We start from the raw sequence: 109364 nt of genomic DNA on the forward strand, positions 1-109364 counted from the left end.
AAGACGAGCAGCCACACCAACACGATCCACCCGAACGCGGCCGCGAGGACTCGTCCGCCAGTGAGGGTTGTCTCCACGAGCGCGTCGCCAGGCGACCCGCCCTGCCGTCGCCGGAGTGTCACGAGGAGCCGACGCTCGACCGGCTGGCGACCGAGGCGGCCCAGCGTCGACGGGGACGGCCGCCAGCGACTTGGCGTCGACCGCAGGTGTCGGGCGAGCGTCTCCCATCCGGCCGTCGGCACGAACGCGAGCACCGCCGTCGTGAGCACGAGCGGAAACACACCCACCGAGACCGTGAGTGCCATCCCGGCGAACGCGCTCAGGTACGCTGCCACGCTCACGAGCCGATAGCGTCCCGCGGGGGCGAGCAGAAAGACGGGCGCACCGACGAGCAACACGACCCACCCGTAGGTGAGCGCGGCTGCGACCCCGGCGTGGTCGGCGACGGCGGCGCCGAGCGGGGTGGCGATCGCCGCGTTAGCGAGGGCGATCACGAGGGCGTCGCCGGCGTACCACGTCGACCCGGCGTGTTTTTCCACGGCGTTGATCGCGAAGACGACGAGCGGCTGTGCGAGGAGTGCGGTCGTCCCGGCGGTCGCGACTCGCTCGCGGGCCGACCGCCGACGCAGCGCGTCGACCGACCACCGCTCGCCGAGCGGTGTCGCGAGCGCGACGACGAGCAACACGCGGAGCAGCCGGTCACCACCGTTGAGTACCGCCGGATTGCGGACGTGAATCGAGAGTAGCAACAACAGCGAGAGCGCCCCGGTGAGTCGCGTGCGGTAGCCGAGCCCGAACGCGAGCGCGAGCACCCCCGCGACGAGAACGAGCAGCCACTGCACCCAGAGGGCACCAGAGAGCGCGTGAAGCGAGAGGCGAGCGAACTCACCGTACGCGGCCTCGTGGACGGCAAGCGGATAGACGCCCGCGTCGGTGTAGAACCGCTCCAGACTCCCGGCGCGCCAGACAAGGTCGACGAGGAGCGTCCCCGCGAGGCCGATTCGCACAGCCGCAAGCGACCGGGTATCGACGGTCACACGGGCTCGGATCACGCGGCGAACGGCCCGGCGGGCGCTCTCTCGGCGTGACTCAGAAGCGTCTGTGGGGACGTCGTCACTCGTTGACTGCGGCGCGTCGTCGGCCGTCGGGTCCGCCGAGCTCATAGGGTCTCGAACAATATCAGTGCGAGTGAGTGACTGATCACGTCGGGCAAACGTATAGCTGTTGGCGCACGATGGCGCGTCAACCCCCGCGGTACCAGGCCCGTCTGGCCGGGGCCGAACGCTTTTTGCAGGACCTGTGTGAGATATCCGCATGGAACTCCACGACGTCACCGATTCGGTCGAGGCTCGCCGCGACGAGCTCACCGCGCTCGCGCGCGACATCTGGGAACACCCGCAGACGGCGTTCGAAGAGACGTACGCCGCCGAGCGACTCGTCACTGCACTCGACGACCGAGGCTTCGACGTCACCGTGGGCGTCGGCGACGTCGAGACGGGGTTTCTCGCGCGGTACGGCGACGGCGATCCGGTCGTCGCGACGATGGGCGAGTACGACGCACTGCCCGGACTCTCACAGCGCGTGAGCGCCACGCGGGACCCGGTTGAGGCGGGCGGCGCCGGCCACGGTTGTGGTCACAACCTCTTCGGGGTCGGGTCGCTGGGAGCCGCGTTCGCTGTCGCAGATGCGATCGACGAGGGTGTCGCGGGGACCGTCGTGTACGTCGGCACGCCGGCCGAGGAGGCGGGTTCGGGGAAGGTGTACCTCGCCCGCGCCGGGGCGTTCGATGACGTCGATGCGGTTGTCTCCTGGCACCCTGGGTGGTACAACGCCCCGACGAAGGGGTCGTGTCTGGCCGTCGATAGCTTCACTGTGACCGCCGAGGGAACCTCCTCGCACGCGGCCGCGGCACCCGAGGCCGGCCGGGGAGCACTCGACGGGATCCAGCTGCTCAACACCGCCGTCGAGTACATGCGCGAGCACGTGCCCGACCCGGTCCGGCTCCACTATGTGATCACGAACGGCGGCGACGCCGCAAACGTCGTGCCCCCAGAAGCGGCGGCTGAGTACCTCGTGCGAGCGCCGAGCCGCGAGCTCGTCGAGACAGTCGGCGCGTGGTTCGAAGACGCGGCACGTGGCGCGGCGCTCATGGCAGACGTCGACGTCGAGGTGACGAAAACCAGTGGCGTGTACGGTGTTCGTCCGAACGAGGCGCTCGGCGACGCGATCCGCGAGACGATGGCCGAACTCGGCGGATTCACCGTCGACGACCCGCTGGCCGCCGACCTTCGTGCGTCGCTCGGCGACGTCTCCGAACAGCTCGCCGAGCTCGAGCCAGCCGACCGCGACCGGGCCAGTGAGGTCGCCTACTTCACCGAGCCTATCGACGCGGTCGACGCCGGAGCGGTCGGATCGTACTCGACTGACTCCGGCGACGTGAGCCAGCTGGTTCCGCTCGGGCGGATGACGACCGCGACGTGGCCAGTCGGGACGCCAGCACACTCCTGGCAGGCGGTCGCCGCGAGCGGTTCGACCGGTACTGAAGGGATGCTGTACGCCGCAAAGACGATCGGCGGAACCCTCCTCCGACTCCTCACCGACGAGGATCTCCGTGCATCCGTCATCGACGAGTTCGAGACTCGTGGCGGCGCCGACGGCTACGAGTCATCGATGCCGGCGGACGCCGACCCGTACGCTCTGCTTGGCGTCGAGCGTCCAACGTTCGAGCCAGGGATCGAGACGGCGCAACCGGGCGACACCGACGCGGGCGCGGCCGATAGCAACTGAGTCGTCAGTCGGCAGCCGTGGGCGAGACGCTCGGTGAGCCGGTGACGGTCGCCGCGAGGATGCCGATCGTCTGGCTGAGGCCGACGACACCGAGCCCGGCAGCGACCGCCGTCGGCGACCCGGCGAGCGCGACGGCGAGCGCCCCGACGACACACCCGCCCGCGCCCATGAGATACGCGCTCGCGGCCTGCTGTGCGCGCCGACCGGTGAGTGCGAGGCCGACCGCGGGCAAAAGGATCCAGCCGTACACGGCGATCGCCAACAGCGGCGTCGCGGGCACTGCAACCACGCCACTGCGCGCGAGAAACCCGGTGACACCGCCGAGCGTCACGGGCGTGCCAAGGAGGATGATCACCTTCCAGACTCGGAGGGCGCCGGCAGCCATCTCGCCGCGCGAGCCGACAAGGAAGGCCACGAGGAGGACACTCATCACGACATGTGCGACGAACAGCGCGTGTTCGGAGACGACGCCGACGACGGTGGCTGCGGCGACGAGCCACGCGGCCGGCACGAGCAGCGCAGGACCGTTCGCGCGGAGGATTCGAGACACGACTGTGACTGTGTCGGCATAAAATGTAAACACCCGTGTCCGTCGCGCGTCGGCGCAGAACCGACAGAGTGGTCGTCGATCGTTCGTTGAGTCGTCGATACGGACACTATGTGTACGGTCTTCGTCCGGTACAGAATACGATCGTCTAGCTATGTCCGTGGTAACTGCACACTCACAAGTGTTATAACTGGACCGACCGTTTGTCTGAATGCAATGGCAGAAGGCGAAGTTGACTTCTTCAACGACACTGGCGGCTACGGTTTCATCTCGACTGACGACGCGGACGACGACGTGTTCTTTCACATGGAAGACGTTGGCGGACCGGACCTCGAGGAGGGACAGGCGATCGAGTTCGACATCGAGTCGTCCCCGAAGGGCCCTCGCGCGAGCAACGTCGTTCGGCAGTAGACCCGACCAAGGCGGGTCGTCCGGCACGTGCCGACGACGGCTCTCACACGTTCAATTATAGCGTCTCCCGCACCGCGGACACAGTTCCGTCGCGGGGTAATTTCACACCGTGAGCGTGGCTGCGCCCGCAAAATACCGGGACGCGCTCAGATGTGTTGACCCCAGAGCCCACGCCCTTTCGACACCTCGACGTCGCCCTCGACGCGCGTTTGACACGCGAGTCGGACGTCGTGGCTCGGGTGATGCGGCGGGAGCCAGAGCCTAACCGACTCCTTTGTCGTCGGCTCGCTCACCTCTCCGTCGACTTTTACCGCACATGTCCCGCACGATCCCATCCCGCGGCAGTTGAACGTCTCGGACTTTCCGTTGTACACGGAGAGCCCGGCCTGTTTCAACACGTCACGCAGTATGTCGCCGTTCTCGCACTCGATCTCTTCGCCCTGGTAGGATACGGTGGGCATGTGACGTCATCGCGTACGCAGTCGACCCTCAAAGAGCCTGGCATCTACAGAGAAAACAAGGCGAGTGCCTCGGGGTCGTACGGAAATCTCCGATTTCCGTGATGACGAGACGCTTCGCGTCTCGAACCACTTGACCCCGAGGCGGTTCACACCGAAGGTAGCGTGAGCCCGAAGAGGAGCATGAACCGGCAATTCCACACGTGCGCCGGGCGTCCGACGTCGACGGGGCGTTTTTTACCCTCGGCACCGCAGGACGGGGTAATGGGACTCAAGTGTCTGCTCGGACACGACTATTCCGCGCCCGAAATAGAACGCGAGCGCGTCGAGGACGGTGAGGAGGTCGTTACGACGCTCCGGGAGGTCCAGACGTGTGCTCGCTGTGGCGAAACCCGAGTCGTCAGCGAGAACACCGAGGTTACGACGATGGCGCGGCTCACCGCCGAAGCAGAAACCGTCGGCGAGGGCGCAACACGGACAGAGACCCTATCGGGCGATCCATCGGCCGATAAACCGTCGACGGACGACCCGTCGACCGAAGAATCATCCACCAACGAGCCGGCATCGGTCGAGACGTCGGCTTCTTCGCGGACGGAGTCGACAACTTCAGATAATCCACCAGCATCGGCCGCCACGTCGGAGACAGACAAGGGCGTTGAGTTCATCAAGGAGACGGCCGAAAATGCGACGGCCGAGAACGCGACGGACAAGGACGCAACGGCTGAGAACCCGACGACCGAGAACACCACACCTACAGAGGAGAGTGCTGCAGACTCGACGACCGGCGACCAGGAGGACCCGGTCGACGACGGCGCCGAGATCCTCGAGTCTGAGCCGGCTGCAGACGACGAAGACGGTTCAACGACCACGGCGGAGGGAGCCGGTCAGCAGAACAGCCGTGAGCGCGGAGCGTGGCCGGCGGTTAATACGCCCGCAGATGAGTCCGCGGCGGCCGATGACGGCCAGCAGTCGTGGCCGACCCACGACGCCGAAGACGAGGGGTACAACGCGTCGGCGTCGAGCGGTTCGAGTGAGACCGACGACGAGACCGTCGCGTACGTCGGTGGGGCGGCGGCTGACGACCGCGCGGCGTCAACACAGGCCGATGCGGGCACCGGATTGACGCGTTCACGCGAGCAAGGTCACGGGGCTGTCGAGGAGACGCCGCTGCGCGGACCGACCGAGTACTACTGTCCGGCGTGTGGAATGACCACGGACACGGAGGGAAGCTCGCTGCGGGCCGGTGACGTGTGTCCGTCGTGTCGAGGGGGGTACGTCGCCGAGCGCTCCCGGTGACGGGAGGTGGTGTGTGGTCGGTCGACTGTCTCTGGCGTGACGGTTCAGGCGTGATACCCGCTTGGACGCGGGTTTTCGAGACGTAACTGGTTTACCCACCCCTGTCAAACGGTCGGCGCATGAAGGAGTACAAGATGCGTCGCGGGGAGCATCTCGACGATCGCATGCCGGACCTGAAAGGATCTATCGAGGCGTACTTCGGACCCGTAACGGGAAGCGAAGAATACGACGGAAATGACCTGTACGTGGTCGAGACGCCGGAGAATCCGGTATTCGACCGAATCGTCGCCGGCGCGGCGACGTACAGCGGCAAGAAAGACCGGCTCGCGGTTCACTTCGAGGAGCGACCGGCAGAAGACGTTATCGCCGAGGGGAACGCAGACGCCGCCGCGGACGCCGTCGACGCGAAAAACGAGTTCCTCCTCGAAGCGACCGGTCGAGACGCGAAGTCGCGCCGTGACTCCCTAAAGCGGGCCGTCGAAGACGACGCCCCGGACTACTGAGCGAACGCGACGATAGACACGATCAGGCCCACGGGACGTCGTCTTCACGAACGACCTCGTCGGCAGTAATCTCACTCACGCTGCAGTTGGCAAACGAGAGTTCGGTGAGCGAGCGGATCGGATCCAGCCCGTGGCGCTCGCCGACAAGCAGCCGTATCGGATTCACGTGTGTGACGACGGCAGTCGTCCCCGGTCGGTCGGTGACGTCCGCGGCTGCTGCGCGAACGCGCTCGTGGACCGCCGTCCAGCTCTCACCACTCTCTGGTGCGGTCGAGAGCGCGTCCGCCCCCGCCTCAAGGAGGTCAAAGGCTGGGTATCGCTCGAAGAACGTCGCAGAAGACAGCCCCTGGAAGGCGCCGAAGTCGCGCTCGCGGAGCCGCGGGTCAGTCTCGACGTCGGCGCCGACTGCCTCGGCGATCGCGGTTGCGGTCTCGTGTGTCCGTCGGAGATCAGAACTCACGATCCGGTCGACGTCGACGTCGTCGTTGGCTGCGAGAACAGCGCCGACCTGTGCTGCCTGCTCGTGGCCCCGGTCCGAGAGCGGCACCGGCGCCCAGCCCTGTATTCTCCCCGCCGCGTTCCACTGGGTCTCGCCGTGACGGATCAGCAGTGTAGACACGGTTGAATCTGGTCCCCCGGCGAGAAGTTGGTTTCGTTGGGTGAGCAACCGCCTGCCGTGTAGCCGGCAGACCAAGCGGAGCGTCCCCGCGGACGACACGCTCATACCGCTCCGCCGGATACTCGTGGAGGATGGCCGCACAGCCTATCCCGCCGTCGCTCGCCGAGGGGCTGTCGGAGACCGCGAGGCGGCTGCAGGCGGCTCGGCGTGCAGCGCTCTCAGCACTCGACGTCGAAGAGACGAGGTGGGAGTACGCCGGGCGCACGTGGTCGTGGCCTGCCGGCGAGGCCCGGACATACTTTCACGAGCTCGCACCCGGCGAAGAGCGGGTACTCGAGCGGGCAGACGAGCGGTACGGCGTGCGACGCGTCGGCGTGGGCACCGGGCGCGTCGCCGTCGAGCTCCCGGCCGATACGGTCGAGGGCGACGAGCCGCACATCGCGAAGCTTGCACGGTACGGCCCTTCCGCTGAAATGGGTGCCGGGAAGCCACAGAACCGCCGAGAGCAAGCGCTGTGGGCGAGTGTCGGTGAACACCCATTTCTCCCCGTGCTCGCGGCCGACGACGACGGCGACTGGCTCATGATGCCGCACGCGACGGTTCCGCCACCGCAAGCAGATCGAGAGATGGCACTGTCCCTGATTCGACGAGCGCTCGCCGCACACGACGAGGTGTTCCACTACGACGAGCTCAAACCGGAGAACGTCGGCCACTACGACGACCGCTACTGGATCGTCGACTACGGTCGGCCACCGGGAGAGCCGCGGTTCGTCGACCCACCGTGAGGGCGGGGAGGTGACTCGACCGAACCGTCCCGGTTAAGTGTCGACAAACTCCTGGTATCGCTGATGGCGTACTACGTGGGCGTCGACCTCGGCGCCACGAACGTCCGGGCGGTCGTCGGCGACGAGACGGCGAGCGTGCTCGGAGCGGACACGCGCGAGACGCCTCGTGGACCGACCGGTATCGCCGTGACCGAGGCGGTCCTCGAGGTGGTCCGGACGGCCTGCCGCGAGGCAGGCATCGAACCCCGTGCGGTCGTCGCCGCCGGAATTGGGTCGATCGGGCCGCTCGATCTCGCCGCTGGCGTCGTCGACGGCCCGGCGAACCTCCCGGACTCGGTCGAGCGAATCCCGCTCGTCGGTCCGGTCTCACAGCTGCTCGAAACCGAAGACGTGTACCTCCACAACGACACCAACGCCGGGGTTATCGGCGAGCGGTTCCACGCCGAACAAAATCCCGACGATATGGTGTATCTCACCATCTCCTCGGGCATCGGTGCCGGAGTCGCCGTCGACGGCGAGGTGCTTTCTGGGTGGGACGGGAACGCCGGCGAGGTCGGCCACATGACGATCGACCCGAGCGGCTTTATGACGTGCGGCTGCGGCCTCAATGGCCACTGGGAGGCGTACTGCTCGGGCAACAACATTCCGGCGTACGCCAAGGCGCTTCACGCCGAGGACCCGGTCGAGACGAGCCTTCCGATAGACCAGCCCGCGTTTACCGCCGCAGACGTCTTCGCGGCGGCCGACACCGACGCGTTCGCCGATCACGTCGTCACCCAACTCGCCCACTGGAACGCGATGGGGATCGCCAGCGTGATCCACGCGTACGCCCCGCTCGTCGTGAGCGTCGGCGGCGCGGTCGCGCTCAACAACCCGACGCGCGTCCTCGATCCAGTTCGTGAGAAGCTCGCGGACATGGTGTTCATCAACGTCCCCGAGATTCGGCTCACCGAACTCGGCGATGAGGTCGTTGTCGAGGGGGCCCTCGCGAGCGCACTCACCAGAGGGACCGGCGACCGGTCGCGGGTCGACACCCCGCCGTGAGCGAGTGGTGAGCGGTCACCGCGTGTCGTCCGACGTCGACCGGTCGTCGTCTGGGCCTGGGTCGGTGTGCTCGTGTGCCGGTGTGTCGGCCGATGAGGCCGCATCCCTCATCGCAGACGCATCCGTGGTCTCGGGGGTCCCCGCATCGTCGGCCGTCTCCAGAGACGACGCCTGCACCGCGTCGAACGTCCATGCGGTGAGGTCGTGTTCGGCGTTCGGCTGCGAGTCAGTCGCCGCGTGTGAGCCTGCCACCGTTGGGTCGACGGCGCCTGGTGTCTGTGTCACGTCTGGGTCGTCGGGGAGTGCCGGCACGGATGATCGCTTGCTCGTGTCACCGGACGATGTGGCGGCATAGCCTCGATCGGTGGCGCGCACCGTTCGAAACGCGTCGCGGTAGCGGCGCAGCTTTCGGAGTAGGATCAGCCCGAACGCGCCCTGGAACCCAACGACAAAGACGAACAGTGCCGGAAGCTGTGAGAGCCCGAGTGCCGTCCCGAGAACCGTCGTCGCCGGGCCGACCAGCGTGTTGTACAGTCCGTGGATCACGGCGGCGATGAGGATGCCTTTGAGTACGATCGGGCCCCGCTGCCCGGGATTGAACTTCGCCAGTCCGAGGTAGTAGCCGGCGAACGCCGAGTAGACGACATGGCCGGGACCAGCGAGCGCACGGAGGGCGGTGATGCCGTCGCCGGCACCAAGTGCGGCGAGGCCGAGGCTAAGCTCAGCGAGCTCGACCGTCTGAGCGATATACAACAGGTTCTCGATGACGGCAAAGCCGAGCCCGGCTATCGCCCCGTACACCGCACCGTCGATCACCGCATCGAATCGGACGTCGACGTATGCATACAGTCGCACCGCGAGGAGCTTCACTGACTCCTCGACCGGCCCAACGATGAGAAAAAAGAACAGAACGGAACCGGCGAATCCCAGTGGGGTAAAGAACGGACGGGTGACGCTGTTGAACACCGCCGCAAACGTGGCGGTCAACACCGACAGCAAAAACGTCACGACGAGCAACGACAGCGGCTCCCCATCGGTCACATCCGAGACGTATACGTACGCCGCGAGGGCGAACGCCGGGATCGCCGACAGCGAGACGAGTGCAGCAACGGCCGGATCGAAGAGCAGACCGACCCCGACCGATGCGAGGATACCGAGGAGGATCGCGGCCGCGAGCACTACCACGACCGCCTTCACAGACCGTGTCAAGAACCAGTGGAGTGCGACCACCACCGCGTCGAGCCGGGTTCGCTTCTCCCACGTGGCGACGTCGTACAGATCGTAGCCGTCGTCGGCCGCGCGCTCGACGGGATCTGATCGCGAACCCATAGCAATTGATTCGCTGGCATCGGCCTTAAGCGGTCCCCAAGGATCGCATCGATGCCGGAGGGTCCAAGCGGCCGGGCGTCGAACGACGTCTATGCGAGGGTTCGATAGAGACCAGTCGACGTCCCACGACGAGAGAGGTGACTCGGCGTGAACGCACGGATTCGTGGCATCTACGCCACGGCGCTCACCCGCCTCCTGCTCGACGAAGACCACGCCGTCGTCGACGCATCACCGCCGATTCGTCGCCGCTTTGACACCAACTTCCCAGCCGGGCCACCGTCACTCGTTGTCGAGACGACCGATACCCGCCAAGGCGTCGGACTGCGAGGAGCCGACGCGGACGTGACCGCAGCGAGAGCACTCCTTACCGACGTCGGCGTCGATGCGGTGGCGTGGGTCGACCCAACCCCGCCTGGAGCCGTGTTCGATGCCGAGGTGACGGCAACCAACGAGCGCGGCGCCGTCGTCGCGCTCGGCGGGACCGCCGACCACGAGGGGTTCCTCCCGTATCGAAACGTCGGCCCGCGCATCGAGACCGGCGACGTCGTCTGCGTGCAAGTCCGCACGTCTGTCCCACCGTGGACAACCCGACGACCGACGCTCGGAACCGGGTTACGCGTCGACACCGGGCTCGTGACGCTCGAGCCTGGCGAGGGGACGCAAGTGGACGCCCGCGACGACGAGGCGGCCCGCGAGCTGGTCGGCATGCTCGACCTGCTCGGGATCGAGCCACCGAGTGGGTGGCGTGCGGTGTGGGGGCCAGCTGCCCTTGAGGCGGAGACGGAGGTGCTCGAGGGCGCCATCGACCGGGCGGCCGACGAGACAGCGCGGCTCACGACCGCGATCGACGACGCGTCGTCGGGGGAGCCCGATCCAAGCGCGGTCACTGGCGTGCGCGACAATGGGTCGACAGCTCGGGAGGGAGCGCTCGCCAGACCGAGTGCCGGTGCGTGGGTCTGGTTCGGCCGAGAGTCTCGGTTCGAACTCGATGCGGTCCGCAGTCGGGTGACGACGACGATGCCCGGCCATCACCGGATCAAGGCCGGGGCTGCTGCCGCGTCCGCGGGCGTCGACTTTGCCGAAGCGGTGTGTGACCCAGACCAGGACGCTGCGTTCCCGTTCGCGGCGGTTCGTGAGGCCTTTGGGCCGGCGGTTGGGGACGTACTCCGGATCGAACACGGTAAGCCCGACGGGCGACGCATCACTCTCGGTGAGGGGACTGTGACGGCGATCGACGCCGAGACGGTGACCGTCGAACGCGAGATGAGCCCGGGGGGCCGCTACGACGGGCTCGACACTCCGCGCAGAGCGGGCGACATCGCGGTGACCAAGCTCGCGGAAGGGCGATGGTGGTACCCGACCACGTACCGGGGCACGGATGGAACGGTACGAGGTACGTACGTCAACGTTTGTACGCCGGTTGAGGTGTTCCCGAAGGCGGCACGGTACATCGACCTCCACGTCGATGTTATCAAGCACCCGGACGGACGGGTTGAGCGGGTCGACGACACAGAACTCGACGAGTCAGTCGAAGCGGGTGACACACCGAACGCGCTCGCAGACCGCGCACGGTCAGTCGCAGCAGCGCTGGAAAACGCGCTGTGAGGCGGTCACACGTGGGTGTGCATGGTGAGCCGGTCGCGGCAACGAGACGCGCTGGTCGCAGCGACTAGAAGTGGTTCGCAGCGTCGGTCTCGTACTTGAGATCACCGCCGCGACCTCCCTCAACGGTGGAGGCGCCCTGGTCGCCCGAGGAAGGGACTCGGACCGTCACGTCGGTAACCTCTTCGAAGTCCATGATCAGATCGCGACGGATGTTCTCGGCGGTGATGTTCGAGACGCCACACCCGGAGCAGCCGCCCCCGAGCTCGACGACGACCTCACCCGTGTCGGGGTTGGCCTCACGCACGACGCTCGTGCCGCCGTGCATCTGGATGATCGGCATCTGTCCGGTCATCCACATCTCGATCCGTTCCACGAGGCTCTCGTCTGTCATGCACACCTATTCACGCCCGGCCCTTTGGAAGGTTGCGGTTTGGCACTCGTTCACAGCGCCGAAACGAAGTATATCACCGATGATAGGTGACGATCACATGAACGCCGAGCAGGCGTCAGCGCTCGGCGTCGCTGCGTGTGGTCTCGCCGTTTTTCACGCTCGTGTCACCATCACCCGTGTCGTCGTGTCCGTGGTCTCTCACTGCGTCCGAACTCGCGGCGCTCGGGAGCTGGGTGGGATCTGCTGGCGCTTCGCCGTGAACCGAATCCTCGCGCTCTAAGGCGTACAACAACGGACCAAGCGCGATAATTACTAACACACCTGGAAGCGGCGCGTCGGGAACGGCAAGCGCGGTCGCCACGCCCGCCCCGGTGGTCCCCGCGACCAGTCCGGCCCACAGCGCTGGTGACCCGGCATCAACGTTGATTCGGCCGGCGTCCCAGTACACGAGTCCGGCGACGGCGACGAGTGCGACCGCACCGGTGGCGAGTGTCCCCGCCGAGCCCATGATCAAGGGCACAGGATCGATCACTGATGTCGGCAACGCGGGTGAAACGGTGGGGAGTGACACAGGGGGAGTTCGGGCGAACAGTGAAAAAGCGTGTCGTGGCGCGTCAGGGCGCCTCGCCGGTCTCGATGGTGAACGAGTCCCGCGGATAGGCGACACAGGTGAGGGTGTAGCCGTCTTCCAACTCGGCCTCTTCTAACATCTGCTGGTTATCGTGTTCGAGGTAGTCCTCAGAGGGGCCGTCAGCGACGCGGCCAGCACACGAGACACACTGTCCCTGTCTGCAGGCGTACGGGAGGTCCCAGCCGTGATCCTCGCCCTGCTCGAGGATCGTCTGGTTGTTCGCAAGCTCGATTGTCTCGCCTTGTTTGGCGAACTCGACGTCGAAGTACTCGATCTCGTCTTCGGGGATGTCGGCCGGTCCCGCGCTTACGGCGCCACCTTCTTCGAGTTCGCCTTCGCCAGCCTCGCCGCCAGCGGGGATCGCTCCGCCACCGCCGCCACCACCGAGCGCCCGGTTACCGGGCTCGGGGAAGTCGGTCTCAGGCAGCGACTTCGCGCGGCGTTCGAGGATCTCATCGGAGATGTCACCGGTGGGCTCCCACCCCGTTCCTTTGAGCGTACTGACGAGCACGACCGTCAGCGTCGCGATCGCTGCGAGCGCGATCGGCAGTGGGCTAAACATACCAATCGGTATGAAGAGGTGGTTTAATACCGTTTTGATCGGGCCAACTGTCCGAGAACACGACGAAACGGCGTCGAGCCGGTGGTCGGCGATCACGCTCTCGGCTGTGAAGGCGCATCCGCGTCGCGTGGAGCGGTCCATTTATCGCTTGGCCGGTCGATCGAGACGATATGCAGGTGAAATCCCGTCACCACCTCCGGAGCGACGAGGTCACGGCGATCCGTGAAACGGTCGCCGACGCCCTCGACGTCAACCTCGACGGCGACACGTTCGAGCTCGTCGAACTCGAAGACGTCGATGTCGATCTCGTGCTCGTCGACGACCAGCCACTCGTGTTCTACGTCGACGAGGAACCATTTCTCACCGTTCGTGGTGCGAACGCGCTTGAGCCGAGCGCCGGTGTCGTCACCGTCGACGCGGGCGCGATTTCATTCGTCTCAGACGGGGCAGACGTGATGCGCCCCGGTATCGTCGAAGCCGACGCCAGTATCACAGACCGTGACCTCGTCGTTGTCGTCGAAGAAACCCACGGGAAGGCGCTTGCCGTCGGCCGCGCGCTCACCGACGGGGACGCGATGGTCGGCGACAGCGGAAAGGTCGTTTCATCGATTCACCACGTCGGCGACGAGCTGTATCAGTTCACGGCGTGACCCGCTTCCGCCGACACCGTCTCACTCTGCCTCTGTGGATGGCTCAAGTTCGAACGCGACCGTTACTTCGGCCTGATACTCGCGAGCCCCGTCCGCGAGCTCGACGCCGAGTTCGTCGACTTCCGCCCAGTACACGTTTTCTAGGGTGGCCTCGGCGCGATCGATAGCGGCGTCGGCGGCGGCGTCGAAGCTTTCCTCGCTCGTTCCGATCAACGTGATCTTCTTGAATGTCATGGGGTACCACGTCCAGCGAATGCGTGTCGATTGCTGAACATGTTTGGAGTGGGCCCCAGGGAGCATATAGATTCGGGAGGCTGTCGTCGGTGTGTCGGCCCGACGACGCGTGCTACACCCTCGATTCCGCCATGACTGGGTATTAGTACATCGGGGTCTAGTGTGGAGGTGATGGGAATCGGGCGTCTACTGGCGAAGGGGGGTGCAGCGGCGCTCGTCGTCGGGATGATTGTCGCGTTCTTTCCGGTGGTCGTCGCGCTCGCCGTCGGAACGAACTGGCGAGGGACTGCTGACGGACTCGGTGGGCTCCCGGGGATTAGTCACGACGCGCCTGTGTCGACTGCCGTCGCCGGCTTCGGGTATGGGGTCGTCTGCTGGGCGCTGTTGTTCGTCGGCGGTGCGGGTGCACTCGGGGTCGAACTCGGCGACGTCGACGACTCGATACCGGCTGTTTCTGGCACGGAGCCACCCGCTGACAGGCAGGCAACTGTCGTCGAGGTCGTCGATGGCGACACGGTCGACGTGGAGTTTGCCGACGGGTCATTCGACACCGTTCGACTGCTCGGGGTCGACGCACCGGAGACACGCGGCGAGACGTATCCGTCCGAGTTCGAGGGAGTGCCGAACGACGCGGTCGGCCGTCGGTGCCTGACCGAGTCCGGAGCGGCCGCGACCGCGTTCGTCGAGCGCGCGGTCGAAGACGAGACGGTCACTATCCGGTTCGATGCATTAGCCCCGACCAGAGGCGATTACGACCGACTGTTGGCGTACGTCGTCGTCGACGGCGAGCGTCTCAATCAGCAGCTGGTCGCGGCCGGCCACGCCCGTGTCTACGAGTCGGCGTTCGAGCACGCCGACGCGTTCGACGCCGCGGAGATGGACGCACGATCGACAGGGGCCGGTCTCTGGGCGTGTCAGCGCGAGACAACGTGAACCGTCTGTGTTGGTCGCTACAGTGGCTCCGTGACGGACACGACCGCGTGACACACGGACACATGTTTCAGCCACACCCTCCCCAGCCGATTCTGTACGATCGCTGTGGTAGTGTCTGTGTGCACACGACCGCGTGACTCCCGGACACCAATTACCGCCACACCCTCCCCAGCCGATTCTGTACGATCGCTGTGGTAGTGTCTGTGTGCACACGACCGCGTGACTCCCGGACACCAATTACCGCCACACCCTCCCCAGCCGATTCGCGAGTCGCCGCAGGCGACTCGTTCATCCCTCGCACGCGCTCACGGGCACGCCTCCGGCGACCCGCGAGGCGCGCGCCACAGCAGGTGGGATCAAGATGTCTTGTTCACGGGCTGCCTGGGGCCCCCTCCATCACCGAAAAGTCGTCACCGTCGTCGTCGACGCCGATAACCGCCCAGTCGTACGGCGGTTTCACCTCGGTCAGGTGCTGCTGGAGGTCGGCTGCGTTCTCGATCCACGTCACGAAGCACCGGAGTCGGGGTGTCTCGCCGCCATCTGCGAGATACGGTTCGAGCTCGTCGGTATCCATACACAGCGCGGTAACAAGCACGCGCCGCCACTTTCGTTCCGCGACGAACTCGCGTCCGTCTGTTGAGACGCTGTACCCGAGCTCGCGGAAGACGTCTCTGGCCTCCGTCGTCGGTGGGATGCTCGCAGTGGCCATCTACGCAGCGATTCGGCGCTATCCGTGATAAACTTTCGCACGGTTCTCAGAACGGAGCAGCCGGCGTCCTTGACGGCTCACTCGTGGGCGGCGTCCCACTCGTCGGGCTTCCGTTGATTGCCACACGCAGTACACTGGATCCGGCCCATCGTGTCCATCGCGGTGTCGAGCGAGCCACAGTGCCCACAGGCGAACCCCCACCGATCACGGCCGGCTTCGTCGGCGAATACGATATAGAACGGACCAGTTGCTCCGCGTTCAGTCCGACGTCGGTCGACGTACACGCGCTCCCCGTCCGCCGTTGTCGAGGCCTCAAGGCTCATCGAGAAGTCACCAACGGTGAGTATAGAGCAGCACAGGAGTCGCGTCGCCACGCATCCACAGTCACGTTCGGAACGACTCGCCACAGCCACATTCAGAGACCACGTTAGGGTTCTCGACGTGGAATCCAGCGGCCTGCAGTCCGCTTTCGTAGTCGAGTTTGCTACCGCCGATGTAGTTCTGACTCGCTGGGTCGACGAACACCCGAAGGCCGTGGTGTTCAACGACGAGGTCGTCGGCCTCCGGCTCCGTGTCGAAGCGCATCCCGTACGAGAGTCCCGCACACCCACCCTGCTGGACGAACAGCCGCAGCCCGGACTCGGTAGTGTCGAGCCCCTCGCTTTCGAGGAGTGAGAGAGCCTCCTCGGCCGCCGACGGGGTGACCTCGATGGCAGGGACGTTGCTTCCGTTCGCTGATTCGGCACTCATGACCCCGAGGTATCAGTCACACAGACAAAACCCTAACGGTGTGAAGTAATCGCACGATCGGTGGCACGACTCGGCGCCCAGGCTGCCTTCGCGAGCCGGTCAGTCGGCGGCGTCGACCGCCGTGTCGCCAGTCGTGTCGTCTACCACATCGTCTGTGCGAAGCGCCACGCGTAGTCCGGCTTCGGCGACGTTGACGCCGTATTCGATCGTTCGAGTGATGCTGTCTAGGACGGTGGCGAGCACGTATCCGTCCGCGAGGCCGCGGTCGTACAGCTCCCGATCGAGACGTTTCGTCTCAGCGCGTAACGCGTCCGCCTCCGTCACGACCGCGCCGAGTGCCCGCGGTTCACAGCCACCGAGCGTTTCGGTCACCGACAGGCGAACAACGTCACGCGCGTCGGCCGCAAGCTGATCGAGGTCATCTGCGACGGCCTCTGACGGCGGCGTCTCGACCGTCGCCGCTGCGTCGGCAATCTTGCCCGCGTGATCGGCGACCCGCTCGAGCTGTCGAGCGACGGTGTAGTGGTCGAACGGAGTGAGTGTGCCATCGACGGGTGCGGGGACGGCGACGAGTGACCGGTGGAATTCGCGTGCAAGCAGCCCGAACAATCGGTCGACCGTGTCATCTTCGTCGGCTACCCGTCTACCCGCCGGGCCATCGGCGTCGAGTGCTGCCGTCACGGCTGCCTCGTGCATCTCCAGCGTCCGGTCACGCATGCGGTCGAGGGTCCGTTCTGGCGGGAGATCGGCGACATCAAGCATCGTTCGGGCGACGACCGTCCGCTCGGTCTCTTCGGCAATCTCGAGCCCAATAAAGCCGCTAACTGCCTCGCGGATCGCCGCCCGGGCCTGCCGATCCGGCGATCCCTCGACGCAAACCGTATCCGCCCCCGAGACGTATGCGGCCGCGACGAGTCTGGCGATCCCGGCTGGGGCGTGGCGGGCGGCGGGCACGGTTACGGTCCGGTGGTCGGTCTCGGCGCTTGGCCGCGTAAGGACGAGTCGTTCGTCGCGAGGATATAACGTCACCGAGTCGCCGATCTCGAGCGACCGCTCGTTCGCCCACGTCTTCGGCAGCGAAACCGTATACGTTGTGCCGCCAGTGAGCTGTACCTTCCGCTCGTAGGACTCGTACTCGTCGGTCATCGGTCTCTCCGGTTGTCGGCCGTCTCTCCGAACGTCCCGGTCCGATCGGATCCCATACCCATCGGTTCTAAACGGACAACCCTGTACCCTGCTATGTGGGTTACGTCCGCCTCGGGTGATCTCGTGAGAGACATAGAGCCGCGTCTAGCGATCAGGAGCCAACAGAGAACTATATAGCAGCGGACGGAGCGCGTCGACCTCCGCGTCGAAACGTCCGTCGGCTCACGCGGTGATGAGTGTGACGAGCTCGTCGAGGCTCTCGACTTCGACGGTGGGTTCAACGTCGAGGTCGACAGCGGCATTATGTGCCCGCCTGATAAAGACGCTCTCGAGTCCAGCACGCTCAGCAGCGAGAACATCTGTTTCCCGATCGCCGACGTAGAGGCCCGTCGAGACGCCAAGCGCGTCGAGCGTCTCGTTCAGGTAGTGCGGGTCGGGCTTACGTCGCCGATAGCCGTCGGGGCCGAGATCGCGACCCCGGGCGACGCCGAACGCAGAGAGCCGGAAGTGGTCGACAACGAACTCGACAGTTGGGTGGTAGTTGTTGCTCACGAGCCCGACTGACGTGTGGTTCGCTAGGCGATCGATCGCCTCCACGTCCGGGTAGAGTCCGCGGCTGCCGGCGGCGAGCCGGGCGACACCGCGCGTTGCGCTGCGCATCTCGCGCTCGTGAAAGAGCGTCGGCGCGTCCACGCCAACGCTCGCGCAGGCGGCACGAAACGCCTCGTCGTAGCCGTCAGAACCGAGCGCGTCGTAGTGGTCGTCTGGAACGGTCAGTCCGCGATCGGTGAGCACGTCGTCGAGTGCGCGCCGGTGGACAGCTGGGTCCGTCCCTCGGCCCTCGAGGATCACCCCGTCCATGTCGAACAGCACCGCCTCGTACGCACTGGAGCCAGTGTCCTCACCGCCATTGTCGGTGTCGTGTGCCGTCTCGTCGGTTCCGTCTTCCGTGTCGTCCATGTCGTGTGTCGTGGCCATGTGTTCGAATGGGTGTGGTGGAGTGTGGTCAGCGGACCTTCCGTCGGGCGTACGCGGAGATACCTTCGCTCACGACGACGACAGCGAGGATAGCAAACAGTAGCGCAGAGACGGTTCGCCACGCGAACGAGTCGATGGCCTCGAACAGCTGGACACCGATCCCGCCGGCGCCGACGAAGCCGAGGATGGTTGCCGCGCGGACGTTGATGTCCCAGCGGTACACCGAGATACCGACGAGCGCCGGCTTGATCTGTGGCACGATGCCGTACACCAGCAGCTGGAAGGGACTCGCGCCGGTCGCTCTGACTCCTTCGACCTGTCCGAAGTCGATCTCTTCGATCTCCTCGCCGAGCAGTTTCCCGACAAATCCGATAGACCGGACAGCCGTTGCGACTGTTCCGGCGAGCGCCCCCGGGCCGAACATCACGACGAAGAGCAGTGCCCAGACAATCGTGTGAACCGACCGCGAGACCGTGACGATGAGCTTCCCGAGCGCGTAGGTCGCTCGGTTTGGCGTCGTGTTCTCGGCGGTGATATACGCGACGGGCGCTGCCATCAACACCGCGGCGATCGTGCCGACGACGGCGATCTGGATCGTCTCGGCGAGCGGCCCAACCGCGTTCGGGAGATACCCCCAGTCGGGCGGGTACATTCGTCCAAGCAGGTCACCGGCCTGCGTCGGCGCGGTGGTTACGTATCGGAGACTGATGTCAAGCCACTCCCAAGAGCCGACGACGACGGCAGCGGCAATAATCACGCTTCCGATGCGGAAGAGCCGCTCGCGGGCGTCAAATCGGCGCCATTCGGATGAAGCGCCTGCCATCACTGAACCCTCCGCCGAACGACCGCGCTCACGAACTCGGCGACCAACACGACGAGAATGATGGCGATCAGGATCGCTGCCACGTAGTCGTACTCGTATCGGGAGTAGGCGCGTTGGAGGAGCACGCCGAGTCCCCCGGCACCCACGATCCCGACGATCGTGGACGACCGGATGTTGATGTCCCAGCGGTACACCGCAAGGCCGGCGAACCGCGGAACAACCTGCGGCACAACCCCGTAGACCACGCTCTGAAACCGGGTCGCCCCGGTCGCCCGGACCGCCTCAACGCTACCCATGTCGACGTCTTCGAGGTCCTCAGCGAATAGCTTCGAAAAGAACCCGATTGTCTTGAAGCTGATCGCGACGATCCCCGCGAGCGGGCCGAACCCGAGCGCGATGACGGCGATGATCGCGACGATCAGCCCGTCGATGGCGCGCGTGACACTGATGACCCCGCGGCTCAAGTAGTATATCGGACGCGGCGAGAGGTTCTCCGCCGCCCCGAACGCAACTGGCAGACTGATCGCGATTCCGGCGACGGTCGCGACCATAGCCATCGCGATCGTCTCGATCATGCGGTCGAACAGTCTTAGCGTGTATTCGCTGCCGGTCTCCGGTGGCAGCATCGACTCGACCAACTCGTAGCCGTAGCCGAGTCCCGAGAGGAACCGCCTGGGGGTGATCTGTAGACTCGCCACCGACCAGACGACGAGTGCGAGGATGGCTCCGTACACCGCCCACTTCGTGTATCGGTTCCGGAACGCGGTCGGCCGTTGCCACGTCCGTCGGTCGGTCGGCGTGGCCGATCCGGTCGCCATCGGTCAGTCCTCCGCCGACAGCGGCCGTTGCTCGGGACGGTGATCCGTCGGCTCGGTTCCGGACGGCTCGCTCGTGCCGACCGCGGTCGCCGACTCCGGCGGCTCCTCGCCCCGGTAGATGACCCCCTTCGACTCACTCGTGAGGTCGGCGGCCGGTCCGTCGAAGACGAGTTCCCCGTCGTGAAGCCCAAGGATCCGATCGGCGTACTTCTCGGCTAGGTCCACCTCGTGGATGTTAATCAACACCGGCACGTCGCGATCGACGGCGATGTCCGTCAGCAGCTCCATCACGTCCCGCGATGTCTCGGGATCGAGACTCGATGTCGGCTCATCGGCGAGAACGATCGTCGGCTCCTGGACCACCGCGCGGGCGATCCCGACCCGCTGGCGCTGGCCACCGGAGAGTTCGTCGACGCGTTTGTCTTCCATACCGTCAAGCCCGACGAGGTCCAGCAGCTCGTACGCCCGCTCCACGTCCTCTGGCGGGAAGTTCCGGCGGAGCGCGGCCCAGTTCGAAACGTAGCCGAGCCGGCCCGAGAGCACGTTCTCCATCACGGTGAGCCGTTCGACGAGGTTGTACTCTTGAAACACCATCCCGATGTCTCGGCGCGCGTTCCGCAGTTCGTCGTCGTCCAGACCGGTCAGCTCGCTGTCGTCGAGGAGGACGCGCCCCGTAGTCGGCTCCACCAACCGGTTGATACAGCGGACAAACGTGCTCTTGCCCGCGCCACTCGGTCCGATCATCGCGACCACCTCGCGGCCGTCGATCGTCACGGAGACGTCAGACAGCGCCGTGTCACCAGTCGAATACGTTTTTCCGAGATTTTCCGTTTCGAGCATGGACTACAGGTTCCCGCTCTCGTACTCGACGCCGTTGTACCGCTGGATGACCAGGATGTCGTTAAACACCTTTTTGTAGTCGATCGGGATGTACTCGGCCTCGCCGGTTTCCTCCGCGTAGTCGGTCCCCGTCCAGTCGGTCCCGATGGTCGCTTCCTTGATCCCCTCGACGATGTCGGGATGGAGGTCGTACCGGTGGACCATCGGACCTGGTGGGAATGGGTTGCTCGCCCAGACCACTTTGAAATCGTCGTAATTTATGTCCTCTGTCGACTCGATGAGGTCTTCGAGACACGTACTACAGATCGGGCCGGCGTCGTAGTCGCCCACGGCGATCCCGCGGCCAGACTGGTCGTGGCCACCCGAGAACTGCACCTCGTAGTCCTCTCCCGGCGTCACGTCGAAGTACTGGTCGAACAGCGCAGAGGGTGCCTGGTTGCCGGAGTTCGACGCTGGCTCGGTGTGGGTGACTTCGACGTCGTCGCGGGCGAAGTCCTCAACCGACTGGATGTCATCCTCATCAGCGCGGGTGATCGCCAGTAATCGGTAGCCGAACTGGCCCGTGGGACTGACAGGGTCCGCGAACGGAACGACACCGCCGAGGTTGACACCGAACGCCGACGTCCCGGTCGAGATGTCGCCCAAGTGTCCGCGCCCTGCCCGGAACGCTTCGACCGTGGCCGCGTTCGAGTCGACCGGCTGCCACTCCACCGACCGGCCGGTCGTCTCCTCAAGCCGGTCTAAAAGCGGCTGGATATTCTCTTGGAACTGTGCTTGGCCGGACTCGCCGGGCTTGTCGACATAGATGAGTGGGTCGGGGTCGACCCAGTCGTTCTCGTCGTCGGGGAGCTCCTGTGGCGGAGCGCCGTGGGCGATCTCGTCGACGTCCTGGTTCTGCATGTTCTCCAGATCCGTCTTGCTTCCCTGGAAGTAGTCGTTCTCCGCGACTGCCGTGAGCAGGTAGTTGTGCTCCTCCCAGTTGGGGTTCGCAGGGTCGAACGCCGAGGTGTCCGTGAGCATCGGGTCGCTCGACCCGCCGTTGCTTCCGTCGGTATCGCTTTCGAGCCCCGCGCCGGCCTCCTCGCTTCCGCCGCTCTCGCCACTCCCACCGGTACCCGTACAGCCGGCCAGTCCAGTCACGCCGATGGCGCCACCAGTCAAGAGGAATCGTCGTCTCGAGCTCGAGTTCGTCGGTCTGCCGGAGTCGTCTGCCATTTCGGATGAACCATTCGAAAATTTCCGTATGAAGCCTGCTATGAGCCGTACGAGCCGCTCGCGACAACCACGGAGTGGATCGAGCGAGTCCAGACTGGTACGGAGATCACACGAGCCACAGAGCGTGGTACATAGCGCTCGGGATACGCCGGCCTGTCGTCGTGCGCTCGCCTCACTCGAACCGACGACGGACGCTCTCGGCGTGTGCCTCCAAGCCTTCCGCCTCCGCAAGCGTCGTGATCGTCTCGGCGAGGTCGTCGAGGGCGTCGCGGTCAAGCTGCTGGACGGTCGACGACCGGAGGAACGTGTCCACGGAGAGGCCGCCGTACCGCTTTGCGCCGCCATTTGTCGGGAGGACGTGGTTCGGTCCAGCCGCGTAGTCCCCGGCGGCGACCGGTGAGTGGGCGCCCAAGAAGACGGATCCCGCGTTGGTGATCCGTTCAAGCAACGCCTCGTCGTCGTCGGCCATGATCGAGAGATGCTCGGCTGCGTACTCCTCGGCGAAGAGAACGGCCTCAGACATTGAGCGAGCACAGAGCACTCCAGAGGCATCGTTCTCAAGGGCGGCACGGATGGTCTCTTCGCGTTCGCGGGCGGCCGTTTGAGTCTCGACGGCGGCTGTGACCGCCTCAGCGAGGTCGGCGTTGTCGGTCACTGTGACGACGGAGGCGTTCGGGTCGTGTTCGGCTTGTGCGACCAATTCGGCGGCAACAAGCGCGGGATCGGCCGTGCCGTCGGCGAGCACCAACACCTCGCTCGGACCGGCAAGAAAGTCGATCTCGACATCACCCTGCACGATTGCCTTCGCCGCAGTCACCCACTTGTTTCCCGGGCCGACAATCTTCTGTGCAGTGGTCACCGTCTCGGTCCCGTACGCCAGCGCAGCGATAGCCTGGGCTCCACCGATCTGGTACACCGCGTCCGCACCCGCCTCGTGGATCGCCGCGAGCGTGACCGGATTTGGCTCGTCCGCTGGGGGCGTCGTCACGGCAACGTGGTCGACACCAGCAACGACAGCCGGTATCACGCCCATCAGTGCACTGGAGGGGTACGCCGCCGCGCCACCGGGCACGTACACGCCAGCGCGGTCGATCGGGCGGAACCGACGGCCAATCTCCCGGCCGTCGACCGTCTCTCGCCAGTCGGTTGGTCGTTGTTTCTCGTGGAACGTCCGCACGTTGGTGGCCGCCTCACGAACCGCCTCAAGCACCGGGTCGTCGGCATCCTCGAGTTCAGCGTGCGCGCGTGCCGCCTCGTCGGTGATGTCCACGTTCCCGACGGTCACCCCGTCGAACGATTCGGCGAACTCGCGGACCGCGGCGTCGCCCTCCTCGCGCACCCGGTCGACGATATCGGCAACGTCTCCGCGGACCGCATCGATACCCGCATCGCGGTGGAAAAAGGCGCGCCGGGCGTCGGGCGAGAGGTCGGCGACGGCTCGTACGTTCATGATTGTGTTCCGTGGCCGGGGAAAAAGGGCGTTCCGGCTTGAGGTGGACGGGGCTCGAACCAGGAACCGACTCAGTCGGTTTGGACGGCCGTCGGGTCACGCGGCCCGTGGCCGTGTCCGCCGTGCTCGCGGTCGAACCCGCCGCTTATCTCGTAGAACACGGCCTCGGGGTCGCTGTTCCACTGCCACTTCCACCACGTGCGCGCGAGCAGCGACAGCTTTCGGGGCAGCGAGAGTTCTGGTGTGGTCGACACCGTGTCGTAGCCGCGATTCCGGATGAGCCGGTGGTGGTCGGCGTACAGCACCGCCGCTAACAACACGGCGAGCTGGCAGTCGTCGGGGAGGTACTTGATCCCGGCGACGCCCTGTTCGTAGAGTCGCTCAGTCCGAGCGAGTTCGTCGCGGATCGCGGCGGCGACGTCCTCGTCGAACGAGAGGTCGAGGATCTGTGTCTCGTCGATTCCGTGGCGTCGCAGCGTCGACAGCGGGAGGTAGATTCGACCGCGCTCGACGACATCTTCGCGAACGTCACGCAGAAAGTTAGTCATCTGGAACGCCTCGCCGAGCTTGGTGGCGTGGGGCAACGCGGCAGCTTCGGTCTCCGCGTCGAGGTCCATAATGGCCGTCATCATCCGACCGACGGCCGACGCCGAACCGTCCATGTATGACTCGAGTTCCGCGTACGTCTCGTACCGGTCGGTGTCGATGTCGCGCTCCATCGCATCGATGAAGGCGTCGACGTCCGCGTCCGCGATACCGCGTTCGGCACGGACCGTTGAGAAGGCATCGAGCACGGGGTCGTCCGTCGGCTCCTCTCCCAGGGCAGCCCGGCGGAGCGACTCGAGCGCTTCTCGCTGCTCGGCCGGCGTCCCGGTATCTTCGGCGTCGACGATCTCGTCGGCGATGCGGAAGAACCCGTACAGGACGTACGTTGGATGCCGGATGTCCTCGGGTAGCAGACGCGTTGCGACGTGGAACGTCTTGCCGGTGCGCCGCTGGATCTGCTTGCCCCGGGCAACCTGCGTTTGCTCTACCATGGTGGCCCCTGCTGCTCGGCGGAGAGGGTCGAGAGCGGGTCGCCCGTCATGGCTAAAGAGTCGGACCGCAGAACCATAACAGTTCCCACAGCCGGATTCGTTTCAGTCTTGGCAGTGATAATTCATCGCCCCGGCAGTGACTCCAATAGCACGAGTATACTCAGTAGAACGTGTCACTGCAGTCGTAGACGACTCCGTGGACCGGACAGACGTACTTGCAGTGTCGGTGGGTCATTGGCACCTCACACCGAGGACACGGACGCCCGCCGTGAGAGACCTCGGTACCGTCGTCTCGCTTGCTCACAACACCTATGACGCGCCCGCATAATATAATCGCTTCCGTCGAGTCCGACCCGTCGACGACACCTCACGGGGACGCAAACGAGACCGACTCAAGCGTCGTCGTTTCACCGAAGAGCCAGTCGGCGTGCTCGACCGCGTAGTCGTGGTGGTCCGCCGTGAGGTACCCGAGCGCATCCTCGACGACGACGGGTCGGTAGTCTCGGAGTCCGGCACTGCCGGCGGTATGGAGCACGCAAACGTTCGCGAGCGTGCCACAGAAAACGAGGTCTTCGAGGCCGTGGGCGTCGAGGAATCCCTCGAGTTCAGTCTGATGGAACGCGTCATAGGTGTGCTTTTCAACGACGTGGTCGGCTGCGCGGACGTCAAGCGAATCGACGAGCTCGGCCTCCCACGATCCCTCGACGACGTGTTCGCCCCAGCGGTCGAACTCGTCGTAATAGTGTGCGTCGTCGAACTGCTCGGGCGGGTGAACATCGCGCGTGTAAACGACTTGGACACCCGCGTCGTGGGCGCGATCTACCAGCGTCGAGACGGGATCGATTGCCGCCTCACTCGGTTCCGCATAGAGGCTCCCGTCGGGGTGACAGAACCCGTTTTGCATGTCGACGACGACGAGCGCGGTCCGGCTCGGATCGTACGGCATACCCGGTCTTTGGACCGCCACGTACAAAAACGCCGGCTCCACGAATCGACTCGCCAAGCTGTCAGCCGAGGGATGCGGACGACGAGCAGCCGAGGGATACGGACAAACTACTTACCCAACGCCACGCAATCGACGATATGCGACGGTGCCTCGTTCTCGTGTCCGTGGTCGCGCTCCTTATCGCAGGTGTCGCTGGGGCCGGCGGGGCGGCGAGTGTGGGCGGGACGGCCGGTGGCGAAGCGACGGCCGTCACGTCGACGACGGCGATGGCGACCGCATCGACGCCGTCAACGACGATCCCATCCACGACAAGCACGTCACCGACGGCGTGTACTCCCGAAACTGACACGACCGTCATCGGGTGCTGGGACGGGGTATCACACGACGAGACGTTCACGTTCAATCAGTCGGACGGGCTCACACCGAGCCAGCTTGAGGCACTCACCCACCGGAGTATGGCTCGCGTCGAGTACGTCCGCGAGCGTCCCTTTCAGGCAGACGTACCGATCGAGACGATGACCCGCGAGGAGTTCCGCGCAAACGGAACCGGCGGCACGTCCAACGAATCGACCGATGACAGGCGCGCGTTCGACCGGTGGAACGATCAGGTGTGGGAGGCGCTCTTCGTCGTCGGCGAGAACGAGTCGTCGGCCGAGGCGATCGATACGGTGTTCGGCGGCTCCGTCTCAGGATTTTACTCGCCGGCCGGCGACCGAATCGTGCTGGTGGTCCCGGCAGGCTCAGCGGTGCAGATCGACGAATCGACGCTGGTTCACGAGCTCACCCACGGCATGCAAGACCAGTACCACGACCTCACCCGATCACAGTACGTCGGGACGACCCAAGACGCAGACCTCGCCGTCGACGGCCTCATCGAGGGTGAGGCGGTGTACATCGAAGAGCGGTACACAGAGCGCTGTGGCGACGAGTGGCAGTGTCTCCCGGCGCCTGAGTCTGACGGCAGTGGTGGCGGTCTTGGGTCGATCAACGTCGGGATTCTGCAGACGATCCTCCAGCCGTACGTCGACGGCCCGTTCTACGTCGAGCGACTAGTTGAGACAGGTGGGTGGGAGGCGGTCGACGCCGCGATGGCCGACCCGCCGTCGTCGACCGCCGCCGTAATCCACCGCAAACCGGCCTATGAGACCCGAGACATCACGTTCGAAGACACGGCTCGCGGCGACTGGACGACCTACCCCGATCAGGGGATGGACGGGGCAGAGACCGCCGGTGAGGCGTCGATGTTCGTGATGTTCTGGTATCAGAGCTACGCGGAACCGCCACGGACGCCTGTCCTTGACCCGGCCGACGACGCCCGCGGGAACATCCAGCTCCACCTACAGCCGGACGGAACGCTCCAGACGCGGACAGCGTACAACTACGATCACCCGGTCACCGCCGGATGGGCCGGCGACGAGCTCTATCCCTACCGGAACGACGCAGGCGACGCCGAGCAGGACGGTTACGTGTGGGTGACGGCCTGGCAAACACCGGAAGACGCGGCCGAGTTCGAGGCGGCGTATCACCGGCTGCTTGACGCCCACGACGCGACGCCCGCGTCGAACGGAACGCAGGTGGTCTCGACCAGAGACTTCCAGGGGTCGTACGGCGTCGAGCGCGACGGGACCCGAGTCACCATCGTCCACGGGCCTGAAGTCGAAGACGTGTTCGACCTTCGCCCCAATCTGCGCCCCGAAACAACATCGTCGACCGGGCTGGCGACGACCGAATCTGGCGACGATGCCACGACAGCGGGAGCGGCGGACGCGGCCGAGAGTGATCACAACGCATCAGAGGGTGAATCGACGGGAGTCGACGCGACGAGCGAGACCCGAGACGGCTCGACGTCCGGGGCGGCACCCGGGCTCGGGGTCGTCGTGACCGTCGTTACGCTGCTCACCATCACCGCGCTGCTCGCTCGCCGATCACAGTCGTAGCCCGGACACCGACACTTTTCGTATGCGCCGGGCGAAGACCGGTCATGACCGAGTTCGACATCGTCGACGCGGACGCGATCCGGAGCGGGCGAGCAACGGACGCGTACTTCGACCGCACGGCGACCACACTCGAGACTGCCGGCCGGAACCCGCACGTCGTCGCCGAGGTGACAGCTGACCAGTTCCCGACCGGGTCGTTCGAGCTATTTGCTGGACTGAAGGACGCGCTCGCGCTACTCGCAGACCGCCCTGTCGACGTCCACGCGCTGCCGGAAGGGACGTTGTTCGACGGCGGACCGGTAATGCGGATCGAAGGGCCGTACCTGTCGTTTGCGCGGCTCGAAACCTCGCTTTTGGGCTTTCTCTCGCACGCCTCAGCAATCGCGACCGCCGCGCTCGACTGTCGAGTCGCCGCACCTACCGCGCAGGTGCTCTCGTTCGGCGCGCGCCACGTCCATCCGGCGATGACGGCCACCGTCGAACGCTCCGCGCTCGTCGCCGGACTCGACGGGTTCTCACACGTCGCCGCCGGCGATCTGATCGGTCGCGAGGCGTCGGGGACCATGCCGCACGCGCTCACCATCTGTTTCGGCCGGGGCGAACAGGAGGCGGCGTGGCGCGCCTTCGATGAGGCGGTTGAGGAGTCGGTCCCACGGGTCGCGTTGTGTGACACCTACGGGGACGAAGTCGAGGAGGTGCTCCGAGCGGTCGAGACGCTCGGCGATCGCCTCGACGGGGTCAGACTCGACACGACCGGGAGCCGCCGCGGCGACTTTCGCCACATCGTTCGTGAGGTTCGTTGGGAGCTCGACGTCCGCGGACACACAGACGTCGACGTGTTCGTCTCGGGGGGGCTCGGGCCGACTGACCTCCGCGCGCTTGCCGACGTTGTCGACGGGTTCGGTGTCGGCGGCTACGTCTCGAACGCCGACCCGGTCGACTTCGCGCTCGACCTCGTCGCCGTGGACGGGGACCCTGCGGCCAAGCGGGGCAAACTCTCCGGAACAAAACAGGTGTACCGGACGGCCGATGGGGGCCACGCCGTCGGGCTCGCCGACCGCGAGGGCCCAACCGACGCCGAACCGCTGTTAGCGCCCGTAATCCGAGACGGCACGGTTGTCGAGGGCGACGCGGCAGCGTTGTCGGCCGCAACAGCGCAGGCACGCAGGGACGCGGCACGGGTCAAGTACGGCGAATCGGGTGGATGATCGTTGACACGCGGTGAGAACGGACGGACCGAGGTGGGAGGGGCTGGTCGGCTCGGTGGCGGACGCGACCTGGGTGATGTGGGTCGGGTGAGGGGCTACAGCTCTTCGACGGCGCCACCGTCGGGTCGCTCACGGAACACCTGGCCTTCGATGAGTGTCACCATCGTCTCGTCGTCCTGCCAGGCGGTCGGCGAGAGTTTGGCTTTCCGACACGTTCGCGAGAGGAACTCCGCGCCCGACCAGTTGTTCTCGACTGGAACGGTCGGATAGAGCCAGCCGTGAGTGTTGCCGCCGTCGACGGCGACGCCGTGGATTCCAATCTCGAGGTCTTCAAGCGGGTCGTTGGTGAGAAGCGTGTTCGAGACGATACAGACCGAAACAGAGAGATTTTCGAGCTCTTTTGGTTCGACTTCAGAGCCACAGGAATCGCCGGATGCGGCTTTGATCGCAGCTTCAACGATGGCGTGACCGAGCTGGTCAGACGTTTCCCACGCGCCGGCACACCCACGGAGACGACCTCGCCCACGGGTCGACTCGAGCCTGACGAACGCGCCCGTCCGTGCGTAAAAAGCCTCACGCATGCTTCCCGGCTGTTCGCGTTGTCCGTGTCGGACAAACGACTCGACCGCCTCCCGTGCGAGTTCGACCGCTCGTGCGCCGTCGTCGTACGACAGCCGAACGGCCTGTGCCTCGGACATATCACCTTATAGCGCGGCTGCTGACTTGAACGCTTCCCTTCCCCGATCGTTCGTGAACGACCGACGCAGTGACGCCGAAAGACTCGGTTGAGCCGTCGTTGAGCACCGGTGAGCCGGCCAGACCGGCACCGCCGATCGGTGGACCGAGGCGCTTATTTGCCGCGCCGGGGTACGTGAGTGCGGACAGAGGGAGCCCGACTCCCGTGCCTTAGCATGAGGAAAGTCCCCCCACCGGCCGGACAGGCGACCGGGCTTACGCCCGGAGTCGGAGACGGCTGGCGCTGGAACAGCAACGAGACCACCCATCTCGATCAATGAGGTGCGCGCGGCCGCCGGGCGGTCGCCGTCGCCCGCAGGATCCCTGTGAGCGAGCGAACCGACCCGCGAGGGAAGGAAGTTAACCCACCGAGAGCGCGCGGCGGCGACGCCGCGGAGACGGATGGGAATGGATGGAACGGCGAATCCTCGCCGGTGCAAGTCTGTGCCATCAGGTAGTCCGGCCACGGCACAGACGCTCAGCCGAATGTCGGGACGAACAGAAGGGGGCTTACTCCCCTCAGTCCACATCGACACCCGTGAGCGACGCAGCCCGCACAGGGAGCACCAGAGAGGCGTGCGCTCAGTAGAGCGGGAGCGCCACTGCCTCACCGAGCGACCGAAGCTCGTCCGCGTAGACGATCGAGATGTACAGCAGTGTGAATATCACCGCGTTGTGGAGGCCGTGTAACAGCGCCGGAACCACGAGGTTCTCTGTGTACTCGTACACCGCGCCGAAGACGAGACTCGGGAAAAAGAGGATTGCAACCGTGGTGAGTCGCCCGGATACCCCACCGGTGAGCGCCATCACGTGAATGAACGCGAAAATGCCGGAGGCGATGAGTATCGACGGTACCGCCGGCAACGACTCCCGGAGCCGTCCCTGAACCACGCCGCGGTAGAGGATTTCTTCTGAGGGACCCACGACAAGGAACATGGCGATGATAAATAGCGGGATGAGGCTCGGATTCTGCATGGCGACTTCAGCGCTCTGGTTCGAGGCCGTCTCCGCGCCGAGCAGCGAGACGATAGTTGAGACGACGAACAGCGTCACCACGATCACCACCCATCCGCCAACGACCAGGCCGAAGTCCACGAGTCGTGGTCGCCTGATGCCGAGATACGAGCCGACGCCCGGCCAGTCGAACCCGCGCCACCGCAGATACCCGAGCGCCAAGCCACCGAACGCGACGTACTGGCCGACGACGAGCGTCAACCCGAGCGTTACGGCCGTCGGGAGCCCGCCGACCGCGGCGTTGAGCGCGAATACCCCGAAGCCGCCGACCAAGGCGATCACCGGGCCCAACACCCCGAGCCCGAGAGCCGTTCCGACTGCCACAGGCGTAGAGGAGCGCGACTCACCCGGATCCGCAGCCGTCTCCGCCCCGGCGCGACCGTCCGGTGACGTTGCTACCGGACCCCCGTCTGCTGAAGCGGGGTCCGTCGGTCCATCGGCTACCGACGCCGGATCGGTCGGTTGGTCAGACGACGGCTGGTCAGACGACGGCTGGTCAGACGACGGCTGCTCGGAGGGGGGCGCCCGGTCGTCGTCGGGGACATCAGTCATTACCCTTGTGTACGGCCCCGGCGGTCAAAGGGTTTGTCCGTCCACCGGGCATTCGCTGTGGTCTCGTTCAGCGGTGAGCCAACTTGTGTCGGGTCAGGCTCAACGGTGGACCAGTTCGTACCACGTGACGGCTGTCACCGCACGGCCGTCGCGAAGCCCATCGTCGAGGACGCTGGCGAGCAGGTCGTCGTACGGCACCGTCTCGACGGCGATCGACTCGTTGTCGTCGAGGTCGCGTTCGGCCGTCGGCGTACACCCCGTTGCGAGCACGTGGTGGTGGACCGCGTTTGTCACGCCGTTGGCCGGCTCAATCGTCGTCAGCCGCTCGAACGACTCGGCCTCGTAGCCGGTTTCCTCGGCGAGTTCACGGGCAGCCGCCCGCTTGATGTCGTCGCGATCTGTGGGCTCCATGGTGCCGGCTGGGATCCCACGGTTCGTGCGGCCGACAGCCTGGCGCCACTCATCAATGACGACCACGTCGCCATCAGTGGTGACCGGTAGGACGACGACCGCCGGCGGCTCGTCGACGTAGTGATACTCGCCGGGCTCGTCGTCGGCGTACCGGACGTCGTCACGGCGCACGTCAAAGCCCGGACAGCGATAATCTATCTTGGTTCCCGTCGTCTCCCACGCGAGGTCATCCATAGGCGTTGGTGGTGAGCGAATGACCTAAACGCTCGGCCTGCAGGCGGACCTGGCGACGGTTGGGGCTCACTTTGGCGACGACCACTCACCGAGTGATGCCTGTCCGTCCGGAAGACTCTCGCCGTCGCGGCGCACCGACTCGTCCGTTCCGGTGTCGTCCGCGAGCCAGTCGGTGAGCGTCTCGCGCGGCTCAGCGTCGGCGGGGAGGCGAGGTGGCGGGTCGGTGTCAGTCGGTGCGTCGCTCGCCGCCTCGGTGGTGTCAAATCCGGTCAGCGTCGACTGGTCTGCGTCGGCGAAGTCGAGATTCGAGACGCGCACCCCGAGTTTCCGCGCCTCGTCGTCGGCGAACTCTGTGAGCAACTCCAAGGCGACCCGTTCAACGAGGTCGGGATCGTCGACCGGTCCCGGAAGGCTCCGTTCGCGCGTGTTGACGTCGAAGGGGGGACACACCACCTTGATCCCGATCGTGCGATAGAGACAGCCACGGTGCTGTGCGCGCTCGGCAACATCAGCAGCGAGCGCGCGAACCGTCTCGCGCTTCGGTTCGTCGTCGGCAGTGGTCGGCAGCGACGACTCCCGCGAGAGGCTCTTGGGGAGCCCGCGTGGTGTGACTGCACGGTCGTCCGCTCCGCGGGCGCGACGGTAAAGCGTCCGGCCGCGGTCGCCGAGCAGCTCGGTCAGCGTCTCTGGGTCGGCCTCGGCGACGTCTCCGGCAGTCTCGATGTCGCGTTCCACGAGCGCGCGCTCCGTAACCGGTCCCACCCCGTGAAGCGCCGAAACGGGCAGCGGCGTCAAAAACGACGCCACCGATCCGGGAGGAACGACCACCAGTCCGTCCGGCTTGTCCGCGTCGCTTGCGACCTTCGCGGCCGACATGTTCGGGGCGACGCCGACGCTCGCCGGCACCCCCGCCTCGCGCTCAATTCGCTCTTTGATGTGTCTGGCGTACCCCTCAGCGAGCGTCCGATGTGTTGCCGGGCCAGCAGCAGTACTCGGTGCGTCCCCATCCGCACCGGCGGCGGCCCAACTCGTGCGCTCGGTGACGTCAAGGTACGCCTCGTCGATGCTCACCTCGCGGACGACGTCTGCACAGTCGCGCAGGACCGCCTTGGTGTCTTCTGCGACAGACTGGTAGTACGACATGTCGACGGGCTCGTAGTAGCCGGTGACATCGGTGTCTGACGGTTCATCGGCGGGTACGTCGGCGTCGGCGTCGGGTGTGTTGGTGTCAGCTGTCTGCCGCCTCGGGAGTCGCTCCAGTGCGTCACGGATCGGCATCGCGCTCTCGACGCCGACGGCACGGGCTTCGTAGCTCGCGGTGGCGACCGCACCGGCCGTCTCACCCGGTTCGTAGCCCATCCCGACGACGAGGGGCTCGTCCTCGAGCGTGGGGTCACGAAGGCGTTCACAGGAGGCGTAAAAACAGTCCATATCGACGTGACAGACCACGCGGTCGGGGGTGTCTTCACGCGTCTCGCGCGGGTCTGTGTCCGACCAGCGCGTAAGTTCCCCTCGTTCGCTCCCGTCGGTCATCGATCCTTCGGGCCGAGATAGGCACCGTGGACACTCGAAGCTATCGACGAGAAGATATACGTGTGTGTGTGTGTTGGTTGTATGACTGAGACGACTCCGCGACAGCCGGGCACTACTTTCATCCACACCCTCCCCAGCCGATTCACTCGGTAGCTTCGCTCCCTCGCTCATCCCTCGCACGCGCTCGCGAGTCCACTTTCGGCGGCCTGCGAGGCGCGCCACCGCATGCTTGGTGTAGTTTTGTAGGAACGTTGAGGCAGTCGTAGCACTTTGAGCCGGTCTCCGCGCCGGTTGTAACTGAAACCGGATCGACTCCCGGCGTTCGCAAACACCTTCACCGAACGGGGCGTACATCTGGTGAATGGGGTCGATATCGGACATCGTCGAGACTGACCGACGAGTGATCGTCCTCGCACTCGCGCGGATGGTCGGCGCGGTCGGTAACTCGTTTCTCATCGTCGTGCTTCCGCTGTACGTCGCCAGCGACCTCATCGACCTCGACGCCCTCCTCGGGACGGCCGTCGGAGTCGGATCGGCGACCGTTACGCTAACCGAGCCGCTTCTCATCGGAATCGTTCTCTCGCTTTTCGGCTTCCTCAACAGCCTCTCGCAGCCGTTCACGGGGCGACTCTCGGACCGCCTCGCCACCCGTCGCCCGTTCGTGCTCGGCGGCATCTTGCTGTTGGGGACCGCGAGTGGGCTCTATACGCTTGCCGACTCCTACTGGCTGTTGATCGTCCTCCGGGCGATACAAGGGTTCGGCGCCGCATTGACGATTCCTGCGACGGTGGCGCTCGTCAACGAGTACGCCGCGAGCGCCGACAAACGCGGCGGTAACTTTGGCGTCTTCAACACCTTTCGGCTGATCGGGTTCGGCTTCGGTCCCGTCCTCGCGGGCATCGTCGTCGAGGGCGGGCCGTACGACCTTTCGGCGGTCGGGCTACCGACCGTGAATGGATTCGACGCCGCGTTCGCGGCCGCCTGTTTCGGAGCTTACCTCAGTTTCGTCCTCGTGTACGTCCTCGTCCACGACGCAGCCGACACGGCCGCCGCCGGCGACGATGTGTCGATCCGGGTCCGCGGTGACGACCGGCTTTTCGACCCCGTGTTCGTGCTCGGCGTCGCGACGGTCGCAATGGGGCTCTGTATCGCGCTGTACGCGACGCTCCAGAATCAGGTGAACCTCCGACTCGACCAAGCACCGGTATGGTTCGGGATCCAATTCGCGGCGGTTACCATCGCAAACGTCGCCCTCCAGGTGCCCGTCGGGCGAGCAAGCGACCGGATCGGGCGGCGACCGTTCCTCCTTGCCGGATTCGTGCTCCTCGCTCCGACGACGCTCCTACAGGGGCTCGTCCTCTCGCCCGTCGTCATGACCCTCGTTCGACTCGGTCAGGGGGTCGCCGTCGCGTGCGTGTTCGCGCCCTCGCTCGCGCTCGCTGGCGACCTCGCACGAGAAGGCGAGTCCGGTACGACGCTGTCGGTGCTCACGATGGGATTCGGCTTCGGCGTCGCACTTGGCCCACTCGCATCGGGATTCCTCGTCGGGTTTGGCTTCGTCGTCCCGTTCGCGGTTGGCGCGGGGCTCGCTGTCGTTGCCCTCGTACTCGTCGTTACACAGGTTGAGGAGACGCTTGGAGCGGTAGCCGATCCGAGCGCGACTGCCGCCGACGACTGACGTCCCCGCCCGTAGCGAACGCGATAAGTTCTCAAGTACCGAACGCCTAGTGTGCCGCGCGAGCGTATTCGGTGTGTGAACTGCCACGAGCCAATCCCGCAGACCGTCCGAATCTGTCCACATTGTGAGACAGTCCAACCCTCTCCGCTGCTGGATGTGGCCGCCGTGGTCGGTGGCGTGTTCGCATTCCTCTTCGGAGTCGTATTGGCGCTTATGACGCTTGGTACGAGCCGGCTCGTCGGCTTTCTGCTGCTCGTCGCCGGGTTTGGACTCGCCGTTGGCGGCATCACCCGATACCTAGACCGCCAGGCGGTTCGGCGTGCTCGGTGACGATCAGCGCGACGTTTTATATCCGATGGCGGCACAGAGGTTGGTATGATCACGCCACTGGGCGCTGGGGTCGTCGTCGCCGGCCTCCTGCTCGCGTTCGTCGGGGCGGCCGTCTCCGTCTATGCCGTCTCGCTGACCGGGTTCCTGATCGGCGCGGGTGTTGGGTACCTGGCAGTCCCAACGCTGTCCGGTCTCGTGACCGCCGACGGACTCGTCGTCGCCGCCGCGGCGGTACTGGTCGGCGGCGCGCTCGGTGGATTCCTCGCGTACACCGGGCTCTCGGTCGCCGTGCTCGCGATCGGTGGCGTCGTCGGCGGGTTTCTTGGCCGATTCGCAGTCGGGCCACTCTACGCGGCCGACGCGGCCGGAATTGCGGGGACCGCGCTGCTCGTCGGCGCGACGCTCGCGGGTGTCGCGGTCGGCGCGCTAGTCGGATTCGTGCTCACACGGACGACACTCGTGGTCTCGACCGCGTTCATCGGCGCCGCGCTGGCGGCACGCGAACTCACACCCGCCTCCTTCGCGACCGCCGCAGATGGAGTGACCGTCGAGCCGCTATTGTTCGACGTCACCGCACCCGCGTTCCTCGCGGTGTTTGCTCTCGGGACGCTTTCGCAGTTCGGTCTGTTCCGGTTTGGGTACGTGAAGAAACTCGTCGGCGTGCTCCCCGGAGCGAGACGTTGGACGGCCGATAACGATCGGACGTCGTCCTGAGCGGAGCACCCACGTGGCCGCACAGGCCCGGTTCACTGCCGATCCTACTCGTCGAGTGTTGCCTCGAGCTGGTCAATAAGCGCCTGGTTACCGACGTACAGGGGCACTCGGTCGTGAATCCCATCCGGTTCGACGTCGAGAATCGACCCGGTCCCATTCGAAGAGGCCCCGCCCATCCGTTCGATCACGTATGCGATGGGGTTTGCCTCGAACGCCAGCCGAAGCTTCCCCTCAGGTGCGTCGGCGAGTTTCGGATACGCAAACACCCCGCCGTAGGTCACCACTTGGTTCACGTCGCCGACCATCGCGCCGCCGTATCGGAGCTTGAGTTCGTCTTTGACCGACGAGGCGTACGCGCGGAAGTCAGCCGGCCAGTTGGGGACTCGTCCGCCGAAGCCGTACACCGTTGGGTCAGCAGGGAGCGAGAGGTCGTCATCGACGACTGACCGGCTGGCCGTCCCGTCTGGCCTGTCTTGTTGGACTACCTCCTCGCGAACCCCGGTCTCGTCGGCGACGACCATCGTCGTGATCGGTCCGTAAAGGACGTACCCCGCGGCGACGAGGTCCCGACCCGACGTCGGCAGTGCACCGTCGTAGACACCGACGACCGTGCCCATGGCGTTGTTCGACCGGAGGTTCGAGGAGCCGTCGAGCGGGTCGACCGCGACGGCGTATCCCTCCCCGACGTCAACCGGCGCCGCCCGCTCCTCGCTCACGAAGGATCCGACGCCGTCGACCGCGCCAAGCGCGTCCGTGAGGAGCTCGTCGGCGTACACGTCACCGGCGAGGACCGTCTCCCCGGAGGGGTTTTCAGTGCCGTGTTCGACGCGTCGTCCAGGGAGCGCATCCCGGATAGCCGGTGCCGTCGTTGCTACCGCATCGAAGACCGCCTCGATCGTCGGGTCGGTCGTGGCCATCAGTTGGCGGCCTCAGCGACGGCGAGCGCCTCAGCAGGGTCGACTTCCTCGAAGACTACCGCCTCGAGCGCGTCGAGGATGCGCTCTGGGTCGTCTCGCTGGAAGACGTTACGGCCGACAGCGAGGCCGCGGGCGCCGGCGTCGATCGCGTTGGCGACGTTCTGTAAGAAGGCCTTATCGTCGCGCATCGTCCCACCAGACATCACGACGTTGGCTGGACCGGCCATCTCGACGGCCTCACCCATTCCGGCCGCCGAGCCGGGGTACTTCACTTTCACCACGTCGGCACCGAGCTCGAGCCCGAGACGGGCGGCGTACGAGATGACCTCCGGGCTACTGTCGTTTCGCAGACCCTGACCGCGCGGATACGACCACATGACGACACCCATGTCGTGTTCGCGGGCGCCCTCTTGTGCCTCGCGGAACTCCTCTGCCATCTCGACCTCGTGGTTCGAGCCGCCGTAGACGGTGAACCCGACCGCGTCAGCACCCAGTTCGGCGGCGTACTCGGGCGAGCAATTGACCGCGCTGTCGGGCTCACCGCGCCAGAGATTGGAGGTGCCGTTCAGCTTTACGAGCAGGCTGACGTCGTCCTGGTAGTCTGGGTAGTACGCCTCGGCAATGCCTTTCTGGACGGCAATCGCCGTCACCGCATCGTGGGTCGCAAGCTCGAAGAGCCGCTCAGGATCGGCAGTATCCGGGTTCGGCTCGAAGTCGACGGGGCCGTGCTCGAGACCGTGGTCGTACGCTAAGATGATCGACTTTCCGTTGCGGGAGATCGAGTCGTCAGCATGCGGAAGCATTGGTTCGTATACCAGACACGTCCTCAAAAAGGGCTAGGGTTATTTTCGGCCGCATCGGTTGGTTCGATCGGTTTTCCGGGGCTCGATAAGCGATGTGTGAACAGTAACACTACAGAGATAGTAAATATTTGATCGGTCGATCGGACCGGTCCACAGGTGCACACGGGTAACGATGGCGATCAGACGCCAGTGGGCATGGTAGTAGAGTGTGCGACTGGAAAACGACTAAGCCGCTTGCCACCTCCGGTCACGTATGCAGCCGATATCGATCTGTGGGCCCGACGCGGCCGTGCTCGCTGAGACACTCGTCGAGACGCTTGAAGGTCGGGTTGCACTCGTGTGCCGGTCAACCGAAGCGCCGGCACTCGACGGGGGGGCGTCGGTTACCTCCGAGAGCCCGGAGCGCGCCGGCGAGGTGCCCGCAACGACGATGGAAGTAGAGGCCGATGGCTCGTGGAGCGGCCGGGGGACGAGTACATCCTTTGACGACCTGCTCAATAGGCTCACACCGGATCATGACTACCTCGTCGCCGTAGGCTACGACCGCCTCCGCGTACCAACCGTGTTGCTCGGCGAGGATATCGACCCGGACGACACCCCGGGAGACGTCATCAAGATCGCCGGGGGGCCCGGAGACGTCGACGTCGATGCGCTCATCGACGGGCTCTCCGACGCCGAGCCGTGGGTGACCCGCGAGGAGCTCGTCGCCGAGGTGACGGCGGCCCCGGGTGCGGCGCGGTCGGGAGCTATCGCGACATTCACCGGTCGGGTTCGTGCACAGGACGACCCGAACGACGACCGAACCACGAACCTCGCGTTCGAGAAGTACGCCGGGGTTGCAGAGGACCGACTGGATACGATCGCCACAGACCTGACCGACCGTGACGGAGTGTTTGAGGTCGCGTTACACCACCGGACCGGCGTCATCGAGGCCGGCGAAGACATCGTGTTCGTGGTGGTGTTGGCTGGCCACCGCGAGGAGGCGTTTCGTGCCGTCGAAGACGGTATCAACCGGCTCAAAGACGAGGTACCGATATTCAAAAAAGAGACCACCGAATCCGAGGCGTTCTGGGTCCACGAGCGCGAGTGACCCTGGTGCGCGAGACAGACGGTCAGGGTCACGGCGGCGATTTTCTGGAATATATTTCTGATATCATTGGCCACACGCCGCCGTAGGTGATTCCTTCTGTCGATCGGGTTGTCAGTCAAAGGCGCCCTTAGATCGCATTATAAAAGGTCTTAAGCTTTTTAATAGCGAAATAAACGGTCCAGAGTGAACGTTTTAGTGTCGGGTGTGCCGTAAAACGGGCCGAACGGCGTCCAACGGTCGGCTATTTATATACCGTCACGGAACCGTGTATGGAGTGTCCTATGAGCGCGACTGTGACCTCCGCCGCCGACGCGGACACGGCCGACGATCTCGGCAAAGAAGAGCGGCTGAAGCGGTACCTGCTCGAGCGCGCCGCAGACGGAGAGATGTACTTCAAAGGGAAGTTCATCTCCGACGACGTCGGCCTCTCACCCAAGGAGATTGGCGCACTGATGGTGAAGCTTCGAGATTCGGCGACCGAACTCACCGTCGAAAAGTGGTCGTACACGGGCGCGACAACGTGGCGCGTCGAACCCGCCTGACCGCAGCGAGTAGCGACGGGCCATCGGCGTGACTCGTTGACGACGTACCGACGACGCGGGGTTTATACTCGGCGACTGGTAACAACAGATGATGCCACAAGGAGCGGACGGGATCGGGTCGGCGTCTACCGACCCACCGCGTCCCGACCCTCTCGGAACGTTCTTTCGCGTCGATGAGGTCCGCCACGATGACGGTCGTATCCGATATGTCGGTGAGTCCTACGTGCCTGAACGGACGCTACTCAGAAAGCTCGTCCCGGCGTTCCGTGACGCCGGCTACGAGGTTGAGCTCGAACACCGACCGGACGGGCACGTCGTCGTCGCAACGCCGTTCACCCACGGCCGCGACGGAGTGCCGTGGACCAACATCGCCCTATTTTTTGCGACCATTCTCTCGACACTGTTCGTCGGCGCGTACGGCTGGTACTACGTTCCACTTGCCGCAATTCGGGCGAACCCGCTCACGCTGCTTCAGGCGTGGCCGTTCACCGCCGCCGTTCTCGGCGTATTGATGACACACGAGTTGGGCCACTACGTTGCCGGTCGCTACCACGGCGTGCCGGTGTCACTCCCGTACGTGATCCCGTTTGTGTTCCCGTTCGGTACGCTCGGTGCGATCATCCGCATGCGCGGGCGAATGCCCTCTCGGAAGGTACTGTTCGACATCGGCGTCGCGGGGCCAGTGGCTGGGCTGATCGCGACGGTGATCGTCACCGTGATCGGTCTCTCACTCGACCCGATCCGCGTTCCAGCAGAAATCGCGGCGAACACCGGTACGATGATCCGATTCAACAACCCACCACTGTTAGACCTGATCGCCGGGCTCATCGGCCAACCGACGTCTTACGCGGATCCTCGGCTGTCAGCACACCCCGTCGTCATCGGCGGCTGGGTGGGAATGTTCTTCACGCTGTTGAACCTCCTTCCCGTCGGTCAGCTTGACGGGGGACACATGGTCCGAGCAATGGTCGGGCCGCGTCAAGAGACGATCGCCTCGCTCGTGCCGGGGGCGCTCTTTGCTATTGCGGTGTATCTTTACTTCGGCGCCGGTCTCGGCCTCAATCAGTCGGTCGGACTGTGGGCGTTTTGGGGATTCTTTTCGCTTTTTATCGCCTTCAACGGTCCGGCGGACCCGGCCGATGAGCACCGGCTCGGGTGGCCGCGGCTCGCAGTGGGCGTCGCAACGTTCGGGGTGGGCGCGCTGTGTTTCCTGCTTGTGCCGATTCAGGTCGTGACGCCCTGATAGCCGACGATGTGCGCGCTTTCGTCGTGGATTGAGCGAGCCGGCTTTCGTATGGCCTACCGGCTCACAGACCTCACATATACAGTCGGCGTCGCCACCCCGAAGCGAACCGTTGCTGGCACCTACTGGAGCTATGAACCCACGAATCCCCACGGAGACGATCCCGGACTGCGCGCGCTCGATGCGACTCCGACAGACGCAGTAATTCTCGACGTCGGCGCCCACGTTGGCGAGCACGCAATCCCGCTAGCCGCGGGAACTAACCGCCGGGTCGTTACAATAGAACCAAACAGTGAGAGCGCCGACCGACTGACGCGAAACGCGGCGCGAAACGACCTCGAGGGGCGGCTTGACCACCGGCAGATCGGTGTCGGAAACGAGTACACTACGCGGCCGTTTTATCATTCGTCGTTCTCCAAGTGCTCTGCATTCGATCGCGAACAGGCGACTCGGTGGGGTGCGTGTGTCATGCGTGTCGAGCAAGTTCCGGTGTACCGGCTCGACGATCTGGTTCGTGGCGTCGGCACCGAGGGTAAAACGGGTGCTAGTGGCCACGGCGGGGAGCCGATCCCCGCGCCTGATGCACTCAAGATCGACGTCGAGGGCCACGAGTTGTCGGTGCTACGCGGCGCGGCAGCGACGATCGAGACACACCGGCCGCTGCTTGTCGTCGAAGTCCACGGCGCAGAGAACGCACACACCACGCGCGTCCGGGCGTGGCTCACAGAGCGGGGATACGACATCGAGGTGTGTGAGGACGTGTGGGTGTGTCGCGGGTGAGGCCGGCTCCGGCCGAGTGAAGCATCTATCAGTCGTTTTGTCGCTCGCGCATACCCTGGCGGGTGAACTGTGGGTTCCCTGGTAGCGTACGCTTGTTACGGAACGAACGGTACAGCGCGATCGCGAGCGGGGCGGCGAGGACCAAGACGACTGCGGCGAGGCGCCACTCGTTGGCGAACGAGTAGAGAATCGTCGCCGAAAGGACCCCGACAGCGAGGAGCACCGAGTAAGCAATCCGCATCGCCAGCTTGTCGAGCACGCGCGACTCGTCTTCGATGGTGACGTCGACGTGGAGGTCACCACGGTTTGCACGGTCGAGGAACGATTCGGCTTTCGGAGGGACAGTGAAAAGCGACTCCGTCGTTCGCTGGAGCTGTGTCGCCGCCCCTTGTGCGAGTTCGCGGGCGGTCTGTTCGTAGTAACCCTCCGCTTCGAGGTAGTCGGTCGCGGTTGCGATAAAGTCAAACTCTGGGTCAAGGGTCACGCACACGCCTTCGACGACGGTTGCGACCCGCAACACAAGCGCGAGGTTACGCGGCAGCCGGAGCGGGAACTCGTAGATGGTCGATTCAACCTGCTCGATTATCTGGTTGACACGGTACTGCTCTATTTGTTCACCGCGGGCATCGGCAATCGCGAGCTCCATCACTTCACCCATCACGTCGCGGTCGACGTTTGGCGAGAGCGTCCCCATCGAGATCAGAGTGTCGAGGATCGCGTCGGTGTCCTGTCTAGCGACCGCAACGTAGAAGTCGATGATCTTCTCCTGGATAAACGGATCGACGCGCCCGGACATGCCGAAGTCATAAAAGATCACGGTTCCATCGGCGGCGACCGCGAGGTTGCCGGGATGAGGATCCGCGTGGAAGACGCCGTCGTCGACGATCATTTGCAGGTACACTTCCTGGAGCGTCTCGGCGATCGCGGTGCGGTCAAGTCCGGCGGCATCAAGCTCGTCGATGCGGCTAATCTTCGTGCCGCCGACGTACTCCATAGTGAGGACGCGCGGCCCGGAGGCCGACTCGTAGGCGGTTGGAATACGAATGCGGTCGTTATCCGCGAAGTTTGCGCGGATCTCTTCAAGCATCTCGCGCTCGCGGCGATAGTCCATCTCCTCGCGAATCGTCTTTGCGAACTCCTCAGAGAGGTTCTCGATCGAGAAGGCGCGGCCGCCGCCGATAAACTGCTTGACAATCGGGAGCGACCACGTGATCGCTCGCAGGTCAGCTTCGACGAGCGTCTCGATCCCGGGGCGGCGTATCTTTACTGCCACGTCGTCATCCTGGTACGTCGCCATGTACACCTGTCCCAGGCTGGCGCCGCTTATCGATTCGGTGTCGAAGTCGTCGAACGTTTCTTCGACGGGGCCGAGCTCCGCTTCCAACACCAGTTTCGACTCCTCCCAGCCGGCCGGTGGCACGTCGTCTTGGAGGCCCTCAAGCACTTCAATGTACGCGGGCGGGAGCACGTCCGGGCGCGTTGAGAGCAGCTGACCGAGTTTGATGAAGGTCGGTCCGAGAGTGAGTAGGATGTCGAGGAGGATCTCGGCGCGGTCCCGCTGGGTCGCCTCGTCAACGTCGCGGCTGCCACCGACGATGAAAAACCGCTTCCGGTCCCGCCAGTAGGCGACGATCAGCGGCGAGAACCGCCGAATGACGACGAAAAAGCGCCAGTAGGCGCGGAGGTTGACCAGCGTCACCACCCGTCAGGCGCCGGTCTCGTTGGCGTCGTCGCCGATCGGTATCTGCCGGGTGTCACCGGTCGCACGCTTAGGCAGCGTCACCTCGAGGACACCACGATCAAGCGCCGCGCTCGCGGCGTCACCGTTGGCATCAGGCGGGAGTGGGATGTCGGCATCAAGAAACAGTGATCGGTCCTCGCGGACGTAACGGAAGCCGTCAGGGGTCGACTTCTCGCGGCGTCCTTCGATGGAGAGCCGGCCGCCCTCGAATCGGACCTCGGTGGTCTCCGCGGTCGCCCCGGGGAGATCGACGACGAGAACATACTCGTCGTCGGATTCGAGCAGGTCCGCAAACACCGCCTCCGGGAGATCCCGAAGTGCGTCACGTATCGCTGACATACATAGGGGTACGGACGCCGCGGCGAAAAAGCTGTGGTACCGGTGCCGGGTCAGCGAGCCACAACGGAGTTCACAACGCGCCATCACCCTCGTCACCGATCGCGGCTGCGGCCCCGGAACCGCAATACTACCACTCGCCAGTAAATCTTCTCACGTCATGCGATTTTTACCGATCTATTTATATATCTACGCGCCTAACTAGAGGTTAGGATGACTGTCAGACAGACCCGGTCGGCCGGCGACAGCGCACTCGTGCGTCGGTACGAGTACGAAGATCGATGGACCGTTGCCGCCGACATCGGCGTCGACGACGAGGCGATCGATGTCGACACCGTCGGTGAGACGGCGATACTCGTGATAACGCACGGTGACGAGTCGGCCGAATCGGAGTTCGATCTCCCCGGCCTGGCGACGGACGTCACGGTGAGAAACGGCGTCGTGACTATCGAGGGGGACCGATGAACCTCACCGTCAAGCCGTTAAAACAGAAGGATGCCGGGCGGCGGCTCGCCGCAATCGATCGGCTCGCTGCCGACGAGCTCGATCTTTCGGGTGGGGACTTCATTCGCGTGGAGGCGTCCGAGGGGGCAGCTATCGCGCGCGTTTGGCCCGGCTACCCCGAAGACGACGGAAGCGGTGTGATCCGCATCGACGGAAAGCTTCGCCAAGAGGCGAGCGTCGGTATCGACGATCGGGTGACCGTCGAGCAGGTCGACGTCGAGCCCGCAGACCGGATCACGGTCGCACTGCCACAGCGACTCGGCATTCGCGGTAACATCGACGCGCTGATCCGGCGTGAACTCGGCGGACAGCCCGTCACTGAGGGACAAAACGTCCAGCTTCCGCTGGGGTTCGGCTTCATGGGCGGACAGTCGCAGGCGGTTCCCCTGAAGATCGCCGGCACGGCGCCGTCGGGGACAGTCGTGGTGACCGACACGACTGAAATCGAGATCGCAGAGAAGCCCGCAGAGGAGATCGTGAGCGGCGCCGGTGCGGGCGGTGAGGCGGGCGCCGACGGTGCCCCGGACGTGACCTACGAGGACATCGGCGGGCTCGACGACGAGCTAGAGCAGGTTCGTGAGATGATCGAGTTGCCGATGCGGCACCCAGAACTGTTCAAACGACTCGGCATCGACCCGCCGAAGGGTGTCCTCCTCCACGGGCCGCCGGGCACCGGAAAGACGCTCATCGCGAAGGCAGTCGCCAACGAGATCGATGCGAGCTTCCACACAATCTCGGGGCCGGAGATCATGTCGAAGTACTACGGCGAGTCCGAAGAGCAGCTCCGGGACGTGTTTGAGGAGGCAACCGAGTCGGCGCCTGCAATCGTGTTCATGGACGAGCTCGACTCCATCGCACCGAAACGGGAGGAGGCCGGCGGCGACGTGGAGCGACGCGTCGTGGCCCAGCTACTCTCGCTCATGGACGGGCTCGAAGAGCGCGGTGAGGTCGTCGTGATCGGCGCGACGAACCGCGTCGATGCTATCGATCCAGCGCTACGGCGCGGCGGCCGATTCGACCGCGAGATCGAGGTTGGCGTGCCGGATCGCGACGGGCGCAAGGAGATCCTTCAGGTCCACACACGGAATATGCCGCTGGCAGACGGGATCGACTTGGATGCGTACGCCGAGAACACCCATGGGTTCGTGGGTGCCGATCTCGAGTCGCTCGCAAAGGAGTCGGCCATGCACGCGCTCCGGCGCATCCGGCCGCAGCTCGACCTCGAGAGCGACGAGATTGACGCGGACGTGCTGAACTCGATCCAAGTCACCGAAAACGACCTCAAACAGGCACTGAAGGGCATCGAGCCCTCCGCGCTGCGTGAGGTGTTTGTCGAGGTACCGGATGTCACCTGGGACGAGGTTGGTGGGCTCGAGACGACAAAAGAGCGGCTTCGCGAGACGATCCAATGGCCGCTCGAGTACCCCGAGGTGTTCGACCAGCTTGACATGGCCGCAGCGAAGGGCGTGTTGATGTACGGGCCGCCGGGTACGGGGAAGACGTTGCTCGCGAAGGCTGTCGCCAACGAGAGCGAGTCGAACTTCATCTCGATCAAGGGGCCGGAGCTGTTAAACAAGTTCGTCGGCGAGTCCGAAAAGGGCGTCCGCGAGGTGTTCAGCAAGGCCCGCGAGAACGCGCCAACGATCGTGTTCTTCGATGAGATCGACTCGATCGCGACCGAGCGCGGCGGCGGAACAACCGACTCGGGTGTCGGCGAGCGCGTCGTCTCACAGCTGTTGACCGAACTCGACGGACTCGAAGCGCTCGAAGACGTCGTCGTAATCGCGACGACAAACCGGCCGGACCTGATCGACTCGGCGTTGCTTCGCCCGGGGCGGCTCGATCGGCACGTCCACGTGCCCGTCCCGGACGAGGACGCACGTCGGAAGATCCTCGACGTCCATACGGAACACAAGCCGCTCGCAGACGACGTCGACCTCGCGGCGATCGCACGCCGGACCGAGGGGTACGTCGGAGCAGACCTCGAAGCGGTGGCTCGCGAGGCTTCAATGAGCGCGTCACGCGAGTTTATCGGAAGCGTCACGCGAGAAGAGGTCCGCGAGTCGATTGGAAACGTGCGCGTGACGATGGCACACTTCGAGCAGGCACTAGAAGAGGTCAACCCCAGCGTCACACCAGAGACCCGCGAGCGCTACGATGAGATCGAACAACAGTTCGAGCAGTCGGCCGTCGAAGAGCCCGCCGACCCCGGCTACGGCGCCTTCCAGTGACGGCGACTGTCGGCGGTGAAAAGTAACAGCCGCTTCGACCGCCATACGTATATGAATTTTGAGATGTCAACGGCTGCCGTCTGCTGCTACCGGTGAGATCGACCAGTGAGAAGAGGCGCGGTGTGTCCAGACAGAGACGCAGTTGAGGTGGTCGAATACCCCTTCTTTTCCGCTGAAATACGGCTCACGTCAATCGATTTGCTCATAGCGGTTTTAGTTTCACTACGGTCTGGCCAACGTTATGTAGACAGCCATCAACAAGAAAATGCGAACTACTCTCGACGTTATCAACCGCAGCCGGCCAGTGTATCAGCCGTCAAATAAGAATCCGCCCATGGACCAGGGATCGAAGCGACCAAGCATCCGCCTCGTCAGTATCCCACATCACGAATGACACAGACACGACACACCACCCCAACGGTGATCGCCGAATGAGCAGCGACAACGTCGCCGCCGGCGATCTCGAATTACCTATCAAACGTACGACCGGCGACACCATCGCCAAACGGCTGACCGACAACGCCTACCACAACATTCTGCCGGCTCGGTATCTCCGGAAGGATGCGGACGGCGAGCCCGTCGAGTCACAAGAAGAGCTGTTCGACCGTGTGGCGCGCAACGTCGCGCTCGCGGAGGCGGTGTTCGAAGCCGAGAACCATGGCGTCGAAATCACCGTCACTCCCGGCCAGATCAAGCCCGACCATCCGCGTCGCGACGAGCTGGCCGCCGAGGTGTTCGGGGCCGGTGTCACCGCTGACGACGACGCAGAGACAACGCTCACGGGGCACAACGTCAACAAGTTCGCGTACGAGACGATCGTTCCATCGCTCCCAGCCGGCGTCCGCGAGCACGTCGAGGAGACGGCCGAGACGTTTCGCGAGGGGATGGAGTCGCTCTCGTTCATGCCGAACTCGCCGACGCTGATGAACGCCGGCGACGAACTCCAGCAGCTCTCGGCGTGTTTCGTTGACTCACCCGACGACGACATCACCGATATCCACCAGACGGCCAAAGAGGCCGCAGAGGTGTTTCAGAGCGGTGGCGGCATGGGGTATGCGTTCTGGCAGCTACGCCCGTACGGCGACGCGGTCGGGTCCACCGGCGGCATCGCCTCGGGGCCGATCACGTTCATGCGGACGTTCGACCAGATGTGCGAGACGATCGCACAGGGTGGCGCCCGTCGAGGCGCACAGATGGGCGTCATGCGCGTCTCACACCCGGACGTCATCCAGTTCATCCACGCGAAGAACAAGGACGTCTCGCTCGCTCACTCGCTGCGGCTGAACGATCCCGACGACTTCACGCACACGTCGTTCGCGGACGCGCTCGAAGAAGCGCGCGAGCTCATCGACGACGAGGGACGGGTACCGGAACACCTCCGAAACGCGGTCGAGGGACACCTGTCGAACTTCAACATCAGCGTCGGCGTCACCGACGAGTTCATGAAGGCGCTGTACAACGACGAGGAGTTCACGTTCACCAACCCACGAACCGAGGAGCCACACGTCGCGACCCCGGAGACGAAAGAGCTCTACGAGATGTTCGGGCTCGGCGAGTACGTCGAGGTCGGCGAGGTGCTCTCGATTCCCGCCGCAGAGCTGTGGGACGACATGATAGAGGGCGCCTACGAGAACGGTGAGCCGGGCATCATCTACTTAGAGCGGGTGAACAAGCAGCATTCGTTCGACGTTGAGGAAAATCCAAGCCATAGAATACTTGCAACAAATCCGTGTGGCGAACAGCCGCTCGAGGAGTACGAGGCGTGTAACCTCGGGCACATCAACCTCTCGACGATCGCCGACCTCGACGCACCCGACTGGCGCGTCTGGAGTGACGAACACAGCGAGGAGTACGACACCCACGAGGCGGCCGTCGAGGCGTTCTTAGAGGAAGCGATCGACTTCGAGACGTTCGACGAGCGGATCGGGTACGGAACCCGGTTCTTAGAGAACGTCGTCACGATGTCGGACTTCCCGGTCGAAGAGATCGAACAGACGGTCCGCGACATGCGGAAAATCGGGCTCGGCATCATGGGGCTCGCACAGCTGTACATCCAGCTCGGCGTGAAGTACGGTTCTGAGGCGGGCAACGAGGTCGCCCGCCAGCTGATGACGCACATCAACCACGAGTCGAAAGCGGTCTCACACGAACTCGCCGAAGAGCGCGGCGTGTTCAACGACTGGGCGGAGTCGAAGTACGCGAACCCAACCGAGTACCGCGAGTGGTTCGAACACCACACGGGTCTCGACGCCGACGACTGGGCTGACGGCTTCCCGATCCGCAACCACAACACCACGACGATCGCGCCGACGGGCACGACGTCGATGATCGGAAACACCACCGGCGGCTGTGAGCCCATCTACAACGTCGCCTTCTACAAGAACGTCTCCGACGATGTTCAAGGCGACGAAATGCTCGTCGAGTTCGACGATTACTTCCTCCGAACGCTGGAGGCCAACGATATCGACGTTGACGCGGTCAAACTCGAGGCCCAAGAGCAGATGGCGGCCAACGAGTTCGACGGCGTCGAGGGGCTCTCGACGGTTCCGGATGCGATCGGCGAGCTGTTCGTCGTCACCGCCTCGCTGTCGGGCATCGAGCACGCTGCCGTCCAGTGTGCCTGCCAGGAGGGCGTCGACTCGGCCATCTCGAAGACGTGTAACTTCCCGAACGACGCCAACGCTACCGACATGGACGAGGTGTACCGTTACATCTACGACCACGGCGGCAAGGGCGTCACCGTCTACCGCGACGGAACCCGATCGAAGCAGGTGCTCACAACCCGCGCGAAGAACGCGGAGTTCGCCGACGAGACCGAGGCCGCAGCAACGATCGTCGAACAAATCCGCGAGGTGTTCGGCGGCGTCGAGGCGTTCTTGGACAATGACGACGTGCAGGCGGCGATAGACACGGAGATTGCTGGGCTTCTTGAGTCGGCCGATGAGCCAGCGATAGATTACACTGAAACCCGGCCGCGTCCGGATTCGCTCTCTGGAGTGACCCAGCGCGTCGAGACGGGGTACGGCAAGCTCTACGTTACGATCAATGAGGACGAGGCGGGGCGGCCGTTCGAGCTGTTCGCGAACATCGGCCACTCCGGTGGGTACACCAACTCCTTCACCGAGGCACTCGCGAAGGTCATCTCGACCGCGCTACGCTCCGGTGTCGACCCAGAAGAGGTCGTCGACGAGCTGCAAGGCACCCGGAGCCCGAAGGTCGCCTGGGACAAAGGCGAGCAGATCCAATCGATCCCGGACGCGATCGGTACTGCACTCCGGCGGTACCTCGATGACGAGATCGACAAGGGAATTCCCCAACAACAGAGTCTCAACGACATCGAAGAGGGCACAGCGGCTGACAGCGCTGTCGACGTCCCGGGCCAGACTGACGGCGGCGCGGTAAGCGGCGACCCCGCTGCATCGATCGGCCCGACGACCGGTGAGTCGACTAACGACGTCACCACCGACCTCATCGCAGCCGGCGAATCGCCGGAGTGCCCTGAGTGTGGAGCGATGAATCTCTACTACTCTGAGGGCTGTAAGACGTGTGAGTCGTGCGGCTGGTCCGAGTGTTGAGGTAGCGGCACCAACACAGCACGCGGTTTTTTGACCATATTCATCGGCGGACCCGCGAGTGAGCCGCATTCTGGAGCGAGTGAGCGACGCAGCACGAACATCGACAGCTGTCCCTCCCAATCGCGGTGGCGCGCGCCTCGCGAGCGCGCTGGAGGCGGGCTCGCGAGCGCGTGCGAGGGATGAGCGAGTCGCCACAGGCGACGAGTGAATCGGCTGGGGAGGGTGTGGCTGAAACTCGTGTCCGGATGTCGCGCGGTCGTGTTGTTCACGCTGGTACTGTCACAGTCGTATAGAATCGGCTGGGGAGGGTGTGGCGGTAATTGGTGTCCGGGCGTCACGAACTCGTGGTGGTTGCACGAACACTATCACACACCTATAGAGTCGGCTGGGGAGGGTGTGGCCAAGTAGCCTCCGGGTGTTGGGTCCCATCTCGTTTCCACAGGCACTATCGCCGTCTACAGAATCGGCTCGAGAAGATGTCGCTCATCGGTTCCCTGTGTCGGATCGCAGTCTGCACACCACCTCGAACGCCTCACCGTGACAGCATGCTATCGTGTGCCCGAAGTCTGCGATCGCTCCCGAGGGCATATACTGGTTCTCGCTGACTGCAAAAGCGATGATACCCCTCCAAGTTCCGGGTGCTCCAGAGCTGTTGTTGGTCGCGCTCGCTATCGCTCTTAACCTCGTGGTTCTCATCGGATTCCTCGGTGGACTCGGCTACGTCCTCCTCTGGGTTCGATCGGGTGGGAGTGTGAGCGAACGGTTGGATCGAATCGAGCGAAAAGTCGGCAGATTGGAAGCCCAAGTTGAGCACCTACAAGAAGACGACTAACTGCGAAGATTGGCGACAGTTCCGAGCGAGACCAGCGTCTTAGTCGTCTTCGAGCGCCTGCGCGATACGCTGGAGCTGGCGGGTCGCGTCCCGCACCTCGTCGCGGAGCTGTCTGACCTCACGGACAAGCTCTTCGTTGCCGGCACTATCGTCGCCACCCTCATCGGGACGGCCACCACCCATGCCAGGCGGTCCGCCCGCACCGCCAGGACCACCGCCGCCCATCATCCCGGACATCATCTGCGCGAAGGGGTTGCCACCGCCACCGCCGCCGCCCATCCCCGGCGGGCCGCCCCCGCCCATCATTTCTTCGGGGTCGGGTCGATCACCCTCTTCGCGCTCTTGTTCGCGTCGCTCCCGGATCTCTTCGACCCGCTCGCGGAACGACTTTTCGGTCTCGTCCTCGTCGGTTGCATCCGACGCTTCTGCGGGCGGCTCCTCTTCCGGCTCTGGAGTCTCGTCGTCCGTCATGGCTTCGCGTTCGTGTCGGGGTCCGAAAAGGGTTGGTTTCTCGGGTCGGCCTGCGTCACCGGATGGCCCGCCGCGGAAACTATACCGCTCGCCCCCGTAGAATCCGGTGTGACCGAGACGACGCTGTGGCTGCTCGGCGACCAGTTGAACCTCGAGCTCGACGCGCTCGAGGACGCCGACGACGTACTGCTGATCGAAGCACATGACTTCGCCGATCGACGGCCGTATCATACACACAAACTGACCCTGGTCTTTTCGGCAATGCGCCATTTTCGGGAGGACCTCCGGGAGCGCGGCCACTCGGTGACGTACATCGAGGCGGATTCGTTCGGTGCGGGACTAGAGTGTTACTTAGCAGACCACCCCGACGCGACACTAGAGCTCATGCGGCCGGCGAGCCACCGGGCCGGCGAGGGGCTCCGCGACCTCGCCGAATCGAAGGACGGGTCTGTGCGACTGCGAGAGAACGAGCTCTTCTGGACGACACCAGCAGACTGGCGGGCGTGGGCCGACGAGCCGGCCGACGACGAGCCGCTCGTTGCCGACGATGGCACCGCAGCACAGACCTACCGCCAAGAACACTGGTATCGCCACGTTCGCCGAGAGACAGGCGTCCTCGTCGAGGATGGCGAGCCGGTCGGCGGCGAGTGGAACTACGACGACCACAATCAGGAGACGCCACCGGCCGACTGGGAGCCGCCGGCCAGACCCGTCTTCGAGCCGGACGCGCTGACACGCGAGACGCACGAGTGGGTGTGTGACCGATTCGACACGTGGGGGACGTCGTCGCTCGACTCGTTCGCGTGGCCGGTGACGCGCGCGGAGGCACGGACTGCGCTCAACGACTTTCTCACCCGGCGGCTCCCCGCGTTCGGCCGGTACGAGGACGCGATGGTGGGCGACGAGCCGTTTCTCGCGCACTCACTGCTCTCCCCGGCGATCAACCTCGGCCTGCTGAATCCGCGCGAGCCGGTGCGAGCGGTCGAGGCGGCGTACGACGAGCGAGGTGTCGAACCGGGCGCGTACGACCCGGACGCAGCCACCAGGGATACGGCGACCACACTTGCGGCGTTCGGCAACACGGACGTGGCTGGCGGCAACACGGACGATACGGGTGACAGCACGGGCAGCCCGAGCGACGGCGACCGCCGACCGATTCCGCTCAACGCGGCGGAGGGATTCATCAGGCAGGTGCTCGGGTGGCGGGAGTTCCTCAGGCACGTCTACCGCGAGGCCATGCCGGAGCTGGTCGAGGCGAACCAACTGAACCAGACCGAGTCGCTGCCGTCGCTCTACTGGGACGGCGACACCGACATGGAGTGTCTCTCGGAGGCAGTCGGCCACGTCCGCGAGTACGGATATGCACACCACATCGAGCGGTTGATGGTGCTCGCAAACTTCGCGCTCGTGTACGGCGCCGATCCGGGCGAGCTCAACGAGTGGTTCCACCTCGGCTTCGTCGACGCCTACCACTGGGTGACGACGCCGAACGTGGTCGCGATGGGCTCGTTCGGTACGGACGTCCTCTCATCGAAGCCGTATGCCGCCTCCGGCAACTACATCAACCGCATGAGCGACCACTGTGCGTCCTGTCCGTACGCGGTATCTCGGACGACCGGCGAGGGAGCGTGTCCGTTCAACGCACTCTACTGGGACTTTCTGAAGACGAACGAAGAGACGCTTCGCGGGACCGGTCGGATGGGACTGATGTACTCACACGTGGATAACAAAGACGAAGACGAGTGGGAGGCGATCCGTGAGCGGGCAGCACGCGTTCGTGAGCTCGCCGCGGACGGCGAGCTGTAGTCGTCGGGTTATACGCCGTCGACAAGCGCCTGAATCCGGGGGAGCGCCTGTTCGTAGCCAAGTGCGACCACGCCGACGTAGAGCGCGACCAGTCCCATCACAAGCGCCCAGAGAGCCATAACGAGCTCACCGTTCGCTGCGCCGGCAGCTGCGGTGCGTTCGAGTTCAATACCGATGAACGACGCCGCACCAGACCCGACGACGATAGCGAGGAGCTCAGCTAGTTCGACCGCGAACTCCGGAATACGTGCCATGACCCAGCGGCGGTGACGCGACCTGATAGTCGTTTCGGCCGCGTCGTCTCGTGGCGACCGCCTCTCGAATCGGGGGGAGTACCGGCACGAGCCGCGCTGACCGGAGAGTTGGGCTTTTATCTGGCGGCACATTAGTAGGGAGTACATGACCGACGGAGACGGCGAGCAGCAGCATGACCACCGGATGCCCGGCGACGACGAGGTGTTCGCCGAAGTGCTCGAGATGCTCGGCGCTAACCGCGTACAGGTGCGCTGTGCGGACGGCACAGAGCGAACCGCTCGCATACCTGGGCGCATGCAAAAGCGCGTCTGGATCCGCGAAGACGACCTCGTCCTCGTCGAGCCGTGGGACTGGCAGGACGAGAAGGCGGACATCACTTGGCGATATGAAAAAAGCGAGGCCGAACAGCTCCGCGCGGAGGGACACCTCCAGTGACCCGACCGCGTCATCCGCCGACGAGTCGACCGGTCCGGTCACAGAGCCGTTGACCCGATGGGGAACCGACTCCAGCTCGCAATGTCGACCGCCGCGGAGACGTACGAGCGCATTCGCGACCCGCTTGCCGACCGCGGTATCGACGTCGACTACGTCCAGCCGACTGGCCGGGCGCTGCCCGTCACCGAAGAAGAGAGTGCGGTAACAGACGGGACAAATCCATTGGACGCCGATGCGTTCGATGTCGGATTCGTCTACCCGTCACGCCTGATGGAGGGAGCTGTCGTAGCCACCCGGCTCTCGATCCCATGGGTGAACGGCCGCCGAGCTGTCGTGACCTCGCGAAACAAAGCCGGCGTGCTGGCCGCACTCGCCGATGCCGGGCTTCCGGTCCCAAAGACGACGCTACTCTCGAACCCCGTCGACGAGGAGACGGTCCTCGAGGCGGCTGCGACGCTGTCGTTTCCGGTGGTAGTAAAACCCAACTCTGCGACCCGCGGCGTCGGTGTCACGAAGGCGACCGACGTCGACTCACTGCTCGGCATCACGGATTATCTGAACCTCGTTCACGACTACCGGGCGACCGGAGACAAGTCCTACCTGCTCCAAGAATATCTCCCCGAAGCGCACGACTATCGGGCGATGGTTGTCGACGGCGAGTGTGTGGGCGGTGTACGTCGCGAATTGCCAGCCGACGCCCGCGACGCCGGCCGGTGGAAACACAACGTTCACCAAGGCGCGACCGCTCGTGGCGTCGAACTCGGCCAGCAGACCCGTACGCTCGCTGAGCGGGTCGCATCAGTACTTGATGTCGACTACCTTGGGGTGGATTTTCTCGAGAGCGGCGACCGGCTCGTGGTCTCCGAGACGAACGCGCGGCCCACGGTCGATGACGCAGCGAAGTACGACGCCGGCTTTTATGACCGGCTCGCGGAGCTCGTTCGACAGACGGCAGCCGACGGGTGAGATGGCAGAAGGTCGTCAGACGGCAGAAGGTCGTCAAACGACGTCTATCGGCGCCGAGTCATCGTCGCGGTCAAACGTGACCTCGAGGACGCCGTTATTGAACGTCGCCTCGCCGGAGCGCTCATCAACGGTCGCCGGGAGTTGAATCGTTTCGTCGTATTCGCGTCGATCAGAGGCCGCAGCGATGGTGAGTGCATCACCGTCACACTGCACCGAGAGCTGGTCTTTCGAGACGACTGGGAGGTCAGCGACGAGCCTGACGGTCGTGTCCGTGACGTACGCGTCGACGTGCGTCTCGGAACCGAATCCGGCGTCGTCACTCGGGGGCTGGCTCCCCGCCATCTCGTTCATCATCCGCTCGATTTCCTCGAAGAAGTCGCCGAATGGGTCGTCTCTGTCGTCGCGGTGCATACGCTGTATACGGGCGTTCTCACCGATAAGACTTCTGTCGATCGTGTGCAAAGTTGCCATGGAGCGGGCAACTCGGGCGGATTTAAGTGCGTGCACGCCACTTCTTCAGTTATGAGTAAATCCTATCTGGCCGCCGGTTCGGATGTCGACGACGACGACGTGGTGCGTGTCGGACTGAACGGGTTCGGTCGTATTGGTCGAAACGTGTTCCGCGCGCTGCTTGAGAACCCTCGTGTCGAACTCGCGGGGATCAACGATGTGATGTCGTTCGACGACATGGCGTACCTCGCGAAGTACGACACGGTGATGGGACGACTTGACGGCGTCGAAGTCGAAGACGACACGCTCTCCATCGGCGGGACGTCCGTCCCGCTGTACAACGTACAGGACCCCGCCGACCTCCCGTGGGGCGAGTTGGACGTCGACGTTGCACTCGAATGCACCGGTATCTTCCGGACGAAGGCAGACGCGAGCGCCCACCTCGAAGGCGGCGCCGACACCGTGATCATCTCGGCTCCGCCGAAGGGTGACGAGCCGGTCAAACAGCTCGTGTACGGCGTCAACCACGACGAGTACGAGGGCGAAACCGTCGTCTCGAACGCCTCCTGTACGACGAACTCTATCACTCCCGTCGCGAAGGTACTCGACGACGAGTTCGGCATCGAGGCAGGGACGCTCACGACCGTTCACGCGTACACCGGTTCCCAGACGCTCATCGACGGACCGAAAGCGAAGAAGCGCCGTGGTCGCGCCGCGGCCGAAAACATCGTCCCCACCACCACTGGCGCCGCCGGCGCTGCCCAAGAAGTGCTCCCCCAGCTCGAGGGCAAGATCGACGGGATGGCGATCCGCGTGCCGGTTCCGACCGGGTCGATAACGGAGTTCGTCGTCAGCCTCGACGCGTCTGTGACCGCCGACGACGTCAACGATGCGTTCCGTGCCGCTGCAGACGACGGCCCGCTAGCGGGTGTGCTCGGCTACACCGACGACGAGGTCGTCTCGAGTGACGTCACGGGACTGCCGTTCTCGAGTTACGTCGATCTTCAGTCGACCAACGTCATCGCCGACGGCGACCTCTTGAAGATCCTCACGTGGTATGACAACGAGTACGGCTTCTCGAACCGGATGCTCGATATGGCCGCGTACGTCCACGACGAGGCGTAAGCGCCGACACTCGACCGACACTCGCGACGATAATACACAGGTTCACCCATGCCATCATTCCCCACCATCGACGACATTCCAGCCGACTCGTGCGTGCTCGTTCGTCTCGACCTCAACTCACCGATCGAAGCCGGCGAGCCCCAAGACAACCGGCGGTTCGAACGCCACGCGGCGACCGTCAGTGAGCTTGCCGACGCCGGCCACCGAGTCGTCTGTCTCGCTCACCAAGGTCGACCGGGTCGTGACGACTTCACCTCATTATCGGGGCACGGCGAGATCCTCGCCGGCCACATCGACCGCGACGTCGCATTCGTTGCCGACACCCACGGCGAAGCGGCGACCGAGGCCATCGACGCACTCGCCGCCGGCGACGTGCTCCTCTTAGAGAACACCCGCATGTGTGCCGACGAATTACCAGAAGCGTCCCCCGAGACGAAAGCCGACACCGAGTACGTACGCACACTCACTGCGCACGTCGATGCGTACGTCAACGACGCCTACTCGGCGGCACACCGCAAACACGCCTCACTGGTCGGCTTCCCGCTCGTGTTGCCCGCGTACGCCGGACGAGTGATGCAGGCGGAGTACGAAGCCAACACGGCGATCGGCCGCAAGTCGTTCGACGGCCCGGTGACGATGGTTATCGGCGGAACGAAAGCAACCGACGTGATCGGCGTGATGGACGCTCTCGAGGGGACTGTCGACCGATTCCTGCTCGGCGGAGTCGCCGGCGAGCTCTTCTTGCGTGCCGCTGGCCACCCGGTTGGGTACGACCTCGAGGGGATGGACCTCTTCGACGAGCAGTGGGAGACGACCCACGAGACCGTCGAGCGTGTCCTCGCAGAGCGCGGCGACTCGATCCACCTCGCGAGCGACCTGGCGTACAAGGGTGTCGACGGCGACCGCGCCGAGGTGCGCGTCGAGGCCATCGACGAGAAGACCGATGCGTACCTCGACGTCGGCAGCGAGACCGTCACCGACTACGAGCCGCTCATCACCGACGCGGACGCCGTCTTCGTGAAAGGGGCACTTGGCGTCTTCGAGGACGAGCGATTCGCCGACGGAACGGTCGGCGTGCTCGAGGCGATAGCCGAGACCGACTGCTTTTCTGTCGTCGGCGGCGGCGACACCTCTCGGGCGATCGAGATGTACGGCCTTGACGAGGACGACTTCTCGCACGTCTCGATAGCGGGCGGCGCGTACATCCGCGCACTCACCGGCGAGCCGCTCCCCGCCGTCGAACTACTACAGACGGACGAGTGAATCATCTCGGAGTCACGCCCCGGGCATGCTCCGTGGATTCTGTGACCGATAGACGGACAGCTGATGCGGTGGCGCGCGCCTCGTGAGGTCGCCGGAGGCGGACTCACGAGCGCGTGCGAGGGATGAGCGAGTCGCCGCGGGCGACTCGCGAATCGGCTGGGGAGGGTGTGGCTAATTGGTGTCCGGGTGTTGTGGAGTTGTGTCCGTCACAGAGCCATTACAACGATCGTATAGAATCGGCTGGGGAGGGTGTGGCCCAAGTGGCGTCTGTGTGTCACGTGACACGCATCCCTGTCGTGGTCTCCGGTTGCTCAACGCTTTTGTCCGTCACGTCAGTGTCCCCGTCATGGACCGACTATCGACGTTCGAGGGGCACACGCTCACCGAGGTCCGACGAGACCTGCATCGACACGCAGAGGCCGGCTGGAAGGAGTTCCGGACGTCGGCACTGCTCGCCGAGTCGCTGTCGTCGCTCGGCTACGAGGTTCACCTCGGCGCGGACACCGTCGCCCCCGACGCCCGGATGGGGGTCCCGCCGACCGACGAGGTCACGGCCGCACGCGAACGGGCGCGCGAGGAGAGCGCCCCCGAGGCGTACCTCGAGCAGATGGGCGACGTCACGGGCGTAATAGCGACGAAGACCAACGGAGACGGGCCGACGATCGGGCTCCGAACCGACATCGACGCGCTGGCGCGCCAGGAGGCGATGGACGACGACCACCGGCCGGCCGCCGAGGGCTTCGCGAGTGTTCATCCGGGCGAGATGCACGCGTGTGGCCACGACGCCCACGCAGCGATCGGGCTCGGGATCGCTCGGGTATTCGCCGACACCGCGTTCGATGGGACGCTGAAGCTCTTCTTTCAGGCCGCCGAGGAAGGTGGTCGCGGCGGGAAGCCGATGGCCGAATCAGGACATCTCGACGACGTCGACCACCTGCTTGCGGTCCACGTGGGGCTCGACGAGCCGACAGGCACGGTCGTCTCGAGTTATGACGCGCCGCTGTCGAACGCGAAACTCGACGTTACGTTCGGCGGGGCACCAGCACACGCCGGTGGCGCACCAAACGAGGGACGGAACGCGCTTCAGGCGGCGACCGCAGCGATCGGAAACCTGTACGGGATTGCTCGCCACGGGGACGGCACAACACGGATCAACGTGGGACGAGTCGCCGCCGACAACGCTCAGAACGTCATCTGTGAGGAGGCGACCATGCGCGTCGAGGTGCGGGGTGAGACCCACGCGCTCAACGAGTACATGCTGGAGCGCGCCGAGCAAGTTCTTGAGGGCGCTGCAATGATGCACGACGTCTCCGTCGAGACGAGCCTATACGGCAAAACCACCACGTTCCAGAACGACCCCGCGGTCGTCAACGTCGTCGAGTCGGCTGCAGAGACAGTCGATGCGGTGGAGTCAGTCGTCACGACGGAGTTCGGCGGCTCCGAAGATGCCTCGTACCTGATCCGTCGGGTCCAAGAGCGCGGCGGGACGGCAACGTACCTGGGTGTCGGCGCAAGCAACCCGGACGGGCATCACACCGCGTACTTCGACGTCGACGAGGCGGCCGTCGGCATCGCGGTGGACGTGATCGAAGAAACGATCACCCGGCTTGCGGGCTGAGCTCAACTGCACTTGAGCAACTGCCGAGCAGTCAAGAAGACGTCGTTGCCGGTCGTGTCACTCCTCAACGTCGAGGTCGAACTGTGCGTGTTCTGAGACAGTGTTGAGCACGACGCTCGTGTTCGACTCGCGGATGTCTTCGTCGGTAAGGATCGCTTTGATCTGCTCGTTCATTCCGTCAGTGTCAGTGAACTTGCCGACCGCGATCACGTCGTAGTCGCCAGTTACCTCATAGACGCTCACCATCTGTTTCTCCTCGCGGAGTTTCTCGGTGATGTCGGGCAGCGCGCTCCCCTCAACCTTGAGTTGGAGGATGGCCGTCACGTCGAATCCGAGCTTGTCGTAGTCGACGACTGGACTGTAGCCGCGGATGACGCCTTCCTCTTCGAGATCACGGAGGTGATTCGAGACCGTCGTCACGGAGACGTCGAGTTCATCGCCGAGGCTCCGGAGGCTGGCACGACCGTTTCCGAGCAGGGAGTTCACGAGTTTCGCGTCGAGGTTTTCGTACGTCATTAGATTCTACTAGGCTATGGGGGGATTATAATTTTACGAATGTCCACTCTCAGTCCGACGGTGGCGGTTCATGCGCCAAGCGACAAGGCCTTTATACTGGCAGATAATCACGTAATCGTCTAAAAGATGACCGACGACAACGCGAAACCAGACGGCGGCCTCACGGCCGAAGAACAGGCGGTAGTCGACGAGATAGACGAGAACAATATCGACTTCTTACGACTGCAGTTCACCGACATTCTCGGCGTCGTCAAGAACGTTTCCGTGCCGGCTGACCAGGCCGAAAAGGCGTTCACCGAGGGAATCTACTTCGACGGCTCCTCTATCAACGGCTTCGTCCGCATCCAGGAATCTGACATGCGGCTCAAGCCGGACCCAGACACGTTCGCAATCCTCCCGTGGCGCAGTGACGGCGAGAGCGGCGCCGCCCGCCTCATCTGTGACGTCATCAACACCTCGACAGGCGAACCGTTCGAGGGTGACCCACGCTACGTGCTACGGCAGGCGCTCGAAAAGGCAGACGAGCACGGCTACGAGGTCAATATGGCCCCCGAGCCGGAGTTCTTCTTGTTCGAGACCGACGAGGACGGCTACGCGACCACCGAGTTCGCGGACCGCGGTGGCTACTTTGACCTCGCCCCGAAGGACCTCCAGAGCGACGTCCGTCGTGAGATCATCTACACGCTAGAGGAGATGGGCTTCGACATCGAAGCCAGCCACCACGAGGTGGCAGAGGGACAGTACGAGATCAACTTCGAGTACGACGACGCACTGACGACAGCCGACAACGTCGCCACCTTCCGGTTCGTCGTTCGCGCGGTCGCCGCCCAACACGACCTGCACGCGACGTTCATGCCGAAGCCGGTACCGAAGATCAACGGCTCCGGGATGCACACCCACATGTCGCTGTTCAAAGACGGCGAGAACGTGTTCCACGGCGACGGCGACTTCGACCTCAGCGAGACGGCACTCTCGTACCTCGCCGGTGTTCTCGACCACGCACAGGCCATCACAGCTGTGACTAACCCCACCGTGAACAGCTACAAGCGGCTCGTCCCCGGCTACGAGGCCCCAGTGTACGTCGCCTGGTCCGACCGCAACCGCTCTGCGCTCATCCGCAAGCCGGCCGCGCGCGTCCCCGCAGCAACCCGAGTCGAGGCTCGCTTCCCCGACCCATCGTGTAACCCGTACCTCGGATTCGCCGCGCTCATCAACGCCGGTCTCGACGGGATCGAGCGCGACCTCGACGCGCCGGACCCGATCCGCGAGAACATCTACGACTTCGACGACGAGCAGATCGCGGAGTACGGCATCGAGACGCTGCCGAAGAACCTCGGCGACGCCGTCGAAGCCCTCGAGGCCGACGAGGTCGTACTGGACGGTCTCGGTGAGCACGTCGCTGAGAAGTTCATCGAAGCGAAGAACCAGGAGTTCACCGAGTACCTCGTCGACGTCTCCGAGTGGGAGCTCGACCGCTACCTCGAGACGTTCTAAGGTCACCTCTCGCACGTTTTTTCTGCCCGCGTCGTGTGCTGCTGACTACCGAGCGCTAGCCGTGCGACGACCACCCCCACACCAGCGGTGGCGCGCGCCTCGTGAGTCGCTGAAGGCGGACTCACGAGCGCGTGCGAGGGATGAACGGGTCGCCCGTGGGCGACGAGTGAATCGGCTGGGGAGGGTGTGGCTAATTGGTGCTCAAGAGTCACGCGATCACATCAGTCACGTACTGCCACGTACACACCAACCCACTCAGGAGGTCACGACGGCCGGACGTCGGCGGGCTCCACAACACGCTCAGCCACAGCCGGAAGTGACACCACACCGGCGACGGCGACGGCCGTCACGAGCGTCGTGAGGACGACACCATCAGCGAGCACGTACGCGCCGACCCACGTCCCGCCAGTGAGGACAAGTCCAGGAACAGCGAGGCGAAGCGAAACGGGAGGTTCCACGCCGCTGACGAGCTGCCAGCCGACCGCGCCGCCAACACCAGTACCGACTCCGATGGCCGCCTCGACCACCTCGTCCGTGTGGCCGTTCGCCCCAGCAATCGCCGCAGCGGCGACGGAGACGACGGCCGCGAGGACGAACACGGGCGTCGGCGTGAGCGGACCACCAGCAACCCTCGCTGTGAGACCGCGAAGCCACGAGTCGCCAGCGAGTGTGAGCCCATCAGCGAGCACGAGTCCACCGAGGAGCACCATCACCCCGAGGAGCAAGCCAGCGACGACGTCGACTAGGTAGTGGACCTCGATGACGACCCGGGACGCGGCGACCGCGACGGCGACGATCGCCGCCACGGCGTATCGTCGTCGGGGTGTCCACACGGCGGTACACAAGACCGCAAGCGCCCCGTACGCGACGGCTGCACCGGTCGCGTGACCGCTCGGGAAGCCGAAGCCAGTCGAGACGAGCTGCGCCTGGTACCAGCCGTCGAGCACCGAAGGCAGCCACGCCGGGGGAGTGACGGTGCCGGTCGCCCCGGGCGGGCGGGGGACCGCGGTGAGCGCCTTGCCGACTGCGACCGCAGCGTAGCCGGCCGCTACGAGTGCGATAGCGGTCGCGCCCGCCCGACGCGGCGCCGCGGCGAGTCTGTCGTCGCCGAACCAGTAGACCCCAGCAAGCAGCGCGAAGAGGAGCCACGGGTCCGCGAGGTGGGTGACCGCCGCGAAGACGACCACAACGATTGCCGGCAATGTCTCGACGACAGCGAACTCACCGACCCCACGGGCGGCGAGGAGACTCGCTACCACGACCGGCTACTCCTCCCGGCGACGGCGAGCGTAGTCGACGGCTTTCCCGGGCGTCTCAAGCAGGTTCAACGCGATACCAACGAGCACAAAAAGTGTGTACAGCCCGAGCGTTGAGAGGCCCAAGACGATCATCGCGAGAATGGCGTAGGCACCACGGAGGTACACGAACGCACCGAGGGTCATCACCGTGCCGTACAGTAAAACGAGATACGGGCCCCAGCCGCGGGCGTGGCCGCGTCGCATCCGTGCGCGTACGTATCGCTTCAGCTCGGATTCGAGTGCCGGCTTGTCCACGGTGCGCTCTTCGACGTCGGCTTCAAACGCGTCGAACTCTGCCCGCAGTCGGCTCACCTCCGCCTGGAGCGCCGCCACGTCCGGTGCCCCCGTCGGGCGTTCCTCGTCGTCGGCGTCGCCCGCGCCGTCCGACTGACCGTTCATACCAGTGGGTCGGCCAGGACCGTGTTGTACCTGCCGGTCCGCGTCCTCTCGAACGCCAGCCGAATCACCTCGAGTACCATCCGCCTCATCACGCCCTGCCACCACGACGTTGAGTACACCACCGAGAATGACGACGATGGCGGCGAGATACAGCCACGTGACGAGTAAGAGAACGCCACCGATCACGCCGTACACCTGGTACTGGCCGGCGGCTGCGGCGTACACCTGAAACCCGGCCTGCAGGAGCGTCCAACCGATAGCAGCGAACACAGCCCCGGGAAGCGCCTCACGGACCCCGATGCTGGGCGTAGGTAAAAGCGAATACATCGGTACAAAGACGACCACGAGAAAGGCCGGTAACGCGAGGACGCTCGCCGCCTCCACGAGGGGAATCGCGTCTGCGGCCGCAACGAACGCGCCGACAGCGACCATCACGCCCATTCCGACTCCCACACTTACCACGACGGACGCAGCGTCGACGAGCTGTGTGAGTACGTCTGGACGCGTCTGTTTGCCGTACAGCTCGGCGAACGCGGTGTCGAGCGCACGAAACACTTTCAGCGTCGACCAGCCCAACACCGCCACCCCGGCCACGCTCGCACCGGTGCGACCGCTCGCCGAGGAGGTGGCGGCGGCGACGGCTTCCTCGCCCGCGGGCGTTAAGAATGCCCCGGTGGCGGTTCCGAGCTCCGCGGCAATGGCTGCGCCGAATACTGCGCTTGCGACGACCACGAGGAGCAACAGCGCCGGGATCAGCGAGACGAACGCGTAGTAGGCGACCGCGGCCGCAAGAAACGTCACCTGCCGATCGAGCGCGACGTCAAGGACGCGGCGTGCCGTTCCGAGGGTGGTGAGTGAGCGCCGAGACACGGTAACTGATTCAACAGACGGTATCAAAAACGGCGTGGGAGACGCGAGTCACCGAGAATCCAAACTATCAGACCGCACCGTCGCCGAGGACTGCCTCGCGCATCTCGGGGATCGACGCGGTAGTCTTGACCGCTGTACCGCGGTAGTGCGCGCGGCTCGCCTCGTAACCGGCATCCCGCAGTCGCCCGACGAACTCGTCCATCCCGATAGCGGGCTCGCTCCACGCTTTGTACAGCCGGTGCTGGTCGTAGTGTGTGGGGGTGTCGAGCTCGTGTTCAACAGTCTCGAGTAACCGCCGAGCGCGCTTTGCCGCTCCCATGTCGTCGGTGACGTGCTCTCGGACCGCACGAGCAAAGTCGGCGTCTGCAATGGTGCCCAACCAGAGCGGGCCGGCAGTGAGCACGCGGCTGCCTCCACAGGAGGGACACGTGTCGACGGGAGCGGCAATCAGCCCCGGCGTCGCGTCTCGCCAGAGGCAGTCCTCACAGTGGTCAACGTACCCGAGTTCCTCAACACAGCGGTCGGCGGCCTGCGCCCCCGACTCCAACTCGAGGTATGCGCGTGCGTAGTGGCGTGAGACGTGTGAGACGACTGGACGGGCTGCGGTGTCGTACCGTGCCGCAGTCCGAACCAGCGCGGAGACGAGCGTTCGCAGCCCCATCTCGGGGTGATACTCCGTGTTCTGTGGGACGACCCCGTACTTTCGGATCCCGCTCTGTTGGTGTGCGCCACAAAGCGGCGCCGTGTCGGTGGCGGTCACACACACGAGATTGCGCGTGTTCGCGAACGCGGCGTCGACGAATGGGATCGGCGTCCCGTACGGGTCGAGGTCGACGACGTCGAAGACAGACTCGTGTAACAGCGCGTTGACGTCGCGGTGGACCACGTCCCCGTCAAGGTCGTTCGCGGCGAGGTTCTCTTTCGTCAGCTCGACCGCCGCCGCATCGACGTCGGCACACGTCACGGCGTATTCCTCGGCGGCGGCCCGCACCCCACGGATACCAGAGGCTGCCATCGCATCGAGGTACGTCTCTGCGCGCGGTTCACGGTCGCGATAGGCGCGCAACACGGCGACGGTGATGTCCCGGTTCAGCTCTTGGGTTGGGTTAAAAAAGACCCCGCTGCCAGTCCCCTCACTCGCACCGTCACGGGCCTCGGGGACGCGCACCGTACACCCCCCCTCGTCGATCTCCATACCAGACCGTCGCCGATGCGGCACAAAAGCGCCGCGCTCTCGGCTTAGACGCCGGCCGGTCGCCCGAACGGCAACAGTGATGCGCTTTCGGGATATACCGGTCTCCATTCGATGACTCTCTCGGCACCGAATCTGGCGATCTCCGGCGTGTTCGGCGCCGCGGCCGTCGCCTGTTTCGTCGGGGCAGCACGCGGGTCACCGCTCCGGCAGTCGGACGCGCGAACGGGGCTTCGGGTCTTACCGACGCGAGGCAACGAAAGGCCGAACTCACCCGCCACGACGAGCAACTTGAGGCGATCGCCGACGCTATCGCCCACGAGCTGCGAAACGCCGTCGGCGTGACCGAGGGGTACCTCGCGCTCGCGGCGTCTGAATCTGACGCACCCACGGAGCGAGATCCACTCGAGGTGGCCCGGCAGTCGGTCCGGCGGAGCAAAGAGGTGATTGAAGACCTCGACGTGTTGACACGGTACGCCCAGTCGATCGAGACGTATCACGACGTCGACGTTCGACTAGCACTCGACCGCGCGACCGAGTCGGTCGACGCCGACCTCGACGTGCACCTCGAACGTGATGCGACCATCCGAGCGGCCGACGACCGGCTCACGCACCTCTTCGTCAACGCGATCCGATTTGCCGCCTACGCGGAGGCAACAGCGCTCACAGTCCGGGTGGAGACCGATCCGGGGCGACTCGTCATGAGCGACGACAGACGCTACGCCGGTGGGGCCTACGACGACTCGCTGTTCGGCACGACGCGGCCGAACCCACCGCCGAGGCCGGACTCAAACTGCCGAACGTGCGAAGCCTCTCCCGGGTACACGGCTGGGACGTCGACCTCGAGACAACGTACGACGACGAGATCCGCGATCGGATCGGCGGCGTCGACGTGATCGAGACGACCGAGACGACAACGGTGGGCGTGTAATACTTCTGGGCTCCTTCGGAAGCTCGTCGTAACTTTGTCTTACGTGCGTTCGTCGTCATCCAGATTGACGGCTACTGTCGAACCAGAGCAGCGAGTCTCCGTTTGACGACCTCGGGCGGCCACGATGACGCTACTGTCTCACGCTCGACTCCGAAGGTCTCCACGGTCCGATGTATGGAGGGCTCCGAATATCGCTGCTGTTCGAGGAGATACGAGTAGGCCGCCACTTGGAGTTCGTACCGTCGTCGTGTTTCCGGTGTTTGGTCCGTCAGTGTGATTTTCACGTCCGTCACGTGCCGTTCACCCGTAGATGACTCGACGATGAAATCGATCGTCCCGTGGATTTCCATCTCGACGCCGTCGATCGTGACGAGACCGTCGACAGGTCGCTCAACCGAAACCCGTTCCGCCCGTTGAATGCGGCTCCAGAGGTCGGACGCGAGGAAGTCGTCGAGGACTGCCCCTCGGAAGAACGCGAACAGTCCGACACGTTCGTCGTCGTCGATTCGCAGAGCGCCGTCGTCGATGACGTCGTCAAATACGTCTCGAACGTCGTCTGTCGGCGAATCGAGCGTTTCTTCAGCGACCTCGCGTTCGGTGAGCGTGGTCAGCACCTCGTGTAAGCAGGAACCCACGTCTTCTGGACCCAGCTCGTCGAACTGTAGCGGAATGTCGTCGGGGATATCGTTCGTCTCTGTGTGAAGCGGCTCGCCCAACAGGTGCGGAATGGTGTGCTCGTCCAGTGACTCCGTCAGGGGATACATCGTGCTGGGGTTCAGGAATCGGGGGATCCACCGTTCGAGATCGCCTCGCCGCGGTGGAGTTACCGAAGCTTCGTTATCGGTCGGCCCGGATCTCGTCGGCCGCCACTCGGTGAACAAGTCCACGTCGTTGACTCCGATCTCGATCGCATCCGTGTTCGGATCCGATCCACCAAGTTCGAGCGTGTACGAGTCGGTGCCGCCTCGGTTGAACCCGATCCCCTGCCGGATCGTGTCGAGCCACCGATCGCGTGATTGGTCCTCCTCCAAGTCGGAACGAGGCAGTGGAACGACGAGGTGGTCACGGGCACGAGTCAGCGCTACGTACAACAATCGCCATGTTTCGGCGCGCTCGTTCGCTGCGACGCGACGCAGACGTTCGGGTCCGACGAGTTCGTCACGGGCCGCTGAATCGGACACGGAGTCCATCCACTGGGCAGTTGCCCAGCGAAGGCCGGTATCACGGTCAAATCCGCCCGGTGCCTCGTACAGTCCGCAGTCGAACGGCGGGATCGTGATGTCATGGGGGATGTCGGTGTTCGTCGGTGGGGCGAGTCCGGCGATCGATCCTTGAGCGACGAACCGCTGGGTGTGGGGTCCCCGGGACCAGACGTCGAACCCGGGATCAGCAACGACGACGACGTCGTCTTGATCCCCTTTCGCCCTGTGTACGGTTCGGAATTCGACGTCGTACGTGGTTGCCGTCGTGCTCGGCTGTGCCGGACCGTCGTCGGGATCGTCGCGGAACGGTTGTACGAGGTCCGTCAATTCGGCCGGCGTGTAATGCGTCTCACCCTCCCACTGGGAGAGGGTCTCGACGAGCGCATCCAGATTGGCGACTCGTTGTTTGGGTCCACTTCCAGTGGCTATTTCCTGTGGATCGGCTCTCAGTTCGAGCGCTTCGACGATTTCTTCTACGTACACGCTGGCCGGCTGGCGTTGGAAGACGTCACTTCGATCACGGAGTCGAAGCAGAGCACGCAGTGTCCGCCGTTGCGTCTCTGTGAGGTCAAGTACATTTTCGCTAAGTACACGGTCCAGATCCCACGAGTGGACCTCAAACGCTTCTGTGTCCTCAATGATACCCAGTGGAGGTTCGGTGAGAAGGGTCTCCGTACGGTCAGGAGAGCCAGGATGTGCTAGCCAGTCGCAGACGGCGAACACAGATTCGACCGCGGGACAGTCGAACAGCCCCTCACCAGTGGTGTGGACGCGGAGACCCTCCGAAGCGAACGCGTTCTCGTACTCGGGCATCCGAGTCCCGCGCCGGAACAGCACCGTGACGTCTAGTGGCTCGCCGGCATCGTCGCAGAACGTGCCGTCGGCGAGCCCTCGTGAGATGTGAGTCGCCAGCATGTTCGCCTCTCCGACCTCTCCATCGGGATTCGCCCACGCTTCCGATCCGGGACGACCGACGCCGATGAACGAGGAGACGTGTATCGATGGCTCGTCGGTACCGTCACGGGCCGCGTCTGACCACTCGTACGTGGTGTCGAGATCACCGAGATCGCCACGGACGGGATCGGTGATCATCGACTCGGCGATCGCGTTGATGCCCGCGGCAATGTCGGGGACACATCGGTACGTCGTGGTCGCGGTCCGATTCTCGTGTGTGTCCCAGTCGACACCGAGGTACTCGCCTCCCATCGTTGCCGCGTCGAACCAGGTCGGGTCGGCGTGCCGCCACAGGTAGATCCCCTGTAGGACGTCTCCACAGGCGAATACGCGTGAGTCGTGAGTCACGAGGTGGGACAGCGCTGCGTGCTGGATGGCCGAAACGTCTTGTGCCTCGTCGATGATCAGGCTCTGGATCCGTGATCGGTACCGCTGGAGGACTCGTGTTCGGTGTGAGCCGTCGATAGCGCGGAGTGGCTCGAGAAGCTGCGACTGGTCGGTCGTATCGTCGAAGTAGGCGTCCACGAGATAGGCGGCGTCAGTGTGAGTGACGACGCCGTAGTCGCGGACGAGCTCACGATACGCGGTACGGTACGCCGAAAGGACCGTACAGAAGTCGTCGATCCGATCACACCACGCCTCGTACAGCTCGCGGTCGGCTTTGAGCAGTCGGTCCCGGTCCGACTCGTGTACGGCGTCTCTAACCCGTTCTCCGACGGCATCATCATCGCCAGTGAATCGTTCGACCGACCGTACGATATCGGAGAACGAGTCCGGTTTTCCACCGGGATACGCCGAGTCGCGCGTCCGTTCCAGTTCGTCTCGGAACTCCCCAGTCGAGATGCGCTGGTCGCGGCAGAACGTAAGCGCAGCTTTGATCATGTCGGCGACGCTGTCGTCGTACTCTTCATCGGGATATGCAGCTTCGAGAGCATCAAGTCGTTCGGCGTCATCCGGGATACTCCGAAGTCGTTCGTAACAGTCACCGTGGACTCGATTCAGCAGTGCGTCGTTCCCGACTGAGGGCATCTCGTCGAAGCCGATGTCGTGAGCGATATCCTGTAGAACACCGCACAGGAGTCCATCGATGGTTCCAACGTAGGGACCTTGTCGGATCCGCTGGAGGAGGTACTGTAACTCTTCATCGGTGACTTCGGACGCGGCCGGAACGAGATTGTATTCAACGATCGTCTCCAGCCTATCGCAGACTTCCGGAATGATATCGGCGGCCTCATCGCGGTTGAACGAAACCACTGCGACGTGTAGCTCCGGCGTCGTGTCGCCGGCCACGTACCGTCGGAGGAGATCCTCTGCAGCGAGGTGATGGGCGACCACCGATTTTCCGGAGCCTGGGACGCAGTTCAGCGTGAACAGCCCGGTTTCGCAGTCGAAATATGCCTCCTGGATAGCTCGCTGTGCGCCCTGCAGAACGATCGGGTCCAGATCCTCGTTGCCAGTATCATCACCCATCGAAATCCTCCGTTTCCTTGACGAACCCCTGTACTTCCGGTGGAAGTTCACGTCTAGGTCCGACCAATCGTCGTCTCGCTTCCTCAGAGACTCGCTCCGGATCGAGATGATCGAGGAGCGATGAAGGCGGAACGTCGTCGCCTTCAGCCGTGCGCGTGTGTCTCGACAGAATGACGCATCGGCCCGCCGACCGCAGCGTATCGAGGAACTGGTCGCGGTCGCGGCCGCCAGCCCACGCCGGTTGCGGCGCGAGAACCTCCGCCCGTTCGTCTCCGCGAAGAACTGCCTCTCGGAATTCCGGGGGAAGCAGAGACTGTGGCGGCTGGGGCCACTGTCCGGCCGTCAACCCGAGGGCGATGACGTACGGAATATCGAGCGCCCACACGTCGTTCGCCTCCAAGACATCCAGCGCCCGAGCGTTCGAGTGTTCCCGCCGACCCGGCCGCTGGGTGGCGATCACACCGGCGAGGTCGGCGACGTCGTCCCAAGAGCGTTCGACGGCCCCTTCTTCGAGCCGATCTGCAAACTTGTGTCGCAACTGCTGAACCAGCGTCCGAACGCGGACGACCGCGCGCGCGTCGATCTCCGTGTCGAGTAGCGCCGGCGAATCCGTTACTTTCGTTTCTGGAAGCCCTTGTTCCGCATACGCATTGACCACGTCGTCGAGCAGCGAAGCGATCGACTCCGGTTCTGGGGTCGGAGCGTCCGCGACCCACTTCGCGAACTGTCGGAGTCGGGCATCGACACCATCGGTCGCTTCGACGATCCCGTTCCACTCGGTGGCGGTCCGGGCATCTCGTGGTAGTCGCTCGGCCGATCGATACAGCTCCCTCGGCGGGAGCGGCCACGTCTCGGACCCTGCTCCGGGCGAGGCCCATCCCAGTTCGAGCGGCCGAATCAGCGTCTCCAGGTCGAGTCGAGCTTCAGCTAGAGTTCCACAGACTGCCGTAACGAGTGCGTACGGTCGGGTTCTCGTCACCCGTAACTGTGTCCAGAACACGGGCGTGATGCCGTACTGGATCGCCGCACGGAACAACGGTTCCTCGTGCGGATCGATATCTCGAACTACGACGGCGATGTCCCGAATCGGCACGTCTTGATCCCGGAGTTCGGCTACGACAGCCATCGCGCTTCGTGCTTCCTCTCGGCGCGTCGGCGATACGATTTCGACCGTCGGAACGTCGGGCGTGTCGATCGCCCCGAAGAGCGCGTGTCTGTCCGACGACGTCATTCGAACACCGCAGTTCCGGGGTCGGTGACGTCGAGAAGGCCTCCGACCCGGCTCTGTAGGTATCCTCCGATTCCAGATCGGAAGTGGACGTGTACCTCGACGGACGTCGTCGTACACAGCGCGTGTACCAGGTCTGTGTGGGGAGCGGAGAGACTGCTGAGGCCGAGCAGGGAGACACGTCCGATGTCGGGGTAGGTCTCATCCCAGACGGATCTGTCCGTCCGTACCAGCGAGCGGGTTGCCCGCCTGATGAGACCGGTCTCCGAGACGGCCTTGGTAGTTCGTTCTCGAAGCTGGCGCTCTACGGCGAGTGCAGTATCGAGAAACGCCTCGGCCTCTTCGTCGATCGGACGATATATTTCGGTTGCCGTGTCTCGCCACGCCGCGACACGCTCGGGGTGAAAGTTGGTTATCGTCTCGACTTCCGTGCGGATCTGCTCGATCTGTTGTGGAGCGCGGGCCGAAATACCGGGTGGGAGGGGGACTCCCGTTTCCTCGTTAAGCGTCGGTCCGTCAAAGAGCGATCGGAGCAGGCTGAGACGATCTATCCGGTCGATGGTCGTCGTCGATCGTCCCGTCTGATCCAGTAACTGATTGCTCATCCCGATGGGGTCTTCGAAGACGAAGGCGTCCTTCGGAAGGTTCGCCTCTCGTAACCGGCGCTGGAAGTTACGCTGATGGAGCTCAACGGGGGACACGACGAGCTCCATCGGTCGCGTACCCTGCCGAGCCCGCTCCCACACGGCGTCCTCGCCACCCACGTGAACCGTTAGTTGCTCCGGCATCCGGTCGACTTGGCTACGTTCGGCTTCCATTGATTGGTGACGACAGCTCGTCGTCTCTGTTGCTACAGCGTCCCTACTTGACATCCTCTCCGCCCTGAAGAGCGAAGATTCCCACGGCACTGCACCGCTGAGTTGGGATGGGTACGGTTTGTAGCCGTCTTGATGACGGCTACTGGCTGTGCCAACCAGCCGGTACTCCTATCCCGGCATGGGATTCGGAGGTACTTCTTATACCTGTACCCTATTTCGGTACGGAAGAGGGTGTCTTCCGCTTGAAATCAGGGAATCCCGATATTGTCCGATTAGTGGGGCGGGTAGACCGCCTCAGTTGCTTTTATTTATGATTTTAACTCATTTAAAACATCCGTTCAGTGCGTCGGACGTAGTTCGTGTAGGGGTGTCGGATTCATCCCCGCCGTGAACGGCGGGCTTTCTCCTCGCACCTCGGTAACTGCTGCGACGAGAACGTTCGTGTCGAGGAGTATTTTCTTGACATCCTCCTCCGCGTAAACGCGGAGGAATCCTGAGCGTTGGAGATTTCAGGTTTGCAGTTCCACCGAACCCCAGCACAGTGAGAATCCGTACGGGGTTCACGGGCTGTAGCGGATGGGACTGCTGGGAGTGCCAAGCCCCCGGTACTCCTATCCTCTATCGTGTTCGGACTCCCAGAGTTGTTTGTGCCTCGGGGAGTCCGGCAGATGTCGACGGACTTGGAGTTACTTTCTGTGGTGCGTACAGCAGTCGGACACTGCATCGGTTCATTGTAGGAACCGACCGTTCACCCGACTGGTTCCGATTACTGTGGTTCGAAAATCGAAGATTTTCGTCATCACGAGAATCGAAGATTCTCAAACGATCTCATTGCTTGGGGCGGACAGGCCGCCATCGGAGGACTGATCGGAATCGCTCTATTTCCGGTCTAATTCCTGTCTGTATGTGGGGCTACCTGTCACTTTAAGCCACGGATTGTCAAATCTCCGATCGGCTATCACTACGTGGACAAGTTCAGAATTGTCGGATTCATCCTGCGTTGACGAGACTGAAGCCGCAGGTATTCTCCTTGATACTCTATAACTGTTTGCGGACGTCACGAACGGCTTCGACGGAGTCAACCTCGACGTCGAGTCCCAGCTCTGAGAGTGCCTGTCCGAGCGGGACCGTCTCGTCATCATCGGGGTCAGAGGAAACGAACTCCTCAAAGTCGTCCGAAGTGAGACTCACACCTGATTTTGCCCACCAACTCTCAAAAGACTACTGGTGGTCCCGTTGTCCGTGGTGATACGGTGCTACTCGAATGTACACCGGCAGAATCGACACCGAATGACACATCGGAGATAAACAGTTCGTCGCCGTGGCTCCGTGGATATAGTTGAGCTGGCTGTCGTATCTGTATCTGCCCGGAGTGCGTCCGCTTCTGTCTGTTTGACCGATGTTTGGACAGAGTCCGTCCGATCATCGGTAACCGCCTCGGCCTCTTCGAGCTGCCCGAAGGAGTCGTCCGAGTCGGTCACTACGATCGTCACTAGATGGGGGACCGCTGAGTACGGAGCGGTCGCTCAGTGTAAAAAAGGAATGTAAAGAAGTGGGGATGTTCGTTACTCGTTGCCGAACATCTGGCGCATCATGGGGTGCATCTCCATGAGCTGCTCTTCGGCGATCTCCTCGTACAGCTTGTACGTGATAGAGACCGCAAGCAGCAGACCGGTGCCAGAGACCTGCCCGATCGTGCCGAGCAGGTTCGCTAAGACGGCGAGCAGTCCGACGAGTGCCCCGCCGATGACGGTGACTTGCGGGATGTACCGCTCCATCACCTTCTCTACGACCTGCGGGTTCCGTCGGAACCCGGGAATCTGCATCCCAGAGTTCTGGATCTGTCTCGCGGTCGCCTCCGGACCCATCCCGGTCGTCTCCACCCAGAAGATAGCGAATATCGCCCCGCCAACGACCATGAACGTCAGGTCGATAGCGAGCCGAACAGCGACCATCCACGGCTCAACCGATGCCGGGATCTCACCGAGGAACCACATCCACTCCGTCCGCCGCTGGATCGGGTTCAGGTAGTAGAACAGCCCAGAAAGCGGCTGGCCCTGGTCACTGTACGTACCGAGCCACGCCGGCATGGCCGCCCACTGCGACGAGAGGATCTGCCCGAGGAACTGGATATTCGCCTGTAGTGCTCGGACGAGGATCATCGGCAGGACGGACGCGTAGATCAGCTTCACCGGGAACCGACCCCGGGCGCCTTTCACCCGCGCGTGTGACAGCGGGATCTCCACACGGACCGACTCCGCGTAGACGACGACCCCGAAGATGGCCAGCGTGGTGAAGAGTGCCAGGATGTTCCCAGGATCGAAAAGCAGGTTCTGGAGCCCCTCTGCGGTGAACGGCGAGAGCGACACGGGAACGTTCCCGACGGCAATGCCGTACCAGCTCGCGAAGAAGCCGGCACCACCGAGCGCCGAGAAGCTGAAGAAGCCACCGACGATCTGCTGGCTCACGGCGGCGATGATGAACAGACCGACGCCGGAGCCGACACCCCACTTGCTCACGATCTCGTCCATGAACAGGATGAGGATGCCGCCAACGAAAATCTGTGCGAAGATCGCCAGTTCGACGGCGAACTCACTGCCCAACACAGACACGGCCGCCGGGTCGGCGGGAAGGAACTCACCAGTGAACACCATCGGCGCCGCCGTAATGGCCGTGACGATCACCACGAGGAGCTTCTGGAGCCCCTGATATAGGATCTGATCGCGGGGGTCGTCCGTATCGAGCCCGAGCAGGTTCGCACCGCCGAGCAGCTGCAAGACGATCGACGCCGTGACGATCGGCCCGATGCCGACCTGTAACAGTGAGCCGGACTCGCCGGCCAGTATCGAGCGGAACTGCCCGAAGAAATCACTCCCCTGTCCGGCCGCGAGCCCGAACGGGTTGATGTTCGTCAAAAAGAAGTAGACGAGCAGTATCCCGGCCGTCCAGGTGAGCTTCCGCTTGAACGGAACGTGGCCCGCCGGTCGTTCGACGACGGGCATCCGCGAGAGCACCGGTTCGGCGACTTCCTTCCAGCTCATCGTTACGCCTCGTCGGTCTCGTCGTCCGAGGATGATTCGTCGGCCGGCTCAGCACGGGACGAGAGCGATGCCGCACCGCCGGCACTCTCGATAGCCTCAATTGCACTGGCAGTGAACGCGTCAGCCGTGACCGCAAGCTCGTTTCGAACTTGGCCGCCGCCGAGGACCTTCACTACATCGGCGTCGTGACCGCCGTCAACGATGTCACGCGCGTCAAGCACGTACGCGCCGTCGTCTTCTTCAGCGACCCCCTCGGCAACGTACAAGGCGGCGTCCTCATCAAGCGTCCGCGCGTTGATCTCGAGGACGGTCGTCTGTGCGCTCTCCGGACGCTTGAAACCGTGTTTGCCGAGCGGCCCGTAGTTGTGGTACTCGTGTTTCGACCGACCGGCAGCGCCGCGGCCACCGCGGTGGCCGGCACCACGCCGGTTCTTGTGGGTGCCGCCGCCGTGCGTCCGCGAGCCGCGCTGTCGTCGTTTCTTACTCGTCATCGCATTGCCTCCAGAAGCTGGTCGATCTCAGTCGTCGAGTGACGACCGAGCGCACCGCCTTCGACGACCGGATGTTTGATCCCGTCGTGGCCGCCGCGGGGAGCGTGGAGCCGCAGCGTCGGGGAGAGCCCCTGCTCACGCAGCGTCGTCTCCTCGTCAACGAGCGCCGTCGCGAGCGCTGCAACGTCCGCGTAGTCGGTGTGCGCCTCGATCCACTCATCGTCGATGTCGGCAGAGCCTTCAAGTGGCTCGCCGCGCCGCTCAATTGTGGCCGTAACCGTCTCTGCGCTCGGTTCACCAAATGCGACCAAGTCGTTTACCTTCGTGATCATCCCGCGGTAGGAGTCCGTCTCCGGGACGAGCGTCGCATGGTTGACCCGCCCGACGTTCAACATGTCGAGTGTGTCAAGCACGTCCTGGTTTACGTTGACTTCCCCGCGGAGCTGTACGATTGCCTGCATCACTCGCTCACCCCGTCATAATGGACCTGCCGGGCGTGTCGCGGTGTCCGCGACTGCGCGGCATTCGACAACGCGTTGAACGTCGCCTTCGCGAGGTTCACCGTCGTGCGCGTGTTACCGTCTGAGTTCGTCCACGCGTCCTCGACGCCAGCGAGCTCTAGGATGTTGCGAACCGTCTCTGCGGCAGCCAGCCCGAGCCCCTGCGGGGCGGGCTTGATCTCGACAGTGACGGACCCAGCTTTTCCGGTCGCCGTCCGCGTCAGCGAGTTCGTGCCGCCGGGCTGATCCTCCCACGAGCCCGAGCCGCGATCGACCGAGATGATGTTTAATTTCGCGACCTCTATCGCCTTCTGGATCGCGCCGCCGACCTGGTCGTCGCGGGCCTGCGCGTAGCCCAGGTAGCCGTCACGGTTGCCGACAGCTACGACACAGCGGAATTTCACCCGCCGGCCGGAGTCGGTCATCCGCTGGACCATATTGATGTCTAACACCTCGTCTTCGAGCCCCGGAAGGAGCTGGTCGACGACTTCGACCTCCTTCATTGGGAGCCCCGAGGTGAGCGCCTGTTCCATCGACGTGATGTCGCCGTCTTGTACCTTGCGGCCGAGCCGCGTTCGCGGCTCCCAGCCGTCGTCGTGTCTACTCATAGTCCTCTTGGATGCTCTCGAGCACTTCATCGAAGTGCTCGGGTAGCTCGCGTGCGTCGAACTCTCCCGCGTACAGCGGCTCGTCGAGCTGCTCGGCGTACGCGGCGATATGTTCGCCGCGCGTGCGCGACCAGTCGGCTAGCACGCGTTCGTTATGGGGAATCTCGAGGCCCGCGTCGATTGCACCTTCCTGTACTGCAAATGTCTTGTTGCCGGGCGTCGCCGTGTTGAGCCCGATGTCGAGGACGGCCTCGTCGAGGTCGGCCTCAACAGCGCGTGCGCCAGCAAGGGTACCCGTGAGGTACGCGCTTGGAAGGTTCCCCGTGGGAGCCTCCCAGCCGTACGCCGCAAGGTCCTCGCTTGACGCGGCCGCGTGGGTCTTGTCACCGTCCGGACCGGGTGTGACCAGCTGCGCCCTGACGTGGGCGTTGCTCACCCGGGCGACCAGGCGAGGCTTGCCCGATTTCAACAGGCGCAACCGCTGATGGTAATCCGTCCGAACCTCTCGGCGACGCCGCATCGGCACCTTGTATCGTGGTCCTGTCGCCATTATTCCGTCACCTCATAGCCGAACTGCGTCTGGATGTACGCCTCCAGGCGGGCGACATCCTCGAACTCGCCACCGCTCGCTTTGTTGTACAGCGTGCGGTACTCCGTGCGGTCGAGGACGTCCTCGTCGTCGCGGAGTTCCTTCAGGCGGGCCCGCTGTGCGCGGATCCGCGCCTTCCAGTCATCTTTCGTGTTCTGGCGTGCACCCGCTTTGCCCTTCCGGCTGCCGGCACCGCGCCGGTGGCCGTACGAGCGCTTTGCCGCGCGCTCGCGGGCGCGTCCACGCGAGTTGGTCTTCGCGTCCTTCGCTCGGATCGTGCCCTGGTCGATGAGGTCACGGATATCCTCGCGGGTGATCGCGTCTGCGATCGCCTCCTGGGCGTCGGGGTCGAGCCAGACGCGGCCTTCGCCGACGTCGAGTTCGTCCGCGGCCAGTCGCTTCTGGGCGCTCAGGTCACTCATCGGCCACCTCCACCTCGACGTACGTCGGGTTCAACACGCGAATTTCGCGTTCTTCGGCCTCGTCTTCTATCAGTTCGCGCTTACGCGCACCGACACTCGAGGCGATTCGCACGGCTTGAACGTCGCCGTCGACGCCTTCGAGATCGTCGGTGTTGTGAACACGGACCTCCTCGAAGCCGCTCGGGTGAAGATCACGCGAGGCCGTCGGTGAGCGGAATCCAGCCTCGACGACCGGTCCTTTTGCTTTCATCCGACGACGCTGTTTCGACAGGCCACCACGCGGCGCCCGCCACGACGTGGGGACGCGCTTTTTCTTGTGGTAGTCCTGTCGATTGAACTGCGGTTTCCCCTCGCGGTGCTTCTGTGCGAGCGCGCGAGCGGTGTCGTCATCTAGCGACGGGGTCTTTGCTGCGTGACCGCGCGGACGAAGCTCCGTTTCGACCGACTCCTCGGCCTCCTCGGCCTCGTCGTCTGCCGTCTCGGTTTCGTCTTCGATCGCCGCGTCGGTCTCGGCTTCGACCTCGAGACCACCAACATCGGCTTTGATTCGGGCAGCAAGGGCGTTTCCGACGCCTTCGACTGCCGAGAGTTCAGACTGTGAAGCCGCTTTCACGTCGTCGACCGTTTCGTAGCCGGCCTCCCGAAGGGCATCCGCCTTCGAGGGGCCGACACCGCTTATTTCTTCGAGCGTTTCGGCCATCTCAGGCACCTCCAGTTGGCTTTTCGACGATGTACACGCCGTCTTGGAAGACACGCGTGTCTTTGTCGGTCACCTTAGTCAGCTGTTCGATGTCGGCGGCGGTCTGGCCGACGGCCTCCTTATCGGAGCCCGAGAGCGTCACCATCTCGCCGTCTACCTGTACGTCTGTGTCCCCGCGGATCGGGGCGCGTCGGTCCGCCTTCTCGCCGAGGAAGTTCGCGATGACAACCTCGTCACCCTCCACGCTGACCTGCATCGGGAAGTGAGCGTAGTACACTTCCATCGTGTACTCCCACCCGTCAGTCACACCGTGGATCATGTTGGCGACGTGGCTCTCGAAGGTGCCGACCGTGGCGTTCGTCTTCGCGTCCTCGTTCGCCGTAGCGATAACGACCACGCCGTCTTCGACCGACACGTCGACGTCGGGGTACCAGAGGCGTCGCGTGACGCTCCCGTTCGGTCCCTCGACGGTCAACTCGAGGTGATCGGTCACAGCGGAGACGTCGTCCGGAATGTCGATTTCGACTCTGTTCATTGTTAGTAGACGTATGCGATGACTTGGCCACCGATGCCGGCCTCGCGGGCCTCGTAGTGGCTCATGACGCCGTGGCTCGTCGTGACGATGAGCGTCCCGTAGTCACGGGCTGGGAGGTATCGCTTCTCCCACTTTTCGAACTCATCTGCGCCCGCCGAGTAGCGGGGCTTGATGGCGCCACACTCGTTTATCGCGCCTTTCAGTTCGACCTCGAACGTTCCGGCTTTCCCGTCGTCGACGTACTCGAAGCCGTCGACGTACCCGCGGTCGTATAAGACCTCGAGGACGGAGCCAATGATGTTCGAGGCGGGCTCTACCGTGTACGACAGGTGGCCGACGCTCTCGGCGTTGTCGACGCCGGCGAGTGCGTTGGCGAATGGATCGTTTCCTGTCATGATCAGCTGTACTTCTCGAATCCCATCTCGCGGGCGACCTCGCGGAAGCACTGTCGGCAGAGGTTGATGTCGTACTTTCCGACTAACCCCTGCTCGCGGCCACAGCGTCGACACTCGTGTCGGTGCCCGGTGCGCTTTGCGGCGTGCTCGCCCGTCTCGTTGTTCGCTTCGCTCATTCCGTTACCTCAACGTCGAAGTTCGCTTCGAGGAACGCAAGCGCGTCCTCGGTCGTCATCTGATGTGACGACGGAATCGACCGAGTCACCGTGTCGCGAACCGCGACGCGGTAGCCTGGTCTGACGATCGTCGTCGTCACATCGAGCCCGTAAATACCGATGTTCGGGTCGTACTCTTGGCTCGGGAAGTCAGTGTGGTCGTCGACACCGAAGCTCAGATTGCCGGTGTCGTCGAACTGACTCGCCGAGACGTCCACGAGCGGCAGCGCCGTCTCGAGAAACGCGTGTGCGTCGTCGTCGCGGAGCGTCGCCTTGACGCCGATCGGGTCGCCTTTGCGGATCCCGAACTCGCCGACGGTGCGCTTTGCGGTCGTCCGGACCGATTGCTGGCCCGTGATTGCTTCGATGATGTCCTCGGCGTCGGCGAGCGGCTCTCCGCCCTGCCCGACGCCCATGTGGACGACGACCTTCTCAACGTACGGCTCCCGCATCTCGTGTGTGGCCGAATCGGCGTCACTCATCGGTTACGCCCTCCTCGTCGACGTCTGTCGTCTCCTCGGCGTCGTCGCCGGTGAAGTTCTCGTCGATGACGACGACGTACTCCTCAACGGTCTCGTAGCTGTCGTCGTCGTCGTCGACGACGATAGTGTTCGACCCGGAGCCAAGTGTGACGTCGATCTGCGTGACCGTCCCGATCTGTCCGGCGTGCTGGCCGGCGGTAGCAGTGACGAGTGCGCCCTCTTCGTACTCGAAGTGGGCGACGATCTCCTTCGACTCGTTGTCGATCACGATGGAGTCTTTGGTGTCGTACGGCGTGTCCGCGTCGACGCGGACGTTCGTGCCGTCGTGCAGGGTCAACTGGACGTCGCCGCCAGGGACGACCGTCTTGTTGGTCACCTTCCCGAGTCGGCTCCCCGCGGACGCCTCGTCGATGGGCGTTAACGCGAGTCGACCCCCCTCGTCCGGGAATACCCGAAAGTACTCCCCGCGGACGGGGAACGCGAGGATGTCGAAAATCCCGATCGGTCGCTGTTCATCAGAGACGGCATCCCCGTTCACGAGGACGCTGTCCGTGTTCAGTGCGTACCGAGCTTCCTTCGTCGAGTCGACGTAGCCGAGGACGTCCCGCAACAGGACGACGAGCGGCACGCCGGCCTCGCCGTGCGGACCGGCGCCGGCTTTTACAGTGAACGTCTGCGTCTTGCGCTCGACTGGCCAGGAGTTCGGTACCGAGAGTCGCTTCTGGTGTCGTGTCATTCGTTCTCCTCCTGGAGTCGCGCCTCACGGCGGTCATCAGAGAGGTCGAGGTCCGTCACGCGGACATTGCTCGCCGGGAGCGGGTGGGGAGCCTCTTCCCCGTCCGCACGCTCGACGACGACCTCCTCGACGGTGATCCGCTCGTCCGTGAGGTCCACCGAGAGCACCTCACCCTCGGTCCCCGCGGCGTCGCCGCGGAGTACCTCGACGGTATCGCCCGCGTTGACGCGGACGTTCCGCTGGCCGTACTCCTCGCGGAGATCGGGCGTGAGCGGTGCGCGGACCTTCCGTTGCCGCTCGTGGAGCGGCGCGGTCTCCGACCGTTTTCGTTGTTTGCGTGGCTGTTTCGTCATAGTTATACGATCATCGTCGCGGTGGACGCAATGCTGCCGTAGCGCTCTGCGACCTCGCGGGCGACCGGGCCCTTGATCTCCGTGCCCCGTGGCTCGTCGAGATCGTCGATGATCACGGCCGCGTTGTCCTCGAATCGGACCCGACGACCGTCTGGGCGACGGATGGGCTTGCGCTGGCGGACGACGACCGCCTCCAGCACCTGCCGACGCATCTCCGGTGTCCCTTTCGTGACCGAGACGGTCACCTTGTCGCCGATCCCCGCCTTCGGCTGGCGGTTCTTTGTGCCGGAGTACCCGGCAACAGAGATCACTTTGAGTTCACGCGCGCCGGTGTTGTCGGCACAGGTAATGAGCGAGCCCTTCGAGAGCCCCGGTGTGACGTCGGCTTTCAGCGCCTCCATCACGCATCACCCGCCAGATTCTCGACGACGACGTGTGATTTCGTCTTCGAGAGCGGCCGCGTCTCTGCGATTCGTACTTCGTCACCAACCTCGAGCGAGTCGAGCACGCCCGGCACGTGTGCCGGAATGCGCGACCGACGCTTCATGTACCGATCGTATTTCGGTACGAACACGTCGTACTCCCGCTCGACGATGACGGTCTTTTCCATATCCGTCGACACGACCGTCCCCTCTCGGATCTGGCCGCGGACGGGAAGCTCCCCATAAAAGGGGCACTTCTCGTAGTCGTAATCCTCCGGGTCGTCTGGCTCCGGAGGCGTGGGTACGTCGATTCCTATAGCCATTGTGTGACACCTCGTTCGGTGCGTTCGGCGGGCCGATCCCGCAGCTGTGTGCCATCCACCGTTACGTAGACCACGTCTTTGCACTCGCCTCGTCGGCTCGCCGCGTCGGCGGTGAGACCACCGGTCGCGGACGGGCCAGACTGACGGGGGCGGACCCCCGTAGTATCCGACCCGAGTTGGGACGCAGACCCCGACGACTGGCCGTCGTCGGCGGCTTCATCTGTGCGTGCGGTCGCCTCCGTGGCGACCGCGAACTCCATCGTCGTGCCCGCTTTGGGCACCCGCTTGTCTCCCGAGTCGGTCCGCACCACGAGGGTGTGAGCCGTCTCGTACAGCACGCGACCGGCGATCCCGACGTGGGCGTCGCTGTCGGCGTCGGCCACCCGAACGGGGAGGCCGACGAGTTCGTGCCGTGTGAGCGTCTCGGGAGTCAACACGTCTTACGCCTCGTCGAAGTCGCCTTCTTCCGTCTGGATCGTCTTGATCCGGGCAATCGTCTTTTTCAGCTCGTTCACGCGGCCCGGGCTCTCCGGCATCCCGCCGGCCGCCTGCTGTGCTTTCGTGTTGAGCAGCTCGGTCTCAAGCTCCTCTAATTCGACCGTTCGCTCGGCGGCGGTCATGTCGCGGATCTCGTCGGTGTAGAGGATTGCCATCGGTTACTCCTCCGTCTCCTCGTCTGCGGCTTCCATCTCGGCGACGAGGTCAGCGGCCTCGGCTTCGATCTCTTCGTCGAGCTCGTCGAGTTCGTCCGCTGCCTCCTCGGTCTCGACCGGCTCCTCGTCGGGCTCATCGGTCGTCTCAACGACCTCTTCGACGGCCTCCTCAACGATCTCCTCGTCGAGAACCTCCTCGTCGACGTCAGCCGGCGTCTCGTCTGGCACGGAGACGTCCTCGTCGGCGCCGACGTCCGGCACCTCTTCAGGCTCGGCTTCGAGCAGCGACTCGACGCCCTCGTCTGCGCCCGCCTCGGCGGCCTGTTCGACAGACGGCGCCTCTGCGTCGTCACGAACGGCAAAGTCGTCGGGGAGCTTCGCTCCCGGTGGGATGATACGCACCGTGACGCCTATCGTTCCGAGCTTCATCACGGCAACACCCTGACCGTGGTCGACGACCTCCTGTGCGGGCTCGCCGTTGTGTTTGATGTAGCCGCGATTGAACTTCTCCACGCGAGAGCGGGCCCCGGTGACCTTCCCTGAGAGCACGATCTCTGCGCCGAGTGCCCCGGCGTCGATGATTCGGTCGATCGTGGTGTGGCCGGCCTTCCGGAAGTACCAGCCGCGTTCTAACGCGTTCGCAAGCCGATCGGCGACGATCTGTGCGTTGAGATCCGGCTCGTCAACCTCCTGGACGTCGATCTGCGGATCGTCCATGTCGAAGCGGTCTTCGAGCTCGCTCGTGATCTTCCGGATATTCTTCCCACCCTTACCGATCACCATGCCAGGCTTTTCGGCTTTCAACACGATCTGGGTGCCCATCGGCGTCTTGGCGACATCCATGCCGCCGTACCCGGCGCGCCCCAGCTCGTCCGCGAAGAACTCGTCTATCTGTGAGCGACGGAGCCCATCCTCAATGAACTGATGTTCGTCTGCCATTATTCTGCTGCCTCCGATTCCGTGATGATGAGCTCGACATCTGCGAGCGTGGTGTTCCACTGGGTCGCACCCGCTGCACGCGGGTTCCGTCCCGGTCGCTCACCCACCTTGTGGGGAGCGACGTGTGTGATAACCATCTCGTCGCCGTCGAAGCCTTGTTCCTCGGCGTTGTTTTTGACGTTCTCTAGGAGCTTCAGGAAGTCCTTTGCGGCCTTTTCGGGGTATCGGCCCGCGTCCCAGCCGTCGATGTCCGAGCGGTGGCCCGCCCCGGCGTTGTGCTGGCGCATCGGTACCGACCGCTCCTGTTCGATAACGGCCTCTAAGAAGGCCTCGGCGTCGGCGACCGTCTCGCCTTTGATCTCCCGTGAGATCTCCTTGCTGTCCTTCACGCTGATGGGCCGATCACGGAGCATCCCCTTGGCGGTGGTGTCCGGGTCGGCCTCGACGCTATAGTTGATTCCCATGGGTTATTTGAGCGGCACGAACTTCGAGGACCGGGTCGCGCCGATGCCGGCCTGACCGTGTTCGACGGTGCTTCGCGTCTGGTGGAACTCGCCGAGGTAGTGACCGATCATCTCCGGTTCGACCGCAACGCGCTCGAAGCTGTGGCCGTTGTACACGGCGAAGGTGAGTCCCACGAACTCCGGGAGCACCGGCATGTCGCGCAGGTGTGTCCGAATGGGATTCGCCGCGGTCTCGTCGGTATCGCGGTCGCGAGCCTTCTCTAGGAGTTTCTGTTTCTCCACGCTCAGTCCGCGAGTGATACTTCGCCGCTGTCGTGCGGGGAGCAGTTCCGCGACGTCGTCGACGTCCATCTCCTGCAGCTCGTCGAGTGCGTGACCGCGGTAGGCGAACTCTTCACCCTCGCGGCCGGTGCGGTATTCTGAACTCATCTGTTTTTGCCTCGTCCCGTTCGTTTGGATGCGATGTCACCGACCTTCCGGCCTGGCGGGGCGTCCCGCGAGACCGACTTTGGTTGGCCGGGATGCTGACGGCCGCCACCGCCGAACGGGTGGTCGACGGCGTTCATCGCCACGCCGCGAACGCGTGGATACTTCGTCCCGCGAGCGCGCATCTTGTGGTACTTTTTGCCTGCCTTCACGAACGGCTTTTCCGTTCGACCGCCGCCCGCGACCACGCCAACAGTGGCACGACACTGCGGGTCAAGCCGCTTCACTTCGCCGCTCGGGAGCTGCACGACCGCGACGTCGCGATCGTGAGTGAGCAGCGTCGCCGAGACGCCGGAGGCGCGCGCGAACTTCCCGCCGTCGCCGCGGTTGCTCTCGACGTTACACACGGGGACCCCTTCTGGAATCTCCGAAAGCGGCAGAGTGTTGCCAGGTTTGATCTCGGCCGAAACACCGACCTGTATTGTCTCGCCCACGCGAACGCCCTCAGGCGCAAGCACGAGCCGGCGGTCGTCATCGTCGAACGCGACCTCTGCAAGCGGCGCTGACCGCGCCGGGTCGTGTTCGATGCCGACGATCTCACCAGATATCAGGTCTGTGTCTTCGGGCGTCTTGTGCGACAGCTCCGCCTTGTAGCGGTGTGAGGGGGCTCGGAACGTCGGGCCACCACGTCCACGCCGCTGTCCTTGAATACGTCTTCCCATGCTCAGAACACCCCAATCCGGGAGGCGACATCAGTCGCGTCGTCGTCATCCGACAACGTGACCGTCGCCTTCTTCGTGCCCTTCGGCGTCACCTGCGTGTTTATGTCGACGATACGGACGTCATACCGGGTCTCGACCTCCTCGGTGATCGCCGGTTTCGTCGCGTCGATGTCGACAACGAACAACAGCTTGTTCTTGAAGTCCATCTCGTTCATCGCCTGCTCCGTCACGAGCGGGTGCTCGATGAGCGAGCTCATCGGTCACCTACCTCCGCGACTGCGGACTCCGTCCACAGCGTGAGTCGTCCCGGGTGTGCTCCCGGTGCGAGGTCCTCTGCGTTGACCTCTCGGGCGGTCGCCACGTCAACCCCCGCGAGGTTGCGGGCGGCACGCGACAGCTCCTCACTCGTGACGACAAGTATCGACTTCGGCTGGCGGTACTTCCGGCCACGGGACTTCCCGCGGCCCGAGCGGACCGAGCGTCCCTCGTCGGCACGCTCGATATCGGCGTCGACGCCGAGCGCCTCAAGCACGCCAAGTGCCTCCTGCGTCTTCTCGAGCGATTCGAACTCGTCAGAGACGACGAGCGGGAGCTCAAGATCCTCGTCGAACGCGTGACCGCGGTCGGCGACGAGTGCGGTGGCGGTCGTCGCTGCGATCGCCGAGCGAACGGCGAGTCGACGCTCCTTGTCGTTCAGGTCTTTCGTCTGATCCTTCTCCGCCTTCGGCGGGTGTGCGCGTCGCCCCGACACGGCGTTTGGGACGCGTCGTGCGACGTTCTCTGAGCGCGGGACGTGTGCGAGTCCGCGGCCGGAGCCGAACGACTCCGCGGGGGTCCGCATCCCGGCGAACTCGTCCGCGCCGTAGGCCTGCTTTCGGTTCGCCTGTGCGACGGTGACCGCTCGACCGATGAGGTCCGGTCGGAACGGGGTCTCGAAGACGCCCGGCAGCTCGACGCTGCCCGCGTCCCCGCCGTCCAGGTCGTGTACTGTAGTGTTCATGAGTTATCCCTGGTTGGATGCGGTGGATACGTACCGGACCTCGGGGTCGAGGCGCGGCTGGTCGTTCGGCCGGATGGCCGGGCGGAAGCGCAACAGGCGCTGATTTGGCCCCGGCAGCGAGCCCTTGATCAGGGCGTACTCGCCGTTGACCTCGCCGTGATTGACAAATCCGCCGTCAACGCTGGCGTCGTCGCCCTCACCGAAGTCGATGAGGCGCTTGTTGAGCTCAGTGCGCTGGTGGTATCCGGTCTGCCCCTGCTGGGGCACAGTAGAGCGCACGCGCGAAGGGTTCCACGGACCGAGGTTGCCGATCCGACGTCGCCATCCCTGACGGGCGTGTTTGCCCTTCCGCTTCTGTACGCCCCAGCGTTTGACTGGGCCCTGAGTGCCCTTCCCCTTCGTGACGCCGGAGACGTCGGTGTACTGACCGGCGCGGAAGACGTCCCCAAACTCGTGGGCGCCGCCGTCGGCGACGAGTTCGAGGCCGAACGCGACGCGGTCGTCGAGCGAGCCGCCACCGACGCGTGTCTCCATCACGTCCGGCTTCTTTTTCGGCACGTTCGCGAGCGTCGTAGGCGTCGTGTGCGTGATAGCACGCACGTCGTCAACGACGCCGTCGTCGAGTAGATCGCGCAGTTCGGCCGCGTCGGCCTCGAACGTGTCGTCTGCCGGGAGGTCAAGGGTGCGGTCGAGTTCATCGTGGAACTCACTCGCCCAGACCTCAGCGACCGGCTGCTGTCCGTACGGTGTGTCTTCGTAGGCGCGTAGGGCGACGGCGTGCATCGGCGGCGTCTCCACCACCGTGACGGGGACGGACTCCTCCATCCCCTCTCGCGGCGAGTTCGCCTCGTCGTTGACCATCACGACGTGGGTCATCCCGGCTTTGTAGCCGGCAAACCCCTGCAGGGCTGGTGCCCCGTCGTCGTCTGGCCACGAGCGGATGCGTGGAACCTCGCTGTCCGCGCGGGTGCGCGGACCGTAGCCCAGCGAGCCTTTTCGTGGTCGGCTTGGTTGTGGCATGTGTTTACTCCGTGAGTGTGAGCGAGCCGAGGGTCGCGAACAGCGCCTCTTCCGTTCGGACTACCCCGCTGCCCTGTGACGGGATCGTGTTCAGCCAGAGGTCGAACCCCGGATCGGGTTCGACTCGACGACCGTCTTCGACGGCCGTGTGAACGTCCTCGGGTTGACACCCGAGCATCTCCGGAAGCCCCCGCTCCGGCGCGCCAAAGGCGACGGTGTAGCCGCCAGCCTTTGCCGCGTCGGCGACGAGTTCGCCGAGCCGCGAGATGGAGAGCGATTCTCCGTGTCGCGACGTTGCGACGGCGAGCCCGCCATCGGCGAGCGCTTCCGACAGGTCCGCACCCACCACCTGGAAGCCAGCTGATGGCTTCCCGGTGATCCGGGCGCGGACCGGTTCTCTCGAAGAGACCCTGATGGTGACGCGCTCTCCCACCCGCACCTCCATGTTGGAGGGGACGAGCAGGGAGATCGGGTGTTCCCGCAGCGGGGAATTGACCCGGACGCGGCCTTCAGGTCCGACCTCGGTCACGAGTCCCTGTGTTGTCGACTCGCTCCCGTCTGGGGGCGAGCCGGTCCGCCATGGTACGCGGAGCGGTGGCAGCACGCCGGCGTACCGGAGTTCGTCGCGCTCACCCCAGAGGTCCTTTCGGAGCTCCGGCGGCGTCGCAGCGTACCCCAGCACGGTTCGGACGTACTCCCCACTCCGGCGGCGTTCACCGTCTTCATCGGGGAAGACGGCGAGCCGGTCCGCCCGGAACACGGCCGCCGCGCGAGCGACGGTGCCGAGTTTGCGAGTCGCCTCGCGGTCGTCTTCGGCCTCCCGGACGACCGAAGACGGGATACATATCGTGAGCCCGTCTTCGGTGCGCATCGTGGCGAGACTGTATCCAGAATTCCAGACCACTGGGTAAAAGGATAGCGGTCCGTATTTCGGCCTGCGGGGCGTTGACACGCCGCCTCGCGGGCGAACACCACCGACGAGACCGTGTCACTGCGGCACGCACGAACCACCGATGTGACAAGCTTAAGTGCGTAACCGAAAAAAAAGGTAATGCGGAGCAAGCACCGGTAGTGTAGTGGTATCACGCAACCTTGCCATGGTTGCAACCCGCGTTCAAATCGCGGCCGGTGCACTTCTGACTGACTTCGTCGGTCAACGTTCGCCTCGCAATGCTCGGCGAACTCCCTGCGGTCGTCCACCGGCCTGACTCCCGCGAACAGCGCGGGCGGGAGTCAGGCCGGTGTGTTTTGTGAACAAAGCGAGACAATTCTATGAGATAGCATCTATAGATAGCGCCAAGATCCACAACTAGCAGCAGTGGCGCGCGCCTCGTGAGGCGCGATGGCGTGCTCGCGAGCGCGTGCGAGGGATGAACGAGTCGCACGTGGGCGACGAGTGAATCGGCTGGGGAGGGTGTGGCTGAAAGAGATGTCCGGCAGTCGCGCGGTCACCTTGATCACGGAGCCGCCGTCATACGCATATTGGGAGAGGTGTGGCTGAAAGAGATGTCCGGGTGTCGCACGGTCGTGTTCATCAGAGAGCCACCACACCGGTTGTACGGAATCGGTTGGGGAGGGTACAGCTACCTGGTGTCCGTGTGTCGCGACAACGCATATGCACCCCATGCCGTTCACTTCCCGTACCGTTCACGTTCTGGCGCCTCCGCTTGATAATCCTTAAGCCGGCAACAACGCTATCTCGCCGCAATGAGAGTCGTCGTTTCTATTGGGGGGAGCGTCCTCGCCCCGGAGCTCGACCCCGACCGCGTCGTCGCCTACGCCGACGCCCTTGAGCGGCTATCGGCGAAGGGCTGTGAGCCTGCCGCCGTTGTCGGCGGCGGCGGCGTCGCCCGCGAGTACATTACCACTGCCCGCACCCTCGGCGCCAACGAGGTCGAACTTGACGAGATCGGCATCGGCGCGACCCGACTCAATGCCCGACTGCTGATCGCCGCGCTCGGCGAGACTGCGGTACCGGCCCCAACGACAAGCTATGACGAGGCCACCGCGGCGATCCGCCGCGGCGCACTCCCGGTAATGGGCGGGATGGCCCCAGGACAGACAACTGACGCCGTCGCGGCCGCCCTTGCCGAATCCGTCGATGCCGACCTCCTCGTTTTCGCGACCGGCGCCGACGGCGTGTATGATGTCGACCCCAACGAGCACGCCGACGCGACCCGGTTTGATTCGCTCTCACCAACCGAACTCGTCGACGTCGTACTGCCGATGAGCCGCGACGCCGGCTCCTCTGCACCGGTCGACCTCCTCGCGGCAAAGCTCGTCGACCGCGCCGGTATCCGGTCGATCGTACTCGATGGCGACAACCCCGACGCCGTCGTCGACGCGGTCCTTCACGGGGACCACACGGGAACGAACGTGATCCCTGCAGACAGCACGCCTACAGCGGCGTGGACGGAGGAACGATGACCGGCGGCAACGACGACTCACCGCACATCCTCGCCGGCGAGACTGACTCGGAGACCCACCACGACTTCTGGGCCGACATCGTCGCCGACCGGATCGAGGCGCGTGACCCGTCAGACCCGATTGTGATCAAAGGCGGCGTCTCGCCCTCTGGCGTCGCACACGTCGGGAACGTCAACGAGGTGATGCGGGGGTACTTCGTCGCCGAGGTGCTCCGCGGGCGGGGCCACGAGGTCCGCCAGCTGTTCACCTCCGACGACAAGGACCCGCTCCGGAAGCTGCCGCGGAAGCTCGCGAACGCCGATGGCGAGATCGTTGGTCTCGGGGACGTCGACGCCGGCGCACTCGGGCGTAACCTCGGGAAGCCGTACACCGCGATCCCGGACCCATTCGGCGAGCGCGAGTCGTACGCCGCCCACTTCGCTGCCCTACTCCGGGCCGACGCAGACCGCCTTGACGTCCCGATCGAGATGGTTTCGAACACCGAACTGTACGCCGACGGCGACTTCGACGACGCGATTCGAACGGTCCTCTCGGATCTCGACGGTGTCCGCGAGACGCTCTCCGCGTATCAGGACAAAGTCGACGACACGTACGTGCCGTTCAATCCGGTGTGTGCATCGTGCGGACAGATCACCGAGACGGTTACCGACATCGATCTCCCCGAAGAGACCGTCGAATACGTCTGTACGGACCTCACGGTCGGCGACGACGTCGTCGAAGGATGTGGCCACGAGGGGACGGCGACATTCCGGGAGGGAAAGCTCCCGTGGCGGCTCGAGTGGCCCGCCCAGTGGGACGTCCTCGACGTGGACTTCGAGCCGTTCGGGAAGGACCACGCCGAGGGGTCGTGGCCGTCAGGAGTGGACCTCGCGCGGCGTGTATTCGGCATCGAGCCGCCGGTGCCGATGGTGTACGAGTGGTTCACGCTCGACGGCGCCGCGCTGTCGTCGTCCGCCGGCAACGTCGTCACCGTGCCCGAACTGCTCGAACTGCTCGAGCCGGCGGTCGTGCGCTTCTTTTTTGCGCTCCACCCGAAACGCGCGCGTGACCTTGACGTCGAGCGGATCGACCAGCTCGTCGACCGCTTCGACCGCTTCGAGCGGGCGTACTTCGGAGAGGTCGACGATCCGGACCTCGCCGGGTTCGCCGAACGGGCGTACCCAATCGTCCTCGGCAAGCCGGACCGCCCGACCGACGCCGACCCGGCGGATCGCGTTCGGCTCCCGTACACCTTTGCGGCGGTCCTCGGCATGGTCGAAGACCCGGCACTGCGTGAGCAGCTGGCGCGTGATGAAGGCCACATCGATGACGAAACCCCGGCGTGGGCAGTCGAGGAGGCGCTCGGTCGCGTCGAGCGCGCCCGCACCTGGGCCGAGCGAACCGACAACGCGTACAACTACCGCCTCCAGACCGATCTGCCCGCGGTGTCTCTCGACGACGACGTGGCGGCCGCACTCGATGAGCTCGCAGACTTCGTCGCGGCCGGCAACGACGGTGAGGCGATCCAAGCGGAGATGTACGAGACGGCCCGCGACCACGACGTCGAGGTGAGCGACTTCTTCGCGGCGGGCTACCGGCTCTTTTTCGACCAGCCGCAGGGGCCGCGGCTCGGTGAGTTCCTCGGCGAGCTCGAGCGCGAGTACGTCGTTGCGAGGCTCAGACGGGAGGCTTGAATGCCATCGGACCGGTCGCTCGACGAGTTCGCTGGGGCGGACGACGGTGCCGACGACGAGGACACCGGCGACGACAACGAGGATGTCAACGACAGCGATACCGAACCGAACGACGATACCGAACCGAACGACGATACCGAACCGAACGACGACACCGGACCAAACGACGACACCGAACCGAACCACGTCAACACCACGACCAACAGCAGCGACGTCGACGACTTCGAGCCCGCCACGTCGACCGCCGCGTGGTCAACCGAAGACACGTGCGACCGGTGTGGTGAGCCGACGCAGCGCTCGTGGTACGAGGACGGCGCACTCGTCTGTGCTGGCTGTAAATCGTGGTGAGCGGTCGACGATCGCGGTGAGCGCGGTGGTCCCAGCCGACGACGCAAGCGTTTGGATAGTCCCGAAAATCTCGGATTTCCGGGCGCAAAAACCTGTCTACGACAGTGTTTCGATGTTCTCGACGACGGCGTCGGCGAACTCGCTGGTTGCGAGCTTCTCGCCGCCGTCGATCTGCCGGTGGAGGTCGTAGGTGACCTGCCCCGATGAGATGGTCGTTTCGACGGCGTCACGGACGAGGTCGGCGGCGTCCGACCAGCCGAGGTAGTCGAGCATCTCGCGGCCCGAGAGGATCATCGCGGTCGGGTTCACCTTGTCCTCACCGGCGTACTTCGGGGCGGAGCCGTGGACCGGCTCGGCGAGACACCGGCCGTGACCGAAGTTCGCGCCGGGAGCGATGCCGAGGCCACCGATCTGTGCGCCGGCGGCGTCAGACATGTAGTCACCGTTGAGGTTCATCGTCGCGATGACCTCGTACTCGTCGGTGCGGGTGAGCAGCTGCTGGAGCATGTTGTCGGCGATGCGGTCGTTCACCACGAGGGTGCCCTCGGGTTGCACACCGTCGTGTTCGTCCCACAGCTCGTCTTCTGTGATCACGTCGTCGCCGTACTCTTCTTCGACGAGCTCGTAGCCCCAGTCGCGGAAGGCGCCCTCGGTGAACTTCATGATGTTCCCTTTGTGGACGAGCGTGACTGTGTCGCGGTCGTTCGCGAGCGCGTAGTCGATCGCCTCGCGAATGAGTCGCTTCGAGCCGAACTCCGAGATGGGCTTGATCCCGATCCCGACGGGCCCATCGTGAATGACGTCTGCGACCTCCATGTCGTCTTCGAGGAACGCACGCACCTGTTCTGCACCCTCGGTGCCGGCCTCCCACTCGATGCCGGCGTAGACGTCTTCGGTGTTCTCTCGGAAGGTGATCATGTCCATCGCTTCGGGCGTCTTCACGGGCGACGGGACGCCGTCGAGGTGGTAGGTGGGGCGGACGTTCGCGTACATGTCGAGCGTCTGCCGGAGCGCGACGTTCAGCGAACGGAACCCGGCGCCGACAGGCGTCGTGAGTGGGCCCTTGATCGCGACGCGGTGTTCGCGGATCGCCGAGACAGTGTCGTCGGGGAGGTTCTCGTCGTACTTCTCGCGGGCGCTCTCGCCGGCGTACACCCGCATCCACGCGATCGAGCGGCCGGTCGCCTCGGCGGCGGCGTCGAGCACCTGCTGGGCAGCCGGGCCAACGTCGGTTCCGATACCGTCACCGTGGATGATCGGGATGATCGGATTCGCGGGCACGTCGAGTTCGCCCGTCTCCTCGTCGGCGAGCGTGATCGGCTCCCCATCTTCGGGAACCGAGACCTTCTCGTAGTTCATGGCGGATGGCGCTTCTCACACCGGCGTAAAGTGCCTGCCGTTTTCCAAGCGGCCCCACAGGCGGCCACGAAGCGGCCGTAGACGGCCATATAGCAGCGATGACAACGACTGATTCGTTTCAGTCCAACGGCATAGATTCCGGTGTGCCTCTGTCCACGTCTCCGTGGCCATCGGTGAAACGAACGACGAACGCCACTGTGCGCGTCCGTATCGGTGTCGCCAGTCCGCCGGTATCCGGAGGCTTATACCATCGCCTGCGGAGAAGCGACCATGCGCATCATCGTCCACGGCGGAGCCGGCGGCACGCCAGACGAGCCGGACGCTCGACAGGCGGTACTCAACGAGGCGGCCGAGGCTGGGGTGGACGCGACGACGCCGCTCGACGCGGTCGAGTCGGCAGTTCGCACACTGGAATCGAGCCCACGGTTCAACGCGGGGACCGGCGGCGCCGTCCAGTCGGACGGGATCGTCCGAACCGATGCCGGGGTGATGACGGCCGACCGGTCGGTCGGCGCCGTCTGTTCGATGCGCGGCGTCGAGCACGCGGTGAGCGTCGCGCGGGCGGTCCTCGAAGAGACGCCACACGTGCTCCTCGCGGGCGACCACGCCGTCGGGTTCGCGGACGCCATCGGCGTCGAGACGGACGTCGACCTCCTGACCGAAACGACCCGCGAGCGGTACGCAGCCGAGTCGCCGCCTAGCGGGCCGCCACTGACGCACCTCGAGTGGCTCCAGACGCGGTTCGGAACTAGCACAGATCACGACGACAGCACAGACCGGCTCAGCGGCGCTGACACCGAGGCATCCGGCGCGCCAGACCACGACACCGTCGGCGCCGTCGCTGCGACCGATGAGACCGTCGCGGCCGCCACCTCGACCGGCGGGCGTTCGTTCGCGCTCGCGGGGCGCGTCGGGGACGTTCCACAAGTTGGGTCGGGTTTCTTTTGTACCGAGGCGGGCGGTGCGAGCGCGACCGGTGCCGGTGAAGACATTGTTCGGGTCACACTCTCACGGCTGGCAGTAGACGCCCTCGAGGCCGGCCATGACGCACAAACTGCAGCCGAGACGGCGATGGCGCGATTCGACGACGTGACCGGCTCGAGCGCCGGCGTCATCGTCTGTACGGACGCCGACGTCGGGAGCGCGTTCACGAGCGAGGCGATGCAGACAAGCGTTGCCTCACGCGACTGAGCCGCAGACATTGCGGTCGGGCCGAGGATACAAATTCGACCGTCGCGTTGGCCGCGTATGGTTACGTTTCTCGCCGGGGGCACGGGGACGCCGAAGCTGCTCGACGGGGCCGCTCAGGTCTGGGACCCGGCCGAGACGACGGTCATTGCCAACACGGGTGACGACGTCGAGCTCGGCGGCCACCTCGTGTGTCCAGACGTCGACACCGTGTTGTTCGCCGGCGGTGACGTGCTCAACCGCGATCGCTGGTGGGGAATCGCCGGCGACACGACCGAGACGCACGAAGAACTCGGTCGGCTCGCGGCCGCCGCCGACCTCGAATCGGGCCCGCGGTACCTCGACGACGACGCACAGACGGCCGGAAGACACATCGCCCGATGGCGGCGGTTCTCAGGGGTCGCCGAGTTCATGGAGATCGGCGACCGCGACCGCGCGGTCCACCTCACTCGGACCGGTCTCCTCGACGAGGGCCACTCGCTCACGGCTGCCACCCGCCGGCTCGCCGACGCGTTCGACCTCACGGTCGAGCTTCTCCCGATGTCGGACGACCCGGTCGCCACGCTGATTCACACGACTGAGGGCGCGTGTCTTCACTTTCAGGAGTACTGGGTCGACAGACGAGGGGATCCGAGCGTCGCCGATGTCGAGTTCCGAGGCGCCGAGACGGCGACACCGACGGACGCGGTTCGTGAGGCGCTCACAGATCGAGTCGTGGTCGGGCCGTCGAACCCCGTGACGAGTATCGGACCGATGCTCGCGGTTCCGGGAGTCGAGGCGGCACTGGCGGCGACGCCCGTCGTCGCGGTGTCGCCGTTCGTCGGTGATCGGGTGTACTCCGGTCCAGCCGCGGAGCTCATGGACGGGGTCGGACTCGACCCCTCGACGGCGGGAGTCGCCGAGGCGTACTCGTTCGCGGACGCGTTCGTGCTCGACGACGACGACCCGACACGTCTGGATCGCCCGGTCGAGCGCACAGACATCACGATCGACGGGCCGGGCGACGCAACGCGGGTTTCACAGGCGTGTGAACGTGCACTGGAGGTGGCGACGTGAGCGACGGGTGCGGGGTCGACACCGCCCGGTCAGCGTCGACAGCCGACGGGCCGGCTACCAGGCCGTTCCTCCTCGCGGCGAGCCTCAGCGGGCAGGCAAACGCCACCTGGGCGCGCGCTGCAGCCCCGTTCGTCGACGGCGCGGTGCTGGGTGGGATCGCACTCGACGCGGCGACGCGTACCGCGGCCGCCGACCTCGTCTCACGGGGACGCGACGAGTTCCTCCCCGAGGACCCGATCGCGTGGATCGACGACCAGCTGCGGGCGGTCGCCGGCGCCCCGGTTCGCCCGGGCGTCAACGTCCGGAGCACGACGCCGGCACGGATTCGCGAGGCGGCCGCCGTCTGTGCGCGACACGACGCCGTGTGTGAGATCAATGCACACTGCCGGCAGCCGGAGCTCCGTGCGGCCGGCTGCGGGGAGACGTTACTCACGGATCCGGCACAGCTCGCGTCGCTCGTCGCCGCCGCAACAGACACTGGCGTGACGACGAGCGTGAAGGTCCGCGCGGCGGTCCCTGGCGTCAATCTCGCGGCCGTCGCGGACCGGGTCGCCGACGCGGGAGCGGACTGGCTCCACGTCGACACGATGGACAGCGAACCCGTCGTCGCGACGATTGACACCGAAGGGCTCAGGATCGTCGCGAACAACGGTGTCAGGGACCGAGAAACGGTGGCCGAGTACGCCCGACACGGGGCCGACGCGGTGAGCGTCGGCCGGCCGAGCACCGACCCGGTCGTCCTCTCGCGGGTCGCGACCGCCGTAGACGACTGGCGAACCGGTCAGCTCGACGAGCGTCATATCGGCCGTCGCGACCTCCCCGACCGATCGGAGGTGCCGTGATCCCTCCGTCAACGAGTCGTGATGGGCCGCAAGGCGCGGTCGACGACGCCATCCTCGCACTGCTCACGGAGGTCGCAGGGACACCGAAACCCGGCAACGTCGACCGCCAGCGCGACCTGGCCGACCTCCACTTCGAATCCTTCCTGGCGGGTGCCGTCGGAGCCCGATCGGGGCTCGCACGGGCCGCCCGCGGCGGGTCGGTTGGCCAGGCGTTCGAGCGCGCAGTCGCTGGGATGGCTGACCGAGCCGGGACGAACACGCAGTTCGGGTGTTTGTTGTTGCTCGTGCCGCTGCTTCGGGCGACTGCCACAGCGAATCTTTCGCCGAGGGGCACAGACCGGGTGACCGCGGCGACGACGGTCGACGACGCGGTCGCGTTCTACCGGGCGTTCGAGCACGTCGACGTCGCGGTCGCGGACCCGCCGCCGGACGCCGCCGCACTCGACGTGCGCCGAGGGAGCGCGGCAGAACCGGCGCTTCGTGAGTGCGGATACTCGCTGCGTGACGTACTGGCGTTGTCTGCGGCACCAGAGGCCAACGCAGGCATCGACGATACCGCCAGTGCCGACAGGATCCCCGACCGCAACGCGCAAGAGTGGGTCGAGGGCTTTCCCCGAACCTTTCGGGCCGCCGAGTGGATCGCGACCGACACGGGGCCAATCACCGACCGGGCTGCGCGGGCATTCCTCGGGTTGCTCGCGACCGAGCCGGACACGCTCGTCGCGACGGCACACGGCCCGGCAGTCGCCCGAGAAACCACCGCACGGGCGAGAGCAGTGGTCGAACCCGACCACGAGTGGGAGCGGGAGCCCACCGACAAGGTCACCGATTGGCGAGGCGGCCCACCGCCGGCTGCAGCAACAGTCCACGGCGTCGACCGAGACGAGGCGGCGACGCTAGCAGCGGCGTTCGTCGACAAGGAAATCAATCCGGGAACGACAGCCGACCTCACCTGCGCGGCGCTGTACGTCGCGCTTCGTCGCGGCGTCTCAGTCGACGGCGACACGCCGGAGGGAGACGCGTGAACTCGGCTGCATGGCCGGTCGAGCTTCGCGGCGTCACGGAGTCGGTCGTCGCAACGCTGGGGCCGAACGACCGGTGGAATTTCGCCGCGCTCGGGCTCCACGCGCCGACAACAGCAGCAGAATCGGGCGTATCCGAAGGGCCGGGCGCAGCCGAGAAACCAGTCACCGCGCGGACGTACGGCCGGACACGAACCTGGCGGAACTTCTCCGAGCGGGGGGGCGGCGTCATCCAATTCACGGTCGACCCGCGGGAGTTCGTTGACGCAGCACTCACCGTCTACGAGGCGGACGACCGGCTGCTGCCGAACGCCGATGCCTGGGTCGAGGTGACGGCAAACGAAGTCGACCGCGAGACGATGGGCGAGACGACCGTTCGCACCTGGGCACTGGACCCGAGCGAGGACGCAGTCCGCACGGAACGCGTCCCGACAATCAACCGCGGGTTCGGCGCAGTGGTTGACGCCGCGGTGGCCGCCTCGCGACTCGACGTGCCGTCGGCTGAGACGGCCGCGCTCCTCGATCGGCTCCGGTACGCTGCCGACGTCGTCGACCGATGTGGTGGGGTAAAAGAACGCGAGGCGTTCGCCCGGATCGACGAGGCCACCGGCTGGCGCGGTCGCGGGGACGACACCGCCTCGGACGATACGGACTCTGACGACGCGAACGGCACGGCGTGAGCCACCCAGACGGCCGCTCGCGGCGGAACGAACCCTTTTAGTTCGGGCCGAGGATACGCTTCGACATGGCAATCAAGCCCAAGTACATCAAACAGCTCGCGACGATCCTCTTAGAGCAGTACCCAGAGTCGTTTAACACGGAATTCGAGACGAACAAAGAGAGCGTCGAGACGCTGACCACGGTCGAATCGAAGGGCGTCCGCAACCGCATCGCCGGCTACATCACCCAGAAGAAGTCCCAGTCGGCGGCGTCGGCGTAATTGGCGAGTCGAGTTCTCCGGGACGCACCACAGCGGGAGCGATGCGACGACCTGGCGTGGCCAACGACCAGTCACGATCCCTTTATCACTCATACCGAAGCCACTTCGCCGGGATGGACGCGCTCGTGCGGCCGGTCGTCGACCCGGGGTTCACCGCGGCTGCGCTCGCGTTTCTCTTCGGTGGCGTCGCACTCGGCACCGTGAGTGGACTGATACCGGGCATCCACGCCAACAACTTCGCGCTCCTGCTTGCGGGGGTCGCGCCCGGGCTCCACGCCGACCCGTTGTTGATCGGGGTCGCGATCGTCGGTGCCGGCGTCGTGCACTCTTTCCTCGATATCGTGCCGGCGCTCGCACTCGGTGTCCCGGACGCCGCGACAGCGGTTGCCGCGCTCCCCGGCCACCGACTCGTGGTCGCCGGACGGGGTCGTGAGGCGCTCCGGCTCTCCGCGGTCGGGTCCGGGCTCGCGGTTGCGCTCGCGGTGCCGCTCGCCGTTCCGATCACCTGGCTGATGGTCCGTGCGTATCCACACGTCCGGGCGAACCTCCCGCTCATCCTCGGCGGCATCGTCGCTGGACTCGTTCTCACCGAGTCGTCGAAGCGGTCCGCGGTCGGCGGGCTCTGCTCGTTTCTCGCGAGTGCCGCACTCGGGGTCGCGACCCTCGACGTCGACCCGGCAGCACCACTCGACACCGGTGGGATGTTGGCCCCGGTGTTCTCGGGGCTGTTCGGCGCGCCGGTGCTCGTCGACGCTCTCGGCGGAGAAGGCGTGCCGCCGCAGTCCGACGCCAGGCTCACCATGGGGCGGCGCGACCTCGGCGTCAGCGCGACCGCCGGGTCACTCGCCGGTGCAGTCGTCGGATATATCCCGGGCGTCTCGGCCGCGATCGCGGCGGTCGCAGCACTCCCGCTCGTGCCGCGTCGAGAGGCCGACCGCGGGTTCGTGGTCGCGACGAGCGGTGCAAACACGGCCACCACGGTCTTTGCGTTGTTCGCGCTCGTCGCGCTCGGGACCCCACGGACGGGGGTGACGGTCGCACTCGAGGAGGCCGCAGTCCCGCTCGCGCTCCCTATCCTCCTCACCGCGGTCGCAATCGCCGCGATCTGTGGATTCACGCTCGTCTTACTCGTCGGCGACCGCTACCTTCGGGTGGTCGGCACCGCAGACTACACGACGCTCTCCATCGGCGTGTTGTGCCTGCTTGTCGCTATTTCGTACGCGTTCGCGGGGACAGTTGGCGTCGGGGTGTTCGTCGTCGCGGCCGTCCTCGGGCTCGTGCCGCCACGGCTCGGGGCGCGTCGAGTACACTTGATGGGAGTGCTCATCGGGCCGCTACTGCTGTGAGTGACAGCGCAGATGGCGGTGGCACAGATGACAATATCGTGCGTGTCATTCTCGTGGGGCGAAGGCAAAGAACAACGGTTAAACGTCACGCGCCGGTCCACTGGGGTATGAGCGATACCGAACGCCAGCAGACACCGCAGTGTATCTCCTGTGGCATCCAGGTGTCCGGGATGAACGCGGCGCAGTTCGCCTGCCCGGACTGTGGGACGACGATCTACCGGTGTGCGAAGTGCCGGAAGCAGAGCAACCTCTACGAGTGCCGGCAGTGTGGCTTCCGGGGGCCCTGAGATGGGCGACGTTGCCGCGAAGATCAAGGTGATGCCGAACAGCCCAGACGTCAACCTCGACGGACTCGAAGACGAGCTTGAGGAGGCCTTGCCACAGGGCGCGCGTATCCGTGGGTTCGAGCGCGACGACGTCGCGTTTGGGCTCGTCGCGCTGTTACCGACCGTTATCGTCCCCGACGACGCCGGTGGGACGGAGGCCGTTGAGGAGTCGTTCGCGGACGTCGAAGACGTCGAATCGGTCGCCGTCGAAAGCGTCGGCCGCCTCTAGACGGACGCTACCAGTCGCCTGTACCCACGCGTCGGCAGGGTACCCCCCGCCGACCGCCGCCGAACCGATCCTTTTGTTCCCGGTCACAGAACAGAGAGTATGAAGCTCAAACGCAAGCTTCGCCACGGCGAGCGACCGATCGGTGGATGGTGTGCGCTGCCGTCGACGGACGTCGCCGAGGCGATGGCGACCGCAGACTTCGACTTCCTCACGCTCGATACTGAACACTCCGCGGCGACGGCTGAGTCGATCACTGACATGCTTCGTGCAGTCGAGGCGGCCCCGGGCAACACCGAGGCACTGGTGCGCGTCGCCGACGTCGAGCCAGCGCGGGTAAAACGCGTCCTCGACGCCGGGCCGGCAGCGATCATGGCGCCACAGATCGACACGCCGGCGGCGGCCCGAGCGTTCGTCGAGGCATGCCGGTACCCACCGCAGATGGACGAGGCGGGGGGCCATGCCGACGGCGGCACGGGGGACGGCATGGACGCAGGCGGGACTGACGGCGACGCCGACCGATCGGCTGCGGCCGACCGCGTCGACGCGGATGGTATTCGGGGCCAGCGAGGCGTCGCTGGGAGTCGGGCGTCGGCGTACGGTCGTCGGCTCGGTGAGTACGTACAGACGGCGACCGAGGAGATCGCGGTGATCGCACAGATCGAGACGCCGACAGCAGTGGCGTCAGCCGGCGAGATTGCGAGCGTGCCCGGAATCGACGCGCTGTTCGTGGGACCGGCCGATCTCTCGGCGTCACACGGACGGTTCGGTGCGTACGATGACCCCGTGGTCGAGGGGGCGGTCACAGAGACGATCACAGCCGCGAACGACGCCGGGGTCCCAGTGGGAACGCTGGCGACGAGCGAGGCGTTGATCGACCACTGGAGTGATGCGGGCTACGACTTTTTGATCGTCGGCACAGATCTTGGCTTTCTCGCGTCAGGTGCGGACCGAGCGATCGAGCGGTATCGGGAGGGTGTGTAGACAGGCTGGCTACGCGAGATCAGGCGTCTTCTCACCGGCCGGGATGACCGTCTCGAGCCAGTTCTCTTCGGGCGGGAGCGGACACGAGAACGTCTCGCTGTAGGCACAAAACGGGTTGTACGCGAGGTTAAAGTCGACGATGACGTCGTCACCGTCGGCGAGCGGCTCGTCAGGCTCCAGTTCCATGTATCGCCCGTGGTGGTACGTCTGCTGGCCGGTCGTCTTGTCGCGGAAGGGGACAAAGATCGCGCCCGTCTCGTCTGCCTGACGGTAGCCGGCGAGCGTGTAGGCGTCGCCATCGAGCGTGAACTCGAACGTGACGACCCGCAGATACCGGACCGGGTTGCTCGCGGTCGTCTCCATCTCGACGGGCTCGGGATCGTCGTGGACAGTCACGGTGGCGTCGACGCGGTAGGTCTGGTCGGGCGGGAAGTACGCGAGTCCGTCGAACGCGTCGCGGTGGTCGGGGTGGATCGGCGACTGCGGGTGGTCGGCGAAGAAGGCGTCTTTTTCTTCGCGGTTCACACGGAGGTCGTCGGCGTACGAGGCGTCATCTTCGGCGGCGGGGTCTGACATACCAGAAGACGGTGCGCCAGCGGTTTCAGCTCCTCGATCAGAGAGGCCTCGCGTGACGAGGTGGACTCCGGGCTAGAGCGCACGCAAGTCCGCCAAACAATCGTCGAGGTCTCGGGTCGAGGTCGCGAGCGAGAAGCCGTCGACCCGGGCGAGGTCGCCCGCGTGGTCCCAGAGGTCTTCGGCGTCGATGCCGTGAAGGACCACCGCGTTAGGGGTCGGGCTGACGACGCGCATCGCGACGAGTGGTGACTCCCCGCGGGTGACCTGCGTGAACACGAGCGCGCGGTTCGTCGATTGTCCGTAGAGCCGGTAGAACTCCTCGCTCGAAAGGCGGGTAATCGCCTGAATGGAGTCGATGACGGTGTGTCCGTTTACCCGGTCGCGGTCGCCACGAACGACCTCCGTCGCGCCCATCGCCTCGTAGAACACCTCAAGGGGGACCGCGGCCGCGTACTCTCGCAGGTCGTGAACGATATCGCTCTCGAAACCGGCCGAGAGCACGCGGGCGTACTGTCGGAGCCGGCCGCCCCCGCGCTGCTCGTCGATATCGAGTAGTCCCTCGACGGTGCGGCGGACCACGCCGATCCCCGGGCTCTCACGGCGACCGCTCTCGTAGTCGGAGACGACTGACGACGAGACGCCGAGTTGGTCGGCCAGCTCGGTCTGTGAGACGTCAAAGTCGGTTCGCCACTTGCGGAGGGTCGCTCCCGGGTCGTCGCTGAGCGCGATTTCGCCGGCAATGCGACGGGCGAGCTCATCGCGTGCGGCCTCACTCATGGGTCGGCGAGACGAGCGAGGCGCGCAAAAGGCTACCGTTCGACGGCTTGAGAATCACTCGACGTACAACGAGTAGACGATGACTGCGAATCCGACGGCGGTCAACAGGCTGTCGATGGCGATCCCCACGGCGAGGTCGGCGCCGATGATCTGGTGGGAGACGCCACCGACGGCGGCGCCGACGGTGACGACGCCGAAGCCGATGGCGAGTGCGCGCAGCGATGGATCGCCGGTTCGACCGAATGCCCGGAGCGCGTAGTAGGTGATTGAGCCTCCCAGAAGGAGGATAGCTGTCTTTGCGGCGATGATGGTCAAGTCGATGTGTGCAGTCATGTTTCCTCGCGAAGCTCAGACCAGAGATCGGCCAGTCGTTCGTCGCGTGTCCGTTCGGGGCGGTCGAGTTCGACGACGAGTTCGCGGCCCCGCTCCTCGTCGATCGAAACGGAGACTGCCTTGAACGCGACGTCGTACTGTGTCGTGTGCTGGCCGTCGCGGCGTATCTCCGTTGATTCGTCCAACAGGGAGGCGTCGGTGAGCTTCTCAAGCTTTCGGTACGTCGTCGACAGCGGGACGTCACACTCCTCGGAGAGTTGGCTCGCGGTCTTCGGCTCCGAGAGCGCAGAGAGAATGCGCCGTGCGGCCTCGTCGGCGAGCGCGTCAAGGACGTCGTCGACGGCGGGTGGCTCTGTCTCGCGCGACGGGTCCCGCACCATACGAGTACGTCTCACCTCGGGAGGCTTAAAGTATCGAACATCGGCTCGGTGCGGACGCGACAACCAACCCACTGTGGTCTCCCGTGAATATGTGTTCCTACCAGCGGTGGCGCGCGCCTCGCGGGCCGCGAAGCGTGCCCGCGAGCGCGTGCGAGGGATGAGCGAGTCGCCGCCGGCGACTCGCGAATCGGTTGGGGAGGATGTGGCTGAAAGAGGTGTCCGGATGTCGCGGAGTCGTGTTACTCACACTGTCACATACGTATAGGGGGAGGGTGTGGCTGAAAGGAGTGTCCGTGTATCACGGAGTCGTGTTGCTCACACTGTCACATACGTATAGGGGGAGGGAGTGGCCAACTGGTGTCCGGATGTCACGGAGTCACCTCGTTCACACAGCCACCACCAACGTACAGAATCGGTTGGGGAGAGTGTGAAAGAACGCGCACCCGGGTGCCCCGCGATCGTCGCTATCGATCCACACCCCTCTCAGTTGTACCCACGCCAGCGCTTTCCACAGCGCTTGCACTTGAAAAACCGCGTCGGCGGCTCGTCGGCCGCTCCGGTCTGTTTGATCGTGTACCACGCTGCCTCATGCCCACACCCGTCACAGACCACGTCGGTGGCGGTCGGCTTCCCCTCGAAGTTCGCCCCTTCTTCGGTCTCTATGACCTCGGCGTCGGTCTGTGACGTCGTCGACTCGAACTGCGCCGCAACCTCGTCGTCGCGCGCGGTCTCGGCCCCGCAAGCGTCGTTCGTACACACCATGACCCCGTCACGGGAGATCACCATCGAGCCGCAGTTGTCACAAAACATCGTACAACGTCTGATTGTGTGTGTACGGCTCGCTTCGACTTCGGTGCTTCGGTGCTCGTCGCGGCGTGGACCGGCCCGGGTGCGGACCGTTTTCCCCGTACAGTCCCACCACTACCCATGGGCGAACCACCGGAGTCGCTGGCGGGGGTCTCGGACATCGACTGTACGGGCACCCGGGCCCTCGTGACCGGGTCGACGAGCGGCATCGGGCGTGAGGCGGCACTCGCACTCGGACGCCTTGGCGCAACCGTGATCGTCCACGGGCGAGACGCCGATGCGGGCAGCGCAGTTGTCGAGGAACTGAAAGCGACCGAAGGCGAGGGCAGGTTCATTGCGGCCGACTACGCGGATACGGCCGCGGTCCGCGACCTGGCTGGGACAGTTCGCGCAGAGACGAGCGGTCTCGACGTCCTGATCAACAATGCCGGCGGACTCGTTCGCGATGGACGACTCACCGACCGCGGCGTCGAGTACACCTTCCAAGTGAACCACCTCGGGCCCTATCTGCTCACAGCCGAACTCACAGATTTCCTCGAACCCGGTGCCCGCGTCGTCACGACAGCCTCGGAGGCACACCAGGGCGCAACACTCGAGTTGGACCGCATCACGCGACCTGACGGTGGGTTGTCGGCGTACAGCCACGCCAAGCTGGCGAACGTGCTCTTTGCACGCGAGCTCGCGCAACGACTCGAGCGTGTCGGGCGGTCGGTGACGTCGAACAGCGTCCACCCGGGAGTGATTCCCGGGAGCGGCTTCACGAGATTCTTACCGGGGCCGATATCCAAGTTCGCCGGGCTACTTGAGGGATTTCCAGGCGTCACGTCGGTCACCGACGGGGCGGCCGCGCTGCTCTTTGCCGCCTGTGCGCCGCGCCTCGATGACGTCTCTGGTCGGTACTTCACCGGTCAGCGTCCCGCAACGCCCGCCGACGCCGCTACCAACGATGAGGCCGCCCGCGACCTCTGGAAACGGTCCGCAGAACTGGTGGACATCGACGAGCCGCTCGCCGACACCTGAGGCTTCAGTCACCGAGCGTCGACCGTCTCGACGACCGCCTCGACTGCCTCGCTCACGCGCCCCTCGTTCTCGACGAACTGGACGGGTGTGTTGCGGGCGCGCGCACACTCAAGTGCCGCCGTTCGATTGAGACTTTGCTCGAATTCGATCTGCCGTTCGGTCACGTCTTCGACGCGCCGACCACTCTCCGCTCGGCGCTCCAAGACGGTCTCGGGGGCGGCTTCGACGAGAACGACGGTCGACGGGGCGACATCGCGGAGGACGCTGTCTGGCAGTCCCTGAATGTAACCGTGGTCCGTCTGTACGGTGAGGTGTGTCGAGAGGAGCACGTCGGTGTCAGCCGCGGCGTCGGCCACGTACTCGCCCGCTCGGCGCTGGAGCCGCTGAATCTGTCGCTGTGAGAGTGTCGCGAGGTCACCCCGGTCAGTGGTGATATCCCGCGTGGCTGCCTCTTCGAGCATGATATCACCGAAGTTGAGCAACAGGTACCCGTCGTCGAGTTCGGCGCGGACGCGCTGACAGATGCTGGTGAGGCCAACGCCGGTAACGCCAGAAAGCAGGGTGACCGCCATCAGAACTGCACCTCCTCGTCGCCCGGCGCGGTCGGTGAGGATCCGCGGTCGTCATAGTACTTCCGGCCGATGAATTCGTCGCTGACGAACGTCATGAGCGTCCCGTACAACTCGTCCGGCGAGGCGAACTCGTCGGTACCACAGCGGTCGAGAATTTCATTTATTCGCTCGCTTCCACCCGTCGGCGCTTCGAGTTCCGTCTCACCAACCGACTCCCGAACGGCGTCACACGTGACCGGAAAGTCGAGACGGCGCGCGAAGAGATCGCGGGTCTCTGAAAGGCGCATGATAGATTGGAGGGGCCCAACCGTCTTAGTAGTGGGGTCGCCCTCTCGGCGCACGACAGCCCGCGGCTCACGCGGCGACGAGACGGTACTGTCTCCCGCTTGCCGCACGCTCCTCTCTCGCCACTCGTGGCTACCGCTCGACGTGTGCGCCGTCGTTGGCCGCTCGAACCACGGCGACAGTCCCTTCGACGCCGGCGGTCGCGAGGGCCTGTCGCCCGGCTTCTGTCGCCGCCTCCGCCCGTTCGGCATCGGTGACGCCGTAGACGATCGGGCCCCACGAAGACTGTCCCGCGCCGAACACCGCCGACGACTCGCCGAGTGCCGCCACCACGTCCCCGACCGGCGGACGGTACACGCCGCCCTGCTCGTCGGCGTACCACGCGCCGTTGAGTCGCCCGACGCGTTCGACCGCGGCGCCGAACGCCTCCGCCCGACCCGTCGCGGCCGCCGGAAGCACGCGCCGAGTCACGACCCCTGCCACCCGGTCGGCGAGCCCGGGGTCGGCTCGTTCGACGGCGGCTCGCATCGAGGCGTCCTCGTCGGCGCCGCTGCGACCAGGTGCCACATCAGGGTGTACCAAGAGGAGCCGCCAGTCCGCAGGGACGGCATGGCGTGCGGCGACCGGTGGGACGGTCCACTCGCCGTCGGCTGGCCGATCGGTGGTGAACCGGGCGGTCGAGTGGCCAGCGTCGAGGACGAACCCGCCATCCTCGAAGGCGGCGACACCGATACCCGAGCGACCGCCCCGACCGAGTGCCGGTGCCCGCTCGCGGACCGCCGGCTCCTCGTCGTGGGCGTGCGCGATCGCTGCGAGCGTCGTCGCCGCGAGTTGGGTCCCGCTGCCGAGCCCAGCGTGTCGTGGAAGCACAGTGTGTACGGTGAGTGCCGCACCAGGGACGCCGAGGAGGTCGACTGCACGGGCGGCGTACTCGCGGACGTCTGCCCGCAACGCGTTGCGGTCTGTCCTATCGTCGTCTGTGCCGACATCACCCACGAACCCCCCTTCGTTGGCGAAGTCGCCTTCACTGACGAGGTTACCTTCACTGACGAGGTTACCTTCACTGACGAGGTTACCTTCACTGACGAGGTCGACGTTGACCCCGATTGACGTGGCCGGCTCCGCGTCGATCGTCACACGCGGTGCCGCGAGCGCGAGTCCGAGCGCACCGTACAGCCGATCACACGACAGGCTGAGACTACAAAACCCGAAGTGGAGTCGGGCGCCGGCGCTCACGCGAACCATACATGAGTACACGGGCCGCGAACACAAAAGACGTCGCGACGGCGGCGAGGGTCGCCGCGGTGTCACACCAAAGCGGTGACGCCGGCTGCAGAGAACCGAGGAGAGAGCCAACGAGTTCAGTCGTGGGAGGAAGTCAAGACTCCCAGTCCGGGTTCGGACGCGCCGGCGAGAACACCTCGACGCCGGTTGCCGGCCGGTCGCCGTCGTTTCTGGCGGCGTGCGGCTCATCGCCCGGGATAACGAACGTGTCGCCCGCACGAACGGGCCGACCCTCGCCGTCGACGACGAGGGTGAGCACCCCGCCGGTGACCGTCCCGATCTGCTCGTGTGGATGGGTGTGTTCGGGAACGGTCGCTCCGGGCTCGATTTGGAAGCGCTGGATGCTCGCTTGCTCGCCGGCGGCGCCCTGCGTGAGATGCACGCCGGGCATCGCCTCCGTTGGCTCGACGTGTTCGTCGGTCACGATCTCCATGCACATCCTGTGACCGCACCCATCCTAAGTGTCCGGGTCACACGACAACGGGGCCGCAACGCTAGCGCTATGGGAACGGATGGTACGGCCGATCGAGTGCCGGCTCGTATCCCATCGAGCGGGGGACGTCGCGGGCGCGGTCGCCGAAGAACGGCTCACCGGTGAAAAGCGGCTGTGCGCCGGGGACCAAGACGCGAACCGCTTCGAAGCCGAGCGTCACCAGGTCCCAAGTCGTGAGTCGAGCGGCGACCGGCGAGAGCCCAGCGGCCTGAACCCGCTCAACGACTGTCTCGAGTGCAGCCGAACCGTCGAGGTCCGGCTCACCGATCCCCTCGGCGTCGACGGTCGTAGCCGGATCGAAGAACGCTGCCGTCTGTGGCGGGCGGTCGGCGTGATAGCCGATCGCTGCGCCCGCGTCGTCGGCTCCCTCTTTGCCCATCGATCGGAGTTCCGTCCAGTTCTGTAGCGCCTCTGCGACGGCACTGCGCGCGGCAGCGGCCGGATCGAGGTTCGCGCCCGACCCCGCAGCAAATCGCGGCCAGTCGCCGTCGCGGTGGACCGCGGCAGCGACGACGGGGACGTCGATGTCACCGGTCACGAGGAGGGTCGACACCGACAGCGACTCCGCACGAGCGCGCTTTCGCAGTCGGTCGAGCACCGGGTCGTCGACGCTGAGTCCGAGCGGCTCCGTCGTGGCGTACCAAGTCGTCATCGTTGCGTCGCGTTCGATGACCTCGTAGAGCCCAGCGAGCGCCGCCTCCGGACCGCTGTTACCGAGTCCGAGCCCGGTTGTGATCGGCGGGCGGTAGCGACGCTCTGGCGGTGGAAAGTGAACGAACTCGGCGGGGAGATGTCGCACCGCCCCGGTCGCAAGGGTCTCGCCGCGAACCCACGCCAGCCGGTCATCAGGGTCGTACCGGGTGGCATCGTCTGGACGGACGAACGCGTCGGGCGCGATCGGATTCTGGACGTCGGCCGCGGGTGCAGTCGTGACCGTCGAGGAGTCGTACACTCCCGCCGCGTAGCGTTCGAGTCCTTCGCCGAGAGCCTTCATGAACGCGACGTCCCAGTCGTCGGCTGCCCCGCCGGCGAAGGCGGCCGCACTGCCGTCCGAGAACGGTGCCGTGTCGGCGAGCCGCGAGACGTAGTACGGCACAGGGAACGACTCGCGCTCGCCCACTTCGGTGAGGAGCCCAATCCGAGCGTCGACCGCCCGCTCGGCCCGTTCGATCGCCGCCGATACCGACCGTGTTCGGTCCGCTCGCGGGAGCGCCGCGTCGGGAACGTCGCCACACGAACAGCCTGGAACGGCGAGCAGGTGCCGGGTGGGCCCAGGGACCTCACGCACCGTGTCGCCGACGGACCCACCGGAGAGGAGTTGCACGACCGCGCGGCCCGCGAACGCGCCGGCGTATCGCACCGCAGATCGGGTGCCGGTCGGCGCGTCGGCCGTCTCCGACGAGTCGGTCGTGCCGCTCGCGACGCGGGTGCACAGGCAGTCGTAACAGGCCTCCTCGAAGACGGTTACCGCGGCGTCGACGTCGGTGAGTGCGACGCCGCCGACGCCGCCGACCTCGACGGCGACCCAGCGGTCAAGCCGCTCGTTCGCGGCCGCAAACGCCGGCGAGCCGGCGGTCGCGACCACCACCGCCAGGTCGAATCCGTCGAGCAGTGATGGCTCGACCGAGAACGCGTTCACGTCGACGTCGCCGAGGGCGGCTTCGACGGCCTCGGCCGCGGGACCGTCGCCGACAACTCCGATATCCATGGTCGCGGCGACGGGTGGGGCGGTAAAAAAGCCGCAGGGAGTCGGCCGAACTGAGACCGCGGTCGCTCCAAGGCCACCAGCAGCGTGGGGAACGGGCGTGGCGAGTGTGACGAGCGTGGCGGGCGTGGTGGGCGTGGCAGGCGTGGTGAGCGTGGCGGGCGTGGTGGGCGTGGCAGGCGTGGTGAGCGTGGCGGGCGTGGTGGGCGTGGCAGGCGTGGTGAGCGTGGCGGGCGTGGTGGGCGAAGACCGACCGATCACTCAACCGGACAGCGGTCGATCCCAAGTATGCGGTACAACAGACAGCGTCGAGTGACACCTTCGAGTACGAGGACCCCGCCTACGATACCGAGTCCGACCGCAGAGCCGACCGGGACGCTCACCACGCCGGCCGCGGTGTAGTATGCGAGCACGAGGATCGCGAGCCCACTCACGACACGGGCACCGGCGTCGACACGGCCAACGTTGCGGTTCATGTGAATCCTCGTGGACATCCGGTACTCGTCCCGGTCGTGTTTGTACGTTCCGGCGGGAGGGGCAAGTGAGTGTCGAACGTGGCGGTTCACGGCGGGTAAGCGCGTGCAGTCACGGCGGGTAAGCGCGTGCAGTCACGGCTGTTCAACGTTGCACCGAGATGCGCTTATAAAAAATCGAGGAGAATACCTGACCCTTTAGGGTCAGGATGAATCTGACACATCGGAGGCAATCCACGTTCGACTGCTAGCCCGAGATTTCTAATCAGTAGTTTCAATTGGCGGGCAACCGTTAGTAGAAATAGGAATCAGGCGAGAACAGAGTGATTCTGCCTTGTCCTACGATGGCGGCCTGCCCGCCCCAAGCAATCAAACAGTAATCGGAACCAGTCAATAACCGGCGAACCCTCACAGGGTTCGACTGGAGTTGACTGCTGTAAGAAGGCTCAAAGTAACTCCGAGTTCGTTGACGCCCACTCGACCCTCGCCGGGCAAAAACAACCACGAGGGTCGAACGCGGTCGAGGATAGGAGTACCGGGGGCTTGGCACTCCCAGCAGTCCCACCCGCTTAGACCATGAGCATCCCTTCAGATTCGTACTGGTTGGATGCTCGGTGGGACTGCAAACCTGAAATCTCCAACACTCAGGATTCCTCCGCGTTTACGCGGAGGAGGATGTCAATCGTGG

General features: G+C 64.9%; 121 protein-coding genes, 1 tRNA gene, 1 other RNA gene and 1 pseudogene (1 of these 124 cut by a window edge). 46 read left to right on the forward strand and 78 right to left on the reverse strand.

Features of this window, described 5'->3' with window-relative positions; translation table 11 throughout:
• Window positions 1–1163 carry the 5' portion of an HTTM domain-containing protein gene (locus tag ACWUI7_RS05415; protein WP_496641203.1) on the reverse strand. It extends 439 nt beyond the left edge of the window, so only the first 1163 of its 1602 coding nucleotides appear in the window; its start codon is at window positions 1161–1163; its stop codon lies beyond the left edge, outside the window.
• Between the two features lie 151 nt (window positions 1164–1314).
• Here ACWUI7_RS05415 and ACWUI7_RS05420 point away from each other — a divergent pair, with 151 nt between their 5' ends.
• Complete coding sequence (locus tag ACWUI7_RS05420; RefSeq protein WP_496641204.1) at window positions 1315–2787, forward strand: amidohydrolase; 1473 nt, start codon at window positions 1315–1317, stop codon at window positions 2785–2787.
• A gap of 4 nt (window positions 2788–2791) precedes the next feature.
• Here ACWUI7_RS05420 and ACWUI7_RS05425 read toward each other — a convergent pair whose 3' ends face one another.
• On the reverse strand, window positions 2792–3337 hold the full coding sequence (locus tag ACWUI7_RS05425; protein ID WP_496641205.1) for a hypothetical protein: 546 nt from the start codon (window positions 3335–3337) through the stop codon (window positions 2792–2794).
• Window positions 3338–3550: 213 nt separating this feature from the next.
• On the opposite strand from ACWUI7_RS05425, the gene ACWUI7_RS05430 reads away from it, so the two are divergent.
• Window positions 3551–3745 carry a cold-shock protein gene (locus ACWUI7_RS05430; protein WP_496641206.1) on the forward strand — a complete coding sequence of 65 codons (195 nt, stop codon included), beginning with the start codon at window positions 3551–3553 and terminating at the stop codon, window positions 3743–3745.
• 146 nt (window positions 3746–3891) lie between these two features.
• Here the strand turns inward: ACWUI7_RS05430 and ACWUI7_RS05435 are convergent, their stop codons facing one another.
• Entirely contained in the window at window positions 3892–4206 is a 315-nt protein-coding gene (locus tag ACWUI7_RS05435; protein ID WP_496641207.1) for a 2Fe-2S iron-sulfur cluster-binding protein, read from the reverse strand.
• 261 nt (window positions 4207–4467) lie between these two features.
• Between ACWUI7_RS05435 and ACWUI7_RS05440 the strand changes: the two genes are divergently transcribed.
• Together ACWUI7_RS05440 and ACWUI7_RS05445 are read left to right on the forward strand one after the other, a co-directional pair.
• Window positions 4468–5499: a DUF7093 family protein gene (locus tag ACWUI7_RS05440; protein WP_496641208.1), complete on the forward strand. Its 1032-nt coding sequence runs from the start codon at window positions 4468–4470 to the stop codon at window positions 5497–5499.
• A 119-nt stretch (window positions 5500–5618) separates the two neighbouring features.
• Complete coding sequence (locus ACWUI7_RS05445) at window positions 5619–6002, forward strand: DUF5611 family protein (protein WP_496641209.1); 384 nt, start codon at window positions 5619–5621, stop codon at window positions 6000–6002.
• 22 nt (window positions 6003–6024) lie between these two features.
• Here the strand turns inward: ACWUI7_RS05445 and ACWUI7_RS05450 are convergent, their stop codons facing one another.
• On the reverse strand, window positions 6025–6726 hold the full coding sequence (locus ACWUI7_RS05450; RefSeq protein WP_496641210.1) for a histidine phosphatase family protein: 702 nt from the start codon (window positions 6724–6726) through the stop codon (window positions 6025–6027).
• Window positions 6727–6752: 26 nt separating this feature from the next.
• Here ACWUI7_RS05450 and ACWUI7_RS05455 point away from each other — a divergent pair, with 26 nt between their 5' ends.
• Together ACWUI7_RS05455 and ACWUI7_RS05460 are read left to right on the forward strand one after the other, a co-directional pair.
• A complete protein-coding gene (locus tag ACWUI7_RS05455) occupies window positions 6753–7406 on the forward strand; it encodes a hypothetical protein (protein WP_496641211.1) in 654 nt (217 codons plus the stop codon).
• A 63-nt stretch (window positions 7407–7469) separates the two neighbouring features.
• Entirely contained in the window at window positions 7470–8450 is a 981-nt protein-coding gene (locus ACWUI7_RS05460) for an ROK family protein (RefSeq protein ID WP_496641212.1), read from the forward strand.
• A gap of 369 nt (window positions 8451–8819) precedes the next feature.
• On the opposite strand, the pseudogene ACWUI7_RS05465 reads toward ACWUI7_RS05460, so the two are convergent.
• Window positions 8820–9779 (reverse strand): annotated as a pseudogene (locus ACWUI7_RS05465) (PrsW family intramembrane metalloprotease); the annotation flags it as partial.
• A 147-nt stretch (window positions 9780–9926) separates the two neighbouring features.
• Between ACWUI7_RS05465 and ACWUI7_RS05470 the strand changes: the two are divergent.
• On the forward strand, window positions 9927–11384 hold the full coding sequence (locus ACWUI7_RS05470; protein WP_496641213.1) for a ribonuclease FAU-1 family protein: 1458 nt from the start codon (window positions 9927–9929) through the stop codon (window positions 11382–11384).
• A 64-nt stretch (window positions 11385–11448) separates the two neighbouring features.
• Here ACWUI7_RS05470 and ACWUI7_RS05475 read toward each other — a convergent pair whose 3' ends face one another.
• The 3 genes from ACWUI7_RS05475 to ACWUI7_RS05485 all read right to left on the reverse strand — a co-directional run bounded on the left by ACWUI7_RS05475 (window position 11449) and on the right by ACWUI7_RS05485 (window position 12968).
• Window positions 11449–11775 (reverse strand): NifU family protein, encoded by a 327-nt coding sequence (locus tag ACWUI7_RS05475; protein WP_496641214.1) that lies wholly within the window; start codon window positions 11773–11775, stop codon window positions 11449–11451.
• A gap of 115 nt (window positions 11776–11890) precedes the next feature.
• Window positions 11891–12346: a hypothetical protein gene (locus ACWUI7_RS05480; protein ID WP_496641215.1), complete on the reverse strand. Its 456-nt coding sequence runs from the start codon at window positions 12344–12346 to the stop codon at window positions 11891–11893.
• Between the two features lie 43 nt (window positions 12347–12389).
• A complete protein-coding gene (locus ACWUI7_RS05485; RefSeq protein ID WP_496641216.1) occupies window positions 12390–12968 on the reverse strand; it encodes a 2Fe-2S iron-sulfur cluster-binding protein in 579 nt (192 codons plus the stop codon).
• A gap of 170 nt (window positions 12969–13138) precedes the next feature.
• Here ACWUI7_RS05485 and ACWUI7_RS05490 point away from each other — a divergent pair, with 170 nt between their 5' ends.
• Window positions 13139–13618, forward strand: a complete 480-nt coding sequence (locus ACWUI7_RS05490) for an RNA-binding protein (protein ID WP_496641217.1) — start codon at window positions 13139–13141, stop codon at window positions 13616–13618.
• A gap of 21 nt (window positions 13619–13639) precedes the next feature.
• On the opposite strand, the gene ACWUI7_RS05495 is transcribed toward ACWUI7_RS05490, so the two are convergent.
• The gene (locus ACWUI7_RS05495; RefSeq protein WP_496641218.1) at window positions 13640–13852 is read right to left on the reverse strand and encodes a dodecin; all 213 of its coding nucleotides are present in this window, start codon (window positions 13850–13852) and stop codon (window positions 13640–13642) included.
• A 171-nt stretch (window positions 13853–14023) separates the two neighbouring features.
• Between ACWUI7_RS05495 and ACWUI7_RS05500 the strand changes: the two genes are divergently transcribed.
• Window positions 14024–14785, forward strand: coding sequence for a thermonuclease family protein (locus tag ACWUI7_RS05500; RefSeq protein WP_496641219.1), 762 nt, complete (start codon window positions 14024–14026; stop codon window positions 14783–14785).
• Between the two features lie 370 nt (window positions 14786–15155).
• Here the strand turns inward: ACWUI7_RS05500 and ACWUI7_RS05505 are convergent, their stop codons facing one another.
• The 13 genes from ACWUI7_RS05505 to ACWUI7_RS05565 all read right to left on the reverse strand — a co-directional run bounded on the left by ACWUI7_RS05505 (window position 15156) and on the right by ACWUI7_RS05565 (window position 25497).
• Complete coding sequence (locus tag ACWUI7_RS05505) at window positions 15156–15494, reverse strand: DUF7116 family protein (RefSeq protein WP_496641220.1); 339 nt, start codon at window positions 15492–15494, stop codon at window positions 15156–15158.
• Window positions 15495–15571: 77 nt separating this feature from the next.
• Window positions 15572–15817, reverse strand: coding sequence for a DUF5816 domain-containing protein (locus ACWUI7_RS05510; RefSeq protein WP_496641221.1), 246 nt, complete (start codon window positions 15815–15817; stop codon window positions 15572–15574).
• Window positions 15818–15878: 61 nt separating this feature from the next.
• The gene (locus ACWUI7_RS05515; RefSeq protein ID WP_496641222.1) at window positions 15879–16244 is read right to left on the reverse strand and encodes a HesB/IscA family protein; all 366 of its coding nucleotides are present in this window, start codon (window positions 16242–16244) and stop codon (window positions 15879–15881) included.
• A 99-nt stretch (window positions 16245–16343) separates the two neighbouring features.
• The gene (locus ACWUI7_RS05520) at window positions 16344–17390 is read right to left on the reverse strand and encodes a PhoU domain-containing protein (protein ID WP_496641223.1); all 1047 of its coding nucleotides are present in this window, start codon (window positions 17388–17390) and stop codon (window positions 16344–16346) included.
• Between the two features lie 222 nt (window positions 17391–17612).
• Complete coding sequence (locus ACWUI7_RS05525; RefSeq protein ID WP_496641224.1) at window positions 17613–18350, reverse strand: HAD family hydrolase; 738 nt, start codon at window positions 18348–18350, stop codon at window positions 17613–17615.
• Window positions 18351–18396: 46 nt separating this feature from the next.
• Window positions 18397–19191: a phosphonate ABC transporter, permease protein PhnE gene (gene phnE, locus ACWUI7_RS05530; protein ID WP_496641225.1), complete on the reverse strand. Its 795-nt coding sequence runs from the start codon at window positions 19189–19191 to the stop codon at window positions 18397–18399.
• Entirely contained in the window at window positions 19191–20009 is an 819-nt protein-coding gene (phnE, locus tag ACWUI7_RS05535) for a phosphonate ABC transporter, permease protein PhnE (protein WP_496641226.1), read from the reverse strand. The genes phnE (ACWUI7_RS05530) and phnE (ACWUI7_RS05535) overlap by 1 nt, the downstream gene beginning before the upstream one ends.
• Before the next feature lie 3 nt (window positions 20010–20012).
• The gene (gene phnC, locus ACWUI7_RS05540; RefSeq protein ID WP_496641227.1) at window positions 20013–20849 is read right to left on the reverse strand and encodes a phosphonate ABC transporter ATP-binding protein; all 837 of its coding nucleotides are present in this window, start codon (window positions 20847–20849) and stop codon (window positions 20013–20015) included.
• Window positions 20850–20852: 3 nt separating this feature from the next.
• The gene (gene phnD, locus ACWUI7_RS05545) at window positions 20853–22064 is read right to left on the reverse strand and encodes a phosphate/phosphite/phosphonate ABC transporter substrate-binding protein (protein WP_496641228.1); all 1212 of its coding nucleotides are present in this window, start codon (window positions 22062–22064) and stop codon (window positions 20853–20855) included.
• 172 nt (window positions 22065–22236) lie between these two features.
• On the reverse strand, window positions 22237–23514 hold the full coding sequence (gene hisD / locus ACWUI7_RS05550) for a histidinol dehydrogenase (RefSeq protein WP_496641229.1): 1278 nt from the start codon (window positions 23512–23514) through the stop codon (window positions 22237–22239).
• Window positions 23515–23585: 71 nt separating this feature from the next.
• On the reverse strand, window positions 23586–24551 hold the full coding sequence (locus ACWUI7_RS05555; RefSeq protein WP_496641230.1) for a phytoene/squalene synthase family protein: 966 nt from the start codon (window positions 24549–24551) through the stop codon (window positions 23586–23588).
• 160 nt (window positions 24552–24711) lie between these two features.
• A complete protein-coding gene (locus ACWUI7_RS05560; protein ID WP_496641231.1) occupies window positions 24712–24855 on the reverse strand; it encodes an HVO_2523 family zinc finger protein in 144 nt (47 codons plus the stop codon).
• A gap of 63 nt (window positions 24856–24918) precedes the next feature.
• A complete protein-coding gene (locus ACWUI7_RS05565; RefSeq protein ID WP_496641232.1) occupies window positions 24919–25497 on the reverse strand; it encodes a cysteine hydrolase family protein in 579 nt (192 codons plus the stop codon).
• Window positions 25498–25634: 137 nt separating this feature from the next.
• On the opposite strand from ACWUI7_RS05565, the gene ACWUI7_RS05570 reads away from it, so the two are divergent.
• A complete protein-coding gene (locus ACWUI7_RS05570; protein ID WP_496641233.1) occupies window positions 25635–27434 on the forward strand; it encodes an Hvo_1808 family surface protein in 1800 nt (599 codons plus the stop codon).
• Between the two features lie 44 nt (window positions 27435–27478).
• Window positions 27479–28642: a nicotinate phosphoribosyltransferase gene (locus ACWUI7_RS05575; RefSeq protein WP_496641234.1), complete on the forward strand. Its 1164-nt coding sequence runs from the start codon at window positions 27479–27481 to the stop codon at window positions 28640–28642.
• 95 nt (window positions 28643–28737) lie between these two features.
• On the opposite strand, the gene ACWUI7_RS05580 is transcribed toward ACWUI7_RS05575, so the two are convergent.
• A complete protein-coding gene (locus ACWUI7_RS05580) occupies window positions 28738–29340 on the reverse strand; it encodes a TIGR00296 family protein (protein ID WP_496641235.1) in 603 nt (200 codons plus the stop codon).
• 182 nt (window positions 29341–29522) lie between these two features.
• Between ACWUI7_RS05580 and rnpB the strand changes: the two genes are divergently transcribed.
• Window positions 29523–29902: RNase P RNA component (rnpB, locus tag ACWUI7_RS05585), an RNA gene on the forward strand.
• Between the two features lie 57 nt (window positions 29903–29959).
• Here rnpB and ACWUI7_RS05590 read toward each other — a convergent pair.
• The 3 genes from ACWUI7_RS05590 to ACWUI7_RS05600 all read right to left on the reverse strand — a co-directional run bounded on the left by ACWUI7_RS05590 (window position 29960) and on the right by ACWUI7_RS05600 (window position 33121).
• Complete coding sequence (locus ACWUI7_RS05590; RefSeq protein ID WP_496641236.1) at window positions 29960–30943, reverse strand: CPBP family intramembrane glutamic endopeptidase; 984 nt, start codon at window positions 30941–30943, stop codon at window positions 29960–29962.
• A gap of 99 nt (window positions 30944–31042) precedes the next feature.
• Window positions 31043–31588 carry an NUDIX hydrolase gene (locus tag ACWUI7_RS05595; RefSeq protein WP_496641237.1) on the reverse strand — a complete coding sequence of 182 codons (546 nt, stop codon included), beginning with the start codon at window positions 31586–31588 and terminating at the stop codon, window positions 31043–31045.
• Between the two features lie 66 nt (window positions 31589–31654).
• Window positions 31655–33121: a DNA polymerase Y family protein gene (locus ACWUI7_RS05600; protein ID WP_496641238.1), complete on the reverse strand. Its 1467-nt coding sequence runs from the start codon at window positions 33119–33121 to the stop codon at window positions 31655–31657.
• 361 nt (window positions 33122–33482) lie between these two features.
• On the opposite strand from ACWUI7_RS05600, the gene ACWUI7_RS05605 reads away from it, so the two are divergent.
• The 3 genes from ACWUI7_RS05605 to ACWUI7_RS05615 are packed head-to-tail and all read left to right on the forward strand — an operon-like array spanning window position 33483 to window position 35843.
• On the forward strand, window positions 33483–34799 hold the full coding sequence (locus tag ACWUI7_RS05605) for an MFS transporter (protein WP_496641239.1): 1317 nt from the start codon (window positions 33483–33485) through the stop codon (window positions 34797–34799).
• A gap of 51 nt (window positions 34800–34850) precedes the next feature.
• Window positions 34851–35129 (forward strand): zinc ribbon domain-containing protein, encoded by a 279-nt coding sequence (locus ACWUI7_RS05610; protein ID WP_496641240.1) that lies wholly within the window; start codon window positions 34851–34853, stop codon window positions 35127–35129.
• A 45-nt stretch (window positions 35130–35174) separates the two neighbouring features.
• Window positions 35175–35843 (forward strand): phosphate ABC transporter permease, encoded by a 669-nt coding sequence (locus tag ACWUI7_RS05615; RefSeq protein WP_496641241.1) that lies wholly within the window; start codon window positions 35175–35177, stop codon window positions 35841–35843.
• Window positions 35844–35887: 44 nt separating this feature from the next.
• Here the strand turns inward: ACWUI7_RS05615 and ACWUI7_RS05620 are convergent, their stop codons facing one another.
• Entirely contained in the window at window positions 35888–36760 is an 873-nt protein-coding gene (locus ACWUI7_RS05620; RefSeq protein WP_496641242.1) for a class 1 fructose-bisphosphatase, read from the reverse strand.
• Window positions 36760–37563 carry a class I fructose-bisphosphate aldolase gene (locus tag ACWUI7_RS05625; RefSeq protein ID WP_496641243.1) on the reverse strand — a complete coding sequence of 268 codons (804 nt, stop codon included), beginning with the start codon at window positions 37561–37563 and terminating at the stop codon, window positions 36760–36762. The genes ACWUI7_RS05620 and ACWUI7_RS05625 overlap by 1 nt, the downstream gene beginning before the upstream one ends.
• Window positions 37564–37816: 253 nt before the next feature.
• Here ACWUI7_RS05625 and ACWUI7_RS05630 point away from each other — a divergent pair, with 253 nt between their 5' ends.
• From ACWUI7_RS05630 to ACWUI7_RS05645, 4 genes are all read left to right on the forward strand, one after another.
• Window positions 37817–38653: a molybdopterin synthase gene (locus ACWUI7_RS05630; protein ID WP_496641244.1), complete on the forward strand. Its 837-nt coding sequence runs from the start codon at window positions 37817–37819 to the stop codon at window positions 38651–38653.
• A 281-nt stretch (window positions 38654–38934) separates the two neighbouring features.
• Window positions 38935–39195 (forward strand): DUF7123 family protein, encoded by a 261-nt coding sequence (locus ACWUI7_RS05635; RefSeq protein WP_496641245.1) that lies wholly within the window; start codon window positions 38935–38937, stop codon window positions 39193–39195.
• A gap of 91 nt (window positions 39196–39286) precedes the next feature.
• Complete coding sequence (locus tag ACWUI7_RS05640; protein ID WP_496641246.1) at window positions 39287–40438, forward strand: site-2 protease family protein; 1152 nt, start codon at window positions 39287–39289, stop codon at window positions 40436–40438.
• Between the two features lie 51 nt (window positions 40439–40489).
• Window positions 40490–41218: an FkbM family methyltransferase gene (locus ACWUI7_RS05645; protein WP_496641247.1), complete on the forward strand. Its 729-nt coding sequence runs from the start codon at window positions 40490–40492 to the stop codon at window positions 41216–41218.
• A gap of 28 nt (window positions 41219–41246) precedes the next feature.
• Here the strand turns inward: ACWUI7_RS05645 and ACWUI7_RS05650 are convergent, their stop codons facing one another.
• Window positions 41247–42920, reverse strand: a complete 1674-nt coding sequence (locus ACWUI7_RS05650) for an ABC1 kinase family protein (protein ID WP_496641248.1) — start codon at window positions 42918–42920, stop codon at window positions 41247–41249.
• Between the two features lie 3 nt (window positions 42921–42923).
• Window positions 42924–43298 carry an Hsp20/alpha crystallin family protein gene (locus ACWUI7_RS05655; protein ID WP_496641249.1) on the reverse strand — a complete coding sequence of 125 codons (375 nt, stop codon included), beginning with the start codon at window positions 43296–43298 and terminating at the stop codon, window positions 42924–42926.
• 210 nt (window positions 43299–43508) lie between these two features.
• Between ACWUI7_RS05655 and ACWUI7_RS05660 the strand changes: the two genes are divergently transcribed.
• From ACWUI7_RS05660 to ACWUI7_RS05675, 4 genes are all read left to right on the forward strand, one after another.
• Window positions 43509–43760 (forward strand): DUF7127 family protein, encoded by a 252-nt coding sequence (locus tag ACWUI7_RS05660; protein ID WP_496641250.1) that lies wholly within the window; start codon window positions 43509–43511, stop codon window positions 43758–43760.
• Window positions 43757–46030 carry a CDC48 family AAA ATPase gene (locus ACWUI7_RS05665; RefSeq protein WP_496641251.1) on the forward strand — a complete coding sequence of 758 codons (2274 nt, stop codon included), beginning with the start codon at window positions 43757–43759 and terminating at the stop codon, window positions 46028–46030. Before ACWUI7_RS05660 ends, ACWUI7_RS05665 begins: the two co-directional genes overlap by 4 nt.
• A 431-nt stretch (window positions 46031–46461) precedes the next feature.
• Complete coding sequence (locus ACWUI7_RS05670; RefSeq protein ID WP_496641252.1) at window positions 46462–49605, forward strand: adenosylcobalamin-dependent ribonucleoside-diphosphate reductase; 3144 nt, start codon at window positions 46462–46464, stop codon at window positions 49603–49605.
• Window positions 49606–50221: 616 nt separating this feature from the next.
• The gene (locus ACWUI7_RS05675) at window positions 50222–50437 is read left to right on the forward strand and encodes a hypothetical protein (RefSeq protein ID WP_496641253.1); all 216 of its coding nucleotides are present in this window, start codon (window positions 50222–50224) and stop codon (window positions 50435–50437) included.
• 39 nt (window positions 50438–50476) lie between these two features.
• Here ACWUI7_RS05675 and ACWUI7_RS05680 read toward each other — a convergent pair whose 3' ends face one another.
• The gene (locus ACWUI7_RS05680) at window positions 50477–50908 is read right to left on the reverse strand and encodes a hypothetical protein (RefSeq protein ID WP_496641254.1); all 432 of its coding nucleotides are present in this window, start codon (window positions 50906–50908) and stop codon (window positions 50477–50479) included.
• Between the two features lie 108 nt (window positions 50909–51016).
• On the opposite strand from ACWUI7_RS05680, the gene ACWUI7_RS05685 reads away from it, so the two are divergent.
• Window positions 51017–52714 carry a cryptochrome/photolyase family protein gene (locus ACWUI7_RS05685; protein ID WP_496641255.1) on the forward strand — a complete coding sequence of 566 codons (1698 nt, stop codon included), beginning with the start codon at window positions 51017–51019 and terminating at the stop codon, window positions 52712–52714.
• Between the two features lie 8 nt (window positions 52715–52722).
• On the opposite strand, the gene ACWUI7_RS05690 is transcribed toward ACWUI7_RS05685, so the two are convergent.
• Window positions 52723–52968, reverse strand: coding sequence for a DUF8151 family protein (locus ACWUI7_RS05690; RefSeq protein ID WP_496641256.1), 246 nt, complete (start codon window positions 52966–52968; stop codon window positions 52723–52725).
• A gap of 145 nt (window positions 52969–53113) precedes the next feature.
• Between ACWUI7_RS05690 and eif1A the strand changes: the two genes are divergently transcribed.
• Complete coding sequence (gene eif1A / locus ACWUI7_RS05695; protein ID WP_496641257.1) at window positions 53114–53404, forward strand: translation initiation factor eIF-1A; 291 nt, start codon at window positions 53114–53116, stop codon at window positions 53402–53404.
• A 57-nt stretch (window positions 53405–53461) separates the two neighbouring features.
• The gene (locus ACWUI7_RS05700; protein ID WP_496641258.1) at window positions 53462–54370 is read left to right on the forward strand and encodes an ATP-grasp domain-containing protein; all 909 of its coding nucleotides are present in this window, start codon (window positions 53462–53464) and stop codon (window positions 54368–54370) included.
• 33 nt (window positions 54371–54403) lie between these two features.
• Here ACWUI7_RS05700 and ACWUI7_RS05705 read toward each other — a convergent pair whose 3' ends face one another.
• A complete protein-coding gene (locus ACWUI7_RS05705; protein ID WP_496641259.1) occupies window positions 54404–54781 on the reverse strand; it encodes an Hsp20/alpha crystallin family protein in 378 nt (125 codons plus the stop codon).
• Window positions 54782–54892: 111 nt separating this feature from the next.
• On the opposite strand from ACWUI7_RS05705, the gene gap reads away from it, so the two are divergent.
• The 3 genes from gap to ACWUI7_RS05720 all read left to right on the forward strand — a co-directional run bounded on the left by gap (window position 54893) and on the right by ACWUI7_RS05720 (window position 58826).
• Complete coding sequence (gap, locus tag ACWUI7_RS05710; RefSeq protein ID WP_496641260.1) at window positions 54893–55945, forward strand: type I glyceraldehyde-3-phosphate dehydrogenase; 1053 nt, start codon at window positions 54893–54895, stop codon at window positions 55943–55945.
• Between the two features lie 48 nt (window positions 55946–55993).
• Window positions 55994–57208, forward strand: a complete 1215-nt coding sequence (locus tag ACWUI7_RS05715; RefSeq protein WP_496641261.1) for a phosphoglycerate kinase — start codon at window positions 55994–55996, stop codon at window positions 57206–57208.
• Window positions 57209–57554: 346 nt separating this feature from the next.
• Window positions 57555–58826: an amidohydrolase gene (locus tag ACWUI7_RS05720; protein ID WP_496641262.1), complete on the forward strand. Its 1272-nt coding sequence runs from the start codon at window positions 57555–57557 to the stop codon at window positions 58824–58826.
• Window positions 58827–58883: 57 nt separating this feature from the next.
• On the opposite strand, the gene lrp is transcribed toward ACWUI7_RS05720, so the two are convergent.
• The gene (lrp, locus tag ACWUI7_RS05725; protein ID WP_496641263.1) at window positions 58884–59342 is read right to left on the reverse strand and encodes an HTH-type transcriptional regulator Lrp; all 459 of its coding nucleotides are present in this window, start codon (window positions 59340–59342) and stop codon (window positions 58884–58886) included.
• A 126-nt stretch (window positions 59343–59468) separates the two neighbouring features.
• Here lrp and glnA point away from each other — a divergent pair, with 126 nt between their 5' ends.
• Window positions 59469–60836, forward strand: coding sequence for a type I glutamate--ammonia ligase (gene glnA / locus ACWUI7_RS05730; protein ID WP_496641264.1), 1368 nt, complete (start codon window positions 59469–59471; stop codon window positions 60834–60836).
• Window positions 60837–61099: 263 nt separating this feature from the next.
• On the opposite strand, the gene ACWUI7_RS05735 is transcribed toward glnA, so the two are convergent.
• From ACWUI7_RS05735 to ACWUI7_RS05745, 3 genes are all read right to left on the reverse strand, one after another.
• Entirely contained in the window at window positions 61100–62095 is a 996-nt protein-coding gene (locus ACWUI7_RS05735; protein ID WP_496641265.1) for a phosphatase PAP2 family protein, read from the reverse strand.
• A 6-nt stretch (window positions 62096–62101) separates the two neighbouring features.
• On the reverse strand, window positions 62102–63403 hold the full coding sequence (locus ACWUI7_RS05740; protein WP_496641266.1) for a YihY/virulence factor BrkB family protein: 1302 nt from the start codon (window positions 63401–63403) through the stop codon (window positions 62102–62104).
• Between the two features lie 67 nt (window positions 63404–63470).
• Window positions 63471–64598 carry a tRNA (guanine(26)-N(2))-dimethyltransferase gene (locus ACWUI7_RS05745; RefSeq protein ID WP_496641267.1) on the reverse strand — a complete coding sequence of 376 codons (1128 nt, stop codon included), beginning with the start codon at window positions 64596–64598 and terminating at the stop codon, window positions 63471–63473.
• A gap of 338 nt (window positions 64599–64936) precedes the next feature.
• Here ACWUI7_RS05745 and ACWUI7_RS05750 point away from each other — a divergent pair, with 338 nt between their 5' ends.
• Complete coding sequence (locus tag ACWUI7_RS05750) at window positions 64937–65491, forward strand: histidine kinase (protein WP_496641268.1); 555 nt, start codon at window positions 64937–64939, stop codon at window positions 65489–65491.
• A gap of 106 nt (window positions 65492–65597) precedes the next feature.
• Here the strand turns inward: ACWUI7_RS05750 and ACWUI7_RS05755 are convergent, their stop codons facing one another.
• The 29 genes from ACWUI7_RS05755 to ACWUI7_RS05895 form a co-directional block, all read right to left on the reverse strand.
• Window positions 65598–69152 (reverse strand): UvrD-helicase domain-containing protein, encoded by a 3555-nt coding sequence (locus ACWUI7_RS05755; RefSeq protein WP_496641269.1) that lies wholly within the window; start codon window positions 69150–69152, stop codon window positions 65598–65600.
• Window positions 69145–70383 carry a hypothetical protein gene (locus ACWUI7_RS05760; RefSeq protein ID WP_496641270.1) on the reverse strand — a complete coding sequence of 413 codons (1239 nt, stop codon included), beginning with the start codon at window positions 70381–70383 and terminating at the stop codon, window positions 69145–69147. Before ACWUI7_RS05760 ends, ACWUI7_RS05755 begins: the two co-directional genes overlap by 8 nt.
• Window positions 70380–71198, reverse strand: a complete 819-nt coding sequence (locus ACWUI7_RS05765; RefSeq protein WP_496641271.1) for a hypothetical protein — start codon at window positions 71196–71198, stop codon at window positions 70380–70382. Before ACWUI7_RS05765 ends, ACWUI7_RS05760 begins: the two co-directional genes overlap by 4 nt.
• A gap of 1038 nt (window positions 71199–72236) precedes the next feature.
• Window positions 72237–72389 carry a hypothetical protein gene (locus tag ACWUI7_RS05770; RefSeq protein WP_496641272.1) on the reverse strand — a complete coding sequence of 51 codons (153 nt, stop codon included), beginning with the start codon at window positions 72387–72389 and terminating at the stop codon, window positions 72237–72239.
• Between the two features lie 374 nt (window positions 72390–72763).
• Window positions 72764–74239 (reverse strand): preprotein translocase subunit SecY, encoded by a 1476-nt coding sequence (gene secY / locus ACWUI7_RS05775; protein ID WP_496641273.1) that lies wholly within the window; start codon window positions 74237–74239, stop codon window positions 72764–72766.
• Between the two features lie 2 nt (window positions 74240–74241).
• On the reverse strand, window positions 74242–74730 hold the full coding sequence (locus tag ACWUI7_RS05780) for an uL15m family ribosomal protein (protein WP_496641274.1): 489 nt from the start codon (window positions 74728–74730) through the stop codon (window positions 74242–74244).
• Entirely contained in the window at window positions 74727–75191 is a 465-nt protein-coding gene (locus tag ACWUI7_RS05785) for a 50S ribosomal protein L30 (RefSeq protein ID WP_496641275.1), read from the reverse strand. Before ACWUI7_RS05785 ends, ACWUI7_RS05780 begins: the two co-directional genes overlap by 4 nt.
• On the reverse strand, window positions 75191–75838 hold the full coding sequence (locus ACWUI7_RS05790; RefSeq protein WP_496641276.1) for a 30S ribosomal protein S5: 648 nt from the start codon (window positions 75836–75838) through the stop codon (window positions 75191–75193). Before ACWUI7_RS05790 ends, ACWUI7_RS05785 begins: the two co-directional genes overlap by 1 nt.
• Window positions 75831–76388: a 50S ribosomal protein L18 gene (locus tag ACWUI7_RS05795; RefSeq protein ID WP_496641277.1), complete on the reverse strand. Its 558-nt coding sequence runs from the start codon at window positions 76386–76388 to the stop codon at window positions 75831–75833. Before ACWUI7_RS05795 ends, ACWUI7_RS05790 begins: the two co-directional genes overlap by 8 nt.
• The gene (locus tag ACWUI7_RS05800; protein ID WP_496641278.1) at window positions 76388–76849 is read right to left on the reverse strand and encodes a 50S ribosomal protein L19e; all 462 of its coding nucleotides are present in this window, start codon (window positions 76847–76849) and stop codon (window positions 76388–76390) included. The genes ACWUI7_RS05795 and ACWUI7_RS05800 overlap by 1 nt, the downstream gene beginning before the upstream one ends.
• The gene (locus ACWUI7_RS05805) at window positions 76842–77549 is read right to left on the reverse strand and encodes a 50S ribosomal protein L32e (RefSeq protein ID WP_496641279.1); all 708 of its coding nucleotides are present in this window, start codon (window positions 77547–77549) and stop codon (window positions 76842–76844) included. Before ACWUI7_RS05805 ends, ACWUI7_RS05800 begins: the two co-directional genes overlap by 8 nt.
• Window position 77550: 1 nt before the next feature.
• Window positions 77551–78084: a 50S ribosomal protein L6 gene (locus tag ACWUI7_RS05810; protein WP_496641280.1), complete on the reverse strand. Its 534-nt coding sequence runs from the start codon at window positions 78082–78084 to the stop codon at window positions 77551–77553.
• A 2-nt stretch (window positions 78085–78086) separates the two neighbouring features.
• Window positions 78087–78479 (reverse strand): 30S ribosomal protein S8, encoded by a 393-nt coding sequence (locus ACWUI7_RS05815; RefSeq protein WP_435162404.1) that lies wholly within the window; start codon window positions 78477–78479, stop codon window positions 78087–78089.
• A gap of 2 nt (window positions 78480–78481) precedes the next feature.
• Window positions 78482–78655, reverse strand: a complete 174-nt coding sequence (locus ACWUI7_RS05820) for a 30S ribosomal protein S14 (protein ID WP_435162402.1) — start codon at window positions 78653–78655, stop codon at window positions 78482–78484.
• Complete coding sequence (locus tag ACWUI7_RS05825; protein WP_496641281.1) at window positions 78652–79176, reverse strand: 50S ribosomal protein L5; 525 nt, start codon at window positions 79174–79176, stop codon at window positions 78652–78654. Before ACWUI7_RS05825 ends, ACWUI7_RS05820 begins: the two co-directional genes overlap by 4 nt.
• Window positions 79169–79912, reverse strand: a complete 744-nt coding sequence (locus ACWUI7_RS05830) for a 30S ribosomal protein S4e (protein ID WP_496641282.1) — start codon at window positions 79910–79912, stop codon at window positions 79169–79171. The genes ACWUI7_RS05825 and ACWUI7_RS05830 overlap by 8 nt, the downstream gene beginning before the upstream one ends.
• Complete coding sequence (gene rplX / locus ACWUI7_RS05835) at window positions 79909–80265, reverse strand: 50S ribosomal protein L24 (RefSeq protein ID WP_496641283.1); 357 nt, start codon at window positions 80263–80265, stop codon at window positions 79909–79911. Before rplX ends, ACWUI7_RS05830 begins: the two co-directional genes overlap by 4 nt.
• A 2-nt stretch (window positions 80266–80267) precedes the next feature.
• Entirely contained in the window at window positions 80268–80666 is a 399-nt protein-coding gene (locus ACWUI7_RS05840) for a 50S ribosomal protein L14 (RefSeq protein WP_496641284.1), read from the reverse strand.
• Window positions 80666–81010 carry a 30S ribosomal protein S17 gene (locus ACWUI7_RS05845; protein WP_496641285.1) on the reverse strand — a complete coding sequence of 115 codons (345 nt, stop codon included), beginning with the start codon at window positions 81008–81010 and terminating at the stop codon, window positions 80666–80668. Before ACWUI7_RS05845 ends, ACWUI7_RS05840 begins: the two co-directional genes overlap by 1 nt.
• A complete protein-coding gene (locus ACWUI7_RS05850) occupies window positions 81001–81447 on the reverse strand; it encodes a ribonuclease P protein component 1 (RefSeq protein WP_496641286.1) in 447 nt (148 codons plus the stop codon). The genes ACWUI7_RS05845 and ACWUI7_RS05850 overlap by 10 nt, the downstream gene beginning before the upstream one ends.
• A 3-nt stretch (window positions 81448–81450) precedes the next feature.
• Complete coding sequence (gene rpmC / locus ACWUI7_RS05855; RefSeq protein ID WP_496641287.1) at window positions 81451–81663, reverse strand: 50S ribosomal protein L29; 213 nt, start codon at window positions 81661–81663, stop codon at window positions 81451–81453.
• A 3-nt stretch (window positions 81664–81666) separates the two neighbouring features.
• Complete coding sequence (locus ACWUI7_RS05860; RefSeq protein WP_496641288.1) at window positions 81667–82602, reverse strand: 30S ribosomal protein S3; 936 nt, start codon at window positions 82600–82602, stop codon at window positions 81667–81669.
• Window positions 82602–83066, reverse strand: coding sequence for a 50S ribosomal protein L22 (locus ACWUI7_RS05865; protein ID WP_496641289.1), 465 nt, complete (start codon window positions 83064–83066; stop codon window positions 82602–82604). The genes ACWUI7_RS05860 and ACWUI7_RS05865 overlap by 1 nt, the downstream gene beginning before the upstream one ends.
• A 3-nt stretch (window positions 83067–83069) precedes the next feature.
• A complete protein-coding gene (locus tag ACWUI7_RS05870; RefSeq protein ID WP_496641290.1) occupies window positions 83070–83495 on the reverse strand; it encodes a 30S ribosomal protein S19 in 426 nt (141 codons plus the stop codon).
• Window positions 83492–84214, reverse strand: coding sequence for a 50S ribosomal protein L2 (locus ACWUI7_RS05875; protein ID WP_496641291.1), 723 nt, complete (start codon window positions 84212–84214; stop codon window positions 83492–83494). Before ACWUI7_RS05875 ends, ACWUI7_RS05870 begins: the two co-directional genes overlap by 4 nt.
• A 2-nt stretch (window positions 84215–84216) precedes the next feature.
• Entirely contained in the window at window positions 84217–84471 is a 255-nt protein-coding gene (locus ACWUI7_RS05880; protein ID WP_496641292.1) for a 50S ribosomal protein L23, read from the reverse strand.
• The gene (gene rpl4p, locus ACWUI7_RS05885; protein ID WP_496641293.1) at window positions 84468–85214 is read right to left on the reverse strand and encodes a 50S ribosomal protein L4; all 747 of its coding nucleotides are present in this window, start codon (window positions 85212–85214) and stop codon (window positions 84468–84470) included. Before rpl4p ends, ACWUI7_RS05880 begins: the two co-directional genes overlap by 4 nt.
• Window positions 85215–85217: 3 nt before the next feature.
• Complete coding sequence (locus ACWUI7_RS05890) at window positions 85218–86234, reverse strand: 50S ribosomal protein L3 (protein ID WP_496641294.1); 1017 nt, start codon at window positions 86232–86234, stop codon at window positions 85218–85220.
• Window positions 86235–86238: 4 nt separating this feature from the next.
• Window positions 86239–87105 (reverse strand): putative RNA uridine N3 methyltransferase, encoded by an 867-nt coding sequence (locus ACWUI7_RS05895; protein WP_496641295.1) that lies wholly within the window; start codon window positions 87103–87105, stop codon window positions 86239–86241.
• A gap of 191 nt (window positions 87106–87296) precedes the next feature.
• Between ACWUI7_RS05895 and ACWUI7_RS05900 the strand changes: the two genes are divergently transcribed.
• The 4 genes from ACWUI7_RS05900 to ACWUI7_RS05915 all read left to right on the forward strand — a co-directional run bounded on the left by ACWUI7_RS05900 (window position 87297) and on the right by ACWUI7_RS05915 (window position 90682).
• A tRNA-Gly gene (locus ACWUI7_RS05900) sits at window positions 87297–87367 on the forward strand.
• Window positions 87368–87941: 574 nt separating this feature from the next.
• Window positions 87942–88661, forward strand: coding sequence for a UMP kinase (gene pyrH / locus ACWUI7_RS05905; protein ID WP_496641296.1), 720 nt, complete (start codon window positions 87942–87944; stop codon window positions 88659–88661).
• Window positions 88658–90334, forward strand: coding sequence for a lysine--tRNA ligase (lysS, locus tag ACWUI7_RS05910; RefSeq protein ID WP_496641297.1), 1677 nt, complete (start codon window positions 88658–88660; stop codon window positions 90332–90334). The genes pyrH and lysS overlap by 4 nt, the downstream gene beginning before the upstream one ends.
• Entirely contained in the window at window positions 90335–90682 is a 348-nt protein-coding gene (locus tag ACWUI7_RS05915) for a DUF7573 domain-containing protein (protein WP_496641298.1), read from the forward strand.
• Between the two features lie 96 nt (window positions 90683–90778).
• Here ACWUI7_RS05915 and icd read toward each other — a convergent pair whose 3' ends face one another.
• Window positions 90779–92041: an isocitrate dehydrogenase (NADP(+)) gene (gene icd / locus ACWUI7_RS05920; protein WP_496641299.1), complete on the reverse strand. Its 1263-nt coding sequence runs from the start codon at window positions 92039–92041 to the stop codon at window positions 90779–90781.
• 270 nt (window positions 92042–92311) lie between these two features.
• On the opposite strand from icd, the gene ACWUI7_RS05925 reads away from it, so the two are divergent.
• The 10 genes from ACWUI7_RS05925 to ACWUI7_RS05970 all read left to right on the forward strand — a co-directional run bounded on the left by ACWUI7_RS05925 (window position 92312) and on the right by ACWUI7_RS05970 (window position 99971).
• Entirely contained in the window at window positions 92312–93232 is a 921-nt protein-coding gene (locus ACWUI7_RS05925; protein ID WP_496641300.1) for an isoaspartyl peptidase/L-asparaginase, read from the forward strand.
• Window positions 93233–93289: 57 nt separating this feature from the next.
• Window positions 93290–94285, forward strand: a complete 996-nt coding sequence (gene cofD / locus ACWUI7_RS05930; protein ID WP_496641301.1) for a 2-phospho-L-lactate transferase — start codon at window positions 93290–93292, stop codon at window positions 94283–94285.
• Window positions 94282–95127: a tRNA-dihydrouridine synthase gene (locus tag ACWUI7_RS05935; protein ID WP_496641302.1), complete on the forward strand. Its 846-nt coding sequence runs from the start codon at window positions 94282–94284 to the stop codon at window positions 95125–95127. The genes cofD and ACWUI7_RS05935 overlap by 4 nt, the downstream gene beginning before the upstream one ends.
• Complete coding sequence (locus tag ACWUI7_RS05940) at window positions 95124–96152, forward strand: triphosphoribosyl-dephospho-CoA synthase (protein WP_496641303.1); 1029 nt, start codon at window positions 95124–95126, stop codon at window positions 96150–96152. The genes ACWUI7_RS05935 and ACWUI7_RS05940 overlap by 4 nt, the downstream gene beginning before the upstream one ends.
• Window positions 96149–96829 (forward strand): DUF447 domain-containing protein, encoded by a 681-nt coding sequence (locus ACWUI7_RS05945; RefSeq protein ID WP_496641304.1) that lies wholly within the window; start codon window positions 96149–96151, stop codon window positions 96827–96829. Before ACWUI7_RS05940 ends, ACWUI7_RS05945 begins: the two co-directional genes overlap by 4 nt.
• A gap of 65 nt (window positions 96830–96894) precedes the next feature.
• Window positions 96895–97089 carry a 30S ribosomal protein S17e gene (locus ACWUI7_RS05950; protein WP_435161432.1) on the forward strand — a complete coding sequence of 65 codons (195 nt, stop codon included), beginning with the start codon at window positions 96895–96897 and terminating at the stop codon, window positions 97087–97089.
• Window positions 97090–97202: 113 nt separating this feature from the next.
• Window positions 97203–98435 (forward strand): tripartite tricarboxylate transporter permease, encoded by a 1233-nt coding sequence (locus ACWUI7_RS05955; RefSeq protein ID WP_496641305.1) that lies wholly within the window; start codon window positions 97203–97205, stop codon window positions 98433–98435.
• Between the two features lie 107 nt (window positions 98436–98542).
• On the forward strand, window positions 98543–98722 hold the full coding sequence (locus ACWUI7_RS05960) for an HVO_2753 family zinc finger protein (RefSeq protein ID WP_435161434.1): 180 nt from the start codon (window positions 98543–98545) through the stop codon (window positions 98720–98722).
• A gap of 1 nt (window position 98723) precedes the next feature.
• Complete coding sequence (locus ACWUI7_RS05965) at window positions 98724–98990, forward strand: elongation factor 1-beta (RefSeq protein ID WP_496641306.1); 267 nt, start codon at window positions 98724–98726, stop codon at window positions 98988–98990.
• A 99-nt stretch (window positions 98991–99089) separates the two neighbouring features.
• Window positions 99090–99971 carry an HpcH/HpaI aldolase family protein gene (locus ACWUI7_RS05970; protein ID WP_496641307.1) on the forward strand — a complete coding sequence of 294 codons (882 nt, stop codon included), beginning with the start codon at window positions 99090–99092 and terminating at the stop codon, window positions 99969–99971.
• 9 nt (window positions 99972–99980) lie between these two features.
• Here the strand turns inward: ACWUI7_RS05970 and ACWUI7_RS05975 are convergent, their stop codons facing one another.
• The 5 genes from ACWUI7_RS05975 to ACWUI7_RS05995 form a co-directional block, all read right to left on the reverse strand.
• On the reverse strand, window positions 99981–100547 hold the full coding sequence (locus tag ACWUI7_RS05975) for a DUF1684 domain-containing protein (protein ID WP_496641308.1): 567 nt from the start codon (window positions 100545–100547) through the stop codon (window positions 99981–99983).
• Window positions 100548–100619: 72 nt separating this feature from the next.
• Window positions 100620–101324, reverse strand: coding sequence for a helix-turn-helix domain-containing protein (locus tag ACWUI7_RS05980; RefSeq protein WP_496641309.1), 705 nt, complete (start codon window positions 101322–101324; stop codon window positions 100620–100622).
• Between the two features lie 54 nt (window positions 101325–101378).
• Window positions 101379–101657, reverse strand: coding sequence for a DUF7521 family protein (locus tag ACWUI7_RS05985; protein ID WP_435161439.1), 279 nt, complete (start codon window positions 101655–101657; stop codon window positions 101379–101381).
• Entirely contained in the window at window positions 101654–102037 is a 384-nt protein-coding gene (locus ACWUI7_RS05990) for an ArsR/SmtB family transcription factor (protein WP_496641310.1), read from the reverse strand. The genes ACWUI7_RS05985 and ACWUI7_RS05990 overlap by 4 nt, the downstream gene beginning before the upstream one ends.
• Before the next feature lie 483 nt (window positions 102038–102520).
• A complete protein-coding gene (locus ACWUI7_RS05995; protein ID WP_496641311.1) occupies window positions 102521–102847 on the reverse strand; it encodes a transcription factor S in 327 nt (108 codons plus the stop codon).
• A 117-nt stretch (window positions 102848–102964) separates the two neighbouring features.
• On the opposite strand from ACWUI7_RS05995, the gene ACWUI7_RS06000 reads away from it, so the two are divergent.
• The gene (locus ACWUI7_RS06000) at window positions 102965–103864 is read left to right on the forward strand and encodes an SDR family NAD(P)-dependent oxidoreductase (protein ID WP_496641312.1); all 900 of its coding nucleotides are present in this window, start codon (window positions 102965–102967) and stop codon (window positions 103862–103864) included.
• An 8-nt stretch (window positions 103865–103872) separates the two neighbouring features.
• Here the strand turns inward: ACWUI7_RS06000 and ACWUI7_RS06005 are convergent, their stop codons facing one another.
• The 6 genes from ACWUI7_RS06005 to ACWUI7_RS06030 all read right to left on the reverse strand — a co-directional run bounded on the left by ACWUI7_RS06005 (window position 103873) and on the right by ACWUI7_RS06030 (window position 108679).
• Window positions 103873–104436: an adenylate kinase gene (locus ACWUI7_RS06005; protein ID WP_496641313.1), complete on the reverse strand. Its 564-nt coding sequence runs from the start codon at window positions 104434–104436 to the stop codon at window positions 103873–103875.
• Window positions 104436–104723: a DUF5789 family protein gene (locus ACWUI7_RS06010; protein WP_496641314.1), complete on the reverse strand. Its 288-nt coding sequence runs from the start codon at window positions 104721–104723 to the stop codon at window positions 104436–104438. The genes ACWUI7_RS06005 and ACWUI7_RS06010 overlap by 1 nt, the downstream gene beginning before the upstream one ends.
• 130 nt (window positions 104724–104853) lie before the next feature.
• Window positions 104854–105966: a beta-ribofuranosylaminobenzene 5'-phosphate synthase family protein gene (locus ACWUI7_RS06015; protein WP_496641315.1), complete on the reverse strand. Its 1113-nt coding sequence runs from the start codon at window positions 105964–105966 to the stop codon at window positions 104854–104856.
• A 133-nt stretch (window positions 105967–106099) separates the two neighbouring features.
• On the reverse strand, window positions 106100–106438 hold the full coding sequence (locus ACWUI7_RS06020; protein WP_496641316.1) for a cupin domain-containing protein: 339 nt from the start codon (window positions 106436–106438) through the stop codon (window positions 106100–106102).
• 67 nt (window positions 106439–106505) lie between these two features.
• Window positions 106506–108206, reverse strand: a complete 1701-nt coding sequence (locus tag ACWUI7_RS06025) for a YcaO-like family protein (RefSeq protein ID WP_496641456.1) — start codon at window positions 108204–108206, stop codon at window positions 106506–106508.
• Window positions 108207–108460: 254 nt separating this feature from the next.
• Entirely contained in the window at window positions 108461–108679 is a 219-nt protein-coding gene (locus ACWUI7_RS06030) for a YgaP family membrane protein (protein WP_496641317.1), read from the reverse strand.
• Window positions 108680–109364 lie beyond the last annotated feature (685 nt).

The sequence above is a fragment of the Halorubrum orientale genome (assembly GCF_059623105.1).

Bases quoted from the DNA above. Each gene is read 5' to 3' on its own strand.
- ACWUI7_RS05420 (WP_496641204.1), top strand. From the start codon at position 1,315: ATGGAACTCCACGACGTCACCGATTCGGTCGAGGCTCGCCGCGACGAG.
- ACWUI7_RS05430 (WP_496641206.1), top strand. From the start codon at position 3,551: ATGGCAGAAGGCGAAGTTGACTTCTTCAACGACACTGGCGGCTACGGT.
- ACWUI7_RS05435 (WP_496641207.1), bottom strand. From the start codon at position 4,206: ATGCCCACCGTATCCTACCAGGGCGAAGAGATCGAGTGCGAGAACGGC.
- ACWUI7_RS05440 (WP_496641208.1), top strand. From the start codon at position 4,468: ATGGGACTCAAGTGTCTGCTCGGACACGACTATTCCGCGCCCGAAATA.
- ACWUI7_RS05445 (WP_496641209.1), top strand. From the start codon at position 5,619: ATGAAGGAGTACAAGATGCGTCGCGGGGAGCATCTCGACGATCGCATG.
- ACWUI7_RS05450 (WP_496641210.1), bottom strand. From the start codon at position 6,726: ATGAGCGTGTCGTCCGCGGGGACGCTCCGCTTGGTCTGCCGGCTACAC.
- ACWUI7_RS05455 (WP_496641211.1), top strand. From the start codon at position 6,753: ATGGCCGCACAGCCTATCCCGCCGTCGCTCGCCGAGGGGCTGTCGGAG.
- ACWUI7_RS05460 (WP_496641212.1), top strand. From the start codon at position 7,470: ATGGCGTACTACGTGGGCGTCGACCTCGGCGCCACGAACGTCCGGGCG.
- ACWUI7_RS05475 (WP_496641214.1), bottom strand. From the start codon at position 11,775: ATGACAGACGAGAGCCTCGTGGAACGGATCGAGATGTGGATGACCGGA.
- ACWUI7_RS05485 (WP_496641216.1), bottom strand. From the start codon at position 12,968: ATGTTTAGCCCACTGCCGATCGCGCTCGCAGCGATCGCGACGCTGACG.
- ACWUI7_RS05490 (WP_496641217.1), top strand. From the start codon at position 13,139: ATGCAGGTGAAATCCCGTCACCACCTCCGGAGCGACGAGGTCACGGCG.
- ACWUI7_RS05495 (WP_496641218.1), bottom strand. From the start codon at position 13,852: ATGACATTCAAGAAGATCACGTTGATCGGAACGAGCGAGGAAAGCTTC.
- ACWUI7_RS05500 (WP_496641219.1), top strand. From the start codon at position 14,024: ATGGGAATCGGGCGTCTACTGGCGAAGGGGGGTGCAGCGGCGCTCGTC.
- ACWUI7_RS05505 (WP_496641220.1), bottom strand. From the start codon at position 15,494: ATGGCCACTGCGAGCATCCCACCGACGACGGAGGCCAGAGACGTCTTC.
- ACWUI7_RS05510 (WP_496641221.1), bottom strand. From the start codon at position 15,817: ATGAGCCTTGAGGCCTCGACAACGGCGGACGGGGAGCGCGTGTACGTC.
- ACWUI7_RS05515 (WP_496641222.1), bottom strand. From the start codon at position 16,244: ATGAGTGCCGAATCAGCGAACGGAAGCAACGTCCCTGCCATCGAGGTC.
- ACWUI7_RS05520 (WP_496641223.1), bottom strand. From the start codon at position 17,390: ATGACCGACGAGTACGAGTCCTACGAGCGGAAGGTACAGCTCACTGGC.
- ACWUI7_RS05525 (WP_496641224.1), bottom strand. From the start codon at position 18,350: ATGGACGACACGGAAGACGGAACCGACGAGACGGCACACGACACCGAC.
- phnE (WP_496641225.1), bottom strand. From the start codon at position 19,191: ATGGCAGGCGCTTCATCCGAATGGCGCCGATTTGACGCCCGCGAGCGG.
- phnE (WP_496641226.1), bottom strand. From the start codon at position 20,009: ATGGCGACCGGATCGGCCACGCCGACCGACCGACGGACGTGGCAACGG.
- phnC (WP_496641227.1), bottom strand. From the start codon at position 20,849: ATGCTCGAAACGGAAAATCTCGGAAAAACGTATTCGACTGGTGACACG.
- phnD (WP_496641228.1), bottom strand. From the start codon at position 22,064: ATGGCAGACGACTCCGGCAGACCGACGAACTCGAGCTCGAGACGACGA.
- hisD (WP_496641229.1), bottom strand. From the start codon at position 23,514: ATGAACGTACGAGCCGTCGCCGACCTCTCGCCCGACGCCCGGCGCGCC.
- ACWUI7_RS05555 (WP_496641230.1), bottom strand. From the start codon at position 24,551: ATGGTAGAGCAAACGCAGGTTGCCCGGGGCAAGCAGATCCAGCGGCGC.
- ACWUI7_RS05565 (WP_496641232.1), bottom strand. From the start codon at position 25,497: ATGCCGTACGATCCGAGCCGGACCGCGCTCGTCGTCGTCGACATGCAA.
- ACWUI7_RS05570 (WP_496641233.1), top strand. From the start codon at position 25,635: ATGCGACGGTGCCTCGTTCTCGTGTCCGTGGTCGCGCTCCTTATCGCA.
- ACWUI7_RS05575 (WP_496641234.1), top strand. From the start codon at position 27,479: ATGACCGAGTTCGACATCGTCGACGCGGACGCGATCCGGAGCGGGCGA.
- ACWUI7_RS05580 (WP_496641235.1), bottom strand. From the start codon at position 29,340: ATGTCCGAGGCACAGGCCGTTCGGCTGTCGTACGACGACGGCGCACGA.
- ACWUI7_RS05590 (WP_496641236.1), bottom strand. From the start codon at position 30,943: ATGACTGATGTCCCCGACGACGACCGGGCGCCCCCCTCCGAGCAGCCG.
- ACWUI7_RS05595 (WP_496641237.1), bottom strand. From the start codon at position 31,588: ATGGATGACCTCGCGTGGGAGACGACGGGAACCAAGATAGATTATCGC.
- ACWUI7_RS05600 (WP_496641238.1), bottom strand. From the start codon at position 33,121: ATGACCGACGGGAGCGAACGAGGGGAACTTACGCGCTGGTCGGACACA.
- ACWUI7_RS05605 (WP_496641239.1), top strand. From the start codon at position 33,483: ATGGGGTCGATATCGGACATCGTCGAGACTGACCGACGAGTGATCGTC.
- ACWUI7_RS05615 (WP_496641241.1), top strand. From the start codon at position 35,175: ATGATCACGCCACTGGGCGCTGGGGTCGTCGTCGCCGGCCTCCTGCTC.
- ACWUI7_RS05620 (WP_496641242.1), bottom strand. From the start codon at position 36,760: ATGGCCACGACCGACCCGACGATCGAGGCGGTCTTCGATGCGGTAGCA.
- ACWUI7_RS05625 (WP_496641243.1), bottom strand. From the start codon at position 37,563: ATGCTTCCGCATGCTGACGACTCGATCTCCCGCAACGGAAAGTCGATC.
- ACWUI7_RS05630 (WP_496641244.1), top strand. From the start codon at position 37,817: ATGCAGCCGATATCGATCTGTGGGCCCGACGCGGCCGTGCTCGCTGAG.
- ACWUI7_RS05635 (WP_496641245.1), top strand. From the start codon at position 38,935: ATGAGCGCGACTGTGACCTCCGCCGCCGACGCGGACACGGCCGACGAT.
- ACWUI7_RS05640 (WP_496641246.1), top strand. From the start codon at position 39,287: ATGCCACAAGGAGCGGACGGGATCGGGTCGGCGTCTACCGACCCACCG.
- ACWUI7_RS05645 (WP_496641247.1), top strand. From the start codon at position 40,490: ATGGCCTACCGGCTCACAGACCTCACATATACAGTCGGCGTCGCCACC.
- ACWUI7_RS05655 (WP_496641249.1), bottom strand. From the start codon at position 43,298: ATGTCAGCGATACGTGACGCACTTCGGGATCTCCCGGAGGCGGTGTTT.
- ACWUI7_RS05660 (WP_496641250.1), top strand. From the start codon at position 43,509: ATGACTGTCAGACAGACCCGGTCGGCCGGCGACAGCGCACTCGTGCGT.
- ACWUI7_RS05665 (WP_496641251.1), top strand. From the start codon at position 43,757: ATGAACCTCACCGTCAAGCCGTTAAAACAGAAGGATGCCGGGCGGCGG.
- ACWUI7_RS05670 (WP_496641252.1), top strand. From the start codon at position 46,462: ATGAGCAGCGACAACGTCGCCGCCGGCGATCTCGAATTACCTATCAAA.
- ACWUI7_RS05675 (WP_496641253.1), top strand. From the start codon at position 50,222: ATGATACCCCTCCAAGTTCCGGGTGCTCCAGAGCTGTTGTTGGTCGCG.
- ACWUI7_RS05680 (WP_496641254.1), bottom strand. From the start codon at position 50,908: ATGACGGACGACGAGACTCCAGAGCCGGAAGAGGAGCCGCCCGCAGAA.
- ACWUI7_RS05690 (WP_496641256.1), bottom strand. From the start codon at position 52,968: ATGGCACGTATTCCGGAGTTCGCGGTCGAACTAGCTGAGCTCCTCGCT.
- eif1A (WP_496641257.1), top strand. From the start codon at position 53,114: ATGACCGACGGAGACGGCGAGCAGCAGCATGACCACCGGATGCCCGGC.
- ACWUI7_RS05700 (WP_496641258.1), top strand. From the start codon at position 53,462: ATGGGGAACCGACTCCAGCTCGCAATGTCGACCGCCGCGGAGACGTAC.
- ACWUI7_RS05705 (WP_496641259.1), bottom strand. From the start codon at position 54,781: ATGCACCGCGACGACAGAGACGACCCATTCGGCGACTTCTTCGAGGAA.
- gap (WP_496641260.1), top strand. From the start codon at position 54,893: ATGAGTAAATCCTATCTGGCCGCCGGTTCGGATGTCGACGACGACGAC.
- ACWUI7_RS05715 (WP_496641261.1), top strand. From the start codon at position 55,994: ATGCCATCATTCCCCACCATCGACGACATTCCAGCCGACTCGTGCGTG.
- ACWUI7_RS05720 (WP_496641262.1), top strand. From the start codon at position 57,555: ATGGACCGACTATCGACGTTCGAGGGGCACACGCTCACCGAGGTCCGA.
- lrp (WP_496641263.1), bottom strand. From the start codon at position 59,342: ATGACGTACGAAAACCTCGACGCGAAACTCGTGAACTCCCTGCTCGGA.
- glnA (WP_496641264.1), top strand. From the start codon at position 59,469: ATGACCGACGACAACGCGAAACCAGACGGCGGCCTCACGGCCGAAGAA.
- ACWUI7_RS05745 (WP_496641267.1), bottom strand. From the start codon at position 64,598: ATGGAGATCGACGAGGGGGGGTGTACGGTGCGCGTCCCCGAGGCCCGT.
- ACWUI7_RS05755 (WP_496641269.1), bottom strand. From the start codon at position 69,152: ATGGGTGATGATACTGGCAACGAGGATCTGGACCCGATCGTTCTGCAG.
- ACWUI7_RS05760 (WP_496641270.1), bottom strand. From the start codon at position 70,383: ATGACGTCGTCGGACAGACACGCGCTCTTCGGGGCGATCGACACGCCC.
- ACWUI7_RS05765 (WP_496641271.1), bottom strand. From the start codon at position 71,198: ATGGAAGCCGAACGTAGCCAAGTCGACCGGATGCCGGAGCAACTAACG.
- secY (WP_496641273.1), bottom strand. From the start codon at position 74,239: ATGAGCTGGAAGGAAGTCGCCGAACCGGTGCTCTCGCGGATGCCCGTC.
- ACWUI7_RS05780 (WP_496641274.1), bottom strand. From the start codon at position 74,730: ATGACGAGTAAGAAACGACGACAGCGCGGCTCGCGGACGCACGGCGGC.
- ACWUI7_RS05785 (WP_496641275.1), bottom strand. From the start codon at position 75,191: ATGCAGGCAATCGTACAGCTCCGCGGGGAAGTCAACGTAAACCAGGAC.
- ACWUI7_RS05790 (WP_496641276.1), bottom strand. From the start codon at position 75,838: ATGAGTAGACACGACGACGGCTGGGAGCCGCGAACGCGGCTCGGCCGC.
- ACWUI7_RS05795 (WP_496641277.1), bottom strand. From the start codon at position 76,388: ATGGCGACAGGACCACGATACAAGGTGCCGATGCGGCGTCGCCGAGAG.
- ACWUI7_RS05800 (WP_496641278.1), bottom strand. From the start codon at position 76,849: ATGAGTGACCTGAGCGCCCAGAAGCGACTGGCCGCGGACGAACTCGAC.
- ACWUI7_RS05805 (WP_496641279.1), bottom strand. From the start codon at position 77,549: ATGGCCGAAACGCTCGAAGAAATAAGCGGTGTCGGCCCCTCGAAGGCG.
- ACWUI7_RS05810 (WP_496641280.1), bottom strand. From the start codon at position 78,084: ATGAACAGAGTCGAAATCGACATTCCGGACGACGTCTCCGCTGTGACC.
- ACWUI7_RS05815 (WP_435162404.1), bottom strand. From the start codon at position 78,479: ATGACAGGAAACGATCCATTCGCCAACGCACTCGCCGGCGTCGACAAC.
- ACWUI7_RS05820 (WP_435162402.1), bottom strand. From the start codon at position 78,655: ATGAGCGAAGCGAACAACGAGACGGGCGAGCACGCCGCAAAGCGCACC.
- ACWUI7_RS05825 (WP_496641281.1), bottom strand. From the start codon at position 79,176: ATGAGTGACGCCGATTCGGCCACACACGAGATGCGGGAGCCGTACGTT.
- ACWUI7_RS05830 (WP_496641282.1), bottom strand. From the start codon at position 79,912: ATGACACGACACCAGAAGCGACTCTCGGTACCGAACTCCTGGCCAGTC.
- rplX (WP_496641283.1), bottom strand. From the start codon at position 80,265: ATGACGAAACAGCCACGCAAACAACGAAAACGGTCGGAGACCGCGCCG.
- ACWUI7_RS05840 (WP_496641284.1), bottom strand. From the start codon at position 80,666: ATGGAGGCGCTGAAAGCCGACGTCACACCGGGGCTCTCGAAGGGCTCG.
- ACWUI7_RS05845 (WP_496641285.1), bottom strand. From the start codon at position 81,010: ATGGCTATAGGAATCGACGTACCCACGCCTCCGGAGCCAGACGACCCG.
- rpmC (WP_496641287.1), bottom strand. From the start codon at position 81,663: ATGGCAATCCTCTACACCGACGAGATCCGCGACATGACCGCCGCCGAG.
- ACWUI7_RS05860 (WP_496641288.1), bottom strand. From the start codon at position 82,602: ATGGCAGACGAACATCAGTTCATTGAGGATGGGCTCCGTCGCTCACAG.
- ACWUI7_RS05865 (WP_496641289.1), bottom strand. From the start codon at position 83,066: ATGGGAATCAACTATAGCGTCGAGGCCGACCCGGACACCACCGCCAAG.
- ACWUI7_RS05870 (WP_496641290.1), bottom strand. From the start codon at position 83,495: ATGAGTTCAGAATACCGCACCGGCCGCGAGGGTGAAGAGTTCGCCTAC.
- ACWUI7_RS05875 (WP_496641291.1), bottom strand. From the start codon at position 84,214: ATGGGAAGACGTATTCAAGGACAGCGGCGTGGACGTGGTGGCCCGACG.
- ACWUI7_RS05880 (WP_496641292.1), bottom strand. From the start codon at position 84,471: ATGAGCTCGCTCATCGAGCACCCGCTCGTGACGGAGCAGGCGATGAAC.
- rpl4p (WP_496641293.1), bottom strand. From the start codon at position 85,214: ATGAACACTACAGTACACGACCTGGACGGCGGGGACGCGGGCAGCGTC.
- ACWUI7_RS05890 (WP_496641294.1), bottom strand. From the start codon at position 86,234: ATGCCACAACCAAGCCGACCACGAAAAGGCTCGCTGGGCTACGGTCCG.
- ACWUI7_RS05895 (WP_496641295.1), bottom strand. From the start codon at position 87,105: ATGCGCACCGAAGACGGGCTCACGATATGTATCCCGTCTTCGGTCGTC.
- pyrH (WP_496641296.1), top strand. From the start codon at position 87,942: ATGAGAGTCGTCGTTTCTATTGGGGGGAGCGTCCTCGCCCCGGAGCTC.
- lysS (WP_496641297.1), top strand. From the start codon at position 88,658: ATGACCGGCGGCAACGACGACTCACCGCACATCCTCGCCGGCGAGACT.
- ACWUI7_RS05915 (WP_496641298.1), top strand. From the start codon at position 90,335: ATGCCATCGGACCGGTCGCTCGACGAGTTCGCTGGGGCGGACGACGGT.
- icd (WP_496641299.1), bottom strand. From the start codon at position 92,041: ATGAACTACGAGAAGGTCTCGGTTCCCGAAGATGGGGAGCCGATCACG.
- ACWUI7_RS05925 (WP_496641300.1), top strand. From the start codon at position 92,312: ATGCGCATCATCGTCCACGGCGGAGCCGGCGGCACGCCAGACGAGCCG.
- cofD (WP_496641301.1), top strand. From the start codon at position 93,290: ATGGTTACGTTTCTCGCCGGGGGCACGGGGACGCCGAAGCTGCTCGAC.
- ACWUI7_RS05950 (WP_435161432.1), top strand. From the start codon at position 96,895: ATGGCAATCAAGCCCAAGTACATCAAACAGCTCGCGACGATCCTCTTA.
- ACWUI7_RS05955 (WP_496641305.1), top strand. From the start codon at position 97,203: ATGGACGCGCTCGTGCGGCCGGTCGTCGACCCGGGGTTCACCGCGGCT.
- ACWUI7_RS05960 (WP_435161434.1), top strand. From the start codon at position 98,543: ATGAGCGATACCGAACGCCAGCAGACACCGCAGTGTATCTCCTGTGGC.
- ACWUI7_RS05965 (WP_496641306.1), top strand. From the start codon at position 98,724: ATGGGCGACGTTGCCGCGAAGATCAAGGTGATGCCGAACAGCCCAGAC.
- ACWUI7_RS05970 (WP_496641307.1), top strand. From the start codon at position 99,090: ATGAAGCTCAAACGCAAGCTTCGCCACGGCGAGCGACCGATCGGTGGA.
- ACWUI7_RS05975 (WP_496641308.1), bottom strand. From the start codon at position 100,547: ATGTCAGACCCCGCCGCCGAAGATGACGCCTCGTACGCCGACGACCTC.
- ACWUI7_RS05980 (WP_496641309.1), bottom strand. From the start codon at position 101,324: ATGAGTGAGGCCGCACGCGATGAGCTCGCCCGTCGCATTGCCGGCGAA.
- ACWUI7_RS05985 (WP_435161439.1), bottom strand. From the start codon at position 101,657: ATGACTGCACACATCGACTTGACCATCATCGCCGCAAAGACAGCTATC.
- ACWUI7_RS05990 (WP_496641310.1), bottom strand. From the start codon at position 102,037: ATGGTGCGGGACCCGTCGCGCGAGACAGAGCCACCCGCCGTCGACGAC.
- ACWUI7_RS05995 (WP_496641311.1), bottom strand. From the start codon at position 102,847: ATGTTTTGTGACAACTGCGGCTCGATGGTGATCTCCCGTGACGGGGTC.
- ACWUI7_RS06000 (WP_496641312.1), top strand. From the start codon at position 102,965: ATGGGCGAACCACCGGAGTCGCTGGCGGGGGTCTCGGACATCGACTGT.
- ACWUI7_RS06005 (WP_496641313.1), bottom strand. From the start codon at position 104,436: ATGGCGGTCACCCTGCTTTCTGGCGTTACCGGCGTTGGCCTCACCAGC.
- ACWUI7_RS06010 (WP_496641314.1), bottom strand. From the start codon at position 104,723: ATGCGCCTTTCAGAGACCCGCGATCTCTTCGCGCGCCGTCTCGACTTT.
- ACWUI7_RS06015 (WP_496641315.1), bottom strand. From the start codon at position 105,966: ATGGTTCGCGTGAGCGCCGGCGCCCGACTCCACTTCGGGTTTTGTAGT.
- ACWUI7_RS06020 (WP_496641316.1), bottom strand. From the start codon at position 106,438: ATGGAGATCGTGACCGACGAACACGTCGAGCCAACGGAGGCGATGCCC.
- ACWUI7_RS06025 (WP_496641456.1), bottom strand. From the start codon at position 108,206: ATGGATATCGGAGTTGTCGGCGACGGTCCCGCGGCCGAGGCCGTCGAA.
- ACWUI7_RS06030 (WP_496641317.1), bottom strand. From the start codon at position 108,679: ATGAACCGCAACGTTGGCCGTGTCGACGCCGGTGCCCGTGTCGTGAGT.